This is a genomic window from Lysinibacillus sp. FSL W8-0992, assembly GCF_038008685.1.
In the GTDB taxonomy this organism is placed as follows: domain Bacteria; phylum Bacillota; class Bacilli; order Bacillales_A; family Planococcaceae; genus Lysinibacillus.
Genome location: NZ_JBBOZQ010000001.1, coordinates 4,207,473 through 4,322,815, shown reverse-complemented (window position 1 = coordinate 4,322,815; position 115,343 = coordinate 4,207,473). Strand labels below are relative to the sequence as shown.

The following is a 115,343-nucleotide window of genomic DNA, read 5'->3' as shown; positions in this document are numbered from 1 at the left end:
TGCAAAAATGCTTTCTATTTGTAACAGAAAGTACGGTGAAATACATCTATGAGAGTAGTAGCAGGAGAACGTAAAGGAATGCCCCTTAAGGCAGTTGCAGGGAGTACAACAAGACCTACAACAGACAAAGTAAAAGAATCCATATTTAATATGATAGGTCCATTTTTTGATGGCGGAACTGCACTTGATTTGTTTGCAGGAAGCGGTGGATTAGGAATTGAGTCGCTCAGCAGAGGTGCAGAACATGCTATCTTTATTGAAAAAGACGCTAAAGCCTATCAGGTATTACAGGAAAATATAAAGAAGTGTCGGTATGAAAATTGTTCAGAGCTTTTTCGCATTGATGCAAAGCGTGCTGTGAAAGCGCTATTAAAGCGTGATATTACGTTTAATCTTGTATTTTTAGATCCGCCCTATCACCATAAAGAATACTATGATTTAGTACAGGTGCTTGTGGACCATGATAAAGTACAACACAATGGTATTATTTTATGTGAACATGCAAAAGAAGTAGAATTACCACCTAGTTTTGGTGCTTTTCTATTACAGAGACAAGAAACATATGGCGGGACGATTATTTCGGTCTATCGTTGTGCTGGGGAAGAGGGAGAGTAAGTTGGAGAAAATTGCTGTTGTTCCTGGAAGTTTTGATCCTGTTACATTTGGTCACCTAGATATAATTAAGCGTGCAGCTGATGTTTTTGATATTGTTTATGTTGCGGTTTTAAACAATTCATCAAAGCACCCATTATTTTCTGTAGAAGAGCGTATGGCATTAATGGCTGAAGTTACAAAGGAATTGCCGAATGTACGAATTGAAAGTTCTTCAGGTCTCCTTATTGATTATGCTAAAGAAAAGAACGCAAAGGCGATTGTTCGCGGCTTACGAGCAGTTTCGGATTTCGAATACGAAATGCAAATTACTTCAATGAACCGCTTTCTTGATGAGACGATTGAAACATTTTTCATCATGACAAAAAATCAATATTCGTTCTTAAGCTCTAGCATTGTGAAAGAAGTAGCAAAGTATGGAGGCAATGTTCATGAACTTGTTCCAGTTTGCGTGGAACAAGCTTTAAAAGAAAAATACGGTTTTGCTAAATAAAAAATAGAGGATGTATTAATTAAGACAACCTCTTAGAAGACTGTAGACAAACTTGAAAAATTCGAGTGCTGTCTATAGTCTTTTTTATTTTAAATAAATAAAAATTGTGTGAGTGCCTGGCACTTTCCAAAGCTATCTAGCATTAAATTTACTTTAAAAGCGTAAAAATCCACTGCGCTTTCCGCGGGCACGTTGTAAGCCGCAACCGTCGCTGTCGCGCGGCTTGTTGGGTCTTACATTGCGTGCTTTCCCGCAGGAGTGTCCATGGATTTTTACTAGGTTAACTTTATTGGCAGTGCCATGAAAATTCAAAATTGTGTGAGTGTCAGGCAATTTGAAATGCGTTTTTTTATTTTAAGAAAAAAAGAGCATAAATAGTAGGCACAATGATTATGCTAAGAAGGCGAAATTTAATGTAAGGTCTGACCGAAAGCTTGGCAGATTTTGCGATGACAAAAATTTGTAAATGGATACTAATGCTTTGCATTGTCAGCATAATGACTACTAGCAATGATAAGTATTGGTAATCTCCGAATTCTGTGACAGTCATTTTTAATCCATTTGTTACTTCTAATACAGCGGCGATAGCATGCTCGACTGGTTGTGGAAGATTAGGCAACATTTTATCTAAACTTTGCTGTAATATTGTTTGAATCGTAGTGAAAAAAATGATGGTTGTTCCAACTAACAAGATGGTTGGTGCTGTTTCTTTTATGCTCTCTGAAAATGGGGATGAATATAAGGTTGTATTGTGTATAGAAATAGTAGGTGTGTCGGTTTTACGAAATAAAAAGTAACCAACTACTAAGCAACAAATATTAAAACTATGTAGTAAACATAAAAACAGCCAACCAAACGTATTACTGTGTAATAAATCAAGGCTAACAAAACCTAATACAAAAAGAGGGCTTGGTGCATGACAAACCGCTAGTAAAAAATTGGCCTCCTTAGGATGTAATTGTCCACTGTTTTTAAGATACACAATGGTTGTAGCTCCAGTTGGATATCCACCGAGTGCGCTTATCAAGTAGGCTTGTACGTATAAAGAAACTCTTTTTGTTTTAGCGCGCATAGGAGCGGTTAAACGAAGTAACCATTGCGTTAAAATAAGATAAGGTAGTAAATACGGAAATAACGCCTCCATAAATAGATTTAATCCTAAATCGGTACCAGTATGAGCAGTTTGTGGGAATAACAAGAGTAATAGGATAAGAAGTATGCAGAGCGCTATTTGAATTGTCGCAAACATGTTATCATCTCGTTTCAACTTTTTGTCATTCACATAGGCAAATGCTAAAATTAATATATGTGAAAAAGGCAAAAACATGAACTACTGGTTTTTGCATGCGTCTTAGGAGGTGTCCATTCATGAAGAAAAAAATTGGTTTATATGTAGTGTTTTTAGTCGCGCTTTGTTTTTTAATGCTATACCGACTAGACGCATATATTATGAAGCCTGGCAGTGCATACGATGTTAGTAAATTTGTTAGTGTCGCTAATGATCATACGGATGAAGCGGGGTCAATGAGTTTAATGACAGTTGCTATGCAACAAGCCACACCGTTTTCGTATTTATGGGCGAAAACGCAAAAATATGAAAAAATAATGGATATTCAACAAGTGAGAAATCCATTAGAGGATGACGAGGAATATAATATCCGACAGTTAAAGTTAATGTCAGACTCTCAATTCAATGCAAAATATGTGGCCTTTCAAAGAGCTGGGTTAGAGACGAAAATACACTTTAATGGTGTATTTGTATTAAATGTCTTAGATGGTGGCGCATCCGATGGTTTCTTAAAAGCGGGTGATGAAATTACGAAAGTGGATGGTACAGAAATTACGAACCAACAAATGCTTGTTGATTTGTTATCAACAAAACAAATTGGTGATAAAGTGACCATTCAATTATTACGTAATCAAAAGGAACAAGAAGAAACGGTTACTTTGAAGGAAATTCCTCAATCTGAGGAAAAGCGAGCTGGGTTAGGAATTACCTATGCAGAAAGTAAATCGATTGAAACGAATCCAAGTGTCACAATGCACACAGAAGATATTGGTGGTCCGTCAGCGGGACTTATGTTTACACTTGAAATTTTAAATCAATTATTGGAAGAGGATTTAACAAAAGGCTATGCAGTAGCTGGAACAGGTGAAATGCTCATAGATGGATCAGTTGGGCGAATTGGTGGTATTGATTACAAAATCATTGCAGCTGATCGAGATGGTATGGAAATCTTTTTTGCACCTGATGATGAAATCTCAACTGAAATGAAAGCAAAGTATCCTGAATTAGAATCGAATTATGCGACGGCAGTCAAAACGGCTAAAGATATCGGTACAAAAATGAAAATTGTACCTGTGAAAACGGTCGATGATGCAATTGCTTATTTAAAACAACTAGAACCTAAATAAAAATATCTATTTGTGGTCCACAAAAGAGAAAAAGTGTTAGATTGATGGACATCAATCTAACACTTTTTGCTGTGCTGCATGTCCGCTACGGCGGTTGCTTTCCGCTCTGCGCAGTAAGCCCGCTAACGCGTTGCTCTGACGTAATTTTAAAGTTATGTTCCAGCCTCTTAAGACTGTAGCTTAAAGCGTCCGCTCGCAACGGCAATTAACTGCAATATTCATCCGTTAAAATCGAATCGGTGGCGTTTGATAATCTTTTGGCAATGTGAACTGCTGCGCCCCTTGTTCTATACTAAAGTTGTATACTTCTGCAGCGTGTATATCTACAGCGAGCATGGCATCATTTGTAGAGGCAACACGGCTTATTAATGGTAATGTAAAGTCCTTTTTATGCATGCCTAAGTATGCTTGCCCTTGCGCACTCATGCCGAGTAAGCGGATTGTAGAAGGGGATTGGAAGCTTTTAAGTTGCTCCTTTGTAAAGCCTGTATAAATATGTGTTAGCATGCGTTGTAGACGTGTCCAAGTATAGCGTTTAGATTTTATTTTCTCCATAAAGCTACTAAAGGAGCTACTCGTTTTCGCGGCTTTTAGTAGTGCGTGCTCTATACCCTCTGTTACTTCCGCATAGCGCGTTAACTCGCTTGCTGTGTGCCGAATAAGGGTAAACTGTAAAAACGGCCAAAAAGCCTCCCAGCTAGCAAAATTTTTATATTGAACATACCAATCCTCTAAATAATTAAAGGAAGCTTGGGGGAGTACATCATGAACGCTTTGTAATGTTCCTTTCGTAGCGAGTGCTTTACGAATACCAGTGGCACTTGCAATCGATGCCCCCTCCTGCATAGCATCGTGATATCCTGCGGCTATACGTGGAATAGTTAAAGGCTTAATTGCACTTCCTAGCGTTATTGCCGCTTCGATATAATGGAATCCTAGTATATTATTTGGTTGTGCTAAATCAATGTATGTAGCAGGGAATTTTTGAGAAAGCTGTTCATAGGCATAATGCAGGCTTTTAGGGTAGCTAACACCCGTTTTAACGCTTTCTTTAATAAGTGCGTCATATTCGGTGCGGTGCTTCGAAATTAACTGGTACGTATTCATAAAGGGTTCTATGGAGCCATCTTCACTACCAAAGGCAAAAGCATCACAGCGAATTGCCGATAATAATGAAATCGCCCCCTTTGCGAAATCTGTTGCGGGTGCGGTACTATAGACATACGGTAGCTCAATTACAATATCAACTCCGCTAGCGAGCGCCATTTTTGTGCGTGTCCATTTATCTACCATGGCAGGTTCACCGCGCTGCAAAAATGTACCGCTCATAACAGCAATTGCTATATCTGCTTGCGCTACTTTTTTTGCCTGTTCTAAGTGATAAGCATGTCCATTATGAAATGGATTGTATTCAACAACAATACCGACTGCTTTCATTACGTAAAACCCCCTTTATATATCTTTTGTGCTTCTTGTTTTTGACCAATCAGGATGCTACAAATAGTTTTACTGTGCCTCTAACCTATTCTTTGCTCATTACTATTGAAATTTTCGTATAGGTTGTGTATTGTGGCTAAGTGGAATGATTTTGATGTATTTAATTATAGGTGGGTTTTCGAGTGGTGACAAGAAATTATCTTGACATCTATTTTTACACATTATATAATCAACAGTGTTGTCTCGAGGTGATTAAACGAATGAAATGGTCAATTCATCAATTATCTAAATACCGTCAAGACGGAATGCCGATCGATACCTATGTCCAATTGGATGAGGTGATGGAGCGAAACCAGGATATTCGAGCAATTTCGCCCGTTCATGTAAAAGGGCTATGTACATTCGGTGCATCGCAAATGACTTGTCAGCTTACTGTGACAGCAACGTTAACACTCCCGTGTGCTCGCACTTGGGAAGATGTTGAGTTTCCTATCAAAGTTGAGACAGTTGAATTATTTAGCTGGATTGACGAAGAAAAAAGAGGGGAAGATGCCGGTAATATTCACTATTTAGATGGTGATGTAATCGACATGAAGCCAGTTATTGAGGAGCTAGTGCTTCTTGAAGTACCAATGCAAGTATTCAAAGAGAATACCGAAGGACAAGTGCATGGTGGTAAAAACTGGTCTTACGCAACTGATGAAGACGTGAAGCTTCACAAAAAAACTGACGAACCAAAAGTGGATCCAAGACTAGCTGATTTAGCTAAGTATTTTGATCAAACAGACGAATAGACGATCTGTAAGGAGGTGCCATCAATGGCTGTACCATTTAGAAGAACTTCTAAAACTGCAAAAAGAAAGCGTCGTACGCATTTCAAACTATCTGTACCTGGTATGGTAGCTTGCCCAAACTGTGGTGAAGCAAAATTATCACACCGTGTTTGCAAAGCTTGCGGACAATACAAAGGTAAAGAAGTAGTAAGCAAATAATACAGTGTTTGCTCACTTAAAAGGCTAGTAAAGAGACCATGGCTCTTTACTAGCCTTTTTGTTTGTATGAAGTGACAGAATTTTTAATAAATATTACAAAGTTATATAGTGCTATAATAATTGTGTGATACAATTTATGTAACTTGCTGTCAGCGGGGGTTTAAAGCGTGGCTGAAGTTAAAAGTCTTGGTGGAGGTTGTAGCTTTAAGAGGAGCTTTTCAAGCGGGCTCCGCTTGCGCTGAGGCATAATTGATGATGGGGACAAAGGGGGAACTGTAGTGGCTTATATAATTGACAATCAAGATGGGATCATGACTTTTACGATAAATCGTGAGGAAAAGCGCAACGCTGTAAACGATGAGGTAATGAATGGTCTTCGAGAAGTAATTACATATATCCAAAATCATGACGATGTGCGTTTTTTAGTAGTCACAGGAGCGGGAGAAAAATCTTTTTGTTCAGGTGGCGATTTATCGGAGTTTCATTCTCTTGAAACGGAAGATGAAGCATTTGGTATGTTAAGTAAGATGGGGGAGATTTTATATGATCTTGCTACATTACCAGTACCAACGATTGCGTTAATAAATGGAACGGCTGTCGGTGGTGGATGTGAAATAGCGACGGCTTGTGATTTTCGCTTAGTGGCGAGTCATGCTAAATGTGGATTTATTCAAGGGACATTAGCAATTACAAGTGGCTGGGGTGGCGGTACATACTTGTTTGAACGAGGTTTACGTCATGATCGTGCAATGAAGATGCTAGTGGATGCAAAGCCATATCCAGCTGAATTACTATATGACATTGGTTGGGCTATGCGCGTATTTGAGGGATCGAAGCAACTTGCTTTAAATGATTTTATTGAACATATGCGTAAAATACATCCTTCTGTACACAAGGCCTATAAAGAAATTGAACTTCGTAAATGGCGTGAGCGTAATATGTATGAGCGTGTAATGGAGGAAGTTCGTACTTGTGCAAAACTGTGGGAAAGTGAAGCGCATCACGAGGCAGTTAATAATTTTCTAACTAAAAAGAATAATAAGTAGCGTATAGTGGCAGTGATTACATGAAAACATAATCACTGTCTTTTTTCGTCCCGTGATTCTATTTTGCCTGATAACGCATATAGTAGTAAAAAATGTGAGGGTGATAGATTATGGAACTGAAAAAAAGAAAAGATCAATGGACGAAGGAAGACGATGAAAGATTAGCAGAAATTGTCTTGCATAATGTGCAAAATGGTAAAACGCAGTTAGAGGCATTTGAAATGGCTGCTGATGAACTTGGGCGTACAAAACAGGCATGTGGTTTTCGTTGGAATAAAACGTTACGTGGGCAATATAGTCAATCGCTTTTAGCTGTTCGCAATCAACCTCAACAATCTATGCGAAGTCATTTAAAATTAGCGTTAACGAGTTTTGATGAGTTGACAGAAGCCTATCAAAGTCTTGAGGTTAAACACCGTGAATTACAAAATGAACATGAAAAGCTAGTGAAATGGTTACAGCAAGGCTATTCTTTAATGAAAGATTAACGTGTCAAAGGGAAAATGATTGTAAGTAGATAGTTACGTTCTTTTTCAAAAAAAGAGTAAGGTCTTTTAAGAAAATGATGCAAAAGAAACCATAGGATGTAAACGCTAACGTCGACTAAACATTTTACCTACACTGGATGAACACAACCATTATTGTATCGTAAACACCAGCTAATCTTGTATAATAGAAACACCTGCAAAGGAGGTGTCTCAGATGAATTTCTGAGGCACCTCCTTCTATGGCGTATGGAAAAGTGTTGTTTATGTTACTGCAGTGCGAGAAAAGTAAATGCTGGAGAAGCGTTTATAACTTCAGTTTAGGCTGTTTAAAAGGTTTGTTTTTTACTGTTTAGATAGCCTCTTTACATTAAGTGGAGGTGGCGAACGTTGTGAATGTAGTAGTTATTGGAGCTGGTGCAGTCGGTCAGCTAATGGCTAGTTTCTTAGCGGAGGCTTGTATGGATGTTACATTAGTTGTAAGAAGACAAGAACAAGCCGATGAACTTAATTTGAAGCATTTAACGAGGGTCCATATAGATGGTACAAAAACATTGCATCAAATTGCTTCTAGCGTTGAGTTAGAGATGTTGCCTCGGCCGGATTTGATTGTAGTTGCTGTGAAATATGGTCATTTGCAAAATATTTATAAACAATTATTAGATTTACCTAAGGAAATACCATTGTTGTTTGTGCAAAATGGTTTAGCACATTTTGATGAGGCTTTACGTTTACCACAAAATACGATTGCTTTTTGCTCAGTTTCGTTCGGTGCTCAAACAATTGATTTTACAACTGTTCAACATAGAGGTGTTGGTCTATGCAAAATAGGAATAGGGCGTGGAGACAGTATTGTATTTGAAAAGTTGTTACACTTAGAAAATCCTTTGTTCCCAATAGAGTTCGTTGAAAACGCCGAACAAATGCTTTTTGAAAAAGCTGTATTCAATTGCATGATTAATCCTTTAACGGCAATTTTGCAAATTAAAAATGGTGATTTATTAACAAATAAGCAAGCATACTTGTTAATGCATACCATATATCAGGAGTTAACAGAGGCTTTTAAAGATATTGAAAGTACCATTCCGTTTTCAGCAGTAATAGCTTTGTGTAAAAAAACAGCGGCGAATACATCATCTATGCTAGCTGATCGCATGCAAGGTAGAAAAAGTGAGGTTGAAACGATTGTTGGGGTAATTTTACAAAAGGCTTCAGCGAACGGTTATCCATTACCTACTTTGCGAACTTTATATCACCAAGTTCTAGCGATTGAAGAGAGCGGTGGGCAATCTTGAAAGATTTTTTACATATAGTCATCAGCGTCATTATTTTTTGTCCAATTCTTTTATTCATCATTGTCTATGCTATTAGTCGAAAGGTTAATATTCGTGGTACGCATGCATTTGGAGCCGCATCTGATGTGACGACGTTTTGTTTGTTTTTCTCGGTACCATTGGCAATTAGTGTGCTGTGGGGAATAAATGTAGGGGCCTTTTTAGTAATGCTAGCAATAATACTGGCAATCATTTTTACATATATAGACTGGCGTACAAAAAGAGAAATTGAAGTAAAGCCGCTATTACGGAAAATTTGGCGTTTTTTATTTTTAGTACTTAGTGCAGCGTATATTTTAATTTGTATAGTCGGCATGATTCAATCTGTTGTAGAATATTTACACTCTGTATAAGCATTTTCTTTTCATGTTGGAGACAGAAGCGTTAAAATAATAGCATTAAAATGTTTACAAGGAATACGATGATTTAGTGAGTAGAGGAGTTTGTGTTAAATGAAACTGGAGTCAATCCAAGTACCCGTGAAAAATCGTGTGCTAGCAGATTATTGGTCGCCAAATACTGCCATTCATGAGTTTTTTGAATATGAATATAATGATGAATCATTTGAAAAGCGAGCAAAATATTTGGAGCAACGAGCGTGTGACCAAAAAGAATTAACAGCAATAATTCGTCAGTTTATGGAGCCGCTTGGCTTATCTGAAAAAGCGAATGAGCATTTGCAACAACTAGAGCAAGGAGCTGTTGCGGTTGTCGGTGGGCAACAAGCGGGTGTATTAACTGGCCCTCTTTACTCGGTTCATAAAGCCATTTCGGTAATATCATTAGCGAAAGAACAAAGTGAAAAGCTTCAACGACCAGTTGTACCTATTTTTTGGATTGCTGGAGAAGATCATGACTTAGAGGAAATTAACCATACATTTACAATGCATGATATGGATATAAAAAAACGTGCGTATGGTGAACGTTCGCGAAGAAAAACAATGGCATCGACAACAAGCTTAAACAAAGAAGCGATGGTTCAATTAGTTAACACTATCATTAAGGATTTTGGAGAAACAGCCCATACTGAAAGGTTGTTCAACCAACTTTTAGATGCGTTGAACAATAGTGAAACATTTACAGATTTCTTTGCGCGACTAATGAACGAGTTGTTTAAAGAAGAAGGGCTGCTAATGATTGATGCGGCAGATATGAACTTCCGTCAATACGAACGTAACAATTTTGCGCGTCTAATAAACCATAGTGAGGAAATTGCAAAATTAGTAACGGAAAAGGAAGCGGCGTTGGAAAGTGCTGGCTACGGGAAGCCGATTTTAGCAACCGACGATGCAGCTAACCTGTTCTATGTAAAAGATGGAGAACGCTTTTTACTAGAAAGACGACACGATCAATTTGTCAATTTAGCAGCAAATATCAAACTTTCACATGAAGAGCTATTAACAATTGCAGAAAAAAATCCTGAAGATTTAAGTAATAATGTTGTTACACGTCCGTTAATGCAGGAAATGACGATACCGGTATTAGCGTTTGTTGGTGGACCTGGTGAGCTTGCTTATTGGGCAACATTAAAGGATGCCTTTTCTGTGTTAGGTTTACAAATGCCGATTTTTGCACCACGTCTCAATATTACGATTGTTACACGACATGTAGAACAACTACTGCGTGAATATCATTTAACAGTGACGGATGTATTGGATGGCAAAGCGATGGCATTGAAGGAGCAATTTATTGCCGAAGTTCAAGATGATGAGGCAAAACGTCAAATTCTTGAGATGCAACAACTCGTTTTAGATAAATATGCTACTCTTGAACAATATTTTGCACAACAACATATGTCGCTAGATAAAATACTTGAAAAAAATAAAGAAAATCATGTGAGGCAGTTTGAGTATTTGCAACAAAAGGTAGAACAAACGGTGCTAAGTAAGCATGAGACTACTATCCGTAAATTTATGACGCTGCAAAATGAGCTATATCCAAATGATGGGTTCCAAGAACGTTCTTATAATCCATATCAATATATCAATGAGTTTGGACCTACGTTAATTGATGAAATGCTCAAGAAAACATATAGCGTTGGAAATCACCACTATTTACTTTATTTATAAGAATTAAAAATATATCTTTAGAACTATTAAAGGTATGATGTAAATATAGATTTGAAGAAATTTGTCGGTTTAACAGGAAAATAGAGAGCTATCCTACTATGGGTAGTTCTTTTTTTATGCCCTTTAGCACAAAATGAAATTTGGCTTAAAGGTCTAAACACACATAAAAGGTTAAAATGTCAAGTTTTTTTTAAAAAAAGTGGAGGAAAGTGGGGCGATGTGGTACATTATTTAATAAAGTGGGGTGACTAGCATGTTCATGGGAGAATACCAACACTCTGTTGACGCGAAAGGACGATTAATCGTGCCCGCAAAATTTCGTGAAGCCTTAGGTGAAACCTTTGTTGTGACACGCGGACTTGATAATTGTTTATTTGGCTATCCTATGGATGAATGGCGAAAACTCGAAGAAAAATTAAAAGGTTTACCGATGACAAAGAAAGATACACGTGCTTTTGCAAGGTTTTTCTTTTCAGGTGCGACGGAAGTAGAAATAGACAAGCAGGGTCGTATTAATATTCCTTCGACTTTAGTGCAACATGCACATTTAGTAAAAGAATGTGTTGTACTAGGTGTCTCGAATCGAATTGAGATATGGGCAAAAGATGCTTGGGAAACTTATTTCACAGAGTCTGAACAATCTTTTAATGAAATTGCAGAAAATATGATTGGCTTTGATTTTTAACTTTGTAGTAGACGTAAAAACGTCAGTTGAAAAAGTAAAGGCCTGAGGGGAGCGATTGGTATGTTCGATCATACAACCGTGTTATTAAAAGAAACTGTTGACGGATTGAACATCGATCCTGATGGTGTATATGTGGACTGTACGCTTGGTGGAGCAGGACACAGTGAATATTTAGTACAACAATTATCAGATAAAGGCCGTCTAATTTGTTTTGATCAAGACACAACGGCTATTGAAAATGCGAAAGTTCGATTAGCTCCTTATATAGAGCGAGTAACATTTGTGCATTCGAATTTCCGCTATTTAAAAGAAGAGCTATTAGCTATTGGTATCCAAGAGGTAGATGGCATTTTATATGATTTAGGCGTTTCTTCGCCACAATTAGATACACCAGAACGTGGTTTTAGCTATCATCATGATGCTCCACTTGATATGCGTATGGACCAGACGGCAGCGCTTACGGCGTATCATGTCGTTAATGAATGGGCATACGGAGATTTAGTCCGTATTTTCTTCCGTTATGGAGAAGAAAAATTTTCTAAGCAAGTTGCTCGAAAAATCGAAGAGGCTCGTAAAACGGCACCGATTGAAACAACGGGACAACTTGTGGAACTAATTAAAGAGGGTATACCAGCAGCGGCTCGCCGTAAAGGTGGACATCCTGCAAAGCGCATCTTCCAAGCAATTCGTATTGCTGTCAATGATGAGCTAGGCGCGGCAGAGGATTCATTGGTCGATGCGATTGATATGATTAACGTAGGTGGACGCATTAGTGTTATTACGTTCCATTCATTGGAAGACCGCCTATGCAAGACAATTTTTAAGGAAGCGTCATCCTTACCTGAATTACCACCTAATCTACCGGTAATTCCAGATGACATGAAGCCGACTTTAAAGCTTGTATCTAGAAAGCCGATTCTACCTTCTGAGGAAGAATTAGCAGTTAACAATCGAGCTCGTTCAGCAAAGCTTAGAGTGGTGGAGAAAATTAACGACAAAGGGCGTGAGTAAATGGCAGCAGTTCGTGTAAGGCAGCACCAACAGCAACATGTGCAACAACCGTTAACACCACCTAGTCCACAACCCACTATCATACGTCGTAAAAAAACGAACCAGAAGTTTGAAAAGGCGATGCTACTAACTCTAGTAAGCATTATTGCTGTATTGTCAGTATTAGTATTAAACAACCAAGCAGCAATTCAAACGACAAGCATGGACATTCAAAAAATCCAAGCAGAAGCAGATGAGATTGCGAAACAGAATGTTGACTTGACAGTTCGTGTAAGTGAACTTTCTACATACGAAAATATATGGAAAAAAGCAAAAGAACTCGGTTTAACTCAAAATGAGAAAAATGTAAAGGTAGTGCCGGGAGAATGAAAAAAAAGAGATTTCGATTCCAATGGGGAGCCTTTCTATTACTAGTTTTTTATGGAGGGCTCTTTTTCCTATTATTCACGAGAATGGTTACGTTGCAGGCGACAGGTGAAGCAGAAGGACAAGCGCTCGCTGCAAAGGCAGCAGCTAAATATAACAAGGAAAGTGCAATAACAGCAAACCGAGGGAAAATATTAGATAGAAATGGACAAGTCATTGCAGAAGATACACTAAGCTATCGATTAATTGCTGTAGTTAGCGATAAGGCTACTACAGATGAAAAGAATCCACATCACGTTGTAGACCCTGAAAAAACTGCGGAAGTTTTAGCAGAATATATACCGATGAAAAAAGAAGACATTTATAAGCGGCTAACAAAGTTGCGCAGTGATGGGACATTGCCGTACCAGGTGGAGTTTGGCGTTGCGGGCAGAGGCATTAACCATGAAGTAATGAGCAAAATTAAGGACTTGAAATTACCTGGGATTTTGTTTGTCAGCGATTTAAAACGCTATTATCCAAATGGTATATTTGCTTCTCATTTAATTGGTTTTGCATTGAAAGAGGACAATGAGGATGGAACCGTAACAACGAAAGGGAAAATGGGATTAGAGCTTACGTATGACAAAGAGCTAACGGGTGTCAACGGCAAAGTTAAATACCAAACGGACGCTTTTAGTTATTTATTACCGAACAGTGAAAAAATGGTTACACCTGCTAAAGACGGCGATAATATCTATTTAACGATTGATAAAACAATTCAAAGTTTCGTAGAGGATGCGATGTCGCAAGTAGAGAAGGAATATAATCCTGAATCTATGATAGTAGTAGTAGCTGAACCGAAAACTGGGAAAATATTAGCAATGTCACAGCGTCCGACTTTCAATCCCGATACGCGGGATAGTACGAATATGAAATGGCTCAATGCCGTAACAGAAGAAACGATGGAACCGGGGTCAACAATGAAGACATTCACACTTGCTTCTGCTATCGATACTGATAAATGGGTACCGTCTGATAAGTATATGTCAGGGCAATATACCGTGCATGATCGTACAATCCGAGATCATAACCAAGTAGGATGGGGAAAAATTTCGTATTTAGAAGGTTTCCAACGTTCATCAAATACAGCGATGGCCAATTTATTAAAGAGTATTGGTGATGAAGTATTTGTTGATTACCTAGATAAATTCGGTTTTGGTAAGAAAACAGGCATTGATTTACCGAATGAAGCAACGGGTACGATTTTATCGAAGTATCCAATTCAACGAGTAACAACGACTTATGGTCAAGGTTCAACAGTGACTCCGGTACAGCTTATACAAGCGATGACTGCAATTGCCAACGACGGTAAGATGATGCAGCCATATGTTATTGATAAGATTGTAGATTCAGTAACTGAAAAAACGATTCAACAGCATGAGCCTGTTGAAAAGGGTCAGCCAATTTCAGCGGATACAGCGAAACAAGTACGAGAAATACTTGCTTCTACATTAACGTCAGAATATGGGACAGCGAAGGACTTTGTACTCGATGAATACCAAGTAGCAGGTAAAACAGGTACTGCCCAAATTCCAAAGGCAAACGGTACCTATTCATGGGGGGCTAATGAGTTCTTGTATTCATTCCTAGGAATGGCGCCGTATGATGATCCGCAACTCATTATGTATGTTTCAGTTGAAAAGCCAAAGCTTAAAGGTGAACTGGGCTCGGTACCAGTGTCAAAAATATTTAAGCCTGTCATGCTCAATAGTTTAAAACATTTAAATATTAGTCCAGACGATGTTCAGCATGTAGATCATGTAGATTTAAATGATTATACTGGTCAAAATGCAGAAGCTATACAGGTAGAGCTAGCAAATGATGGTTTGAATCCAATTATTGTTGGAGCTGGTGGAAAAATTATAGAGCAATATCCAAAAGGTGGACAAACGCTTGTAAAAGGCAATTTTGTATTTTTAAAAACAGAAGGTGATATTGCACTGCCAAACTTTACTGATTGGTCGTTGCGTAATCTATTAGTTTTCAAATCAATGTCAGGTCTTCAGATTGAAGTTGTTGGAGAGGGCTTTGCAGTGAGCCAAAGTGTATCTGCAGGTACAGTGATTTCAGATAATGCACCAATTGTCGTGAAATTGAAAACACCTGCTGAAAGCTTTGTGCAAGACGTGGAAGCGCCATCTGAAGGAGAAGTTGAACAAGTAGATGATGAATAGTCACTGAATAGAAGTCCACTTTATTTCATACGTTGTAAAAAACAAGGTGTGATGTCGAATGAAGTGGATTTCTATCCATTCCAAAAAGCGTTTACGTATTTTATATGTTTTGTTTATGTGTGTAGCAGTTGCAATTGTCATTCGGTTATTTGTTTTGCAAGTGTTTGATCAGAAAGAATTGACGCAAAAAGCAGAAGAGAACTGGGATCGTGAAATTCCATTTGCAAATGAACGCGGGCATATTACGGACCGAGATGGTAACAGTATTGTGACGAACAAGCTAGCTCCTACATTATATTTCATGCCATCACAAAGCAAAGATATTCCAGGAGCGGCAGCGAAAATTGCACAGGTGCTTGAAGTAGATGAACAAAAACTGTTAGAAAAGATGCAAAAAAAAGCGTACTTAGTAAAGCTAGCACCTGAAGCGAAAAATATTTCTTATGAGAAAGCTGTTGAGTTGCAAGGGATGCAAATTGAAGGACTATATAGTGGTGTAGATTACTCAAGGGAATATCCTTATGGTACGCTACTATCTCGCTTTTTAGGTTTTACAGGGTATGATGCGCAAGGGCTAGCGGGGATAGAATATGAATACGACAAGCTGTTACAAGCTAATTCTTCTGCTATAAGGCTTTTTACAGATGCGAAAGGTAATAACTTACCGAATGTCGCTAGTGCATGGAAAGCTGGAGAAGATGGCGCAACGATAGAGCTAACAATTGATGTAGATGTACAGCAAGTCGTTGAGCGTGAGCTATCGCAGGCAATGGAACGCTATGAAGCTGACCAAGCAATGGCGATTGCTATGAATCCAAATACCGGAGAAATACTAGCTTTAGCCTCATATCCAACCTTTCATCCAGCCGAATATCAATTAGTCGAGCCAGTTATTTATAATCGAAATTTACCGGTTTGGATGACATATGAGCCAGGTTCAACTTTCAAAATTATTACGCTCAGTGCCGCTTTAGAAGAGAACTTGGTAGATTTAGAAAATGATACTTTTTACGATCAAGGATTTACAATGGTTGCAGGTGCTAGATTGCGCTGTTGGAAGCGTGAAGGTCATGGACATGAAACGTTTTTAGAAGTAGTACAAAATTCTTGTAACCCAGGCTTTATTGAATTAGGTCAACGCTTGGGCGGTGAAAAGTTATTACAGTATATTAAAGACTTTGGTTTTGGAGAAAAAACAGGATCCAATATTGCTGGTGAAGCTTCAGGGATATTATTTTCTAAAGAAGCATTTGGTCCTGTAGAGCAAGCGACAACCTCATTTGGTCAAGGTGTTGCAGTTACACCGATCCAACAAGTGCAAGCAGTAGCTGCTGCCGTCAATGGGGGCAAGCTCTATACGCCATATGTTGTGAAAAAGATTTTTAATCCAGATACTGGCGAAACCATCAATGAAACAGAACCAGTTATTAAAAGGCAAGTAATTCGTGAGGAAACGTCTGCAAAAGTACGTGAGGCATTAGAGTCTGTTGTTGCGAAAGGTTCAGGTCGACAAGCATATCGAGATGGTCTACGTATCGGAGGCAAAACAGGTACAGCACAAAAAGTTGAAAATGGGCGGTATAAAGATGGCGAATATATCGTATCTTTTATAGGATTTGCACCTGCTGACAATCCACAAATCGTCGTGTATGTAGCAGTGGATAATCCAAAGAAAACAACACAATTTGGTGGTGTTGTAGCAGCTCCGATTGTTGGCCAAATTATTGAAGATGCAGCACCATTTGTTGGCATTGAAAAATCGAAAGAACAGCTTGAAAAAGATTATCGTTGGGGTGACCCACTTACGGTGAAAGTACCAAGTTTCATAGGGCAAACGAAGGATGATATTGCCAAGCAACATTATCCATTCCGCATTGAATGGCATGGAGAAGGTACTAAAATTGGTAGTCAATTACCTGAAGTGGATAGTGTTATCAAACAAGATGGCACCATTCATTTATATTTAGTGAACTAACGTAACTTTACCTTTAAAAAAAGGGAAAGAACCACTATTATTATGAAGGGTAGTAATAAATATATGAGAGTTTGTGCTTTTTTCGTGAAGAAGAAAGTGAAACAAGATTTAAAGGAGATTTTTCAATGAAACTCGCAACAACGCTTACCATTTTAGCTATTGCTTTTATAGTAACAGTTATCTTGGCACCAATTAGTATTCCACTTCTTCGTCGATTGAAGTTTGGGCAAAGTATTCGAGAAGAAGGACCGAAATCACACATGAAAAAAGCAGGCACACCGACAATGGGAGGCATTATCTTTTTAATGGCCATCATCATTACAACGGTAGCAATTGGCAGCTTTTTAGATTTATTAACAACACAAACTGTGGTCCTTTTACTTGTACTAGCAGGTTTCGGATTAATTGGCTTTTTAGATGATGGCTTAAAGGTCATTTTCAAACGTAATTTAGGGTTAACATCGATTCAAAAGTTAATAGGGCAAATCGTTATTGCGATTCTTGCATACTTCCTATTGCACGTTAGTTCTTTTGATACATCATTAGCCATTCCATTTACAGACTGGACAATTGATTTTGGTGTGTTTTATGTAGCCTTTATGATTTTCTGGTTAGTTGGGTTTTCTAATGCTGTCAACCTAACAGATGGTCTTGACGGTCTTGTGGCAGGTACAGCATCGATTGCATTTGCGGCATTTGGTGTTATTGCACTATTCCAAAGCCAAGCAGATATCGCGTTATTTACATTTGCGGTAACAGGAGCATTATTAGGATTTTTACTATTCAATGCAAACCCTGCAAAAGTATTTATGGGAGATACTGGCTCACTTGCTCTAGGTGGAGCACTAGCTATGGTATCGGTACTAGTGAAAGAAGAGTTTTTACTTTTATTAGTTGGATTAGTGTTTGTTATTGAAACACTATCTGTTATTTTACAGGTGGGTAGCTTTAAAATTCGTAAAAAACGAATATTTAAAATGAGTCCTATCCACCATCATTTTGAATTATCAGGTTGGTCAGAATGGAAAGTTGTACTTGTATTTTGGTCAACTGCTTTAGCAGTAGCATTGATTGCAGTCTTATCGGAGGCGTTCTTATGAGAGAATATACAGATTTACAACATAAAAAAGTCCTTGTTTTAGGCCTAGCTAAAAGTGGTGTGGCAGCAGCGGAGATTTTACATGAGCTTGGCGCCTTTGTAACAGTCAATGATTCAAAGCCGTTTGATGAAAGCCCAGATGCGCAAGGTCTACTGCAAAAAGGCATCACAGTTATTTGTGGTCGTCATCCAGAGGATTTACTTGACGAAGGATTTGAGCTCGTTGTAAAAAACCCTGGTATCCCGTATAGCAATAAAATTGTAGCAGATGCAATTAGTCGCGATATACCTGTATGGACAGAAATAGAGCTAGCTTATTTAATTAGTGATGCACCATTTATTGGTATTACAGGTTCTAATGGTAAAACGACAACGACGACATTAATTTTTGAGATGTTGGAAAATGGTGCGAAAAAACCGTTAATTGCAGGGAATATCGGCACAGTTGCATGCGGTGTAGCAAGAGAAGCACAAGAGGATAACGTCATCGTTACGGAGCTATCATCGTTTCAGCTTATGGGTATCAAAACATTTAAACCAAAAATTTCTATTTTAACAAATCTTTATGATGCCCATCTTGATTATCATGGTACGTTTGATAACTATGCTGAGGCAAAGTTTGGTGTAACTCGCAATCAGGATGAAAATGATTATTTCATTTACAACGCGGATCAGCCAATTGTTGTTGGCTATGCTGCAAAATCAAATGCAAAAAAAGTACCTTTTTCTTCTAAAGGACGTACTGAACAAGGAATTAGCGCTGATGATACGACAATTTATTGGCAAGGTGAGCCGTTTATGGACCGAGCGAATATTGCTCTGCCTGGTAAACACAATCTAGAAAATATTCTAGCCGCTGTAGCAGCTTGTATATTGATTGGCTGTGACAAAGCTAAAATGGAAGAGGTATTAGCTGAATTTGGAGGCGTCCGTCACCGTACACAATTTGTCCGTGAGTGGAATGGTCGAAAAATTTACAATGACTCTAAAGCAACCAATTGCTTAGCAACAAAAAGTGCATTAGATGCATTCAAAGCACCTATTATTTTGCTTGCGGGTGGTTTAGACCGCGGGCATTCTTTTGAAGAGTTAAGACCTTGTATGGGGCATGTGAAAGGCGTTGTGGCGTTCGGTGAAACGGGCTTACGTTTTGTAGAATTTGCTAAGTCTTGTGGTGTATCGCAAACGGTTATTGCTCAAAATGTAGAGGATGCTGTTCATTATGCCGCGCCGATGTCTGCAGAAGGAGATATTATTCTACTATCACCAGCTTGTGCAAGTTGGGATCAATATGACAGCTTTGAAATTCGTGGTGACGTTTTTATTGATGCTGTAATGAAGCTGTAATGAGCCTGTAACTATTTTAGAATATACTTGATGTGGAAGGATGGCATTACTGAGAGGGAAAGAAAGCTATTTATTGCTCGTCACAACTTTGATGCTATCAATAATCGGCATTATTTTCGTCTATTCTGCAGGCACCTATTGGAGTGCCGTTCATTATAGTGGGAAAATGCCGTTTTATATGAAACAAAGTTTGTATTTTGTGGTAGGCATTGTAGTGTTTTTAATTACCATTCGATTAAACATATTAAAAGAGCAATCCTTTTGGAAGATGGCTTATATATTTTCGTTGGTTTTACTAGTCCTTGTACTAATACCAGGTATTGGACTTGAACGAAATGGGTCTCAAAGCTGGATTGGTGTAGGACCATTAACGATACAACCTGCTGAGATAACGAAAATTACAGTGCTAGTGTATATCAGTCATATATTAGCGCAGCACAAAACTGGTACGCCAATCGTTAATTGGCGACATGCTGTTATCGTGGTGTTACCCGTTGTGTTAATTATGCTTCAGCCTGATTTTGGATCTGTTTTTATACTTGTAGTATCTGTTTTTTTATTGTTATTTGTGGCAGGGTATCCGTTAAAGCTTTACGCGATGATAATGGTAGCAGGAGTTGCTGGATTAGTAGGCTTGATTGCCACAGCACCATATCGACTTAAACGTATTGAAGCGTTTCTTGACCCTTGGGCAGATCCATTGGTAAGTGGATTCCAAGCGGTTCAATCTTTAATGGCAATTGGCCCAGCAGGGATTTTCGGACATGGATTTGGACAAAGTAGACAAAAATTCTTATATTTACCTGAACCGCAAAATGATTTTATTTACGCGATTATTTTAGAAGAAATTGGTTTGGTGGGTGGGCTCGTTATTTTAGCACTATTTATACTGACAATATACGCTGGTTATAAATTTGCAGTACAGGCTAAAACACGAACATCCTATTATGCGATTATTGGTCTTGTGACAATGTTAACTGTACAGGCGTTTTTAAATATAGCTGTAGTTATCGGTTTGGTTCCTGTAACCGGTGTCACATTACCATTTATAAGCTATGGTGGAACATCTTTAGTAACAATGTGGTTGATAATAGGTATTATTTATCAATTAGCGAAATAAATATAAAGGAGGAGTACTTTTTATGGAGAAAGTAATTGATATAGAAGATCGCATCCCTACGCTTAAGCAGCGACGAAAAAAGCGTACAAATCGTAAATTCATTGTCCTAATATTACTTTTCTTTTTAGTGCTAGCTGTACTCCTTTATTTTCAATCTCCTTACAGTGATATTAAAAGCATTACGGTTAATGGTGCCCAACTAGCTGACGAACAATATTATTTAGAGGCTAGTACACTTGCACCAGGAAAGTCGATGTGGGGTTTTACGGTGAAAGATGTAGAGCAGGCATTGCTAAAGGACAAATGGGTACAAGAGGCACATGTCCAACGCAAATGGCTGCGGGGCGTAACGATTGATATTAAGGAATGGAAAAAAGTTGCGTACTTAGCTGGTGACGGAACTTACTACCCATTGTTAGAGAACGGTAAGAAGTTTGAACAAGCGGGCGACAATATCCCTATTGATGCACCTGTTTTTATTGGCATTACAGGGGAAAAAACAATTAACAAGCTTGTAGAGCAATTAGCACGTTTAAAACCAGAAGTATTAGCTTTAATCTCCCAAGTCAATACTAACAGTAATGAGGCTAATCCTAATGCGGTCAAACTTTATATGAATGATGGCTATGAAGTACGTGCAGTTATTCCAACATTAGCTGACAAGCTAAATTATTATCCTTCAATTGTTGCGCAAATAGCAAATTTAGAAAAGGGTGTTATTGACATCGAGGTTGGCTCATATTACCGTCCCTTTAATGATGAGTACAATAAAGTCAGCATTGATATGACAGACAACCCTGATGAAAAAGCGGACAACCCTGATGAAAATGCCGCCAACCAGGAAGTGAATGAAGATGAACAACAAGAAACAGAATAGCAAAGGGAATTTCTTTACGAGGAAACAATTTGAGCTCCTCATCGTTTGTATAACTACTGGGTTTATCATCGGCTATTCTTACAACCAAGCAAAGGACAATCGGCAAACAAGCTCGATTAAATCTGAGCTATTTGAACAAGAAGATACGTATCGTGAGGAGTTGATTGAACAGCAGGAGCGCAATAAAGAACTCACAGAAGAAGCGAACAAGTTACAAGAAAAGATTCGGAACTATGAAAAAGAATTCGCTTCGAATGAAAAGGATTCTAAACAATTAGTTCAAGAAGCAGAAGACTTACGTTTACTATTAGGTGATTTAAGTTCGGAAGGAAAGGGTATACGTATAACGCTTCAAGATGGCGATTACGATCCTAAATCTGTAAACCCTAATGATTATATCGTCCACGAAAGCCATGTGTTTAAATTATTGAATGAATTAAAAATTTCTGGAGCACAGGCAATTGCCATTAATGGGCAACGGGTCTTGGCTAATTCTTATATAAGATGTAATGGACCTGTTATTACAATTGACGGCAAGCAACACCCTGCCCCCTTTGTAATTGAGGCGATAGGGGATTCTACAACACTTCGTGCTTCACTGAACTTAAGTGGTGGTGTAGTAGATCAGTTGTTAAATGACAATATTGTAGTGTCATTAGAAGAAAATCAAAAGTTAACAATGCCAAATGTAAAAGTAGAAAGTTAACGACTATTATTCCATGAATAAACATGGGGTAAAAATTAGGTAAAGCCTCCCACGGATGTCCTAGATAAAAATTGTTCATATTACAATTCAACATCTAAATTTAACGATATCAAGGAGTAATTGTTTGCGATACGTCTAGGAGGGGCTATTTTGAAAAAAAATATGTACACCCGAATAACGATCGTGCTATTTATTATCGGTTTGATGATAGCGGTACAATACAATACCATTCAAAAACCAGCTGAGCGAGATACACGAGATATTTGGGCCATACGAGAGGAATTAGCAGAAGAAAAGCAAAGGCATTCCACATTATTAGCAGATATTCGCTCACTTAATGAGGTAATGGGTCGCTATGAGCAATCTGAAAAAGCTAATTTACAAGCTGTTTTAAATGACACAGTCAATCAATTAAAACAACAGGCAGGCTTAACGGATACTACAGGTCCAGGGGTAGTACTCCGAGTAGAGCCAGCTCCGGAATTAGTTGCAATGGGGTATGAAATGAAAGAGATCTCTCCGGATTTACTTACCCAATTACTGAATGAATTATTTAAATATGATGCTGCTAGTGTTGCCATTGATGGGAATCGTATTGTTCATACATCAGCCATCAGAGACATAAATGGAAAAACGACGGTGAATAGTGTAGCACTTTCATCACCACCTTTCGAAATCTATGTTGGGACAAGCACATATAAAGCAGCACAAAAAATGTATAATTCTATTCAAGCTTCAACATTTATCGATTCATTTTATTTAGATAATTTTAAATTAGTGATAGAGGAGCCTACTGCACAGTTAACCATACCGGCATTCGATCAACCATTGACGAATGATTATTTAACAGAGGTCAAAAAAGGAGATTAATATATGTGGCTACCATTTTTAGGTTTGGTATTTGGACTAGCGCTTGGCTTGTTAACAAATATCCAAATTCCCTCTATCTATGAAAATTATTTGTCAATAGCAGTGCTGGCTGCATTAGATACGTTATTTGGAGGTATTCGAGCTCAATTACAACAAGTATATGACGATAAAGTATTTGTATCAGGTTTCTTTTTTAATATAGTTCTTGCGGCGGGATTGGCGTTCATAGGTGTGAATTTAGGGGTGGACTTGTATTTAGCTGCCATTTTCGCCTTTGGAGTACGCTTGTTCCAAAATATTGCAATAATTAGGCGTATTTTACTAACTCGGTTAGATGAAAAACGTCACAATAAGAAAAAAACTTCCATAGAATGAGAGAAAAATTGACCAAAATACTCGATTTGCTTAGACATTAGGCAAGATTTACAATAGAATGAAATTAAGAGCATTTTCAAGGAGGTGCAGCGAATTTGAATCATCAAGAATTATATATATCACTCGATATAGGATCTTCCTCTATCAAAGTATTAATAGGTGAAATGAGCGACGGACAATTACATGTAATTGGGGTCGGTAATGTAAAATCGAATGGGGTTCGAAAAGGTGCAATTGTTGATATTGATGCAACAGTTCAATCTATTCGAAAAGCAGTAGAACAAGCAGAACGAATGACAGGTTATCAAATCGATGAAGTCGTTTTAGGCGTTCCAGCTAATCAGACGATGTTACAACTAGTTAAAGGTGTTGTCGCTGTAAATAGTGAAAATAGAGAAATTACAGATGATGATTTAGACAGAGTGGTAGAATCTGCACAAGTCATGTCAATACCTCCTGAACGTGAATTAGTCAACATCATTCCAAGACAGTTTATAGTAGATAATTTAGACGAAATTAAAGACCCACGCGGTATGATTGGTATTCGTCTCGAAATGGATGCGACAATGATTACGACCTCTAAAACGTTGTTACACAATGTACTTCGTTGCGTAGAGAAAGCGGGATTAAGCATTAGAGAGATTTATTTACAACCACTGGCGGCTGGTTATTTTGCATTAACGGAAGATGAAAAAAACCAAGGTACAGCCTTTATTGAATTAGGTGGCGGCTCAACAACTATTGCGGTATTTGAAGAGGGGCTACTTACACATACTGGTGTCATTCCAGTAGGTGGGGATCATATTACAAAAGATATTTCAATTGTTTTAAAAACACCGACAGATCAAGCGGAGCAAATTAAACACCAATTTGGACATGCCTTTTACGATGATGCTTCAGACGAGGAACTTTTTGAAGTGCCAGTTGTAGGTACAGATTCAAGGGATCAGTACAGCCAACGCTTTATTTCAGAAATTATTGGTGCTAGATTAGAAGAATTATTTGAACTAGTAATTGATGAGTTAGCACGTCTAGGCGTTCGAGATTTGCCAGGTGGTGTTGTTTTAACAGGTGGTGTTGCAAAGCTAGATGGTATAGCTCAATTAGCACGCCAGATACTGCAAACGCGTGTTAGAATATATACTCCAGATTATATTGGCGTTAGAGAGCCTTCATTTACGACGGCAGTTGGACTGATTCGTTACGCCTATCTAGAAGATGATTTTTATGGAAAAGGTACGAATACGCAGCCTATTGAGTATGCGGTTGTCGGTGCTCAAGCACCAGCATCTAAAAAGCAAGAATATGCTACACCTTCAGAATCAAAAGGAAGCGTAATCGGTAGAGCAAAAAAATTATTTGATAAATTTTTTGATTAACTTGAATGCGTAATGAATGATACAGAGTCGAGTTACCGTGGGAGGAAAAAAGAATGTTAGAATTTGATACAAGTGTTGATCAACTTGCAGTTATAAAAGTCATTGGTGTGGGTGGTGGCGGTAACAACGCTGTTAACCGAATGATAGAGCATGGTGTACAAGGTGTTGATTTTATCGCAGTAAACACAGATTCACAGGCTTTGAATTTATCGAAAGCAGAAATTAAGCTACAAATCGGTACAAAACTTACGCGTGGTTTAGGAGCAGGAGCTAATCCAGAAGTAGGGAAAAAAGCGGCTGAAGAAAGTCGTGAACAATTAGAAGAAGTATTACGCGGTGCGGATATGGTATTCGTAACAGCTGGAATGGGTGGAGGCACAGGTACTGGTGCTGCACCGGTTATCGCCCAAATTGCACGTGATTTAGGCTCACTAACAGTTGGTGTTGTAACACGACCTTTTACTTTTGAAGGGCGAAAGCGACAAACACAGGCAATTGGTGGTATTGGTGGCATGAAAGAAGCTGTCGATACATTAATCGTTATTCCGAACGACAAGCTATTACAAATTGTCGACAAATCGACTCCGATGCTAGAAGCTTTCCGTGAAGCGGATAACGTTTTACGTCAAGGTGTACAAGGTATTTCGGATTTAATCGCAACACCAGGTCTGATTAACCTAGACTTTGCTGACGTAAAAACAATTATGTCTAACAAAGGTTCTGCATTAATGGGTATCGGTATTGCGACAGGCGAAAATCGTGCAGCAGAAGCTGCTAAAAAAGCAATTTCAAGCCCATTACTTGAATCATCAATTGATGGTGCTAAAGGTGTCTTGATGAACATTACAGGCGGCTCTAACCTAAGTTTATTTGAAGTACAAGAAGCGGCAGATATCGTTGCATCGGCTTCGGATGAAGAAGTTAACATGATTTTCGGTTCGGTTATTAACGAAAATTTAAAAGATGAGATCATTGTAACTGTTATTGCGACTGGTTTCACAGAAGAGTCGTTACAACAACACCGAGGAAATACGCGTCCAGGCATTAACAGCATTAATAATAATCGACAAGCTGCTCCTCAACAACAAGCACCTATTCGTGAGCAGCGTCAAGAGGTACATGTTCAGCAAGAACAACCACAGCGCCAAAGTCAGCAAAATTATGGACAAGATGACATGTTAGAAGTACCTGCATTTTTACGTAACCGTAAAAATCGCGGATAATAAAAACTCGTATTTTACATATGTAAAATACGAGTTTTTTTAAGTGCCTGACACGCAAACAATTCTGAATTGTTTGCGTGTCAGGCACTTTTTGTGTAAGGAAACGAAGTTTTTTGTCAAAACATTTTAAGGAAATCATGCGATTGTTTGACAATATTTGTGCCGCTGGCGTGCTAACTTTGTAAGTAGGAGGCGGCTGTTATGTATGGAGAATGGCTGGTGCTCATTAATACGCTTTATAATCTAGCAATATTGACGTTTACAGCAAAAGTTACAGGCGTTTATGTAAAGAATACGAGATTATTAATGAGTTCAATTATTAGTAGTTTAATAGCTGTAATCGGTGGTCAAATGCTGCTTACGATTGTGCTAAGCTTTATTGTACTAATTGGTCTAGCTTTTCGCTTTAAACTTCGAAGCTTTCAAAAGCAAGGTCCTATTGTACTGACCGCAACGATTGTTATTGGCGGACTGTTAACAGCATTACAACCGTATTTAAAGAGTCTTTCTGTCATTCACTTTATTGTACTTTGCTTATTGCTGGCATTTGGTAATCTCCTTATATTTTATAAGCAATGGGGATTTGTAAAGCTGGAGCGTGTAAGTGGACAGTTTGTATTTCAAACGACCTTAAAGGTTTTTGATGAAGTTATCCCACTTTCGGCATTTGTTGATACAGGAAATCAATGTATTGAGCCACTGTCGGGAAAACCTGTTCATTTCGTTTCGTATTCAGCGCTACGACCTTATTTACCAGCAACAATTCGAGATGCACTATCGCAATGGCAAGAAACAGATCCTTACGATGTATCAATGTTTTCAGTAGATTATCAGCGTCTTATTCGATTTATTCATGTCAATACTGTGCAACAACAAACTGTTGTCTTAGGCTTTCGCTTTGATGAATTGCATATTAAAGGAGAGTCATCACAAGTAAAAACAAATGAATATATCGTTTTAACAAAAAAAGCTAAAAATTTTCCGCATAGCACAGCAGCAATTTTACATTTTTCAGCGCTTTCAAATAACTCATAGAGGGGGAGAACTATTGCTTCTTAGGCTACTTGCTAGCTTGAAAAAATTATGGGGTAAGTTTCGGAGTCGTGAAACGTACTATATAGGGGGAAATGATTCATTGCCAGTGCCACTAAGTCGAGAAGAAGAAGTCACAGTCATTGCATCCTTTATGAACGGAGATTTACGAGCTAGAGATACACTTATTGAACGTAATTTACGTCTTGTTGTTTATATTGCTAGACGTTTTGATAATACGGGTACGCCGATTGAAGATTTAATTAGTATTGGTTCAATTGGCTTAATAAAGGCGATTGAAACGTTCAATACCGATAAAAATATTAAACTTGCAACGTATGCATCACGTTGTATTGAAAATGAAATTTTGATGCATTTACGTAAAACAAGTCGCATGAAGGGTGAAGTTTCACTAGATGAACCACTAAATTCTGATGCAGATGGAAATGAGTTACTATTGTCTGATATTTTAGGGACAGAGGAACATATTATTCTAGATAATGTTGAAAAGAAAATCGAACGTCAGCATATGTTCCATGCCATTAATTTATTAGGTGCACGTGAACGATACATTATGGAATGTCGTTTCGGATTAAACGGTAAAATTGAAATGACGCAAAAAGAAGTAGCAGATCATTTAGGAATTTCGCAATCATATATTTCAAGGTTAGAAAAGAAAATTATACAAGATTTACGAGAAAATTTGAATCAGCCAATATCTTAGATAGGGAAATTTATCCTACCTAAAATTGGTCACATTTTTTCTGCATATTCTCGATTCTGTCGGACAAACTGATGTAACGGTTTAGTCAGAGAATAACATCCGGAGGAATCGAATATGCGAACAAAAGTAGATCTTTGCGGCTTAGATACATCGACTTTGCCAATTTTAAAGCACGAAGAAATGAAGGAACTCTTCATTCGATTACAAGCAGGAGAAACAGAGATTCGGGAAGAGCTTGTAATGTGTAATTTAAGGTTAGTGCTAAGTATTGTCGGACGATTTGCCTACAGGGGTGAACAGGCAGATGATTTATTTCAGGTAGGCTGTATTGGCCTCATGAAAGCCATTGATCATTTCGATTTGAAGCATAATGTACGATTTTCAACATATGCTGTACCAATGATCATTGGTGAAATTCGTCGCCATCTGCGTGATCATCATGCACTACGTGTTTCTCGTTCTCTTAGAGATATTGCGTATAAGGCGATGCAGGCAAAAGAACAATGGATAACCGATAATTTGCGAGAACCAACGATTGAAGAAATCGCAGAAATGATTGACATGAAAAAGGAAGATGTATTATTTGCTTTAGATGCCATTCAAGACCCAGTTTCATTACAAGAACCCATTTATGCAGACGGTGGAGACGCTGTTTATATGATGGACCAATTACGTGATGATGATGTATCAGAAGATCAATGGGTTGCCTACGTGTCAGTGAAGGAAAGCTTACAAAAGTTAGATGTACGTCAGCAGATGATTGTAGCGAAGCGTTTTTATTATGGTGAGACACAAACTGAAATTGCAAAAGAATTAGGGATTTCCCAAGCGCAAATTTCACGTCTAGAAAAAAATGCCATTGAAACAATGCAGAAAGATTATAAGTAAGTAGACAATGCGCACCCGAAACTTCGGTGCGCATTTTATCTTCATTGCGTTAGTGCGAACATGAAGATAGCGGTCATAGATTTTTAGCTATACAGCAATTAATCAATAAGCATTGTAATTGTTTTAGCTCAACATAAAACACAATGGTAATTGATTTAGTAGGAGGGATACAGATGCGTTTCTCGATGTTACAGCAAAAAGAAGTAATAGAAGCAGGGAATGGACGTTTTTTAGGCTTTGTTGTAGATGCAGAAGTATCAAAAGAAACGGGCTATGTAACGGCATTTATGATTGCAGAGCCACGAAAATATTTAGGGTTTTTTAGAGGAGAAGAATCAATAAGAAAAGTGTATATGAAAGATGTTCTTGTAGTCGGAAAGGATGTCATTCTAGTAAAGGCATTATCGTAGAATCATAGCATTTGTGCTGCTCGCTCATATTTTTCGAACAGTAAGACTGTAGCCCCTCATTGCGCGTGAGCAGCGTAAATGTATCAGCATTTTTATAGGTCAGGCTATTCATTGATAAATGAACAGTTGCTTGTTACAATAAAGGAAACTAAGTTGTAAAGTTGGGAAAAACAGTGACGAAAATCTTAACAAATTTAGACAAAATTAATAATCAAATACAAGCAGCACAACATCGTTCAAATCGTGAGGCAACTAATGTTCAAATTATTGCTGTTACGAAAGAGGTCTCCGTTGAGAGAACACAAGAAGCAATTGATGCAGGGCTTATACATTTAGGCGAAAATCGTCCTGAAGGCTTAAAACAAAAAATTGAAGCCATTCAAGCAAATGTACACTGGCATTATATTGGATCATTACAAACTCGAAAAGTAAAACAAGTTATTAACGAAATTGATTACTTACATTCCTTGGATCGTCTAAGCTTAGCTGAAGAAATTGAAAAAAGAGCAACAAAAACGGTAAAATGTTTTGTACAAGTTAATGTGTCAGGTGAAGAATCAAAACATGGTTTAACAGCAGAAGACGCAGTAACTTTTATTGAATCTTTACAAGACTTCACGAAAATTCAAGTTGTAGGTTTAATGACAATGGCACCAAATACAGAGGACGAAACAATTATTCGCTCTGTTTTTAAGCAATTAAAACAATGTCAACAGCAAATAGCCGAACGAGGATTCGCACACGCACCTTGTACCGAGTTATCAATGGGCATGTCTAATGACTTTGAAATAGCGGTAGAGGAAGGAGCTACATTCGTTCGAGTCGGAACGGCTCTTGTTGGAAATGAAAGAGGGGAACAGGATGAGCATGAAAAATAAAATTAAAAACTTCTTTTATCTTGAAGAAGACCTAGAAGAAGAAATCACGCAAGCTCCTATTCAGCAACAACCCGTGCAACAACAACCGATTCATGCAGCTAAACCATCTAAAAAGGTTATCAAAGAACGTAAGGCACAAATTCATGAAATTGTACCGCAAAGTACAAATGCTAATAATAATATTGTTAGTTTACAAGCAGCTATGAATACAAAAGGTGCAAAGGTTGTATTGGTAGAACCTAGAGTTTATGCAGAGGCTCAGGATATCGCAGAAAACTTAAAAAACAAAAGAGCAACAATTGTTAATCTGCAACGTATTGAAAGAGAGCAAGGTATACGAATTATCGATTTTTTAAGCGGTACAGTCTATGCGCTAGGTGGAGACATTCAACGTATAGGCAAAGATATATTCTTATGCACACCAGATAATGTAGAAGTGTCTGGCGAAATTTCAAATTTTATTTTAGACGATAATTAATAGCGAGGATTGTAGTTTATATGACTTTTTATATAATTTTGCATTATTTGGATTTAGCATTTACTGTGTACTCATTTATGCTAGTAGCATATGTTTTAATGTCTTGGGTACCAGCTGCTCAAAGTTCAGCAATTGGCCGTTTTCTTGAAAGAATGTGTGATCCATACTTAGGGCTTTTCAGAAAAATCATTCCTCCTATTGGCATGATTGATATTTCTCCGATTGTGGCAATATTCATGTTGAATTTTATTAAAAATGGGCTTTTTATTGTGATTCAAAAAATATTCTTTATGTTTTAGTCAGAATCCTCACAATTAGTGGGGATTTTTTGTGTAAAAAGGGAATACTAGACATACATAAACTAGTAGTTTCAAATGGATGAGGTAGATGGGGTGAACGATAGATGGAGCATTTAATACAACATTTTAGGAAGGACGAGCAGCCTTTTATTGAGCAGGTAGTAAGTTGGCAACGTGAGGTGGAAGACCGCTATGCTCCGAAACTTACAGATTTTTTAGATCCAAGGCAGCGTTTTATTGTGATGTCTATCATTGCGCAAAATAATATGCTTCAAACGACAAGCGATGGCTTGTTTCATGAGGCAGAACGTCAACGTATGCTTATTTTCCCAACGTATTTCGAACCGCAAGAGGACGATTATCAGCTTACAGTATTTACAATTCACTATCCTGCAAGATTTGTCCAATTGCGCCACCCAGATGTGCTCGGTGCCCTATTATCATTAGGCTTAGACAGAGCTAAATTCGGAGATATTCGGGTGAATGAGCAGCAAGTGCAGTTTGTAGTCGCTGAAGAGGTCGCAGATTATGTACGCCTTCATTTAACAGGGATTGGGAAGGTTAAAGTGCATGTAGAATCTATTAAAGAGTCACAAGCGCTTATTGAAAATGAAGATGACTGGCAGGAAGAATCTCATACCGTTACTTCTATGCGTTTGGATGTCATTATTGCAACGGTATTAAAAGTGTCTCGTCAAAAAGCGCAAGCTCTTATTAGCGGAAAAAAAGTGCGTGTAAACTGGACTGAGCGAGATAGTGTTGCTTTTGAATGTCAAGAAGGTGATATTTTATCAGTACGAGGTAGTGGTCGTGTGAAAATAATAATGACAGAAGGCCGAACAAAGAAAGATAAAATTCGTTTGCAAATCGGTCGTTTGACCCAAAAAGGGTAAAAAACATGTAATTTCTATTTATTTTTACTGCTAAGTTGTTAGAACAATTGTATAATAGGAATTACGAATGTACATGTAAAGGAGAGAAGGATCGTATGCCATTATCACCTATTGATATACATAATAAGGAGTTTACAAAATCTTTCAGGGGATATGCTGAAGATGAAGTAAATGAATTTTTAGATCAAATTATTAAAGATTATGAAAAATTACTCCGTGAAAAAAAAGATGTCGATAAGCAACTGGAAATGGCTTTAGAGCAAGCGAGACATTTTAATTCTTTAGAGGAAACATTACAAAAATCAATTGTTGTCGCTCAAGAGGCAGCAGATGAGGTACGAAGAAACTCACAAAAAGAAGCAAAGCTTATTGTGAAAGAAGCCGAAAAAAATGCTGATCGCATTGTTAATGAGGCATTAACGAAAGCACGTAAAGTAACTATAGAAATAGATGAGCTGAAAAAGCAGTCAAAAGTTTTCCGCAATCGATTTAAAATGCTTGTAGAAGCACAATTGGATTTACTTAATGCAGACGATTGGGATCATTTATTGCAATATGATATTGATTTAACAGAAATTCAGTCTTCTGTTGAGGAAGCCCAAGAATCAGAAGAAATCTAAATAGTCCATTGAAAAAGTGACGTAGTCATGTAATGAATATGACTTGACGCCATACATGGATTTCCATATACTATTGTAATAGTAATTAAATAAGAACAGATATGCATATAGGCAGAGACGAAGACAGTATTTGTTAGGTGTAGTAAAGCGATTTGGGGATAGTGTGAGCCCAGACAAGCAAATAACAAAGAAAATCACTTCTGAGCTAAATAACTGAACGTTTAGTAAGTTATTTCGGAGCGCACAACGTTAACGTGCTTTCAAGCGGTAGTACAATTATGTACTACAACTAGGGTGGTACCGCGAGTTCAAGCTTCTCGTCCCTTACAGGGATTGAGGGGCTTTTTTTGTTGTTAATGGATTGTTTTGCGTGTCACTAGGAAAGTATAGCAAAAAGGCGTAATTTAAATGATTGGCACAAGTTGTGTTCTGTTTACCTTTGCTTGGGACTTACAAAAATCTGTCGAATGTAATCAAATGCTTAGCAATTGTTCTCTGTTTGCAAAAAAATAAAGGAGGAATTAACAAATGGTTGAATATAAAGAAACGTTACTAATGCCGAAAACAGATTTTCCAATGCGCGGAAATTTACCAGCGAATGAACCAAAAATGCAAGAAAAATGGAATGAGATGGACATCAATAAACTACAAATGGAGCGTACAGCAGGTCGCCCTGAATATGTTCTACATGATGGCCCTCCATATGCAAATGGTGATATCCATATTGGTCACGCCTTAAATAAAGTGCTGAAAGATATGATCACACGTCATCGCTCAATGACAGGTTTCCATGTCAACTATATTCCTGGATGGGATACACATGGTTTACCAATCGAGCAAGCTTTAACGAACAAAGGTGTAAAACGTAAAGAAATGTCTATTGCTGAATTCCGCGAGCTTTGCGAAAAATATGCATATGAACAAATCGACAATCAGCGTGAGCAATTCCGTCGTTTAGGTATTCGTGGTGATTGGGAAAACCCATATATTACGTTAAAACCAGAATTTGAAGCACGACAAATTGAAGTGTTCGGTAAAATGGCTGAAAAAGGCTATATTTATAAAGGCTTAAAACCCGTGTATTGGTCACCATCTTCAGAATCTGCATTAGCAGAGGCTGAAATTGAATATAAAGATGTAAAATCAGCTTCTATTTATGTTAGCTTTGCGATTAAAGATGCAAAAGGTGTTGTCCCAGCTGATGCGAAATTTATTATTTGGACTACTACACCTTGGACATTACCAGCGAACTTAGGGATTTCTTTAAATCCGGAATTCATTTATGTTGTTGTTGCAGTAGCGGATAAAAAATTCATTATTGCGAAAGAATTGCTTGAAACAGTTGCAAAAGAGCTTGATTGGGAAACTTATGAAGTTATCCAAGAAGTAAAAGGAGAAGCATTAGATCGCATCGTAGCACAACATCCATTCTACGACCGTGAGTCCCTTGTAATGGTCGGTGAACACGTTACTGCTGAGGCGGGTACTGGCTGTGTTCATACTGCTCCAGGACACGGTGAAGATGACTATCAAATTGGTAAGTTATACGGTTTACCAATTCTAAGTCCAGTGGATAACAGTGGTTGTTATACTGACGAAGCACCAGGCTTTGAAGGTGTTTTCTACAATGATGCAAACAAAATGGTTACTGCTAAATTAGAAGAAGTTGGCGCATTAGAAAAACTAAACTTCTTTACGCACTCTTATCCACATGACTGGCGTACAAAAAAACCAGTAATTTATCGTGCTACACCACAATGGTTTGCGTCAATCGATGCTTTCCGTGATGAATTATTAGAAGCGGTAAAATCGACAACATTCACACCTTCTTGGGGCGAAACACGTCTTTATAATATGATTCGTGATCGTGGAGACTGGGTTATTTCTCGTCAACGTGCATGGGGTGTACCAATTCCAATTTTTTATGCTGAAAATGGTGAGCCGATTATTACGCCAGAAACAATTGCACGTATTTCTACATTATTCCGTGAGCATGGATCAAATATTTGGTTCCAAATGACGGCTAAAGAATTATTACCAGAAGGCTTTACACATCCAGGTAGTCCAAATGGTGAATTCACGAAAGAAAACGACATTATGGACGTATGGTTTGACTCAGGATCATCTCACCAAGGTGTGCTAGTTGAACGTGGTATGAAATATCCAGCTGATCTTTACTTAGAAGGATCTGACCAACATCGTGGTTGGTTTAACTCGTCGTTAATTACGTCTGTGGCGATTAATGGCTATGCACCATATAAAGGTCTATTAACGCATGGTTTCGTTCTAGATGGCGATGGTCGCAAAATGAGTAAATCACTAGGAAATGTAATTATTCCACAAAAGGTAATGGATCAATACGGTGCTGATATTTTACGCCTATGGGTAGCTTCTGTAGATTATACTGCCGATGTTCGTATTTCAATGGATATGTTAAAGCAAGTATCTGAAGTTTACCGTAAAATCCGTAATACATTCCGTTTCTTACACGGCAATGTAGCTGATTTCAATCCATTGAAAGACCGTGTACCATATGCGGATTTACGTGAAATGGATCAATACATTTACATGCGTCTACAAGATGTATTAAAAACAGTTCGTAGCGCTTATGATCGTTATGATTTTGCTGCTGTCTACCATGCAGTTAATAACTTTGTTGCTGTAGAACTATCTTCATTCTACTTAGACATCGCAAAAGACGTTGTTTATATTGAAGGTCATGACAATCACGATCGTCGTGCAATGCAAACGGTTATTTACGATACATTAATGACATTAGTAAAAATCATGACACCAATCATTCCACATACAACAGATGAAGTTTGGTCTTATTTACACGCACAAGGTGTTGTCGAAGAGGTATCAGTTCAATTAACGGATTTCCCATCTGTAGTTGAGCAAGCAAACTTCGATGAGTTACGTGAAAAATGGGAAACAATTATCGATGTACGTGATGATATTTTAAAAGCATTAGAAGAAGCTCGAAATGCTAAAACAATCGGTAAGTCTCTTGAAGCGAAAGTAACAGTTTATGCAAAACCAGAAGTATTAGCATTATTGAATGATGCAAACATTGATTTTGCTCAGCTTTCAATCGTTTCTGCTTTTGAGGTAGCACCAATTGAATCAGCTCCTGCTGAAGCGCTAGCTTTAGAACATGTATCAATTGTTGTTGAAAAAGCAACAGGTGAGAAATGTGAGCGTTGTTGGTCAATTTCTGCAACAGTTGGAACAAATGAAGCGCAACCAACAGTATGTGCTCGTTGTGCAGAAGTTGTTGAAAAGTATTACGTATAAAATTTCATGAAATAAAAATGAGTAGTCGATGATGAAATCGACTGCTCATTTTTTATATGAATGGATAGCTGTGAACATACCGATCTAAAGTTAAGTACGATAGTGGAAAGTAACGTTGAATAGGAAGTAAGCGAGGGTGTCTGCACGAAGCTGTTTTGAAAACCGAGCATTCAGTATATTTACTTAAACAATATTTCGATTGTATTGCGGTAGTCAGTTGGAGAAATCCCTACATATTTTTTAAATGTAAGACTGTAATAATTGGGTGTATTAAAGCCAGAACTTGCTGAAATTTTTTCAATAGTGTAGTCAAATTTCCGTAAATAAGGGAGTGTTTTAATTATGCGAGTATACGCTACATAATCAACAAAATTACGACCAGTCTCTTTTTTAAATAAGCGACTAAAATGAGTAGGACTAAAATTAATTGATTTGGCGACATCACTAATAATTAGTTGCTCATCATAATGGTCCTCAATATATTGAATAGCCTTTTGTAGCTGTTCATGCTTCGTTAAGTCCTCATAAAATCGTATATGAATATTATCTACAGGTGGCTTTCTACGTGCTTTTCTAGCCTGACTGTAGGATTCTTTAACTTGCAAAGATTGCAAAAACACACCACCAATTCCTATAAAAAGGTGGATATTATAATCTCTTTTTAAAAGCTCGATAACGGTCAATAAAGTGGTGACACCATCTGACCAATGTTTAAATGATGTATACGTATGGGGAATTCGCATCAGCAATAATAAGTAACGCTCGAAATTTAAAAAGGACAGGGGTGCTTTGTCCGAAAAATGCTGACGAAAGACTTTGGTAATTACACTACTTGCATCGTACAGTATCGGTCGGTTTTGCTGAGCATCTACATAGCCTTGGATTAAAAAAACGATATTTGGAATACAGTCAGTTGATAAAAATGAAGAAGCTTGGACAATTTCCTGTTCGTTATTAATTTCACCCCGTATGAGTCGTCTCAAAAAAGCTTCGCGAAATGGTGACGTATGATTGTGTGGGATTTGTTGTGATAGCTCAAGCATCGTAACGGTACTTGCTTGCTGATCTTTATAGGATGTATAAAGCTTTTTTACAATTCGTAAAAATTTTTGTTTTTGCAAAGGTTTAATAAGAAGTGCTAGTAAATTTAATTCAATGGCAATACCTGCTGAATAGGTTAAGTGTACTGCAACAATAGGGACAATAATACTATTAGGATAATTTTTCTTTAATCGTTTGACCTTAACCCAATCAAATAAATGGTTAATTTCATAGACGAAAATTGCCACCTCTTGTGTACTCGGTTGTGTACATTCAGTAAATGTATTTGGGAGAAACTCTTCTAGCCATCCTATCATTTGCTGTTTTTCAATTGAATTCTCAACGTACCATACGACGCTTAAAATGCTAAACAGCCCCTTTCTAAAATCAAAAAATAAAAAGAAGATTGATAAAAGTATTTTAACTTAAAATAGCAATATTTTGTACTAATACAGCAAAATATTGTACCTATATTATTAGAAAAATAGAATAGAATAGTTGTAGTGAATAATAATTTGAAATTTCAGATAATTATTCACCTAGACTAAAGGGGGTTAGTAATATGGCGGGGAGTCATGATTATGAGTATGTGGAAGCTGGAACTGTGGATGTCAGAGAGTTGCCACCGTTAGATCCGACGACGCATAAAATTATGAAGGATGAGTTTACTACAGGCTTTAGCTTAACGGTATTTTATTTTATTTTAATTTTTAGTATCCCAGTAATGAATTGGTTTGCTCCTGAAATTGCATTTAAGAAAGTATGGGGAGGCATGACTGTAACTTGGTTTGTCACAACAATTGTCATGATGGTGATGGCATTTGTTATTGCATATGTCCATACGACTTTGTATGAAAAGCGCTTGAAAAAATATGAAATGTCAAATAAGTAGTTCACTACAGGGGGTAGGTTGAATGATTGAGACGATTTTAGAACCTAAAATGTTGTTGACAATTGCACTAATGGGAACCATTGTGTACATTACGTATTTAACGAAAAAAAATACAACGGCATCTGATTTCTTCGTTGGGGGACGGAGCTTTGGATGGTTTACGAATGGATCAGCTATTGGGGGAGACTACTTAAGTGCAGCTACATTTTTAGGGATTGCTGGTTTAACATTTCAGCTAGGCTATGATGGTGCCTATTATGCATTTTGCTTCTCAATTGGCTTGACGCTATTAGCCATTTTTGTTGCGGGGCCATTAAGACGTTTTGGAGCATTTACTGTGGCAGACTTTTTAGCCTATCGCTTCCATAGTAGACGAGCTCGTTTAGCTGCAGTAATTGTTGTTTTAGCGATTTCAGGCTTCTATGCGGCACCACAGCTGTTAGGAGCAGCACAAATATTAAGTATGTTTTTTGGTACATCCTATGAATTCGGTATTATCTTTACATGTGTAGTGATGATTTTCTACGTAGGAATAGGCGGAATGAAAGGGACGACAATTAACCAAGCATTAGAGCTTTGGATTCGTCTAGGAGCATTCATTGTAATGCTAGTTGCAGCAATGTATGGGGGCTTGCATTACGATAAAATTTTAGCAGCCATCAATTCCTTTAATGGTCCGATTACAGGTACATCACCTTATGCATTGGATGGTAGTGATATCAATTTTGATGGTGCGGCATGGACAGGGACAGGCTTTTATTTCCCGACGTTTTGGCAAACGATAAGTATGACAATCGGTTTAGCGCTAGGTACTATTGGATTACCGCATATTTTATTGCGTTTTTATACGAATCCAAGTGCTAAGGCTGCCCGTAAATCCGCTTTGATGGCCATCGGAATTGCCAGTACGTTCTTCTTGTTAGCAGTATTTTTAGGCGTTGTTGGCCGTGCTATTTTCATTTCAGGTAGTGCAAGTGAAGAAGTGATGAGAGATTTAGTACTTGGTGGCAATAACATGGTTATTCCAACAACTGCGCTTGCCTTAGGAGGCGATTGGCTTCTCGGTCTTGTTATTGCAGGGGCATTCGCTGCAATCTTCTCTAATTTATCAGGACTATTCATTACAAGCTCGGGCGCATTAGCACATGATTTATACGCTAGCTTTATGAAAAAAGATATTACGCAAAAACAGCGAGTAGTTGCCGGAAAAGTAGCCATTGTTATTTTAGGTATTCTTTATGGTGGACTAGGTTTACTCGTTAAGGATGCATCGATCGGTCATTTAGTCGCTTTAGCATTTACGGTTGCTGCGAGTACATTTACACCGATTTTTATATTAGGTATTTGGTGGAGAGGTATGACAGAAAAAGGAGCTATTGCTGGATTGGTGATTGGCCTTGTTGTGTCCATGTGGATGATTTTCTTACCAGGAACACTGCCGAGTTTCCTACAATTTAAAATCCCAGGTATTGTAACAGTACCAGTAGGTTTCCTTTCTGTCATTATTGTGTCATTGTTAGATCGTAAAGTACCTGCTGATGTAAATGATTTTATGAAGCGCGTACACTCGAAAGAATCTGAAACTGCATAAGTCCTGATACAACTTTCACTATTTAGTAATAGATTGTAACAACTTAGACGGTAGATTAACTCAAAGAAGTTTGAGTTGGTCTACTGTCTTTTTATTTTGAGTCAATCAATTAATGCTTCTTTTAAAGTAATGTGTCCGCAATTGTCTATTGGACTATGCAAAGTTGGATATTTTTCACGAGGCAAGTCCCAACACAGATACTTTTGTGAGGAAACGCAAAAAGAGTTATCATCACCTCATGTATTTTTTAGGAGCAGTATATTTTATTAGCAGGCGATACTAGACTGGAAGGCGCGACACTCCTGCAGGAACAGCACGAGCGGAAAATCCATTTTTGCGGCAGAAGCCGCAAAAATTAGTTGGAGCCGTGCCTGCGAAAAGGGAGCGTCTAGAACGGAAATCAACGGCTTCCTATTTTGCGTAGAAGACGTCTAAAATAGGGGACAACTTATTGAACTTTTTTTGGACAAGGCATGGCGTTTATGTGATTTTATTGACTGAACGATTGATTAAGCACTCCGATTATTACTTTTGGACCGCAGCCTTGTGTTTCCGTCATATTTTCATGTTATATTAGTTATTGCTATATAAGCTCTTATGGTAGAATAGGTTAGATGTTGAGTGATCGGAGGAATAGCTGTGTATAAATATTATGGATTGGCCGCTTTTGTGATTATTTTAGATCAATGGACAAAATGGCTAATTGTGAAAAATATGGAGTTTGGTGAGCGCATTTCCGTATGGGATCCATGGTTTGGCATTTTATCTCATCGTAATAGAGGGGCAGCATGGGGAATGCTTGAGGGGCAAATGTGGTTGTTTTCTATTGTAACAATAGGCGTTATTTGTGCCATCATTTACTTTTATCACAAAGAAGCAAAGGGCAAGCCTCTTTTTCAAGTGGGTTTAATGCTTTTATTGGGCGGCGCCATTGGTAACTTTATTGACCGTTTATTTAGAGGAGAAGTAGTAGATTTTGTCGACGTATTAATCCCTATTATGAATTACGATTTCCCAATTTTTAATATTGCGGATGCAGCATTAACAATTGCCGTTGTCGTATTAATGATTGGTTTAATCGCCGAAGATAAAAAAGAAAAGAAACAGGTGAAACAATGACGCAAGTATTATATACAATCGAAGAACAACAGCAAGGAGAGCGCATTGACAAAGCGATTTCAAGTATACAGACAGAGTGGTCTCGTACACAAATTAGCAATTGGATTACAGAAGGAATTGTCAAAGTAAATAGTGAGACAGTTAAAGCGAAATATAAGGTAAAAGCAGGCGATGTTGTAGAAATCATCGTGCCAGAAGCAGAGCCATTAGATGTAATTGCTGAAAACCTAGCACTTGAAATTGTTTATGAGGACGCAGATGTGCTCGTTGTTAACAAACCAAAGGGTATGGTTGTCCATCCAGCACCTGGTCATATGGCAGGTACACTTGTAAATGGTTTAATGTATCACTGTAAAGATTTATCGGGCATTAATGGTATTTTACGCCCTGGTATTGTACACCGTATCGATAAAGATACATCCGGTTTACTGATGGTAGCAAAAAATGATGTTGCGCATGAATCATTAGTCGATCAACTTGTTAAAAAAACAGTAACGCGTAAATATACAGCTCTTGTTCATGGACATATTGCACATGATAAAGGGACAATTGACGCACCGATTGGTCGTGACCAAAAGGATCGTCAAAAACAAGCAGTTGTTGATAAAGGTAAACATGCAGTAACACACTTCCAAGTTATTGAACGTCTCGGTGAATACACACTAGTAGAATGTCGTCTTGAAACGGGCCGTACACACCAAATTCGTGTGCATATGAATTATATTGGATTCCCTCTTGTTGGTGATCCAAAATATGGACCGAGAAAGACAATTGATTTTGGTGGACAAGTATTACATGCAGGAGTTTTAGGATTCAATCATCCTACAACAGGCGAATATATGGAGTTTGAAGCACCACTTCCTGTTGATTATGTACAATTATTAGATGAATTACGAAATAAGGATTGACGAATATTTAAAGAAGGTCTATACTAACGAAAGTGAATGAATGACTTTAACTTAATATTCACCTTTAATGGCAGTCCAGAGAGGCTGAGAAGGTACATGTGAACGTGTTGCTAAAATTTGTGCTGCAAATTTTTCCAACATGCTATTTAAACACGTACTCAACCCTCTCAGGCTATTCGCCTCGAGAGGTTTTTTTATGCCGTTGTAATGATGCTTTACCACTTAGGAAGCATCCCGTAACAATTCGATTGTGCTAAACAGCTTTCCAGAGGTAATACTCTAATAAAAGTTGCGCATAATGGACAACACTGAAAATAGATACAAGAGAGGAGGACAAAAGATGTCAAAAAATGAGCTATTAGATGGGCCATCTATGACAAGAGCATTAACACGTATTGCACATGAAATTATTGAACGTAATAAAGGCATTGATGAATGTATTTTAGTTGGTATAAAAACGCGCGGTGCCTTTCTAGCGAGACGCTTAGCGGAGCGTATCGAAAAAATAGAAGGTAAAGCCATTCGTACAGGGGAGCTTGACATTACTCTTTACCGAGATGATTTATCGACAAAGCATGAAAATGAGCAAGCTCATGTCGAGCAAGTGGATATCAATTATGTAGTTGCCAACCAAAAAATTATTTTAGTCGATGATGTACTATATACAGGCCGAACAGTCCGTGCTGCATTAGATGCCATAATGGACTTAGGAAGACCAGCACAAATTCAACTGGCAGTGTTGATTGATCGAGGACACCGAGAGCTACCAATTCGAGCTGACTATGTTGGAAAAAATGTTCCGACATCTGGCACAGAGCGCATCGTTGTCAATTTAACTGAAGTCGATGGTGAAGATTGCGTCATTATTTATAAAGAAGACTAACTATAAAGTGAGGAAATGTTATGTCAAAGGCAGTATTAGATGTAAATGACAAACCGACCCCAGTCCAATTGGTGACATTAAGTTTCCAACATATGTTTGCCATGTTTGGGTCAACGATTTTAGTACCACAGCTTGTAGGCCTTAGCCCTGCAATTGCCCTTTTAACAAGCGGAATTGCAACATTGTTCTTCCTATTAATAACGAAGTTTCAAGTACCAGCATATTTAGGCTCATCGTTTGCCTTTATCGCACCAATTTTACTTGCCGCAGGCGGTTTAGATGACAATGGCTTAAGTGTCAACCCAGGTAACGCCATGATAGGGGCAATGGCCGTCGGTGTAACCTACGGCATTGTGTCACTCATCATTTGGAAGAGCGGCTATAAATGGATTATGAAAATCCTTCCTCCAATCGTAGTAGGCCCTGTTATTATGGTTATCGGCCTTGGCTTATCAGGAACAGCGGTGGGCATGGCAATGAATGTTGATGGAGAATATAACTTACTGCATTTCTCAGCAGCACTTGTCACACTATTTACAGCAATTATTTTTACAATCTTCTTTAAGGGGATTTTAAGTACAATGCCGATATTAATCGGCCTGATCGTTGGCTATGTTTACTCCATTTTAATCGGTATCGTCAACTTCGAACCGATTAAAGAGGCAAAGATGTTTGCAGTACCACATTTCATCATTCCTGGTGTAGATTATGACTTTACGATTACATCAACGATTTTACTAGCGATGGTACCGATTGTCATTGTAACAATTTCAGAGCATATCGGTCACCAGCTCGTGCTAGGAAAAGTAGTGAATCGCGATTATATTAAAGAACCAGGCTTACATCGTTCATTACTAGGTGATGGCTTTGGGACATTAGTTAGTGCATTCATTGGTGGTCCACCAAAAACAACGTACGGTGAAAACATCGGTGTTCTTGCTATCACACGAGTTTACAGTGTGTATGTAATAGCAGGAGCGGCAGTAGTAGCGATTTTCCTGTCATTCTTCGGGAAAGCAATGGCAGTGATTGCAACAATTCCAACAGCTGTTCTTGGCGGAGTTTCCATTCTGCTGTTCGGTATCATCGCTTCAAGCGGTCTTCGTATGTTAGTAGACAATCATGTCGACTTTGGCAACAGCCGCAACCTAGTGATTGCCTCTGTTATTCTAGTAATAGGTATCGGCGGTGCGAAATTTATCGTCACAGAATCACTAAGTTTAGAAGGTATGGCATTAGCAGCGATTATCGGAGTTGTGCTAAATGCGGTTTTACCTGGTAAAAAAGAAGCCGATCTACCAGTACCTTACAATCAAAATAATAATTCATAGTAGTACCTTTTAATGAATTGTCCAGAGAGGCAAAAAAAGGGAAGTAGTGGACAAGCGATAAGTAGGCATAGAGCTTACTATAGTTTGTCACGCCTCCTTATGCCTCGCTGATGACATCAGCGGGGCTTTTACATTATTTAGACACTTAAATAATGAAGAACGTCATACATAGACGTTCATGACACACAATCTAATGGAGGTACATGATGAAGAACTTATTATCAATGGAACATTTAACAACTGAAGAGATTAGCAGCATTTTACATCGTGCGCAGGCTTTTGAAAATGGCGAAACATCATCGTTATCTCGTGCTTACAACGTTGCAAACTTATTTTTTGAACCGAGTACTCGAACGAAAACAAGTTTTGAGATGGCAGAGCGGAAAGTTGGCTGTACTGTAATCCCGTTCGACGCAAGCTTTTCAAGTGTGACAAAGGGAGAAACAATGTACGATACAGTCAAAACATTAGAAATGATTGGCATAGATGCGGTCGTTATCCGAGCACAAGAAGATGAATATTATAACGAGCTACTAGAAGGCATTAATGTTGCAGTTATAAACGCAGGAGATGGCGCTGGTCAACATCCATCACAATCATTGCTGGATTTGTACACGATAAAAAAAGAGTTTGGTTCTTTTGAAGGGTTAAATATCACAATCGCTGGGGATATATCTCATAGTCGCGTTGCGAAATCAAATGCTTCGGCGTTACAACGACTAGGAGCAAATGTGCATTTTCTTTGCCCGGAAGATTGGGCAGGGGATTTTAAAGCACATCATTCTTGGGACGATTTAATCGAAATAAGCGATGTCATTATGTTACTTCGTGTACAACATGAACGTCATAAAGTAAATAAAAGCTTCTCAAAAGAAAGCTATCATGAAGAGTACGGATTGACAGTGGAACGTGAGAAGAAAATGAAGGAAAAGGCAATTATTATGCATCCAGCGCCAGTTAACCGTGATGTAGAAATTGCATCAGAGCTAGTCGAAAGCGAACGTTCTCGAATTTTTGATCAAGTTCGCAATGGTGTATATACGCGCATGGCAATTATTGAAACGATTTTACAAGGGAGAGAATAACATGACAAAAGTACTTCAAAATGTGCAAATGTTAAATGAACAAGGTGAACTGCATACGGTGAATATCGCCATGGTAGATGGCAAAATTACTGCCATTGGACAAGATGTCAATGTAGCTGGTGCGGAAATTATCGAAGGAAACGGTTTAGTTGTTGCTCCAGGCTTTGTAGATGTGCACACACATTTGCGTGAGCCAGGCTTTGAACATAAAGAAACAATTGCCACAGGCTCTGCATCTGCAGCAAAAGGTGGTTTTACAACGATTTGTGCAATGCCAAATACGAAACCAGTGCCTGACACTGTAGAAAACATGCAACTAATTAACGGTCTTATTCAAGAAAGCGCAGTGATTCGCGTACTACCATATGGCTCGTTAACACAAGACATTTCAGGTGAAGTTCGTACGGATATCGAGGAATTAAAAGCTCATGGTGCTGTAGCATTTTCAGACGATGGAGTAGGAATCCAATTAGCATCAACGATGTATGAACAAATGCAGGATGCGGCAAAGCATAACGTGGTTGTTGTAGCACACTGTGAAGATAATTCATTAATTTATGATGGTGTCATGCATGAAGGCAAGCGCAATAAAGAACTAGGACTACCGGGTATTCCATCCATTTGTGAATCTGTTCAAATTGCGCGCGATGTTCTTCTTGCAGAAGCTGCGGGCGCACGCTACCATGTGTGCCACGTATCAACAAAAGAATCAGTGCGTGCAGTACGTGATGCAAAAGCTGCAGGTATTCGTGTCACTGCTGAAGTTTGTCCACACCACTTATTACTTGAAGAGATGGACATTCCATCCGATGATGCTAACTGGAAAATGAACCCACCATTACGCGGCGCAGACGATAAAGATTCTCTACACGCAGCACTACTTGATGGCACAATCGACTGCATCGCAACAGATCATGCACCACATACAATAGAAGAAAAATGTTGTGGTATGGTTGGCGCACCGTTCGGCATCGTCGGCTTTGAAACAGCATTCCCACTGTTGTATACACAATTTGTTGAGACAGGGAAATGGACTTTAAAGCAATTGATAGATTGGATGACTGTGAAAGCAGCACAAATTTTCGACTTACCATATGGAACGTTACAAGTTGGTGCATCAGCGGACATGGTTTTAATTGATGTAAAGAAAGAACAAACTATTGATGCAGAAGGTTTTGTATCAAAAGGTCGCAATACACCTTTCAATGGTTGGGTCGCAAAAGGTTGGCCAGTAATAACAATTTTTGAAGGCAATATCGTATACCAGGAGGCAGAGTAATGAAAAAACGTTTACTTATTTTAGAAGATGGCACAGTATTTACAGGCACAGCGTTCGGTAGCGAGCGAGCTTCACAAGGTGAGGTCGTATTCACAACAGGGATGACAGGATATCAAGAAACGATTTCAGACCCTTCATTCTACGGACAAATCGTAACGTTAACATACCCACTTATCGGTAACTACGGTATTAACCGTGATGATTTCGAATCAATCACGCCAGCAATTCGTGGATTTGTAGTCCGCGAACTAGCAAAAACACCGTCAAACTTCAGATGTGATTTAACAGTTGATGAATATTTAACATCAAAGGATATCCCAGGGATTGAAGGGATTGATACACGTAAATTAACACGCATTATTCGTAGCAAAGGATCTGTTAAAGCGATTTTAACTGCGGCTGACGAAGAAGTGAATGTAGAAGAAATCGTCGCAAAACTACAAGCGACACCAGCGATTACGCATCATGTTCGCGAAGTAACGCCAAAGGCTGCTTATCCATCACCAGGTCGTGGTAAACGAGTAGTATTAATTGACTACGGTATGAAGCATGGTATTCTTCGTGAATTAAATAAACGTGATTGTGATGTACTAGTCGTACCTTACAACACACCAGCAGCAGAAATTTTAGCATGGCATCCGGATGGTATTATGCTGTCAAACGGCCCAGGAAATCCTGAAGACGTTGCAGAAGGTATCGAAACGGTACGCAATTTAATCGGAAAAGTGCCAATGTTCGGTATTTGCTTAGGTCATCAAATCTTCTCATTAGCGAGTGGCGCGAAGTCATTTAAATTACCATTCGGTCACCGCGGAGGTAACCACCCGGTAAAAGATTTACGCACAGGTCGTACAGACATAACATCTCAAAACCATGGCTATGCAATCGATATTGAGTCATTAAAAGATACAGATTTAGAATTAACACATGTCGCATTAAATGATGGTACTTGTGAAGGTGTACGTCATAAGAAATATCCGATTTTCACAGTACAATATCACCCAGAAGCATCACCAGGACCAGAAGATTCAAACCACTTATTTGATGAATTCATTGAAATGATGGAAGTAGAAGCAGGGAAGGGGAAACAACATGCCTAAACGTACAGATATAGAAACTATTTTAGTAATCGGGTCTGGCCCAATCGTCATCGGACAAGCAGCAGAATTTGACTATGCAGGAACACAAGCTTGTCTTTCATTAAAAGAAGAAGGCTACCGCGTTATTTTAATAAACTCAAACCCTGCAACAATTATGACAGATACTGAAATTGCAGACAAAGTTTACATTGAGCCAATCACACTTGAATTTGTATCACGCATTTTACGTAAAGAACGTCCAGATGCAATCCTACCAACACTAGGTGGTCAAACAGGTTTAAATATGGCAATCGAGTTAGACAACTCAGGTATTTTAAATGAACTAAATATCGAAATTCTTGGTACAAAACTAGATGCTATCCATAAAGCAGAAGACCGTGATTTATTCCGGAACTTAATGTACGAACTAGGTGCACCAGTACCGGAATCAGACATTATTCATAACTTAGATGAAGCGAAAAAATTTGTCGCAAAAATCGGTTACCCAGTAATCGTACGTCCTGCATTCACACTTGGTGGTACAGGCGGCGGTATTTGTTATAACGACCAAGACCTAGAGGAAATCGTCACATCAGGTTTAAAATATTCGCCAGTTACACAATGTTTACTTGAAAAATCAATCGCTGGCTTGAAAGAGATTGAATATGAAGTAATGCGTGATGCAGCTGACAATGCGATCGTTGTTTGTAACATGGAAAATGTCGATCCAGTAGGTATTCATACAGGTGACTCAATCGTAGTAGCACCAACACAAACACTTTCTGACCGCGAAAACCAAATGTTACGTAATATCTCATTAGATATTATTCGTGCACTAAAAATTGAAGGTGGCTGTAACGTACAGTTAGCCCTTGATCCATATAGCTTCAACTACTATGTAATCGAAGTAAACCCACGTGTATCTCGTTCATCTGCATTAGCATCAAAAGCAACGGGTTACCCAATCGCGAAACTGGCAGCAAAAATTGCAGTAGGCTTAACGTTAGATGAAATAAAAAATCCAGTGACAGGTTCAACGTATGCTTGCTTTGAGCCAGCACTAGACTATATCGTAGCAAAAATTCCACGCTGGCCATTCGATAAATTCGAATCTGCAAAACGTAACCTAGGCACACAAATGAAGGCTACTGGGGAAGTTATGGCGCTTGGTCGTACGTTCGAGGAAGCAATGCTAAAAGCTGTCCGTTCTCTTGAAACAGGTCAAGTTCATCTAGAGTTGAAACATGCTGAAGATAACTCTGATTCTTGGATTGAAAAACGTATCCGTAAAGCAGGCGATGAACGCTTATTCTTCATCGGAGAAGCATTGCGTCGTGGTGTAACAATCGAACAAATTCATGAATGGTCTGCAATCGACTTATTCTTCTTAAATAAATTCAAAAACATTGTAGATATGGAGCAAACACTTGCTGACCATAAAAACGATAAAGAAGTATTACGTACTGCAAAACGTCTAGGCTTTGCAGATAAAAAAATTGCTGAGCTTTGGGATACAACGCCAGAAGCAATCTATGCATACCGTAAAGAAAACGGTATTATCCCTGTCTATAAAATGGTGGACACATGTGCAGCAGAGTTCGAATCAGAAACACCTTATTTCTACGGCACTTATGAGGAAGAAAATGAATCAATCAAGTCTGAAAAACCATCTGTTATCGTATTAGGCTCAGGTCCAATCCGTATCGGTCAAGGGGTAGAGTTCGATTACGCTACAGTGCACTCAGTTTGGGCTATCCAAGAAGCAGGCTATGAAGCAATTATTATTAACTCAAACCCAGAAACAGTATCAACAGACTTCTCGATTTCAGATAAGTTATACTTCGAGCCATTAACGATTGAAGACGTAATGCACATTATCGATTTAGAACAACCAATTGGCGTAGTTGTACAATTTGGCGGTCAAACAGCTATAAACTTAGCTGATAAAATAGCTGCAAATGGTGTGAAAATTTTAGGTACATCGCTAGAAGACATCGATCGTGCTGAAAATCGTGATAAATTTGAACAAGCTTTACATGCATTAGACATTCCACAGCCTCCAGGTGAAACAGCAGTATCAACAGAAGAAGCGCTTGTGATTGGTAAACGCTTAGGCTTCCCAGTGCTAGTACGCCCTTCATATGTACTTGGTGGACGTGCAATGGAAATTGTTTATAACGAAGAAGAATTACAACATTATATGGAGAATGCTGTTGAGGCTTCACCTGACCACCCAGTTTTAGTTGACCGTTACTTAACGGGTCAAGAAATTGAGGTAGATGCGATTTGTGACGGTGAAAATGTATTAATCCCAGGTATTATGGAGCATATCGAACGTGCAGGGGTACACTCTGGTGACTCGATTTCTGTATACCCACCACAAAAATTAACACAAGCGCAAAAAGATACTTTAGTCGATTACACGACTCGTCTAGCAAAAGGACTTGGCATCATCGGCTTAATGAACATCCAATATGTAATTTCACAAGGTGAAGTGTATGTGATTGAGGTAAACCCTCGCTCATCTCGTACAGTACCGTTCTTAAGTAAAATTACGAACATTCCAATGGCTAACATTGCAACGAAAGCGATTCTTGGTAAATCAATCGTAGAGCAAGGCTATCCAACTGGCTTAGCGGCAGAGCAAAAAGGTGTGTTTGTTAAAGTACCAGTATTCTCATTCGCAAAATTACGCCGTGTGGACATCACATTAGGACCTGAAATGAAATCAACAGGGGAAGTAATGGGTAAAGATGCAACATTAGAAAAAGCCCTTTACAAAGGCTTAGTTGCAGCTGGCATGGAAATTCGTACAGAAGGCACAGTATTATTCACTGTATCTGACAAGGATAAAGAAGAAGCAATTGCACTTGCAAAACGTTTTTCAACAGTTGGCTACCGCATTGTAGCGACAGAAGGTACAGCACAAGCATTTGAAGCAGCTGGCGTTCGTACAGATGTAGTAGGTAAAATCGGTGCAAAAGGACAAACGTTACTAGACTTAATTCAAAATGGTGAAGCTCAGTTAGTAGTCAACACATTAACAAAAGGCAAGCAACCAGCTCGTGATGGATTCCGAATTCGTCGTGAGTCTGTAGAAAATGGTGTACCTTGCTTAACGTCATTAGATACAGCAGAAGCAATGCTTCGTGTAATTGAATCAATGACATTTACAGCAGAACAAATGCCGAAAGCGGAGGTAGTACATTAATATGATTCGTCAAGAGAAAATGACGGTCGTCTCTCAAAAGCAAATTGCGACAAACATTTTCGAATTGACACTTCATGGTGAACTGGTTCAGGATATGACTCCTGGCCAGTTTGTCCATGTAAAGGTGTCAGATTCATTGGAGCCGCTTTTACGTCGACCTATTAGTATTGCAAACATAGATAAAGACAATAGTGAATTTACAATGATCTATCGTGCGGAAGGTCGAGGAACACAAGTGTTAGCGACAAATCGTGAAGGACAGTTAGTCAATGTTCTTGGCCCAATTGGTAATGGCTTCCCAGTTGATGCTGTAAAGACGGGCGGGACGGCATTGTTAGTTGGTGGCGGCATCGGTGTACCACCTTTACATGAACTATCAAAACAGCTTAATGCTCGTGGTGTGAAAACAATCCATGTATTAGGCTTCCAAACAGAAGATGTTTGCTTCTATGAGGAAGAATTTAATGCACTTGGTGAAACACATTACGTAACTGTAGATGGATCGAAAGGAACGAAGGGCTTTGTAACAAACGTGTTAGAAACGCGTGCGCCGGAGTTTGATGTGTTCTATTCTTGTGGCCCTCTACCGATGCTCAAAGCGTTAGAAGGCTTCTACCCGGAAAAAGAAGGCTATTTATCGTTTGAAGAGCGCATGGGCTGTGGCATTGGAGCGTGCTTTGCATGTGTGTGCAAGACAACCGATCAAATTGAAAAAGACTATGTCAAAGTATGCTCTGACGGTCCAGTATTCCCGAAAGGTACGGTGGCATTATGAGTCGTTTAAATATCCAAATACCTGGCTTAAATTTAAAAAATCCAATTATGCCAGCTTCAGGCTGCTTTGGCTTTGGTCGTGAATATGCTCAGTTGTACGATTTATCGAAGCTTGGCGCTATTATGATTAAAGCAACAACAGTGGAAACAAGACCCGGCAATCCAACACCACGTGTAGCGGAAACAGCAGCAGGGATGCTAAATGCCATTGGCTTACAAAATCCTGGTATTGAAAAAGTAATGAATGAAGAATTAAAGTTTTTAGAACGCTATGATGTGCCAATTATCGCCAATGTAGCTGGTACTGAAACTGCAGATTACGTGGAAGTTGCACGTCGCATCTCTGCAGCGCCAAATGTAAAAGCGCTAGAACTGAATATTTCTTGCCCGAACGTCAAATGTGGGGGCATTCAATTCGGTACTGACCCAGCAACAGCACGAGAGCTCGTTGCAGCAGTAAAAGCTGTTTCTGAAGTCCCTGTTTACGTGAAATTATCACCAAATGTAACGAATATCGTAGAAATCGCTCAAGCAGTTGAAGCTGGTGGAGCGGATGGAATTACGATGATTAACACATTAATTGGCATGCGTTTGCATGAACGTACAGGTAAACCAGTAATTGCAAATGGTACAGGGGGCTTATCTGGCCCTGCAGTAAAACCAGTTGCCATTCGTATGGTATATGAGGTATATAAAGCCGTCAATATTCCGATTATTGGAATGGGCGGAGTGAGCGAAGCGCAAGATGTCATTGACTTTATGTCAGCAGGTGCATCAGCAGTCGCAGTTGGGACAGCCAATTTTGTTGACCATTTCGTTTGTCCAAACATCATTGAGGAGTTACCAGCAAAGCTTGACGCATTAGGCGTAGAGCATATTACGGACATAATCGGAAGGAGCCATCGTTAATGAATACAAAACCAATACTAGCACTTGATTTCCCAGGTGAAGCGGAAGTTTTCAAGTTTTTAGCACATTTTCAAGAGCCTCTTTTCGTAAAAATTGGTATGGAGCTTTATATGCAGGAAGGTCCTGATATTGTACGTAAAGTGAAGGATTTAGGGCACGATATTTTCCTAGATTTAAAGCTACATGATATTCCAAATACTGTTGGCTCTGCGATGAAGGGCTTAGCAAAATTAGGAGTAGATTTAGTCAATGTACATGCTGCAGGTGGGCGTCCAATGATGGAAGCTGCACTCGAAGGACTAGAAGCGGGTACACCAGCAGGTCGAGAACGTGCAGCATTGATTGCTGTGACACAACTAACATCTACTACGGAAGCGCAAATGCAAGCAGAGCAAAAAATTGCGTTAACATTACAAGAATCTGTACTACATTATGCTAGCTTAACAAAACAAGCGGGCTTAAATGGTGTTGTCTGCTCAGTTCATGAAGCACAGGCAATCGCCGAAGTGTGCGGTGAGAACTTCTTACGCGTCACACCAGGTATCCGTTTAGCTGGTGGTGATGCACACGACCAAAAACGCATCGCTACGCCAGATGGTGCAAAACGTGATGGATCTTCATTAATCGTAGTAGGGCGTGCCGTAACAGGTGCCCAAGATCCAGTAGCAGCATATAAAATCGTAAGTGAATTATGGGAGGCAACAAAATGACATTACAAAACGAAATCGCACACGCTATGCTAAAGGTTGGCGCAGTCGAATTAAATCCAACAGATCTTTTCACATGGGCATCGGGCATTCAATCGCCGATATACTGTGATACACGCTTAACTATTTCAGATCCAGTGATCCGTAAGCAATTGGCAAACGGCTTAGCGAAAATTATTAAGGAAAATTTCGAAGGTACAGAAATTGTAGCTGGTACTGCTACAGCAGGTATTCCACATGCTGCATGGGTAAGCGATATTTTAGACTTACCAATGGTGTACGTGCGTTCAAAAGCAAAAGAGCATGGTCGTGGAAATCAAATTGAAGGAAAATACGCAGCAGGCCAAAAAGTTGTTGTAGTAGAAGATATTGTGTCAACAGGTGGTTCTTCCATTACAGCAGTAGAAGCTTTGCGTGCAGCGGGGTGTGAAGTACTAGGTGTTGTTTGTGTCTACACTTATAATTTGCCACGCGCTGAGCAAGCGTTTGAAGAAGCGGGCATTCAATATGTATCTTTAACTAACTTTGATTTTCTAATTGAAGCAGCAAACGAATCAGGTGCGATTAAAGAAGAAGATATTCCATTTTTAAAAGACTGGCATGCAAAACTTAAAGCTGGAACATTATAAGTTTAATAAATCAGAAAAACGAATAATAAACGATCACGGGTAAATTAGCCAGTGATCGTTTTTTTTTTATAAAGATGTACGTTTAGAAAAATTTATAAAAAAATAGTTTTTTACTGTAGCAAAAAGTGCTTTTTGTTGTTAATACTTTAAACCGAAAAATTATATAAAAATAATTATTGAATATTTAAAATAAACAGAAATATCGAATTGTTCCTATAATCTTCAAGTTTACCAAATAAAAGAATGAATTAAGAGAGAAGAGCATGAAATACAGTTTAGAATATTAGTATATTTAAATAATAAATAATTGATGGATAATAGAAAAAATAAGAAGGGAAGCAAATGGATGTTTAAAAAGAATAGAAAAATTATATAATTTTTTGTAATAGTTGTATGGTTTATTATGTATATAACATTATGAGAGTTGGAAAAAAACTCTTGATTAAATGCGTTATTTCTATATAAAATAGCAATATGAATAATTTTCAGATAATTCCATAAGTATATAGTTAGATGATTTTTTTGTTTCTACTGTAAAAAATTAATTAATTTGTTTTTAATTAGAATTATATAAAAACTAATAAATATTTGAGTAGAAATGATATTGAAATAAGTTTAATCAATTTTGAATCCTTTTTTCTGAATATTGAATCAGAAAAGATTGTCATCGTAAGTTTTTACTACATATTTCTATTTAGAAAAAATACAAAAAGGTGTGATGATTGCAATGAATTTAATGCTTGAAGTGAAAAACCTTAAAACTGGTTTTGATATAGACGGAGATATATATCACGCGGTGGATAACGTTTCGTTTTCCGTTAAGCCCGGCCAAATTGTAGGTATTGTAGGGGAATCTGGTTGTGGAAAAAGTGTTATGTCACTGTCGATCATGCAGCTACTTCCTCAAGGGATTGGCAAAGTTACTGGCGGAGAAATAAAGTTCCAAGGCAAAAGTATTGAGGGCTACAAAAGTGATGAGATGAATAAAATACGAGGAAAAGATATTAGTATGATCTTTCAAGAGCCTATGACATCTTTAAACCCTGTATTTACAATTGGCAATCAGATTGAAGAGATTTTATTAAACCATCTACCAATCTCGAAAACTGATGCAAGACAGCAGTCAATTGAATTATTAAAGAGTGTAGGCATACCAAGACCAGATAAAATTGTCGACGAATATCCACATCAACTATCAGGGGGGATGCGACAAAGGGTCATGATTGCGATTGCCATCGCTTGTCATCCAAAGCTTTTAATTGCTGATGAACCTACTACTGCACTAGATGTAACTGTACAAGCACAAATACTTGAATTGCTGAAAAAAATTCAAGCGGAAAATGATATGTCCATTATATTGATTACGCATGATTTAGGTGTAGTGGCAGAAATGTGTGATGAAGTCATCATTATGTATGCTGGGAAAATTGTAGAGCGCACGAATGTGGACAATCTATTCTATAATCCAAAGCATCCTTATACGAAGCTATTAATGGCATCCATCCCACGCATTGATATCGAAGTTAGTGAGCTAACGACAATTCAAGGCATTGTGCCATCTTTAAAAAATATGCCGACAGTCGGCTGTCGATTTGCAGATAGATGCCCGTCGGTGAAACCCGAGTGTAGTACGGTAACTCCTCAGCTAGTTCAAATCGGCGATGGCCATGAGGTTTCATGCTTACTATATGAAGGTTCTATCCTAGAGAAGGTGTGAGGTAACAACATGACTGATACGACAATCAAACAACAAAAAGAAACTTTGCTCGAAGTGAACAACTTAAAAACCTATTACCCTATTAAAGGTGGATTTCTTAAAAAAACAGTCGGACAAGTGAAGGCTGTAGACAATATTTCATTTTCTATCAAAAATGGTGAAACATTGGGCTTAGTTGGTGAGTCAGGATGCGGAAAATCAACAACAGGCCGTACGATTATTAGATTGTTAGATTCTACAGAAGGACAAATCGTGTTTGATGGAAAGGATATTACGAAAATACAAGGCAAATCATTAAGAGAAATAAGAAAAGATATCCAGATGGTATTCCAAGATCCTTATGCATCATTAAATCCAATGCAGATGGTAGGCAGTATCGTAGCTGAGCCTATTATGAATTTTCATAATAAATCACTGAATTCTTTAAAAGAAGAAGTCATTGAATTATTAAGAAAAGTAGGGTTACCTAAGGACGCATATTATAAATATGCCCATGAATTTTCAGGTGGTCAACGTCAACGAATTGGTATTGCAAGAGCACTAGCCCTTAAACCGAAGCTAATAATTGCCGATGAACCCGTTTCTGCCTTAGATGTTTCCGTGCAATCACAAGTTTTAAATCTACTAAAAGAATTGCAAGATGAGTTTGATTTAACCTTTTTATTTATTGCGCACGACTTAAGTGTTGTAAAACATATGAGTGACCGCATTGGCGTTATGTATTTAGGCAATATTGTTGAAATTGCAAACAAGGTAAGCATATATGACGAGCCATTGCATCCATATACACAAGCACTCATTTCAGCAATACCCGTGCCAGATCCTCGGAAAAAAAGCAATCGCATTGTTTTACAGGGCGATGTACCGAGCCCAGCTAATCCTCCGCAAGGATGCCCATTCCATCCAAGGTGCCCGAAGGCTATGATGGAATGTTCCTTAACTAAACCAGTATTAAAGGAGGTGAAGCCAGATCATAAAGTTGCTTGCCACTTATATTAAATATGGCAAGAAAAAAAAGGAAAAAATGCTTTTCAAAATAAAAAATTAACGGGGGGAAAAAAATGAAAAAGACTAAAACATTATGGTCACTTTTACTAATGCTCGTCATGGCATTGTTCCTAGCAGCATGTAATAATGATTCATCGAAAACTGACGACAAAGATACAGGAAAGGATACAGAAAAACCAGTAACGACAACTACTGATGCTAAAGCAGGTGGCGTTGTAACATTCGGTACAGACCAAGCACCAGAGGGCGTATTTGACCCTGCCTTTGCAGGAAGTATTGTAGATAGCTATATCCAAGGCTTCATGATGGATGGTATTTATGATGTAAATGATGAGTTAGAATATATACCAAACCTTGCAAAATGGGATATTAGTGAAGATAAATTAACGTATACATTCAACTTTGAAAAAGGTGTGAAATGGCATAATGGTGAGGAATTAACAGGTGAAGACTGGGTATTCGCTTTAGAAACTTTAGCAGATCCTGATTATGATGGCCCTCGTTTTAATTATGTTGAAGGTGTAAAAGGGGCAGAAGATAAAAAAGCAGGTAAAGCAGATAAAATTTCAGGAATTGAAGTTGTTGACCCTTACACGATTAAAGTTACATTTAAAGAAGTAAAAATTAATAATCTAGAAAGTATTTGGCAATTCCCAATGCCGAAGAAACATTATGAAGGCATTGCAGTAAAAGATTTAAGTGAATCGAAGCAAGTGCGTGAAACGCCTGTAGGCAATGGACCGTTTAAGGTGAAAAAAGTTGTTGACGGCGAATATTCTGAATTAGAGCGTTTTGATGATTACTGGAAAGGGAAACCAACGCTTGATGGTGTAATTGTAAAAGTAATTGACCCATCATTAGCTGCGGGTGCGTTCCAAAACGGAGAAATCGACATCATGGATATTAGACCACAATCTGTGAAAGAGCTTTCAGCATTAAGCAATGTACGTATCGAAGAAACGACTGGTGTAGGCTATTCTTATATCGGGCTTCGTTTTGGTCATCGTGATAAAGCTACACTTAAAAATGTAGCAGATTTTGATAAATTCAATTCAAAAGAATTACGTCAGGCACTATTATATGCTCTTAACCGTCCAGCAATGATCGATGCTTTCTTAGAAGGAAAAGCTGAAGTTGCGAATACAGTTATTCCAGTTACTTTCTGGACTGCTGCAGATGCTTCAGATTTAAATGCATATGACTTTAATGTAGATAAAGCGAAAGAACTGTTAAAAACAGCAGGCTATGTTGATAAAGATGGCGATGGATTTGTTGAAGATCCACAAGGCCAACCATTTAAAATTTCATTTGGACACTATGCAGGACCAGCGGCATTTGAAGGTCGTTCACAAGCAATCATCCAATCTTGGAATGATATTGGCGTAAAAACTGAATTAGCAACAGGTAGCTTAGTTGAGTTTAACTTGTACAACGAGATGAAAGATAATGATGACGCTGCATTAGAGGCATTCTTCGGTTCTTGGAGTATGGGCTCTGATCCAGATCCATCTGGCCTATGGGCAAATGATGCAGAATGGAACTACGGTCGTTATGTAGATGAGGAAAACGACAAATTATTAAAAGAAGCGTTAAGTGAAGCTGCATTTGATAAAGACTACCGTAAAAAAGTTTATGTTGATTGGCAAAAATACTTCAACGAACAATTACCAGCACTTCCTTTATGGGAAAACCTAGATCTATATGGTATTAACAACCGACTACAAGGTGTTCATATTAACGCTGTTGGTTTCCAAACAGACGTTTATAAATGGCATATTGTCGAGTAAGTTTAATGCCTAAAAAAGGCTGAGAAACCTACTACTATCGGGCTCTTTTAGGAGCCTGGTAGTAGTAAATTATAATTGATAAGGGGACGTCACATGCTTCAATACACACTTCGAAGATTACTCGGCATGATTCCATTGTTACTCCTTATTTCGTTAGTTGTGTTCTTCTTAGCAAAAATGATGCCAGGAGATCCATTTGCGGGAGAAATTGATCCATCAAATACAAACCCACAATACATCGAGGAAATGAGAGAGAAGTTAGGCTATAATGATCCAATTATCGTGCAATATGGAAGATGGATGTCTAATTTTGTACAAGGGGATTTTGGTAAATCAACAGTTTATAAAAAACCTGCAGTAGAAGTAATTGTACAACGAATTCCGAATACATTATTTTTAGCAGTAACATCTTTAATTTTGACGTATATTTTTGCTTTTTTCATGGGTATGTATGCTGGGCGAAAACCATATACATTAGGCGATAATTTAATAGCTTCGTACAATTATTTGGCTTTAGCGATTCCATCATTTGTCGCTGGTATTGTAGCCATTTATGTTTTCTCTTTCCAACTAGGGTGGTTCCCATTCAATGGCTCAGTTGGCGTAGGGCTTCAAGAAGGAACGTTTGCTTATTACCTAAGTAGGGTTCATCATGTGTTATTGCCTTCACTTGTATTAGGATTAATGGGAACGGCTTCCTATACGCAATTTTTACGAAACGATATTATTGAAAACAGCAGAAAAGATTTCGTCCGTACAGCGAGAGCAAAAGGAACAAAGGAATCAAAAATTTACAACAAGCATATTTTAAGAAATTCGATTATTCCGATTATTACTTTTCTTGGTTTTGACATCGCTACATTAATTAGTGGTGCAGTAATAACAGAAACCATCTTTACTTATCCCGGAATAGGCGCACTGTTCTTAGATTCCGTTGGTAGAAGAGATTATGCGGTCATGATGTCGATAACTATGTTACTTTCGTTCTTAACACTTTTTGGGAATTTAGTAGCCGATTTATTGTATGGTATAGTAGATCCGCGAATTAGACTAGATTAGGGAGGGGAAATATGTGGAGATTATTACAAAACAAGAAGCGTCTGCATTAAAAACACTGAATAAAAGCCCCTCTCCATGGGTGATAGCGAGAAGAAAGTTCGTTAAAAATAAATTAGCTATGATAAGCCTTATTTTTTTACTAATCGTTATTATTCTATCGTTTTTAGCACCATATATTACGACAAAAGATATTGTGCGTGTAGACTTTATGAAAATTAGCCAACCACCTTCAAGTGAGAATTGGCTTGGAACCGATACAAATGGCCGTGATGTATTTACACGAATGCTTTATGCTGGTAAATCTTCCTTAACGGTTGGTATAGGTTGTATGTTTTTCATTGTTTTAATTGGGACAACTATAGGGTCTATTTCAGGTTATTTTGGTGGCAAGATTGATCAAATTTTAATGCGTTTCACGGACTTTGTATTAATGTTCCCTTTATTAGTTTTTGTTATCGTGTTAAATACGATTTTAGTTGGTAAAGTTTCGGGGCTATGGACGTTAATCATTGTCATTTCCGTATTAAGCTGGGGTAGTGTTGCCCGAGTTGTACGAAGTCGAATTCTTGCAGAAAAAGAAAATGAGTACATTTTAGCTGCACAGTCAATCGGCTGTAAATCATCGAAAATCATTATGAAACATTTATTACCCAACGTCGCTTCTACAATCATTGTACAAGCTACTTTATTAATGGCGGTAACCATTGTAATAGAGTCGGCGTTAAGCTTCTTAAACTTCGGTGTGCCAGCAGATACGCCAAGTTGGGGAAATATGCTAGCAGAGGCTAGAAACTCAGATGTGTTAAGAGATAAAATTTGGATATGGATTCCACCAGCAACAGCAATTACATTAGTAATTTTATCGATTAATTTTATCGGTGAAGGACTAAAAGATGCGATGAATCCAAAATCAAGAAGATAATGTTGGTAAATAAATGGCACCTATCAAAGTGAACTTCACTTTGATAGGTGCCATTTGCTGTTGGTGTGGAGCGAGGGGTGAATCTGCTAGCGGAGTGGAGGGGTGATGCCGCGGAGTGAGGGTGTGATTCCGCGGAGTGAGGAGGTAATTCCGCGGAACGAGGAGAGAATCCCGCGGAGTGAGGTAGTGATTCCGCGGAGCAAGAAGATAATTCCGCGAAGCGAGGGAGTAATTCCGCGGAGCAAGGAGATAATTCCGCGGAGTGAGGGTGTAATTCCGCGGAGCAAGGGTGTAATTCCGCGGAGCAAGGGTGTAATTCCGCGGAACGAGGAGGTGATTCCGCGGAGCGAGGGAGGATTCTGCTAGCGGAGCGAGGGTGTGATTCCGCGGAGCAAGGAGGTGATTCCGCGGAGCGAGGGTGTGATTCCGCGGAGCGAGGAGGTAATTCCGCGGAGTGAGGTAGTGATTCCGAGGAGCGAGGAGGTAATTCCGCGGAGCAAGGAGGTGATTCCGAGGAGCAAGGGAGGTGATTCCGCGGAGTGAGGAGGTAATTCCGCGGAGCGGGGGAGTAATTCCGCGGGGCGAGGGTGTAATTCCGCGGAGCGAGGAGGTGATTCCGCGGAGCGAGAGTGTAATTCAGGGGAGCGAGGTAGTGATTCCACGGAACGGGGAGAGAATTCCGCGGAGCAAGGAAGTAATTCCGCGGAGCGAGGAGATAATTCCGCGGAGCGAGGAGATAATTCCGCCAAGCAAGGGTGTAATTCCGCGGAGCGAGGAGGTAATTCCGCGGAGCGAGGGAGTAATTCCGCGGAACGAGGGGGCGATTCCGCGGAGCAAGGATATAATTCCGCGAAGCGGGGGAGTAATTCCGCGGAGCGAGGGTGTAATTCCGCGGAGCGAGGAGGTAATTCCGCGGAGTGAGGGTGTAAATCCGCGGAGCAAGGAGGTGATTCCGCGGAGCAAGGGAGGTGATGCCGCGGAGTGAGGAGGTAATTCCGCGGAACGAGGAGAGAATCCCGCGGAGTGAGGTAGTGATTCCGCGGAGCAAGGGTGTAATGCCGCGGAGCGGGGAGATAATTCCGCGGAGTGAGGTAGTGATGCCGCGAAGCGAGGAGAGAATTCCGCGAAGCGAGGGAGTAATTCCGCGGAGTGAGGGAGTAATTCCGCGGAGTGAGGGAGTAATTCCGCGGAGTGAGGGAGTAATTCCGCGGAGCGAGGAGAGAATTCCGCGGAGTGAGGTAGTGATTCCGCGGAGCGAGGAGGTGATTCCGCGGAGCGAGGAGGTGATTCCGCGGAGCAAGGAGATAATTCCGCGGAGCGAGGGAGTAATTCCGCGGAGCGAGGAAGTAATTCCGCGGAGCAAGGAGATAATTCCGCGGAGCGAGGGAGTAATTCCGCGAAGCGAGGGAGTAATTCCGCGGAGCAAGGGTGTAATTCCGCGGAGTGAGGAGAGAATTCCGCGGAGTGAGGTAGTGATTCCGCGGAGCAAGGAGGTAATTCCGCGGAGTGAGGGAGTAATTCCGCGAAGCGAGGGAGTAATTCCGCGGAACGGGCAGATAATTCCGCGGAGTGAGGAGGTGATTCCGCGGAGCGAGGGAGTAATTCCGCGGAGCAAGGGTATAATTCCGCGAAGCGAGGGAGTGGTTCCGCGGAGCGAGGGTGTAATTCCGCGGAGCGAGGTAGTGATTCCGCGGAGCAAGGGTGTAATTCCGCGGAGCGGGGAGATAATTCCGCGGAGCGAGGAGAGAATTCCGCGGAGTGAGGTAGTGATGCCGCGAAGCGAGGAGAGAATTCCGCGGAGCGAGGGAGTAATTCCGCGAAGCGAGGAGGTGATTCCGCGGAGCAAGGAGGTGATGCCGCGGAGCAAGGCAGTAATCCCGCGGAGTGAGGTAGTGATTCCGCGGAGCAAGGAGATAATTCCGCGAAGCGAGAGAGGTAGTCCCTCGAAGCAGGGACCTAATCCCGTCTACTAGCAATATGTAGAAAGAAATATCAAAATTGTACATGGAAGTCGGATATGAAGCGTAGAAACTAACTATTTTTATGTAAAAGGTTGCTAAATTAAAATTTGATTTTTGTGTGGAAAATAAAAAAATAATTATAAGTTTATGGTAAAAATAAAATTTTTTTAATGTAATAAGGAATTAATAAAACAAAGCGTTTTAAAACAAAACGTACTTGAATAAAAGCATTCAAATAAAATTTATTTATTAGCAAATTTTTTTATTAATTATTGAAAAGGTTGATTTATGAAGTTAAACTTCACTCTATTTTATTATTTTAAAATATTTCATAAGCGTTTACTTATTTGTTTTATTTATATAACAAATAAGTAAAATTGGCAGGTGGAAAATGAAATTCATCTAGATGAATAGTAGGTGAGAATACTCTTTTTTATGATAATAATTTGAAAAAAACGCTTGATTTTGCATATAAATACTAGATAAAATAGCGTTATAATAAATTATCAGATAATTCTATCTATACGAAGGCAGGTTGCTTTACTTGTAATTAACAAGCTAAATGTACTTGTCTTTAGCAAAAATAAAAAAATAGGGAGGGGTTAGTTTAGGGGAATTATAATTTTGAAATAAAGATAAATGTATTTGTCAGAAAACTGAATGTTGGAGGGAGATTGTTTGTGTACAAATAACTTATTAACAATTAACAATTTAACAACGAGTTTTCGTATTAAAGACACATACCACGCAGCAGTAGAAGATGTCTCGCTCTCACTAAGAAAAAATGAGATTTTAGCGATAGTAGGAGAGTCGGGCTGTGGGAAGAGTACGTTAGCCACAACTATTGTTGGCTTACATAATGATGGGAATACAAAAGTGACTGGGGAAATACTTTACAATCAACAAAATTTAACAAAGTTAAGTGAAGTACAATTCAACCAATTAAGAGGCAATGATATTGGCTTTATATTTCAAGATCCTCTTTCAGCTTTAAACCCATTAATGCGCATTCATGAACAAATTGCGGAAGGTCTTATTTATCACACAACACTAACTAAAAAGCAACGTGAAGCACGTGTTTTAGAATTGCTTGAGCAAGTAGGGATTGCTCATCCTAAACGGGTTGCTAGACAATTCCCGCATCAATTATCAGGTGGTATGCGCCAACGTGTCATGATTGCGATAGCGCTATCCAGTAAACCTTCCATCATTATTGCAGATGAACCGACTACAGCATTAGATGTAACAATTCAAGCACAGATTTTAGACCTATTAAAGTCGCTTCAAGATGAGACACAAGCGGGCATTATTTTAATTACCCATGACTTAGGTGTTGTGGCAGAAATTGCAGACCGTGTAGCTGTTATGTATGCAGGACAAGTTATTGAAGAGGCGCCCGTCCAAGTATTGTTTAATGATGCCAAACATCCATATACCCGTTCCTTATTAAATTCCATTCCGCAAACACATGAGGAAAACGAGCGACTGGAGGTAATACACGGCATGGTGCCTTCGCTCATGCATATGCCACGTGAAGGCTGTCGTTTTTCAGCCCGCATACCGTGGATTGATGAATCAGCACATGAAAGTGCCCCCCAATTACATGAAATTGCACCTGGGCATTTTGTTCGCTGCACCTGCTGGAAACACTTTTGCTTTGAAGGGGAGCTAGGAGGTGGACAGTATGACATTTATGCTAATTAAAGATTTAAACGTCCATTATTCAATACGAGGTGGCTTTTTTAATACCGTCATTGATAAAGTGTACGCGGTTGATGGCGTTACGATGGCGTTTGAAAAAGGAAAAACATATGGTTTAGTCGGTGAATCGGGTTCTGGTAAATCAACAACAGGTAAAGCAATCATTGGCCTCGAAAAGGTAACGTCTGGCCAAATCATTTATGAAGGGCACGATGTTACTAATAAACGACGTAAGCGTAATTCTGCGTATAACAGAGATATTCAAATGATTTTCCAAGACGCACACTCGAGTATGAATCCAAGAAAGCGTGTACTGGATATTCTAGCAGAGCCAATGCGCAATTTTTTGAAGCTCAGCGATCAGGAGGAACGCAAGCGTATTAAAGCGCTACTTGCCATTGTTGGTATGTCAGAGGACGTCTTGTTAAAGTATCCGCATGAATTTTCAGGAGGACAAAAGCAACGTCTTGGTATCGCGCGGGCAGTTGCTACTAATCCAAAATTGATTATTGCGGACGAGCCTGTATCCTCACTTGATTTATCGGTTCAAGCACAAGTACTAAATTTTATGAAAGATATTCAGCAAGAATATGGGCTAAGTTACTTATTTATATCTCATGACCTCGGAGTCGTAAAACATATGTGTGATTACATTGCAATCATGTACAAGGGGCGCTTTGTTGAAACGGGTACCCGTCAGGATATTTACATCAATCCACAGCATATTTACACAAATCGCCTGTTGTCAGCTATCCCACATATTGAGCCTGAAACGAGGATGGCGCGTAAAGCAGCTCGGCAAAAAGTCGAAGAGAAGTATCGCAAAGATCATCATCACTATTATGATGAGAATGGTAAAGTATACCCTTTAAAATCCATTTCAGAGACCCATAAAGTAGCGATGTCTGAAATTGAGCAGGAGGGATTGTAAAATGTGGAAAACTGTTATTAGACGCATTATTGTAATGATTCCCCAAATGTTTATATTGAGTTTAATTATTTTTATATTGGCAAAGCAAATGCCAGGTGACCCTTTTACAGGGTTAATTACACCAGAGACAGATCCTTCAAGGATTGAGGAGCTACGAATACAAGCAGGCTTCTATGATCCTTGGTATGTTCAATATTATCGCTGGATTACAAATGCCTTTCAAGGTGATTTTGGACAAAGCTATACATATAAAATTGCGGTGTCCACTCTTATTGGTGAGCGTGCACTCAATACATTTTGGCTTTCATTACTTAGTGTTATTCTTGTCTACTTGCTCGCCATACCATTGGGAATGCTTGCAGGGCGTAAGCAAGATACATTTTTAGATAAATCGATTATCCTATACAGTTTTATTAGCTTCGCAATTCCCACTTTTGTATTATCTCTCGTTTTCTTGTTCGTTTTTGGTTATCGCTTAATGTGGTTCCCAACGAGTGGAACCGTTGATGTTGGACTTGAATCAGGAACGATGGCCTATTTTTGGAATAAAATATATCACTTGCTATTGCCTGCTATGACGGCAGCTATTTTAGGTACTACAGGGATTATCCAATATTTACGCTCGGAAATTATTGATGCTAAAACACAAGATTATGTAAAAACAGCTCGAAGTAAAGGCATTCCAATCCGTAGAATATATGCGCGACATATTTTCCGCAATTCAGTTCTTCCTATTGCAGCGTTTTTAGGGTTTACAATAACAGGTTTATTAGGTGGCTCGATTTTCATAGAAACTATTTATGGCTACCCAGGTATGGGGGAATTGTTTATTAGTTCAATAACGAGTCGCGACTATAGTGTCATTACTGCACTCATCATGCTCTATGGTTTCTTAGCATTATTAGGTAGTCTGCTGTCGGACATTATTATGAGCATTGTGGATCCTCGTATCCGTATAGACTAACGACTAACATAATGTGTAAGAAGAGGTGAATATGAATGACGCAACAAACTTACGAGACGAATATGATGGAAAACTCTCCGCCGACAGGTATACAAGTCGTTTTACGAGAGTTTAAAAAAGATAAAGTAGCGATGTTTTCCTTTTTTGGTGTCACGATTATTATGTTAACGATTTTTATTGCAGCAGGGATGCTCAACCAAGAAGAAGTATTGAAAATTAATTTGCTAGAACGCTATACCGAACCAGGTGTTAATGGATACATTCTTGGAGCGGATGAGGCAGGGCGTGATGTGCTTGGCCAGCTAATTATTGGGGCGAAAAATTCGCTTTTAATTGCTCTATGGGTAACGGTGATAGCCAATATTATAGGCATAGCTATGGGAATTATTATGGGCTATTACAGCGGTATTGTGGATAATGTGATGATGCGAATAATTGATTTTATTATTACATTACCGACACTTATGATTTTTATTGTCCTTGTTTCTATCATTCCAGAATATGGCGTTCTTGAGCTCGTTATTATTATTAGTGCATTTCAATGGATAGGGATTGCTCGGTTAATTCGAAGTAAAGCTTTATCAGAAGGGCGACGGGATTATGTAAGTGAATCTAAAACAATGGGGACGAGTGATATAGCCATTATGTTTAAGGGGCTATTACCAAATTTAAGTTCGATCTTAATAGTAGAGTTTACATTAAGTCTTGCGGGTAATATTGGGATTGAAACAGGGCTATCATTTTTAGGATTTGGGCTACCACCTTCGACGCCAAGTTTAGGAACTTTAGTAAGCTATGCAAGAAATCCGCTCGTCTTAGCTGACAAATGGTGGGTTTGGCTACCAGCATCTTTATTAATTTTAGTTTTAATGCTCGGTATTAATTATATCGGACAAGCATTCCGTCGTGCCGCTGACGCAAAACAAAGATTAGGATAACAGAGGAGGCAATAACAATGAGGAAAAAGTGGTTGATGAATGTTATTACGTTGGCAATCATATTGCTATTAGCTACCGCCTGCAATCGCAATGATAAAGAGCAGTCAAATGAAGCTGAGGGCAGCAACGATAAGCCAGCACAAACAGAAGATAACAAAGTAGATACAAATTTGCTACCGACGAAAGTAACAAATGAAGGGGAAGCAATTGAAGGTGGTACATTACATGTTGGGCTTGTTGCAGACTCACCATTTAAAGGCATTTTTCTTGCTGAGCTTTATACCGATGCCACAGATAGTTCCATTATGGGCTATGCTTCAAATAGTCTTTTTGAGATTGATGGTGACTTTTTAATAACAGATGAGGGAATCGCAAAATTAGATGTTGATACGGACAATAACAAAGTGACAATTACCATTCAAGAGGATGTGAAATGGTCGGATGGCACACCATTAACGGCAGAGGATTTAATCTATCCGTATGAAATTATTGGTCATCCCGATTATGAAGGTGTGCGCTATGATGATGACTTTAAAAATATTGTAGGGGCAGAAGAATACCATGAGGGTAAAGCAGACAAGATTTCAGGCATTAAAAAGATTGATGATAAAACGATAGAAATTTCGTTAAAGAAAGTGTCACCTGCTATTTATTCAGGTGGTGATGGTTTATGGGGCTATGCAGCACCGAAGCATCAGCTCAAATCGATTGCTGTAAAAGATTTAATTTCTTCTGATGCTGTAAGAAAAAATCCAATTACACTCGGTCCATTTAAATATGACAATATCGTTAATGGCGAATCTGTGCAGTTGGTGGCTAATGAAAATTACTATAAAGGTAAACCAAAAGTTGATAAGGTAGTTATTAAAGTTGTTTCAACTTCTACTATTGGTGAGGCATTGAAAGCAGGACAATTTGACATCTCTTCATTCCCTGCTACTCAATATGATACTATAAAAAATTTATCGAATATTTCGATTTTGGGACGACCTGACTTATCATACAGCTATCTAGGCTTTAAGTTAGGGAAATATGACAAAGAAAAAGGCGAAAATATTTATGATGAAAAGGCAAAAATGAATGATGTCCAGTTGCGGCAAGCAATTGCCTATGCGATGGATATTGAAACGGTATCAGATAGATTTTATCAAGGGTTACGTGTGCGTGCGAATTCCTTAATCCCACCCGCTTTTAAAACTTACTATGATGGAACGCTTGAGGGGTATCAATATGATCCTGACAAAGCGAAAGAATTACTGGATGAAGCAGGCTTTAAAGATGTAGATGGTGATGGTCTTCGTGAAGATAAAGATGGCAATAAGTTTACTATTCGTTTAGCAGCGATAGCAGGCTCTGATACGGCTGAAGCAATTGTTGAGTATTATCGTCAAAATTGGAAAGATGTTGGCTTAGATGTACAACTAACGACAGGTCGTTTAATCGAAGCTAATAGCTTCTACGATAAAGTAGAAGCAGATGATCCTGAAATTGATATGTATCTTGCAGGTTGGGGTACAGGAACGAACCCTTCACCAGCAGGATTATATAGTAAAGGAGCAGCATTTAACTTTAGTCGCTACGTATCGGATGATTTAACGAAGCTGTTAAATGATATTGATTCACAAGAGGCGTTAGATCCAACATATCGTGCACGGGCTTTCCGTAAATGGCAAGAATATATGGCAGACAAAGCAATGGTTGTCCCAACGTTATTCAGCACATCAACGATTGCAGTCAATAAACGTATAAAAAGCTATAATATCGATCGTGAAACAGGTACGGAGATTCAAGATCTTGAACTAATAGCTGATGCGCCGATAAAATAATAATAAAATGGTGAATATTGTATTTATTTAAATTTGTGAATAGAACTCTTGAATTGATTATACTTTGAGAGTTGAGTGGTGCTTACCCTTTAAAGATATTCACAATAAAGTAAGTATCTAATTGCTTTTTAAAATGATAATTATTTGTATTAATAAGGAGGTGAGTTAATGATGGAAAAAGATATTTTTGATTTAGATTTAAAAATTTCACCGGCTTCAAAAGATATTTCGGAGAGGGGAGGATTAGCAATTTCTTGGCATCCAAATTGGTGTCCAGATCCCCCACTGCCGAGTACTAAAGAAACTAATTGTTCCTTTATACCACCTTGTCCTATAAGACCATAATGGTATGCGGTGAAAAGAAATTCTTTTCGCCGCATTATATTTCGTTAAAATTCGATATTTGAATGAGGAGATTAGCCGATGAGAAAAGATTGGGATTTAATGGATTTATCTATTGTGAGAACACCACTTTTTCCGCTTTCATTTTATATAAATAAATTATCCTTAGAAGAAAATCCAGAAAACATTTTAAAATTGGTTCTGAATAATCAAGTTATTAAAGAAGCAATATATTTCGCTAATCCGAATCTCTTTAATGAAATTATCAAATATAATACCAAGAGTGAGAAGAAAAAAAGAAATATTATAGCCACTTTATATAAATACCTTGCAAGAATTTCTACAAAATCAACTCCATTTGGGCTTTTTTCTGGCGTTCAAGAAGTTTCTCAAAAAAATATACTATGTACCACTACAAATGATGAAATGGCTAAAAAATTAAAGAAATTTATAAGAGTAGATTCAATGTGGTTACTAGGTGTAATAGAAACAATAGAAGGTCAGGAACATTTTTGGGATTTTATAAATGTAAAATTTGTGGATATGTATTTAATTGAGGGTTATAGGATATTTTTTCCATACAGAACTATGTATGGACAATTTGATAGGTATAAGAAGCAAGGTGAAAAGAGTAGTTTTTCAATTCGGAATAACGAGCTAATTAAAAAAATAAGGTTAATTGCAGCTGATTTTATACCACTTTCTATTTTATTATTTGAATTGAAAAGTTTTTATGAAGATATCAATATAAATGATATTAAATCTTATTTGAAACAATTAATAACACTCGAAATATTACATTCAAATTTGCGTCCAAATTTAACAACCGCAAATAGTCTCGATGAATTATTACAATTTTTTATAAAATTTAATTTAACAGATGAGCCAATGTTTCAATTACTTAATGAAATCCAATGCCATATTTCTGAATATTCGGTTTTTGAATTAGGTGAGTGTGAAAGCATTGAGTTGTTAAATAAAATAAGATCAAAAATGGGGAAAATGTATAATTGTAATGACTATCTACAAATAGATTTAAAATTTGAACCTAATTACGAATTGCGAAAAAATGTTAATGAAGACTTAAAGGAAGCAATTGATATACTAAGCCTTTTTTTAATTTATCAAAATCAAAATTGGAATTTAGAAGCTTTTAAAAAAGCTTTTATTGAGAAATATGGTTACAATACTGAAATAAAATTAGTTGAATTACTGTATTCACTTGAAATAAATGAGTATTCGACAAAGGTTCTAGATAGTTTAAATGAGATGAAAGAAAATCCAATCTATAATTATGTGGAAAGTTTAATAACAAATGCGTTATTTCAAGGATTAGAGGAACTGGAGATTACTGATTCGGAATTAAGAAAGTTTAAACGATATCAAAAAATAGATTTCACTAAAGTATATGAGTCATTTGATGTGCTGTTCTCAGTAGTCCAAAAGCCTAATAAAGTTTATCTGACAGTTAATAATGAAAATTTTACGGCCAATGCAGGACAATTTATAGGTAGATTTTTATTTTTGTTAAGTAGTAAGTATTCTAAGGAGATTGGAAAATTAATTGATTTTGAAAGAAATATATATGGGGACAATTATGAGGTATCCGAAGTTAGTTGCCAAAGTGTTTATGGTAGAGCTTCTAATATACGTTCAACTATAAATCTTAGGAAACATGAAATACCTATTTTTTCGGGGTTATCTAAGTATAAAAATAACATTAAAATTGATTCTATTCTTTCCGGAGTTAATGAATTTGGAGAATTATATTTAAAAAATTCTGATACAAATAACATTATTATTCCTAAAACAACGAATATGTTACATGGGGTAACGTATTTCCCTACGATTTATAAATTTTTATTAGAGGTAGGCAAAGAGGGAGAGATTCCATTTCAAACTTTCTTTCCAATCTTTTATAATAAATTTGTTTTTACTCCAAGAATTAGATATAAAAACATAGTACTATCTAAAAAACAATGGAGAATAGATATGTATATTTTACAGTTAGACAAGCAGTTTAATTATGAAGATTGGGAAGATGCAATTTCAAAATGGAGAAAAACATACAAAGTACCAAACATAGTTGAATTGAAAAGTGTAGATTCGACAATATATTTTAATCTGGAAAATTCCCTACATTTGAAAATTTTAAGAAAGGAATTTTCTAAGTCAAATAAGCTAAATTTTACTGAAGTAGACTATGGTATAAATATCGAATCTGTAAGAGAGTTTCAATTTAAAGAAGAATTAACAGTATCTATATTAAATAAAAGGAGTAAAAAAAAGAAATTTAGTACACTGTATAACGATATTGGGGATAAAAGGAAAAACGGACCAGGCGATGATTGGATTTTCTATAAACTATATATTAAAGAAGATTATCAAGATGAGCTATTAATAAATTATATTTATCCTACTATGAATAAATTATTGAAAGAGAAAAAAATCAATTCTTATTTTTATATAAGATATATCGATTTACGACCGCATATTAGATTGAGGATAAAAGTAGAATCCTTCAATTTTAAGCTTGTGGTTTCATATATGTCAGATTTATCGAAAAAATGGATGGACATAAATTTTGTTGATAGTGTAAGTATAGATACGTATTACCCAGAATATATGAGATATGGGGGAAAGCAATTAGAAAAACAATTTCATGACGTATTTTTTGCAGACAGTCAATATTGTTTAGCGCTACTGAATCTAAACCAAAAAATAAAGGAAACTACTGAGAAAATAATTATTTATTCGATAAAATGTTTATTTCATGATATAGGCTTTGAAAAAGAGAAGCAAATTAAAATAATAAAACGTTATTTAGACCTAAATAGCTTAAATAAGAGATTAATGAAATTGAGCTTAACAGATGAACTCTTAGAAAATAAGGGAATAGGTTCTGTTTTCGAAGTTGAAGAGATTTCAAAATTCAGAACATACGCACTTAGAAAATTTTTAAAACAAATAGAAGTTGCTCGATTGCAGGAATCTAATATATACGATATCGTTCTATCAGTAATTCATATGAATGTGAATAGATTAATGATTATAGATAAAGAAAAAGAAAATCAACTAATGTATAGTTTATTAAAATATCTTAAGCATATTTAAATTTCAGTGTAAGATTTTTCCGTATAGCATAATAATTTTCCTTTGTTTTTAATCTGATGTTTGGGGAGGAGACGCATGTATATTACTTCATTGAAGCTTCAAAAACATTGTTCACTATTATTTGAAGAGCATTTGAAAAACTTTGCAAATAGTACTTTAAAAATGAATTTTCAAGATAAAAGTATTTATTCGCTTAGTCATGGGATTCCTGGACTTTGTATATTTTATGCAAGTTTAGATAAGTTGTATCCACAAAATAAGTGGGATTATTATGCACATAGGTATTTAGAATTATTAAATGGAAAAATAGACTTTAACTTATTAGATGTATCTTTATATCAAGGAATAAGTGGAATTGGGGCATCAGTTTTATCTTTAGCAAAAGAAGGCAGATACCAACATTATTTAAAATCATTAAATGAATTATTAGAATATCGAATTAAGAAATTACTTGTGAAATTCCCTATAGAGTTTGACGTATCGAAATATGATGTTGTTACTGGAATAACAGGTGTAGTTAGATATATGCTTTTTCTAAAAGAAAATAATAATTTTAATCAGTTAATTAAAGAACTAGTAAAAAAGATAATATTATATGCAGAATTTGAAATGAATAAACTTTCAAATAATCCTGTTGAAAAAAATAATATTATTAATTTAGGGACTGCACATGGTTTATCAGGCATCTTATCAATTTTATCAATAGTCAAACTCGAAGAAATTGAAGTAGAAAATTTGGATCATACAATATTAAATTTGATCGAGTTTTTTGAAAAAAATAATTTCAAATCATTAGGTGTCCTAACTTTTCCTGAACGTTTACCTTTTATTAATACACCTAGGCATAAAAAATATATTAATTTCTCTTGGTGTTATGGACTTACAGGGATTTCTAGGTCTATGATTCTAGCATCTAAGGCAATAGATGACAAATTACTTAAAGAAAAATATATTAATAATTACACCCTTTTTCTGGATTCTTTATACTTGAAGAAATCAAATGTTTCCACCGTATTTTGTCATGGAATATCAGGAGTAATTTACGAAACATTCTTACTGTATAAAGAATTCGGAAATATCAAATTTATTGAACATATTTTAAAGTTACTAACCATACTACATGATAATTCAGATTTTAACAGATTTAATTCATTTCCGGATTGCTCTGTTGAAGGAAATGATAATGAGTACAAGGAGGGGATTATAGATGGAACTATAAGTGTCTATATAGTGATAGTATCTATTTTGTTAGATGAAAAAGAAAAAATGGATTGGATTTTTTTGAAGCATTAAATCATAAAGTTTAATTTTATTATTACATAGATATGGGGGTACTCTATATTAAAAAAAAAGAGAAGCTATTTATTTTATATCGAAATGCCAGCCCACCATTTAAACTTTTATTTTTTGCAATTTTTTTAGGAGTAGTTAGTTCTTTTTGTTCATTAATTCTACCAATTTTAGTGAAAATGCAAATTGATGATATAAATAATGGGATTGCGTATAAATTAATCATGGTAATACTAATTTTATTTATAGTACAACTATGTAGTTTGAGCGTGGCATCCTTCTTATTATCAATTGTAGGAAATAGGATAATTTTGAACCTTCGAAAAAATATCTGGGGAAAATTGTTGAATGCAAAGATTGACTTTTTTGCAAAAAATCAATCGAGTGAAATTGTTAGTAGAATATTAACAGATACTACAGCAGCTATGAATTTATTGTCTCATGATTTTGCAAGACTAATAACAGGTATACTATCAATTACTGGTTCAATTTTTTTTATGATGTATTTAGATATTTATTTAACTATGGCTCTATTATTTTTTTTACCTATAATAATTTTATTAATTTCAATAAGTAGTAGGAAATTAAGAAATATTTCTTTTTTATATTATGAGCATAATTCAATAGTTGCGGGATATTTATATAAAGTTCTAAACGGAATTAGATTAATAAAAGCTTCGAATACTCAAAACAAAGAAATGAAAGAAGGAAGAAAACAATTTAGAGAAATTTATTTTGTTACAAAAAATAAATCTAAGATAGAATCCCTTCTTTTACCACTCGTAAATACGTTAACATTGGCAATGATTGTGATTGTACTTGCATATGGTTCTTATAGAATTCAATTAGGGGAGATTTCATCAGGAGACCTTTTAGCATTTATATTTTATGCTTATCAAATTAGTGTTCCATTAGGTATTATAGGTAACTTTATTGCTAGCTATCAATCTTTTTCTGGCTCTAGTAAACGCATTATTGATATTTTAAATTTAGAAATAGAAGAACAAAAAGAAAATGGTAAGAGACTGTCATATTATCAAAATAATTCGAAATATACTTTAGAAGTTGAAAATCTATACTTTAAATATGAAAAAATTTGGGTTTTGAATGGTATTTCATTCTTAGTTCACCCAGGTACTATTACAGCTATTGTAGGTGAAAGTGGTAGTGGTAAATCCACCTTGTTTTATCTTCTAGAACAATTCTACAAGCCTACTAAAGGGGAAATAAAACTTAATTCTATTTCTTTTAAAGAATTTAGTCTTTCTGATTGGCGTGATAAGTTTAGTTATGTATCACAAGACTTCTATATATTCCCTGGTACGATTAAAGAAAATCTCACATATGGGATTAAACGTGATATTAAAGAAAGCGAGCTTTTGTCTATATGTGAAGAAGTTAATGCTCTAGATTTCATTAATTCTTTACCAGAAAAATTCTACACTTATTTAGGTGAAAATGGTTTTAATATTTCTGGAGGACAAAAACAACGTCTTGCAATAGCAAGAGCCTTATTAAAAGAAGCTCCTTTTTTATTATTAGACGAAGCGACAGCAAACTTGGATATAATATCAGAGGATATAATTCAACGCTCTTTAATTACTAGAAAATCAAAACAATCAATAATAATAATTGCTCATAGAATTTCTACTATTATAAATGCAGACCAGATTTTAGTTTTAAATAAAGGTAAAATTGAATGTATAGGTAAACATGCTGAATTATTATTATCGTGTGACACATATAAAAAATTAACTAGTAAACAATTTATTGGTAACTAATTCCGATTACTAAATAATCCCACACTTTATTAGAAATTCTTAATAAGAAAATCCCAATAGCATGGCAAGAGTTTATGAGTGACAAGGCAATGATAATACCAATGTATTTCCGCACGTCAACGATAGCAATCAATAAACGGATAAAAAGCTATAATATTGATCGGGAAACGGGTACAGAGATACAAGATCTTGAACTAATAGCTGATGCACCGATAAAATAAGTGTATAATGGTAAATATAGTATTTCTTACAATTTATAGAAGAGATGAATAATCGAATCCTCAAAAAAAAAGATCCATCCATTGCATAAGTTCAATGGATGGATCATATATTATTTAGTGGCAACCCATGTTTTCACAAGGTCAGCAGTACCATAAACATAATGTTGTTCGCCAACTTCATGGTATGTTGCGCTTTCGTCAACTTCTGTATGTTTGTAAGGAATACGTTGACGACGCTTTTCTGACATTGGGTCTGGAAGCGGGATTGCTGATAATAATGATTTTGTATAAGGATGAACAGGATGATTATAAATATCATCGGCTTTACCAATTTCCATAATTTTACCACGATACATAACAGCGATACGATCACTGATGTATTTAACCATTGAAAGGTCATGGGCAATGAACAGGTATGTTAAGCCACGTTCTTTTTGTAGTTGTTTTAATAAGTTAACAACTTGCGCTTGAATCGATACGTCAAGTGCAGAAATTGGTTCATCGGCAATGATGAACTTTGGATCTAAGCTAAGGGCACGAGCGATACCGATACGCTGACGTTGACCACCTGAGAATTCATGTGCGTAACGATTGGCGTGCTCTTTGTTTAAACCTACAGCTTCAAGCAATTGGTTGATTTTTTCGCGACGTTCTTTCTTATCTTTATATAAGCCATGAATATCGAAAGCTTCTGCAATGATTTCCCCAGCTGTCATACGAGGGTTTAACGAAGCATATGGATCTTGGAAAATCATTTGCATTTGACGATTAAAAGTCTTTAAATCGCTTTTTGATTTTTTACCATGCACGTTTTGACCATCGAAAATAATTTCGCCATCTGTAATATCATATAGGCGAATGATTGAGCGACCAGTCGTCGATTTACCACAGCCTGATTCTCCAACAAGTCCAAGTGTTTCACCTTCATAAACATCAAAGCTAATACCATCAACAGCTTTAATAGGGTTGCTTGGTGAACCAAAGTATTGCTTTACGTTTTTAATTTCAAGAATTTTTTTTGCACCTGTTTTAGTCATTGAATTCTGCCTCCTTCGCTAAAAAGCCCTCAATACGTTTAGCAACCGCATCTGGAAGTGGAATTTTTGGCGCATCAGGATGTAACAACCAAGTTTTTGCAAAATGAGTGTCGCTTACTTGGAACATTGGCGGCTCTTGCTCATAGTCAATCGCCATTGCAAATTCATTACGAGCAGCAAAAGCATCTCCCTTTGGAGGGTTCGTAAGATCTGGAGGTGAACCAGGAATCGTACGTAATAGCTCGTCCTCATTACTATCTAAATCAGGCATAGAACCAAGTAATCCCCATGTATAAGGATGTTTTGGATTATAGAAAATATCATTTACTGTACCATACTCGACGATTTGACCAGCATACATAACGGCTACGCGGTCAGCAACGTTAGCTACAACGCCTAAGTCATGCGTAATGAAAATGATAGAAGTTTTAGAACTTTTTTGGATTTCTTTCATTAATTCTAAAATTTGTGCTTGGATTGTTACGTCCAATGCAGTTGTTGGCTCATCGGCGATTAACAGCTTAGGATCAGCCGCTAGTGCAATAGCGATTACAACACGTTGACGCATCCCGCCTGAAAATTCATGTGGATATTGATTGTAACGTTTTTCAGGGAAGGGGATACCTACTTGCGTTAAAAGTTCGATTGCGCGTTTTTTAGCATCAGCCTTAGAAACTTTCTTATGTTGCAAAATTACTTCAGTTATTTGACGTCCGACCTTCATAGTTGGATTCAAACTTGTCATCGGATCCTGGAAGATCATAGCAATTTCATTTCCGCGTACTTTCGACATTTCTTTATCAGTAAGTGGAATTAAATCACGGCCGTTAAATAAAATTTGTCCTGACTCATAAATACCAGGTGGCTGTGGAATTAATTTCATTAAGGCGTTACTCGTAACACTCTTACCAGAACCAGATTCACCAACGATCGCTAGTGTTTCACCTTCTTTTAAATCAAAGTTTACACCACGCACAGCATGGACAAGCCCTGCATATGTTTTAAAGTTAATTTTTAAATCTTTTACTTCTAAAATTGTTTTACTCATTTCGGCCACCTCCTTATTTACGTAGTTTTGGATCTAATGCATCACGTAAGCCGTCACCAACTGCGTTAAACGCAAAGATTGTTAGTGAGATAAATACTGCTGGGAAAATTAAACGCCAAGGGGCATTTGTAATTGCTTTATTCCCTTCAGATGCCATTGTACCCCATGAAGCGTGCGGAGCAGGAACACCAAGTCCTAAATAACTTAAGAATGACTCGGTGAAAATAGCAGACGGAATTGTTAGAGTCATTGTTACTAAAATCGCACCAAGTGCATTTGGAATTAAATGTTTTAAGATTAAATGCATTGTGCTCGCACCTAAAGTACGTGCAGCAAGTACATATTCTTGATTTTTAATGGATAATACTTCACCACGAACGATACGAGCCATGCTAATCCAGCCTGTAATCGAAAGGGCGATAATCATAGGGAATAAACCTGGTTGTAAAACTACTAATAAAACGATTACAACTAAAAGGTAAGGCACAGCTGTTAATACGTCGGCAATACGCATCATAATATTATCAACACGACCACCTGCTAAACCTGAAATACTTCCCCAAAGAACACCAATCACTAAGTCAATAACAGCCGCTGTAATCCCGATAAATAGGGAAATACGAGCACCTGCCCAAATACGTACGAAAATATCACGACCTAAATCATCTGTCCCAAACCAAAAATCAGCAGATGGGGGACTGTTGTAGACACCAAGTTGATCGCTATATTTATATTGTGAAAGCATTGGAACAGTAATCGCCATTATAATAACGATAATCAGTGTAATTAAACCGAAAATTGCCATTTTATTATGTGAAAAGCGAATAAATACTTCCTTCCAGAAGGAAACGGATTTATCAGCTAATTTATCTGTTGCTTCATGATTTCCACCGACAATTTTAAACATATCTTTGTTAATCGGTTGCTGTGTCATTACTTTTTCGCTCCCTTCAACTTAATTCGCGGATCAACAATGCTATATAGAATATCGACAATTAATACCGCAAATAAAAGGATGATTGAATAGAACACTGTCGTTCCCATGATAACTGTGTAATCACGGTTTGTAATACTTTGTACAAAGTGTTTACCTAGACCAGGGATTGCGAATATTTGTTCAACGATGAAACTACCTGTTACAACACCAGCTGTTAATGGGCCAAGGTAAGTAAGAACTGGCAGTAAGGAATTTCGTAAAGTATGGCGGAAAACGATTGTCCATTTGCCAATTCCTTTAGCACGTGCCATTTTTACATAATCACTGCTATTTTGCTCAAGCATACTTGAACGTGTTAATTTTGCGATAAAACCCATGTGTGAGAATGCGATAGCAAGGGCAGGTAAAACACTATAGATGAAGCCCTTCCATCCACTAACAGGGAACCAGCCTAATTTAAAGGCTAAGAAATACTGCATTAAGCCTGCCAAAATAAATGATGGTACTGAAATACCGAGCACCGCAAAGGTCGTTGCCAAATAATCCGGCCATTTATTATGATAAAGCGCTGAAACTACGCCTATTAATACACCGAATCCAATCGCCAATAGCATAGCTTCAATCCCAAGTGTTAACGAAACTGGGAAGCTCTCATTAATCATATCATTTGTAGAACGCGCTTTATACTTCATAGACTCACCGAAATTAAATGAGGCCGTATCGATTAAATAATCTTTATATTGAATATACCAAGGGTTATTTAATCCATACGTTTCGTTTAACTTTTCCTCAATTTGAGGAGGGAAATTACGTTCACTTGCAAAAGGACTACCTGGAGCAAGACGCATTAAGAAAAACGTAGCCGTTACGATGACGAAAAGCGCGAGAAGTATATACATCAGCCTTTTCAAAATATATTTAATCACATAAAACTCCTCCTTCTATTTGTCAATTTTCTGACAAATAAATGCCTTCGTATTTTAAAAAGAGCTGACTCGCGCCGAAGTGGCCACGAGGCAGCTCTTCGCTGTAGAGCTTAAAAGATAAAAGATTCAGTAGTGAAAATTATTCCACATCAACATATTTAAGTTTAATGTTACCTAAAATATCTGGAACCATGTTTTTAACTTTTTTATCAACTACTGAAAGGTTAGTGTAGTAGTAGATTGGCGCAACAGGGAATTCTGAAACTGCGATAGATTCAGCTTGTTTTAATAGGTCTAAACGTTTAGCAGAATCACCTTCAGCAATAGATTGTTTTAACAATTCTTTGTATTTAGGGTTTTCCCAGCCTGTATCGTTGTTACCATTTGCTGCTGTATCATACATTTCAAGGAATGAATAAGCATCGTTGTAGTCAGCGATCCAACCCATACGTCCTACTTGGTAGTCAAGAACGTTAAGTTTTTCTAAATACACTTGCCATTCAGAGTTATCAAGACCTACAGTAATACCAAGGTTTTTGCTCCAGCCTTCTTGGATGAATTGAGCAATAGAAGCATGTCCTTCACTTGTATTGAATGAAACATTAATTTTAAGATCTTTTGGATCTTTAATACCAAGTTCTTTCATACCAGCTTCAAGTGCTGCTTTAGCACCTTCGATATCGTTATCTTTGAAGTAACCACGGTCTTCTTCAAAACCGCTAATTGCAGATGGAACCATACCTAAAGCAGGTTTTTGTTCACCTTTAGTAATGTTGTCAATTAAGCCTTGACGATCGATTGCTAATGTTAACGCTTTACGGATGTTAGCGTTTCCAGTAATTTTGTCTGTTGTATTGAATTTGTACCAGTATACACCAGCATAGTCAGCGATTTGTAATGAACCGTCTGCTTTAAAGCCATCAATTTCATCAAGTGAAACTGTTTGATAAGGAGAACCTAAATAATCGATTTCTCCAGTTTTGAACATTGTTGAAGCAGTTGCTTCATTTTCAACCATACCAATGTTTACAGTATCTAGAGCTACACTAGAAGCATCCCAATACTCAGGGTTTTTCTTTAATACTACTGAATCATTGTGTTTCCAAGTATCTAATGTGAATGGTCCGTTCGTTACGAAGTTTTCACCAGCATCAGTGTACCAGTTATCATTGCCTTCAACTACTTTTTGATTTAAAGGAGCATATGTTTTAAATGCAACTAACTCTAAGAAGTAAGCTGTTGGTTGTTGTAAAGTTACAACTAAAGTTTTGTCATCTTCAGCTTTAACACCAACATCATCAGCAGAACCTTCGCCTAAGTTATAAGCTTCAGCGCCTTTAATTGGGTAAAGTAAAGATGCGTACTCAGATAAGTTTTCAGGATTTAAAGCCCATTTCCAAGCATATTCGAAGTCGCCAGCAACTACTGGATCTCCGTTTGTCCATTTTGCATCACGTAATTTGAAAGTGTAAGTTAATAAATCTTCACTCTCTGTATAGCTTTCAGCCATACCAGGAGCTGGTTTTCCATCAAGGTCTAAAACCATTAAACCTTCAAATACGTTTTGAAGAATTGCCCCAGAAGTAGTATCTGTTGCAAGTTGTGGATGTAAAGATGGCGGCTCAGAAGCTACAACTACGTTCAACTCTTTAGAAGAAGCTGTTTCTGATGAACCAGAATCTTTTTTATCGTCTTTTGCTTTATCAGACGAATCTCCACCGAAGCCACATGCAGCAAGTACTAGTGAAAATACTGCAAGGACTGTAAGTAATAAAAACTTTTTGTTCTTATTCATGTGAATCCCCCTTATACAATTTTTAAGCCTTTTGTGAAGCTCCTATTTAATATACCAAAAAAGTCATTGTGCACAAAATAAAAAAGATTCAAATTTATATAGTATTATCTGACATTTACAAGAATAATAATTTTCTTCGGTCTATTACTTCAGTGTACGAAAGTGTTTAAATAATGAGAATTTGATTTAAAACAGCTAAAAATATCAAAAATAAAACAAAATCGAAAAAATGACTTACTATACCGAAAATTCCTATTTTTTCGATAATATTATGACGCAATAAAAAATGATTCAAAAGTCACAGTTGTTATACCTTAAGAAATTTATATAGTTTTGTAGAAAATCATCGTAAAACTAAGTGAATATGATTTTTAATAAGGTAATTTCTTGTAATTTCTAATCTAAAAATATGAATAATACTATCTATAAATGATATATAAAAATTTTGTTTTGTATTTATCTAGTATTTAGCTTTAAGAGAGAAAAAAAGGGAAAAGGAGAGAAATTTGTATTAAATAGCATGCGGTTTAGTAGATAGAATAGTGCCATTTAAGCACAAGATAGTAGTCTAATATTTTTTTAAAATAATACTATGACACTTTGGAAAGCGGTTGAATATATGAAAAAGCGTTATTTATTAACGTTTAGATAAAAATTCGAAGTTTGTTTTTCTCTTTTTCGGCATAAATCTACATGGTGATATGTATTTTGTATAAAAATGATTTCTTATTAAAAATTCCTCTGAAGTTCGTCAATTCATTCGATTTTTAATAAATGTATTGCATAGAAAAATACTCTAGGCAAACGCAATGTGTCGTTTACCTAGAGTATTTTTTGAGGTTTATAACTTAAATTGATGTATCTGATTTTGTAAATCTAAAGACTTTTCACTTAAATCTGTCGCTACTAAGTTTACTTGTTGGATTGTTGCGGCTTGTTCTTTCATTGCCTCAGCGATAATTTTCGTATTGTCAGCACTTGCTGAAGCACCATAAGCAATTTCAGCAACAGAAGCTGCTACTTGCTCAGCACTGGCAGATATTTCTTCAGAAGTTGCAGAAATATCTTCAATTTGATCTGACATTGTATTAATTGCTGTAACGATAGATTCAAAAGCAATGCCTGCATTTCCTATCATTTTAACACCATCTGTTACAGAATGAAGGCCATCAAATACTGCCTTTTCTACATTTTTTGTATCTTGTTGTATGTCTTGTGTTAATGCAACAATTTGATTGGCAGATTGTTTTGATTCTTCCGCTAGCTTGCGTACCTCGTCTGCTACTACAGCGAAGCCTTTACCGTGTTCACCAGCACGTGCGGCTTCGATAGCGGCATTAAGTGCAAGTAAATTTGTTTGATCCGTAATTGTTGTTATAACTTCTGTAATATTGCTAATTTCTACTGATTGTTTACTAAGTTTTTGAACGAGCGTGTTAATCAGTTGAGTTGAATCATTGATGACGTTCATTTGTTGCTGTGCTTCTTCTATAATGCTGTTACCACTGTTGGCTGTTTCAGATGTAGCAATAGCACTATGGTGAAGCTGTTGTGTTGCTTCTGCAATACGTTGTACCCCTGTTGCAGTTTCATCCATAGCCGCAGCACTTTCCTTTGCAGCAACTGTTGCGGCTACTGCTGACGCAGCGGTGTCATTAATACGTGATGTAACCTCGTCTGTTGTAGCAGAAACTTCTTCAGTAGAGGCAGTTAACTCTTCGGCTGCGCCTGTTAAATGTTCGGAGTTTTCTTGTATATGTGTCATTAAACTACGAACGTTACTTTTCATCGTGTTAAAGGCTACTGCTAGCTGGCCAATTTCATCTTTAGATTGATTTGCAATATCTTGATGATATAATTCACCATTTGCAATATTGTTAGCAGCAACTACTACTGATTTTAAAGGGCGAGTAATTTTACGTTGTACATAGAACATAAGGAATAAGCCGAGTGTTACACCAATAGTAAGGGCAATAACCGAAATAATTTGAGAATTTTTTACTGCCTGTTTAGATTCCTTCGTAATAATTTCTAGTTGATTCTTTTGGTAATCTACAATTTTATCAGAGACTTCTGATAACCCTATGTTAGCTTGTTGGGCTTCACCATTTACTTTTTTTAAAGCTTCTTCTATATTACCTTCATCATGTAAAGCTAAAACAGTATCAGCTGCTTTGTTAAAAGCATTGTTATATGTATTAAGCTCTTTAGTGTATTCAATCATTTCGGGTGAATCTGCTTTTTCTGTAATTTCCTCAACATGCTTATCAAGCATTAATGAATATTTTTCGAAACTCTCCTTATTATATGGAGTATCTTCAATAAACATTGCACGAATAAAAAGACCTTGCGTCGCTAATTCAATTTTAATATTATCCGATAGTTCAACTAAGGAGACGCGATTTTCTAATGCATCTTCAACTTTACTCTCAATTTTAGAAAATTGTATAAACAAAATAAGCAAAGAAATGAATAAGGTAAAGATGATCGAGAAAAAACCGAAGCTTAACTTTTTGCCAACAGACATAGTGAATACGCCCTTTCTGAAATGATAAAAATTTTTATAGTTAAATTAAGACATCGTGGAAGCTAGAAGTCAATAACAGAAGGTAGAAACAGTTCAGAATAATCATTGTGGAAATCTTAAAATATCGTAATAGGGAACATAGCCTGTAAAAAACACAAAAGGCATTGATTTTTATCTATATATAGTACACATTGCGGAGAAAGAACTTTGTGAAAGAAAAATACGATGCAATTAGCATCGTATTCCTATCTTTAAGACTGTTTTTTTAACTGTAAAATGACAGTTTCATCTGGATCGATAAACAATGTTTTTTGTTCGAAATAGATAACAAATCCAGGTTTAGCTCCATTTGGCTTTTTGACTTGACGTATTTCTGTATAATCTACTGGAACAGAGGAAGAGTCGCGCGCTTTTGAGAAGTAAGCGGCAAGTGTCGCAGCTTCTCGCAATGTCGTATCATCTGGCTCAGTAGCATGAATGACTACATGTGAACCCGGTATGTCCTTTGTATGTAGCCATATATCAGTACGTTTAGCAATTTTAAATGTTAGCATATCATTTTGTTTATTGTTTTTGCCTACAGAAATAGGTGTCCCTGTAGATGATATATAATGTTCTGGTTCAGGTTTTAGTTGTTTTTTCTTTTTCTTAGCGTGACGTAGTTTTAAATAACCTTGTTCCGCTAATTCTTCACGTATTTCTTCTATATCACCTGGAGCTGCTTGTTGAACCTGTTGAGCTAGCATCTCAAAATAAGTAATTTCTTCTTTTGTTTTTTCAAGTTGCTCTTGTACCATAATAAGGGCATTTTTAGCCTTTGTGTATTTTGTGTAATAACTTTGCGCATTTTCAATAGGTGTTTTACGTTCGCTTACAGGAATCGTAATTTCTTCAGCGGACTCACTATAATAGTTAGTTACTGTTACTTCCTTCACACCTTTTTCGAAAGCGTATATATTGGCCATAAGCAGTTCCCCAAATAATTGGAATTGATCTAGTTTGGAAGCACGCTCATAGTCTTTCGTCAGTTTTTTTATCTTTAATGACAATTTATCGATTTCGTTTTGTAGCCAGCGTTCTAAATCTCCAGCTTGTTGTTTCACACGATCTCGCTCAGCACGTGCAAAAAATACGCGGTCAAGCAGTTCATGTACATTTGGATAAACAGTTTTTTCTCCTTGTAAATGGGTTAAAGCGATAGGAGAGAAATAGGTTTTGTTATTGGAAAATACATACATTGGTTCTGTGCCGCCATCACGAAAGGCTGCCATAAAGTCTCTGAAGCATACTACTTTATTAGTTGCAGTTGTTAAGCGGAATAATAATTCCTCGGCATGTAATGGAGAAAAGCCGACAAATTGCGAAACAACTTCTTTTGCTGTTTTCGGCTCAGTAAAAAATGCTGTTAACTGCTCATCTGAGACCGATAGGGGTTGCCATTTATTTTGGGCAGGTGGTGCAATATAAGGCTGTCCAGGTAATATTGTGCGGAAACTATTCATCGATGGTGATAAATGTTTTAAACTATCGATAATTTTATTTTGTTCCTTATCAATTAATAGCAGGTTACTATGGCGACCCATAATTTCTGCGTGTAATTCCCGTACAATTGGATCGCCAATTTCATTTTTACTATGGATTTCTACTATAATAATGCGATCTAGGTCGTGCTGTTTAATAGATGAAATAAAACCACCTTCTAAATGTTTACGTAATAACATACAAAACATAGGAGGTTCCGCAGGGTTTTCTATTGTTTGCTCAGTAAGATGTACACGTGCATAGGAAGGGTGGATAGAAAACAATAATTTGTGGTTGCCACCATTTGCGCGAACTTGTAAAACAACTTCTTGAGCATTAGGTTGATGTATTTTAGTAATGCGACCTGTTACTAATTGTTGCAGGTCTGTTGTCATTGAATAAGTAAATAAGCCATCGAATGCCATTTTAATTCCTCTTTCCAACGATATATTGCATCATTGTGTATTCGTATATAATAGTAATTTTTGCGCCATATTTGTCTGTGTATATGAACAAATAGGATGGGATTCTTCCTATTATAAATTGTGTTCAAACAGCCATCTCATGTATGAATGCATTTTTTGTATGTTTATCATAGCATTTTTTAGGTGAATATTAAAATATAGCTTCAGATGTGGTAGAATTAATTTTTGCACTAGCGAATTTTTTGTGGAGAGACGTCATAAATGACAGAGCTTATGTTATAATAATCCCAGTATGCAAAGAAAGGTGTGACGAACCTTGGTGCGTAGTATGACTGGTTTTGGCAGAGGTGTCACAACAACAAGAGACTTTCAGTTAACCGTAGAAATACGCTCGGTCAACCATCGTTTTTTAGAAATTCATGCAAAGTTCCCAAAAGAATGGCTTGAAGCAGAAATTTTTGCTAAGAAATTGATTTCACAAGCTTTATCACGTGGAAAAATTGATGTGATGGTAGATGTGAAGGATTTAGAAAACGTCGAGCAATCTATTGAAATTAATTGGTCATTAATTGAAGCGTATCGTAAGGCAAAAGAGCAATTAGCAAGTAAAGTACCCCTAGAAGAAAAATGGACAATGCAGGAGCTATTAGCGCTAGAGCAAGCGTTAGTACAGAAAAAACCGCAACTAACGCCAGAGGATTTATTGGGGGCAGTTGAGCATGCGGTGACAGAAGCTACTAGACAGTTGATCCAAATGCGTGAGCGTGAAGGGCAAGAATTGCAAGATGTTGTTGTACAATATAAGGAACAGTTAATGGAACAAGTGAATCAAATTCGCTCGTATTCATCACTTGCTGTTGAAAAATATCGTACGCGATTATTAGAACGAATTGCTGAAATAGCAGATGGAGCGCTCTTAGAAGACCGTTTGCTCGCAGAAGTAGCGATATTTGCTGAACGAGTGGACATAACAGAAGAGTTAGATCGTTTAGATAGTCATTTTAACCAACTGGAAGAAACGTTACTAGAAACAGTTTCAATCGGACGTAAATTAGACTTTTTAATGCAGGAGATTCATCGCGAAATTAATACAATAGGTTCAAAAAATCAATCGACAGAAGCAGCCGTTGCAGTAGTTCAGGCAAAAACAATTTTAGAAAAGATGCGAGAACAAGTTCAAAATATCGAATAATATGCTTGCATCTGTTATAAATTAAGGGAGATATAGAGAATAAATGATAAAAGAACGTGGATTATTAATTGTTCTGTCTGGCCCATCTGGTGTAGGAAAAGGGACAGTGCGAAAAGAATTATTTTCTCAACCGAATACGAATTATGAGTATTCCATCTCAATGACAACACGAAATCCTCGCGAAGGTGAAGTAGATGGTGTAGACTATTTTTTTAAGTCGCGTGAAGAGTTTGAAACGTTAATTGAACAAGGTGGCTTATTAGAACACGCTGAATTTGTAGGGAATTACTACGGCACTCCGTTAACGTATGTAAATGAAACACTTGATGCTGGTCGTGATGTGTTTTTGGAGATTGAAGTACAAGGAGCAGCGCAAATTCGTAAAAAAGCACCGGATGCCTTATTTATTTTCTTAGCCCCTCCAAGTTTAACGGAATTAAAAGATCGTTTAGTTGGGCGTGGGACAGAGACAGCGGATGTTATTGCGAAGCGCATCGCAACTGCAAGTGAAGAGCTTGAAATGATGAGCTTATATGATTATGTAGTTGAAAATGATGAAGTGACAAATGCCTGTGATCGTATAAATGCGATTATTAAAGCCGAGCATTGTCGAAGAGAACGTGTTGAAAAAAGATATTTGTCAATGTTGAGAGGAGAATAAACCAATGTTATACCCATCAGTAGATGCCTTAAAAAAAGAGATCGATTCAAAATATTCTTTAGTAAGCTTAGCGTCAAAACGTGCTCGTCAAATGCAAGAGATTGAAGGCACTGAGCGCTTGCACAAATATGTTTCCTATAAATATGTAGGAAAAGCACTTGAAGAGGTAGCAGCAGGTGTACTTACGAAAGTATCTCAAGATGAGTCAGCTGTGTACGAAGACGAAATCTAACATTGATGTAACAAAGCTTTTGCCAAGTTAATGTTAAAATCTGCAGTGATTTTTTGATTATACAAGAATGCCGAGAGCTCCCGAGGAATTGTCCTTTGGGAGCTTATCGTTTGAAAGGACGACATTGTAGATGAACAAAAATATTTTACTTTGTGTATCAGGTGGTATTGCTGTTTATAAAGCTGTAGCACTAGTGAGTAAGCTATCTCAGGCAGGTGCCAACGTAAAGGTCATTATGACAGCATCGGCGCGACAGTTTGTCAATCCGTTAAGCTTTCAAGTCATGTCAAAAAATGATGTCTATTTCGATACATTTGATGAAAAGGATTCAAATGTGATTGCCCATATAGATTTAGCAGATTGGGCAGATTTAATATTAGTTGCACCTGCAACTGCAAATGTCATTGGTAAACTCGCAAACGGTATTGCTGATGATATGGTCACGACGACTTTACTTGCCACAACTGCTCCCGTCTGGCTTGCGCCAGCAATGAATGTTCATATGTATGATCATCCAGCAGTAAAACGCAACTTGGCACAGCTAGCGGCAGATGGCTATCAATTTATTGAACCGTCAGAAGGCTTTTTAGCGTGTGGCTATGTTGGCAAAGGTCGTTTAGAGGAACCAGAAAATATTACAGCTCTTGTGCAAGATTATTTTTCATCAAAGGTTAAGCTATTAGCAGGTAAAAAGGTGCTTGTGACAGCGGGTGCATGGTATGTCCCTTTGGATGATCAACATGTAATTAGTACAAAGGCGAATGGTCGGATTGGACAGGCGTTAGTGAATGAAGCACAAGCACTTGGAGCACATGCGATTTTAATTGGTGGAGAAGCTTCAAATGCCAATGATCATATTGCGGAAGTTGAGCGCTTTAAAAAACAATATCCACATGCATTTTTACTTCATGCGGCCCATATACCAACTATTGAAAGAGCGCCTATTCTGTCTGTCGAAGGTACGACTGCAGTGACATTTGGACAAAAAGTTTATGGTGAACCGATGTTACAAGTTTTATCTGACGAGTGGATTGATTTTAGTCATACTGCGAAAGTAAATGGTGAAGTATTGGATGTATCGGACCCGACACAGTTTGCGAAAGTTTTATGGCAGCATGTATTACAAGGTGAGGCGCAATGAGTTTATATGCTGAGATTATAGTGGATGTTTCGACATACCATGTAGATCGCACATTTGACTATGCTGTTCCTACAGAATGGATAGCTGTTATAGAAAAAGGTTGTCGTGTGAAAGTACCTTTTGGACCAAGAAATGTACTAGGATTTGTTGTAGGTTTAAAAAGTGACACAGATGTCCCTGAAAACAAAATAAAGCCAATTGCACAAATTTTAGATATAGAGCCCGTTTTCACAGAAGAAATGCTGTTGATGGCAAAGTGGTTAAAAAACGAAACGATTTGTTATGAAATTGATGCTTTGCAAGTAATGCTACCTTCAGCACTTCGGGCAAAGTATGAAAAGATTGTTAAATTACAAGTTGAGCAAGATACATTGCCGATAGAAGTTCAGCAGATTTTTGGAAAACGTCAAAAGGCAAACTTTAAGGAATTTGAACGTGTAGGCTTATTGCCGTTATTAAAACAACTGATTGCAGATAAAATTGTAAAGATAGAAAATGTTGTGAAGCAACAAGGGAATGTTAAAGAAGTACGTATGGTCAAAATAGCAGAAGACGAACAAGCGCTAAGAAATGCAATGTTAGAGGCATCGAGAGCTGCGAAACAACGATCTTTAATTGAATGGATGTCTACGCATCTAGGAGAAATATTTACGCCTCAGCAAATATATGATGAAACAGATGTATCTGCTGCAGTATTACAAGCGGTCATTGACAAAGGAGCTGCGCGTTTTATACAGGAAGAAGTTTATCGAGATCCTTTTACAAACGAAGTTGCGCGTACCCAATCTTTACAATTAACGGACGAGCAGGCTGTTGCATTAAACGCCATTGCACACTCACTTGATACACATTCCGCTTCAACCTTTTTATTGCAAGGTGTAACAGGTAGTGGTAAAACAGAAGTCTACTTACAGGCGATTCAAAAGGTTTTACATGAGGGCAAGGAAGCGATTATGCTAGTACCTGAAATTTCCTTAACACCGCAAATGACAGAACGTTTCCGTAGTCGCTTTGGTGAAATGGTTGCGGTCATGCATAGTGGGTTATCCGTAGGTGAGAAGTATGATGAATGGCGGAAAATTCAACAAGGCAAAGTAAGGGTAGTAGTTGGTGCGCGATCAGCAATTTTCGCACCTTTTACAAATTTAGGGCTCATTATTTTAGATGAGGAACATGAATCTACTTACAAGCAGGAGGATTCCCCACGCTATCATGCGAGAGATGTGGCAATTTGGCGTAGCCAATATTATCAATGTCCTGTCATTTTAGGTAGTGCGACACCTGCCCTTGAGTCGTTTGCTCGTGCAAAAAAAGGTGTCTATACACTACTTACTTTAAAACAACGTGCACTGCATCAGGCGATGCCAACTGTATTTGTTGCAGATATGCGCGAGGAACTGCAAAAAGGAAATCGCTCTATGTTTTCTGAACTGCTCATTGAAGGGATACGTACTCGACTCGAACGACAAGAACAGATGGTGCTATTTTTAAATCGAAGAGGGTATTCGTCATTTGTGCTATGTCGTGATTGTGGTACTGTCGTACAATGTCCGAACTGCGATATTTCGCTAACTTATCACCGCACAACTGAAAAACTGAAGTGTCATTACTGCGGTTATGAAGAACATGTACCACAAATTTGTCCGCAATGTCAAAGTGAGCATATACGGTATTTTGGGACAGGAACGCAAAAAGTGGAAGAAGAAATTTATAAGCTGTTCCCAGAGGCTAGGGTACTAAGAATGGATGTTGACACAACAAAGCACAAGGGGGCGCATGAAGAGATTTTGCAAGCATTTGGTGAGGGGCAAGCCGATATTTTACTCGGTACGCAAATGATTGCAAAGGGACTTGATTTTCCTAATATTACACTTGTTGGTGTGCTTAGTGCCGATACATCATTGCATCTACCAGATTACCGTGCAGCGGAACGGACTTTCCAGTTACTCACACAGGTAAGTGGTAGGGCAGGACGACATGATAAACCAGGTGAGGTCGTCATTCAAACTTATACTCCTGAGCATTATGCAATTGAATTAGCTAAAGTACAAGATTACGAGCCATTTTATGAACGAGAAATGTTTTTACGCCGTCGTTCAGGCTATCCACCTTACTATTTCGTTGCGCTTATACAAGTATCTCATGAAGATGTCATGATGGCAGCGGAGTATGCCGGGCGAGCCGCGGATTGGCTTCGGGGAAATTTATCAAATCAAGTGTCTATTATAGGCCCAACAGTTGCAAGTATTAGCCGTCTCCAAAATAGATATCGCTATCAATGTTTGATAAAATATAAAATTGAACCAAATCTGATACCTGTATTGCAACGATTACTTGCAATGTATCGAGCAGAATGGATAAAACAGGGCATATTAATGACGGTAGATTTAGACCCGTCTACTATATAGGGATGCTATAAGATACAAGTTCAGTTTATTTGCCTGAGATAAAAATAAAGGCGGAGAAGTCTTAAATATTAGAAATGAGGAACGAGAAATGGCGATTAAAAAAGTGATCGAACATCCAGCAAAAATTTTATCAACACCATGTGCTGAAGTAACAGAAATTAATGAAGATATTATAGCATTACTAGATGATTTATATGACACGATGGTGGAATATGATGGTGTTGGTATTGCAGCACCACAAATAGATGTAGGTTTACGTGTGGCAATTGTCGAGCTTGGCGAGGAAAGAGATATTTTAGAAATGATTAATCCTACTGTTATTAAAACAGACGGTGCAGAAGTGGATATCGAAGGTTGCTTAAGTTTTCCTGGTCTTTATGGAGAAGTTGAACGTCCTGACTATGTAAAAATTGAAGCGTGTGACCGTGAAGGGCGTGTGTATGAGCTTGAGGCGGGAGGCTTTGAAGCGCGAGCAATTTTACATGAAATTGATCATTTAGATGGTATATTATTTGATTCTAAAATTAAACGTATTCTTACAGAAGAAGAGCTAGAAGAAATGTACGCAGAAGAGGAGGAATAACATGACGTCGATTATTTTTATGGGAACACCTGATTTCTCAGCGCCAATTTTGCGTATGCTACACAAAGAAGGCTATGATATTAAAGCAGTTGTTACACAACCAGATCGACCAGTAGGGCGTAAGCGAGTGCTAACACCGCCACCTGTAAAGGCAGCGGCATTGGAATTAGGCTTGCCTGTTATTCAACCTGAAAAGCTACGTGGCTCTGAAGAATTACAGCAAATACTTGAATTACAGCCAGATATCGTCATTACAGCTGCATTTGGACAAATTTTACCGAAAGAATTACTCGATGCGCCACCACTAGGCTGTATTAATGTGCATGCATCACTTTTACCGAAATACCGCGGTGGAGCTCCTATTCACCAAGCAATTATTGATGGTGAAAAAGAGACGGGTGTAACAATTATGTATATGGCGGAAAAGTTAGATGCAGGCGATATTATATCTCAAAAGGCAATAGCTATCGAAGAAGATGACCATACAGGTCGCCTATTTGATAAACTAAGTGTTGTAGGCTGTGACCTATTAAAAGAAACACTTCCTTCTATTATAAATAGAACAAATAGCCGTACTGTACAAGATGAAACACAAGTGACATTTGCGAGCAATATATCTCGTGAACAAGAACGAATTGATTGGACAAAGGATGCAACGACTTTATACAATCAAGTGCGAGGACTTCATCCTTGGCCAGTAGCTTATACTACTTTTGAAGAAGGAAACTTTAAAATTTGGTGGGCGCAAGTAGGACAAGCAAAACATAATGCTACGCCTGGTACAGTCGTAGCAATTGCAAAGGACCATTTTGAAGTTGCGGCTGGAAATGGCACAGCACTTGCATTATATGACATTCAGCCAGCTGGTAAAAAACGTATGACGGCAGAGGATTATTTACGAGGTACAGGTTCAAAATTACAGATCGGGGACCAGTTTAAATGAGTAAAAAAAGCGTAGTAATTTGGGATGGCAATGTACGGGATGCCGCACTTTCTATCCTATTAGCAGTAGATAAAAACCAAGCGTATAGTAATTTACTTTTACACGAAACGATTAAACGCCATAAGATTGAATCAAAGGATCGTGCGCTTTTAACAGAAATTACGTATGGTACGCTTCAATATAAAATGACCCTCGACTATTATTTAGAGCCATTTGTTCGTGGTAAACTAGATCATTGGGTGCGCTGGCTATTGCGTTTGTCGCTCTATCAAATACATTATTTAACGCGTATTCCGCCTCACGCAGCAGTGAACGAAGCGGTAGAAATTGCAAAACGCCGTGGACACCAAGGAATTGCATCTACGGTCAATGGTATTTTACGTTCTATATTGCGTCAAGGTGTACGATCTTTAGAGGATATAAAAAATCCTATAGAACGTCTTGCTATCGAAACAAGTCATCCACAATGGTTGGTAGAACGCTTTGTAAACAATTATGGTGTAGAAGTAGCTACAGCAATGCTTCTTGAAAATAACGTACCGCCCGTGCAAACGGTTCGTGTCAATACGACGGTGGCGACTACAGAACAAGCGATTGAAAGCTTACAAGCTGAAGGCTTAACTGCACAGCTAAGTGATTTAATGCCCGAATGTCTACATGTGACAAATGGCCAACCTGCTCGTACAAAGGCATTTCAGGAAGGACTTATCACTATTCAGGATGAAAGCTCGATGATTCCTGCAAATGTTTTGAATCCTTCTCCAGGAATGCGCGTCTTAGATATGTGTGCAGCACCAGGTGGTAAAACGACACATTTGGCAGAAAAAATGGACAATAAAGGTTCCATTTTGGCAACGGATTTGCACCCACATAAATTAGATTTAATCGACCATAATACAGAACGTCTAGGACTTGATATTGTAGAAACAGCTCCGATTGATGGACGTAAGGCTCCAGAGTTTTTACAACTAGAATCGTTCGACGCGGTGTTAGTCGATGCTCCGTGTAGTGGTTTAGGTGTTATGCGTCGTAAGCCGGATATTAAATATACGAAGCGTGAAGAAGATTTAGAAAACCTTCAAAAAATCCAGTTGGCACTACTCGATGCAGCAACTAAAGTACTAAAAAATGAAGGCAAGCTTGTGTACAGTACATGTACAGTCGATAAACAAGAAAACGAAGGCACTGTTGATGCCTTTTTAAGAGAGCATCCAGAAATGGAAGCTATACAACTAGAATCTTTACCAACAAAATTAGCGGAAAAGCAAGCAAATGGCATGCTTCAAGTCTTCCCACAAGACTTCGGCAGTGATGGTTTCTTCGTCGCAGCCTTTCGTAAAAAAGGAGAATCCAACTAATGGTGGATCAAGAGCAATTTAATGAACGCATTAACGACTTAGTCGATGAAGCTGAAGAAAAGCCAGTTCGACGAGCGAAAAAAGAAAAACCGAATTTAAAAGAATCAATTTATTCATTACAACCACATCAATTAGAAGAATGGCTAAAAGAAAATGGGGAAAAACCATTCCGAGCTGCACAAATTTTTGACTGGTTATACAATAAACGTGTTAAAACATTTGAAGAAATGTCTAACCTATCAAAAACATTACGTGACAAGTTAGAGGCAAGCTTTGCATTAACAACATTGTCAACGATCATTAAACAGGAATCAAAAGATGGTACGATTAAATTTTTATTCCAGCTACAAGATGGATATTCTATTGAAACAGTTTTAATGCGTCATGAATATGGCAACTCAGTATGTGTAACTACGCAGGTAGGCTGTCGAATTGGTTGTACGTTTTGTGCATCAACTTTAGGTGGCTTGAAGCGCCATTTATTAGCAGGTGAAATTGTAGAGCAAGTTGTAAAAGTACAGCAAGCTTTAGATGAGGTAAATGAACGTGTGTCTCATATCGTTATTATGGGCATTGGTGAGCCTTTCGATAACTATGATGCCATGATGAGCTTCTTAAAAGTCATTAATCATGAAAAAGGTTTAAATATTGGTGCACGTCACATTACTGTATCAACATCTGGCATTGTACCTAAAATTTATCAATTTGCTGATGAACAGCTTCAAATTAACTTTGCTGTATCACTGCACGCACCAAACCAGGAGGCACGTCAAAAACTTATGCCGATTGCACGTGCGTACAAATTAGATGAATTAATGGAAGCTGTTCGTTACTATACGAAAAAAACGGGCCGACGTGTAAGTTTTGAGTATGGTTTAATGTCAGGTGAAAATGATTCAGTTGAAGTTGCAGAAGAACTTTCTGCATTAATAAAAGGAATTAAATGCCACGTAAACTTAATTCCTGTAAACTACGTACCAGAACGTGATTATATCCGTACATCTCGTAGTAAAATTTTTGCTTTTGAAAAAACTTTAAAGAAAAATGGTATAAACGTAACAATCCGTAGAGAGCAAGGGTCTGATATCGATGCGGCATGCGGACAATTACGTGCGAAAGAGAGATCTGAAGAAACGAGGTGACCAGTAATGGAATACACAGTCGAAAGTGATATTGGTTTAAAACGAGCAATTAATGAAGATCGAGCTGCATTTTTTAAACGACCAGATGGACTTGCACTAGCACTTGTAGCGGATGGCATGGGTGGACATAATGCTGGCGATGTGGCGAGTGATATGGCAATGAAACAAATGGAGAACGTTTTTTTACAAGCAGAGACACATCATTTTGCAACTATGACATCAAAAAAAGAATGGTTACTACAATCAGTTAAGCAATTGAATAAAAATATATTCGACTATTCTTTATCACACGAAGACTGTAAAGGAATGGGTACGACGTTTATTGCCGCGTTAATTGAAGGACATTATTGCTTCATTGCGCATGTTGGCGATAGTCGCGTGTATTATTTCTTTGATGATGGCGCACAACAAATAACAAAAGATCATTCTTACGTTAATGTTCTACTTGAAAATGGTGAAATTAGCGAAGAGGAAGCGTTGACGCATCCGAAGAAAAATTTCATTTTAAAAGCTGTTGGAACAGAGGAAACTATTGAGCCAGACTTTTATGAAGTAGAGCTAGCGCCAGAATCGTATTTACTAATTTGCTCTGACGGTTTAAGCAATAAACTGTCAGTGTATGAAATGGCATCTATCATTACCTATCCAGATTTAATTGAAGAAAAAGGACGAAAACTTGTGGAATTAGCCAATGCAAGCGGGGGAGAAGATAACATCTCCCTCGTGTTACTCACAAGGCAAGATGAGGAGGTGTAAGTATGCTTGTAGGAAAACGAATTAGTGACCGTTATAAAATTATAGATCTCATTGGTGGCGGAGGCATGTCCAATGTATACTTGGCGCATGATATGATATTAAATAGGGATGTAGCAATAAAAATATTACGCTATGATTTTACCAATGAGGATGAATTACATCGACGTTTTCAACGTGAGGCACTTTCAGTTACAAGCCTTACACATCCAAATATTGTAAGTATTTATGATGTAGGTGATGATGGAGATCTGCATTATATAGTGATGGAATATGTTCAAGGAAAGACGTTAAAGCAGTACATACAGGAATTTGCACCAATTTCTCCTGCCAGAAGTGTGCATATTATGAAGCAATTAACGTCAGCGATTGCCAATGCCCATGAAAATCATATTATCCACCGTGACATTAAGCCGCAAAATATTTTAATGGATGCGGATGGTAATGTGAAAATTACGGATTTTGGAATAGCTATGACGCTGAGTGCGACATCATTTACCCAAACAAATTCTGTGCTAGGGACTGTGCATTATTTATCACCAGAACAAGCGCGTGGTGGAACAGCAACAAATAAATCAGATATTTATGCGCTTGGCATTGTGTTGTATGAATTACTAACAGGGGAATTGCCGTTTTCGGGTGAATCTGCTGTTTCTATTGCACTTAAGCATTTGCAATCAGAGACACCATCGGTTCGAGCATTTGATGGTACAATTCCGCAAAGTCTAGAAAATGTGGTGTTAAAGGCTACTGCCAAAGATGCTTCCCATCGTTATGCGACCGTAGAAGAAATGCAAGAGGACTTGGATACGGTATTATCATCAACACGTATTAATGAACCAAAGTTTACGATTCCTATCGATAATGACGCTACAAGAGCCATTCCAATTATAAAGGAACAGCCAATACGCAAAGATGAGGATTTAACGCAAACAAGAGCGATGGCGCCTATCACACAGTCGAAAGTTGAAGCAAAGACTAAGAAACCTGTTGAAAAAGTGGCGCCTGTTAAACAAAAGAAAAAATGGCCAATATATGTGACGGGGCTATTAGTAGTCGTTATTGCTATGTTCCTATTCTTTTTATTTGCAACAGATTTATTTAGCCCGAAAAAAATTGAGGTGCCTAGTGTTGCTAATTTAACGGTAGAAGAAGCTACAAAAAAATTACAAGATGAAGGCTTTGTTGTAGCAGAACAAAAACAAGAGCGTAATTCTGAGGAAGTTGAAAAAGACAAAGTCATTGAAACAGACCCTGCAGAAGGTGCAAAGCGAGTTAAGGGAACTGAAGTAGGGTTAATTGTCAGTTTAGGTGTAGAAACGATTAAAATTGATGACTACACGGGGCAACAAATTAGTCAAGTTGAGTCATTGTTAAAAGATAAACTTTCAATCCAAAAAAATTATGTGCATTCTAAACAGCCCGAAGGACAAATTATTGAACAAGATCCGGCAGAGGGTGCTGAGATAATCGCTAAAGATGCAACGATTACATTTACGATAAGCCAAGGCGTAAAGATGATTACAGTAGATAGTGTTGCAAATTACACGAAAGCTCAAATGGATGATTACGTAAATCGAGTAGGGTTGAAATGGCGTACCGTTCGAGAGGATTACAATGATACCGTCGCAGCGGGCAGTGTCATTTCACAAACGCCGAAACCAGGTACTAGCTTAATGGAAGGCGATACAATTGCAGTTGTTTTAAGTAAAGGACCGGCTGAGAAACCTGTGAAGACATTTATTAAAAATGTTTTAATTCCATATGAGCCGTCTGAAGAAGGCGCTGAACAAGTTATACGCATTGAAATTCAAGATAAAACCCATACAATGGTGAAAACCTTTGATGAATTTACTATTACTAGTGACCGACAATACAAAATACAACTCGTCATCGTAGAAGGTGAAGAAGCGGCTTATAAAATAATCCGTGACTCGGAAATTATCGAGTCAGAAAGCTTTAATTATGATGACGTTAAATAAGGGGGAATTGGATGGCGCAAGGCCAAATTCGTAAAGCATTAAGTGGCTATTATTATGTTTATAATGGTGAAGAGCTCTTACAATGTCGAGGACGTGGAGTATTTCGCAATCGCGGAGAATCCCCGCTAGTCGGTGACTTTGTTGAGTATACACTTGAAACAGAAGGATCAGATGGTACAATTCAAAAAATACTGGATCGTCAAAATGAACTTGTACGTCCACCGATTGCCAATATCGATCAAGGCATTTTAGTGTTTTCTGTAAAAGAGCCAAACTTCAATACAATTTTACTCGATCGTTTCCTAGTCGTTTTAGAGTCATTTCATGTACACCCAATCATCTGCCTTACAAAGATGGACTTAATAGAAGACGATGAGCGTAAGGAATTACAGAGCTATATAGAAGATTATGAAAACATGGGATATACAGTGCTTCAAACGTATAAAGATGAGGAAGAACTAGTTGATCGACTTCAGCCAATTTTAAAGGGGAAAACTTCGGTGCTTGCTGGACAATCTGGTGTTGGGAAATCAACATTACTGAACACGTTAATCCCTGATTTAAATTTAAAAACAGGCATTATTTCGCAAAGCTTAGGACGAGGCAAACATACGACTCGTCATGTTGAGTTAATAGAAGTTTGTGACGGTTTATTGGCGGATACACCAGGATTTAGCTCATTTGATTTTGATGAAATTGAAAAAGAAGAGTTAGGTGCATGTTTTCCAGAGATAACACGAATTGCTGAGGATTGTAAATTCAGAGCCTGCTTGCATTTGAAGGAACCTAAATGCGCAGTTAAGGCAGCAGTCGAAACTGGAGAAATTCGTGAGTACCGCTACAAGCATTACGAACAATTTATGCAAGAAATTATGGATCGAAAGCCGAGGTATTAATCATGATACAAATAGCACCATCAATTTTAGCAGCAAACTTTGCAAAACTAGGAGAAGAAGTTAAAGACGTAGAACGAGCAGGTGCAAAGCTTATTCATATCGACGTGATGGACGGTCATTTTGTACCGAATATTTCATTTGGCTCAATTGTGTTGGATGCCATTCGTCCTTTAACTGATTTACCGTTAGATGTTCATCTAATGATTGAAAACCCAGATCAATATATTGAACAATTTGCTAAAGCGGGAGCAGACTATATTACAGTACATGTAGAAGCTTGTTGCCATTTACATCGTACAATTCAATTGATTCGTTCTTATGGAGTAAAGCCAGGTGTAGTTTTAAATCCACATACACCAATTGAATCTATTCAACACATTTTAGAGGATATTGATATGGTGTTATTTATGACAGTGAATCCTGGATTTGGTGGTCAAAAGTTCATTCATTCTGTTGTGCCAAAAATTAAAGCGTTATCAACAATTATTAAAGAGCGTAACTTAGACGTTGCGATTGAAATCGATGGTGGTATTAATGCGGAAACAATTGTTCCTTGTGCAAAAGCAGGGGCAACAATTTTTGTAGCAGGCTCAGCGATATACAGCAAAGAAGACCGAACAGCGGCACTCCAAGAGATTCTAACTGCTGGTGAGGCTGCGATTAAAGGATGACCACTGTTGTCGTTTGTGCGGGCGGTCCGAAAGAGGAGCTTTGTTCCTTTGAGCCGTATAATAAGCGAAATGATGTCATATTTATCGGTGCAGACCGAGGATCGCTGTATTTAATTGAGCAAGGAATTAGACCACATGCCATTGTTGGTGATTTTGACTCATTATCACAAGAGGAATATCAATATGTTATGGAGCATGCAAATGATGCTCAGCGTTTCCGAGAAGAAAAGAATGAAACGGATACGGATTTAGCGCTATTAAAGGCATTAACCTATGCCCCTAGCGATATTGTGTTGACAGGTGTTACAGGTGGACGTTTGGATCACTATGAGGCAGCTGTTCGTTCGATCTATCGTTTACAGATAGAACATCCCCTACTTGTGTTGAAAATTATTAATCATGCTAATATGTTGCAGTTTTTGGTGCCAGGCACGCACACAATTCAAGCGGATGATCGCTATCGCTATTTGTCTTTTTTTGCGCATGAGCAACCTATTCTAGGGGTTACATTAAGACATGTTAAATATGAAACGACGAATGAAGAAATTTCATTAGGTTCAAGTCGATTTACAAGTAATGAAATAATAGGCACTTTAGGGTCTATATCCTTTACGCAAGGCATATGTTTAATGATAAGAAGCATAGATTAGCGTAAGGGGGAGAGAGTCCTGAAAGTATATACGTTCCAATTGCCGAAAGTTGTGAGTAGCATTACGCGTACGTGTATTAACCTATTTAAAAAAGATAAGAAAGAAGCTAAAAAATCCGACTGATGCCAGTCGGATTTTTTTTCATAGCTATATAAAGGCGGTTGGTAGTCTGCCTTAAATAATGAAAGAAAAAAATCGATTTACGCTATATGCGAAATCGATTTTTTAGAAGCGGTTATTAAACGCGCTCGATTTTACCTGATTTTAAAGCACGAGTAGAAACCCATACACGTTTTGGTGTACCGTTAACTAGGATACGAACTTTTTGAAGGTTAGCGCCCCAAGTACGTTTACTAGCGTTCATAGCGTGGGAACGGTTGTTACCAGTACGAGCTTTACGTCCAGTGATTACACATTGTTTTGGCATGTTGTATTCCCTCCTTACAGTTGATGCTGAAAGATTATTATTTCAGTTCGGTATTTCACATACCATAATAATTTAACATACGAAGTCATTCAGTGCAACAGTTTTCACATAACCTTTCAAGAAAAAAACCTTTACAGACAAAAATCTGCTATGAAAAAAACACTGTACAATGGTTACTAGATTCATTGTACAGTGTATATTTAATAAATTACTTCCCGCGGTAGCCAAGCTTTGTTGAAACACGTTTTCCTGTTTCTTTTAGGCTTTCTATAAGGAAGTTGATATGTTCGTCGCTAACGTTAAAGCTAACAAAGCCTATACTAACAGCACCTATAATTTCTCCGAACCCATTAAAAACAGCTACAGCGACTGAGGAAGTACCAGCCGTTCGTTCACCGTGGCTTATAGCATAGCCTTGTTCCCTTATTTGTTCTAATTGCTCTTCTAAATCAGCCATTTCTTCGATAGGGACTAGTTGATTCATAATTTCCTTAGCTTGTACAGTAGGTATAGAGGCTAACAATGCTTTATTGGCTGCTCCTATATGCATTGGGATGCGAATACCGAGTTGATCATAAATGCGAATCGGATTTGCTGCACTATCAATTCTTTCGATAATAATAGTATCTAACCCCGCAGGCTTGCTTAAATAAACACTTTCCTCAACTTCTCTTGCTAGGCGCTCTAATTCGGGTCTAATTTTGCTAATATAGTCCATCGTATCATACACTTGTAAGCCTAATTCCATCCATATCGTTCCAAGGCGGTAGTGTTTCGTTTGCTCGTCTTGTTCAATCATTCCTTGTGCAATCATCGCTTTTAAAATTCTATGTAATGTACTTAGTGGTAAATCGCATTTGGTGGATAGCTCTGAAATAGACAAACTGCCTTCTGCTGCTTCTGAAGCTAACACTTTAGCAATTGTCATTGCTCGTTCTAATAACTGCATTTTGTCCCACCTCCTCTAATCATATTGTATTTTTATTCTCTGTTTACGTCTAGTTCATTCCAAATGAGTAAGCACTTTTAAAATTGTTTAATATTAAAATTTTTCTAAATATATTGACAGTATAACATAAAACGCATATATTTTTTATATAAACTTTCCTCTTAACGGAAACGTTTTCCACTACACGGAAAAGGGGTGAAAGGTATGCATTATTGTTCATCCATGTATGCACCTTTAAAACACGTAATTGTCAAACATCCAAAAGAAGCTTTTAAAAGCCAAGAGCATCTAACGGATGAATGGAAAACTTTCAACTATTTATCAGAACCAAACTATAATGAGGCCATTACAGAATATGCTGAATTTATAGCAATTTTAGAGAAGTATGTTGAACAAATTGATTATTTACCAGCTTCAGATGATGTAGGGTTAGATTCGCTTTATGCGCATGATCCTGTTAAATTCACGCCAAACGGTGCGATTATTTTGAAATCTGGAAAGAAATTGAGACAACCTGAAGCAACTGTATACAAGGAATTTTTACAAAGCAAAGGCATTTCTATCATAGGGGAACTGTCAGGCGATGCTGTTTCAGATGGTGGGGATATTGTTTGGCTTGATGACCGTACACTTGTTGTTGGCCGAGGATATCGCACGAATGATGAAGCCATTCGTCAAATTAAGGAAATGACAGCGGATGTTGTCGATGAATTTATCGTTGTACAGCTTCCTCATGATTTAGGTGAAGCGGAATGCTTACATCTAATGTCCTTTATTAGTATGGTGGACAAGGATTTGGCAGTAGTACATTCTCGTTTAATGCCAGTATTTTTCCGTCAGCTTCTTATTGAACGAGGGATTCAGTTAGTTGAAGTACCTAAAGATGAATATGACACGCTCGGCTGTAATGTCTTGGCACTTGCACCAAGAGTATGTGTTATTCCTGAAGGTAACCCATCTACAAAACAGCAGTTATTGGATGCAGGCGCTACAGTTTATGAATATAAAGGTGAAGAAATCACAGTAAAAGGAACAGGTGGACCAACATGTCTAACTTGTCCTGTAATCAGAGGATAAAAAAGGAGACGAATAAAAATGTTTAAAAATGTCATTGTAAAAAATCCAGGTAATAGCTTTGTAACCGGTTTAACAACGAGTGATCTAGGAAAACCTATTTTAGAAAAGTTATTTGAGCAGCACGTACAATATGTAGAAGCTTTAAAAAAATGTGGTGTAGAGGTTACACAACTAGCGGCAGATGAAGCTTTCCCTGATGCTACTTTTGTAGAAGATACAGCAGTACTAACTTCTGAGTTTGCTATTATTTCAAATCCAGGAGCGGAAGCGCGTAATCGCGAAATTGAAGATATTGAACCAGCAGTTAAAAAATTCTATGACAAACTATATTACATCGAAGCGCCAGGTACACTTGATGGTGGAGATGTTTTACAAGCAGAAAAGAAATTTTATGTAGGTATTTCTGATCGTACAAACGAAGAAGGTGCACGACAATTTAAAGAAATTGTTGAAAAAGAAGGCTATGAAGCTACGATTATTCCATTAAAAGAATTCTTCCATTTAAAAACGGGAATTGCTTACGTTGGACAAAATCGTATGGTCGTTGCTGGAGAGTTTATCGATCACCCTGCTTTTGCATCATATGAAAAAATTGTTATTCCACAACAAGATGAGTATTCAGCGAACTGCATTCAAGTAAATGACTATGTCATTATTCCAGCTGGCTACCCTGATACAAATCGTAAATTAAATGACTTAGGCTATAAAACAATTGAACTTGATATGTCTGAGTTTAGAAAACATGACGGCGGCTTAAGCTGCTTATCCCTTCGTTTTTAATTAAATGTATATATGCCCAATCAATTTGTAGGGGAAAAATTGATTGGGTGTTTTAGTCCTCTAAATAACTGAATATTTAATAATTTGACAACATATGGAAATGGGGAAACACTTTGAGCAAAGGGGAACAACAGCATAATAATGTATTGAAACGCTCTATGAAGAGTCGACATTTATTGATGCTATCACTTGGTGGAGTGATTGGGACAGGGTTATTTTTAAATGTAGGTTATACAATTAATCAAGCAGGCCCTGGTGGAGCATTAATTGGCTATTTGTTTGGAGGCTTTATTTTATATATGGTCATGAACTGTCTTGGAGAATTGGCAGTATACATGCCAGTAACAGGCTCTTTCCAAACATATGCAACACGTTTTATAAGCCCATCAGCAGGTTTTTCTTTAGGGTGGATGTACTTTGTCGGATCTGCCGCCACCGCAGGGGTGGAGTTTACCGCAGCGGGGATATTAATGCAACATTGGTTCCCGAATGTACCTATTTGGATTTGGTGTGCGGTCTTCATGGTGCTTTTGTTTACATTAAATGCCTTAACAACGAAAGGTTTTGCAGAGGCAGAGTTCTGGTTTGCGAGCATTAAAGTAGTTGCCGTTATTGCCTTTATTATTATTGGTGCGGCTGCGATATTTGGCTGGCTTCCTCTGGCGGATCGTCCAGCACCGCATTTAACGAATTTAGCACCGACAGGATTATTCCCTGCGGGTATTACAATTATTTTTGTAACAATGATGAATGTTATATTCTCTTATCAAGGCTCCGAGCTAGTAGGTATTGCTGCTGGTGAAACAGAAAATCCAGAAAAGAACATTCCAAGGGCAATACGTACAATCCTTTTTAGAATTATTGTGTTTTATATTGCTTCGATTATTGTATTGTCTGCGATTTTCCCGTCATCTGAACTTGGGCTTCTTGAAAGTCCTTTCGTAACATTGATGAAAATTGCTGGTGTACCTTATGCAGCTGGCATTATGAATTTCGTTATTTTGACAGCGATATTATCTGTAGGTAACTCATGCCTTTATGCTTCAACACGATTACTATGGTCGATGTCAAAAGAGGGAATGGCTCCAAAGTATTTTGGACGTTTAACAAAAAATAAAGTGCCATTGAATGCGCTTATTTTCACTATGTTATTTTCGCTTTTATCTTTGCTAACGAGTGTGATGGAAGCCGACGCGGTATTTGTATTGCTTATGTCCATTGCGGGCATTGCGGTGACAATTTCTTGGATGGGTATTGCAATGTCCCAATTAATGTTCCGTTACCGTTATGTTAAAGGGGGAGGTAACGTGGCTGATTTGAAATTTAAAACGCCGCTATATCCTTTAATTCCACTATTTTGTATTGTTTTTTGTATAGTCATTCTCGTATTTTTAGCATTCGATCCAACACAACGAATCGGCTTATTATACGGTATAGGGTTCTTTATTGCTTGTATGCTATTTTATAAGCTGAAATTGAGTAAAGTAAGTACAGTTTCTTCAGATACTGATGAGACAGCGAAAATAAATTCATAATGGAATGCTCCTGATATAGGAAAAGCATTTATCGAATAAAGGAGATTTTAACTATGAGTAAATATTTATGGAATACATCGGAAGACCTTCGGGCATTATTATGTGAAATTGTAAGTTGGGAAAGCAGAACATTAACACCAGGTGAAAATGAATTTGCCTATAAATTAAGAGATACACTGCAAACGCTTACTTATTTTCAAGACAACCCTAACTATATCGAATTACATGACGCAGGACTAGGTCGCCATGCGGTAACAGCGTTGTACAAGCATCCAACTGCAACGGAAACAGTAGTGCTGATTAGTCATTTTGATACCGTTCACACTGAGGAATATGGAGAGCTTGAACCTTTTTCCTGTCGCCCAGAAGAATTAACGAGCAAGCTGATGGAGCCAAAGTATAAAAAAGATTTACCAGAAGCGGCAAGAATTGATTTAGAATCAGGCAATTATTTGTTTGGTCGTGGAACAATGGATATGAAAATGGGTCTTGCTTTGCATATGCAATTAATTGAGAAAGCTAGTATCGAACAATGGCCAATCAATCTTATTTTAACAGCGGTACCAGATGAAGAAGTGAACTCGGCTGGTATGCGTGCAGCAGTAGTTGAGCTAGTAAGACTACGTGAACAATATGGTTTAACATATAAGTTGTTTTTAAATAGTGAGCCATCGTTCTCACAAGGACCTTCTGATATAAATGAATATATTTATTCGGGCACGATAGGAAAAATTATGCCTGCTGCTTTATTTTATGGGAAAGAGACACATGTAGGTGAACCGTTAAAAGGCATGACAGCAAACTATATTGCATCTTATATGACGCAGCATATGGAGTGGAATCCGGTGTTCAGTGAAACGGATTTAGGTGAAAGTACACCATTGCCAGTATCATTACAATTAAAAGATTTAAAAATGGAGTATTCGACACAAACGCCATATCGTGCTGCTGCGCTCTACAATGTATTTTTGTTGAAGCGAACAGCAACAGAGGTAATGGAAATTTTTGAACAAGTCGCATTGGAGGCAATGGCTGCTTGTAATATGCAATACAATAAAATTTGTGAGCGTGAAAAAGTACAAGGTGTTGGGGAAGTAAGAGTACTTCGTTACGAAACAGTTTTAGAGCATGCTATAAATAAACTTGGCGCTGAAGAAGTGAAACACATTAAAAAGCAGGTTCTAGAAAATACATCGTGGGATGACCGTGAAAAATCGATTCGTATTGTAGATCAATTAATGATTCGTTGTCAGGAGCTAACACCAGCAACTGTGCTGTTGTATGCACCACCATATTATCCTGCAATCAATTCATCAGAGCATCCGTTAGTGAAGCAATCAATTGAATTAATGAAGAAAACAGCTAAAACATTTGATATCGAAATTGAACAAATTCACTATTTCAATGGCATTTGTGATTTAAGTTATGTCAATTATACAGATGACTCAAATGGTTGGACTGCATTTGAGCGAAACACGCCTGTTTATGGTGATACGTATAGTATTCCATTTGAAGCGATGGCTGATTTGAAAGGCCCGGTGCTAAATGTTGGACCTTTCGGCAAAGACGCACATCAGAAGACAGAACGGTTACATGTTGATAGCGCGTTTAAAGAAATGCCTGTTATGATTGAAACACTTATTAAAAGCTTATATTGATAATTTTATAGAAAGTGCCAGGCACTCAAACAATTTTCATGCTAATCATGTGTTTTAGGACTGGCCAAGTGAAAATCCACTTACACTGTGGGAACGCGCGCAAGAAAGAGTGGCGCTTACGTCGTGCCCGCGAAAGTGAAGTGGATTTTTACGATTTAGGAGCCGATAATATGCTAGGTACCTATACCAAGTACCAGGTACTTAAATACTTAATACGTGAAGCTGATGTTTAAATACATCAGCTTTTTTATGCGTGGAAAGGAAGTTTGATTAATAAAAATGAAAATAGGTTTTGTTAGTATAACTTCAGGCAAAGCTAGTACTAGTTCAATAAAGACTAGTTCGCAATAAATAGCGTAGACTGTGATGATTGGAATGAAACGCTAAAAACGTTGACACAAGGCGCTTTCAAGGGAACTTAGGTTGCTTAATGTATACCCAAAGTGGTACAATATAATTTAGTCAAAAAGAGCCAAGGGGGCATTTCTATGTCAATTGAATTAAATAACGAATTCGGCCAAATTGATATTTCAACTGATGTACTTGCACAGATTGCTGGTGGCGCTGCTATAGAATGCTACGGTATTGTTGGCATGGCATCAAAACATCAGATTCGTGATGGTCTAACTGATATTTTACGTAAAGAGAACTTTGCAAAAGGTGTTGTAATTCGACAACAAGAAGAAGATTTACATATTGATATGTACATTATTGTTAGTTACGGGACTAAAATTTCGGAAGTTGCTTATCAAGTACAATCGAAAGTGAAATATACAGTAGATAAAACATTAGGTATGAGCGTAAAATCTGTCAATATCTTTGTGCAGGGCGTTCGTGTAGCGAATGAGTAAGAGGAGGAACAAAATCGAATGCGGTCTATAGACGGATTAAAATTTGCTGAAATGGTACAAATGGGTGCCCATCACCTATATCAAAATGCAAATTATGTAGATTCTTTAAATGTATTTCCAGTACCAGATGGGGATACAGGGACAAATATGAATTTATCGATGACATCTGGTGCCAAAGAAACAGAATTACAAGCATCAGAACATATTGGGAAAACGGCGCAAGCTTTATCAAAAGGATTACTAATGGGCGCTCGTGGGAATTCGGGTGTTATCTTATCACAACTTTTCCGTGGGTTTGGAAAATTTGTAGAAAAAGATGCAGCGATTGATGCAAAAGCTTTTGCTGGTGCATTCCAAGCTGGTGTAGATACTGCTTATAAAGCGGTGATGAAGCCAGTTGAAGGAACAATCTTAACTGTTGCGCGTGAAGCGGCAAAAAAAGGTGTTGAAGTTGCCGAAAGTGAAAACGATATCATCGCTGTGATGGAAGCATTTACTGAAGAAGCAAAGGCTTCGCTACAGCGTACACCTGACCTTTTACCTGTATTAAAAGAAGTAGGTGTTGTGGATAGTGGCGGTCAAGGATTGCTATTTGTCTATGAAGGTTTTTTAGCTTCTTTAAAGGGTGAGCCTTTACCGGAAAAAAATGATGCAACATTAGACGATTTAATTAATGCAGAACATCATAGAGCACAAGATTTTATGAATACCGCGGATATTGAATTTGGTTATTGTACGGAAATTATGGTTCGTTTGGAAGAAGGAAAAGAGCCATTTAGCGAGGAGCAATTCCGCAATGAATTAAATCCATTAGGTGATTCTTTACTTGTTATTTCAGATGAAGAAATTGCTAAAGTGCATATTCATTCAGAGCAACCGGGCGCAGTTTTAGCGATGGGTCAAAAATACGGTAGCCTTATTAAAATTAAAGTCGATAATATGCGTGAGCAACATTCGGCTATTGTTGGTGAAGATTACAAAGCATCAGCTCCAGCGAAAAAAGCTGAAAAGCACCCATATGCCATTGTAACGATTGCGATGGGAGAAGGTGTAGCTGACTTATTACGTTCAATCGGTGCTTCTTATGTTATTGAAGGCGGACAAACGATGAATCCTTCAACAGAAGACATTGTTAAAGCTGTTCAGGAAATTGGCGCAGAAAAAGTACTTATTTTACCGAACAACAAAAATATCGTAATGGCAGCTGAACAAGCTGTAGAGCTATTGGATATTGAAGCGGCAGTTGTAGCGACAAAAACGATTCCTCAAGGGATGGCTGCTATTCTTTCATTCAATCCAGAAGCAACGGTTAAAACAAACCAATCAACGATGACAGAAGCATTTGCTCATGTAAAAACAGGTCAAGTAACTTATGCAGTGCGTGATACGTCTATTGATGGCGTAGAAATTCATAAAGACGATTTTATGGCACTTGCTGAAGGGAAAATTGTACTATCTACACCAGCATTAAAAGATGCTGCTGAGAAAGTCATTACAGATTTAGTAGATGCGAATACTGAAATCGTTACGGTTATTTACGGAGAAGATACTTCTGAAGAAAATGCCTCTGAATTAATCCAATTTATCGAAGAGAACTATCCAGATGTAGAAGTGGAGTTATTTAACGGTAAACAAGGATTATATCCATATATTATTTCGGTAGAATAATCTATGGTTACTGAGTAAACGAGTAGGCGAAGCAGTGCACAAGTTGTGTACTGCTTTTGTTTATGGTAAAAGGAATACAACATGTAGGGAACAACACGAAATGAACAAAATAGATAGTTTTATGTATTTATACAGAGGACACTTATTTTGAAAATACTGGGATATCAACTTGTTGGAAAGTGTGTATTTATAGAGTGGACAAAAAAGAATAATATAATTAAGTTATAAATTATAGTCGTGTTAATTTTCTGAAAGTTGATAAATGTAGTGCTTTACTTTTATAGTAACTATCAAGCATGATATAACTAAATGTAAAATTATTATACGAATAGAATAGAGGGGTGCTTGTATGAAGTTTACATCAGTTTTTGATATTATTGGACCCGTTATGATTGGTCCATCTTCTTCTCATACAGCAGGTGCAGCGCGTATTGGACGTGTAGCAAGAGATTTATTTGGTAGACAACCGAAATGGGTGAAAATTCATCTCTATGGATCATTTGCTGAAACGTATAGAGGGCATGGGACAGATGTAGCAATAATTGGTGGTTTATTAGATTTTGATACATTTGATGAACGTATTAAAACGGCTTTTGAACATGCGGAAAAAGCCGGATTGGAATACGAATTTATACCGGAAACTGCGAATACAGAGCATCCGAACACAGCTAGACTAGTGTTCGGTGATGATGATGGAGAAATGTCTATTGTCGGCATTTCGATTGGTGGCGGAAAAATTGAAGTAAGTGAGGTCAATGGCTTCAAACTTCGTTTAACAGGTGGGATGCCCGCCATCCTTGTTGTTCACGATGATCGAGCTGGTTGTATTGCTAATGTTGCGAATTGCTTAGCGATGCACAATGTCAACATTGGGCATATGGAAGTTTCACGTATTGAACGTGGTTTAACGGCGCTAATGGTCATTGAGATTGATCAAAATATTGAGGAAAAAGTACTTCAACAAATTTCATTAATACCACATATTACGAAAGTGTCGAGAATTAATAACTAGGGGGTGTCTCTATGGAAGTGTTATTTCATAATGTACGTGAGCTTGTAGAACGAGCAGAACAGGAAGAAAAGCTAATTTCTGAGCTAATGATTGAGCAGGAAATGTTAATTAGCGGACGCACGCGAGAAGAAATTATGCAACAGATGGACCAGAACTTAACAGTGATGGAAGAAGCGGTAGAACGAGGCTTGCAAGGAGTACAGTCTGTAACAGGCCTAACGGGTGGAGACGCCGTACTAATTCAAAATTATATTGCACAAGGAAAATCGTTATCAGGGGATTTATTATTAGACGCAGTTAGTAAAGCAGTTGCGACAAACGAAGTGAACGCTGCAATGGGTACCATTTGTGCAACACCTACAGCTGGTTCAGCGGGAGTTGTGCCAGGTACTTTATTTGCTGTGAAAAATAAGCTAAATCCAACACGTGAACAAATGCTTCGCTATTTATTTACTTCTGGTGCATTTGGCTTTGTTGTAGCAAATAATGCTTCCATTTCAGGTGCTGCTGGCGGCTGTCAGGCTGAAGTTGGTTCAGCTGCTGGTATGGCTGCGGCAGCAATCGTGGAGATGGCGGGTGGAACGCCACAGCAATGTTCAGAAGCATTCGCGATTACATTAAAAAATATGCTTGGCCTTGTTTGTGATCCAGTAGCTGGATTAGTTGAGGTGCCTTGTGTTAAACGTAATGCAATGGGTGCAGCGAATTCTCTTGTTGCAGCAGATATGGCGTTAGCAGGTGTAACGAGTCGTATTCCGTGCGATGAAGTCATTGGTGCGATGTATCGCATTGGTCAGTCTATGAGCCCGAATTTGAAAGAAACAGCACGTGGTGGCTTAGCTGCGACGCCAACAGGAAAAGCAATCAGCAATGCTATTCTTAATAATGGTGATTTACAAAGTATACTAAAAGCAGGTTTAGCAGTAGAGTAAAGCATGGAAAAGTGGCTGGACCAAAAAAGAAAAAGTGTTAGATTGACTACAATCAATCTGACACTTTTTTGTTATAGATAAAATTTAGCAGAGGGCACTTACTGAGGGTCCATGAATCGCCGGTAAACCCGAAGGAATGGCCGGTAGAAGTCCGTGAATCGCCGGTAAACCCGAGGAAATCGCCGATAGAAGTCCATGAATCGCCGGTAAACCCGAAGAAATCGCCAGTAGAAGCCCATGAATCGCCGGTACACCCGAAGAAATGGCCGATAGAAGTCTAGCCGTAGCAAATGTACATACGCATTTCGTAGATACTGTGACGACACGAATGAAAAATTTTGTGATACAGTTAAGAAGAAAAGTGCTGTAAATAGAATATAAAATGCTAACAATCTATAGGAGCTAACGATGATTTGAACAGAAGGGAGGTAGGCTCTTTTGATTTACGACAGTTTAAATACGTGCACGCTAACAGGTATGGTATTCGTATTGGAACTACTCAAAGGGGCTGAAGTGAAAGGTGACTGAATTAACCAGTCCTGTCTCCGAATTAAAAGGAGTTGGGAAAGAAACCGCAGCACACTTAGAAACATTAGGTATTGAAACGATAAATGATTTTTTGTGGACATTCCCACATCGACATGAGGATTTTCGCTTAAAAGATTTAGCGCAAACACCTCATAATGAACGAGTTACTGTTGAATGTAAAGTAGAGCGTGAGCCGACTGTGCTGTTTTTAGGGCGCAATAAATCTCGCTTGCAGGTGACAGTGCTCGCTGGCCGACATTTAGTAAAGGTAGTATTTTTTAATCAAAACTATTTAAAACAGAAGCTTGTACCAGGTACTATTGTGACGGTAACGGGGAAATGGGATAGAGGCAGACAAGTGATTAACGGTACAACAGTCACGTTTGGTCCGAAAATAGACCAAGTAGACTTTGAACCTGTTTATAGCCTCAAAGGTTTGATACCGCAAAAACGTTTTCGCAAATATATGCGGCAAGTGTTAGATGATTTTGGTGGAGAGCTACCAGATGCGATTCCACTACATTTGCAGGAGGCCTACAAGCTTGTCTCGATCCGTGATGGTCTTGAAGGTATTCATTTTCCGCTAGATGCTGAACACGCTAAACAAGCAAGAAGGCGATTTGCTTATGAGGAATTATTAAATTTTCAGCTTCGTATTCAAGCGTTACGAAAAATTCGTAAGGATAATGAACGTGGTACGATTATACAATTTGACTTGCAAAAAGTACGCGCATTTATCGCTTCATTACCATACGAATTAACTGGAGCACAAAAGCGAGTTGTTAATGAAATTTGCAAGGATTTAAAAGAACCACATCGTATGAATCGTTTACTACAAGGGGATGTTGGTTCGGGAAAAACGGTAGTTGCCGCGATTTGTTTATATGCCGCTGTGACGGCTGGATTTCAAGGAGCGCTAATGGCACCAACGGAAATTTTAGCTGAGCAACATGCTGAAAACTTATTAGAGTGGTTTGAGCCATTTGGTGTACGTGTAGCGTTATTGTCGGGCTCAACGAAAACAAAGGAGCGACGTCTATTATTAGCTGCACTTGCGGATGGTGAAATAGATATTGTGATAGGAACGCATGCACTCATACAGCCAGATGTAATATTTAATAGACTAGGCTTTGTAATAACGGACGAACAGCATCGATTTGGCGTAGAACAACGAAGAATTTTACGTGATAAAGGTGAAAACCCTGATGTGCTCTTTATGACTGCAACGCCCATTCCGCGAACACTTTCGATTACAGCCTTTGGCGAAATGGACGTTTCGTTGATTGATGAAATGCCAGCGGGGCGTAAAGAAATTGAAACGCATTGGATGAAAAAAGAACAGCTTGGTTCTGTACTGTCCAAACTAGAGCTAGAGCTTCAAGCAGGTAGACAGGCATATGCTATTTGTCCGCTAATTGAAGAATCGGATAAATTGGATGTCCAAAACGCAGTAGAAATTTATGAGCAGCTCGCCTCGTATTTTAATGGTCGCTATAAAGTTGGCTTAATGCATGGCCGCCTACCAGCGGATGAAAAAGATGCTGTGATGCGTGATTTTAGTGAAGGTGACATTCAAGTATTAGTATCTACAACAGTTGTTGAAGTCGGGGTAAATGTGCCGAATGCAACGTTTATGGTAGTATACGATGCAGAACGTTTTGGTTTAGCGCAGCTACATCAACTTCGCGGTCGTGTAGGGCGTGGTGAGCATCAATCCTATTGTGTATTAATCGCTGATCCAAAATCTGATGAAGGCAAAGAGCGAATGCAGTCTATGACTGAAACAAATGACGGCTTCCGACTTGCGGAAAAAGATTTGGAGCTACGTGGACCAGGTGATTTCTTTGGACGTAAGCAAAGTGGCTTGCCTGACTTTAAAGTTGCCGATTTAGTACATGACTATAGAACGCTTGAGACAGCGCGAAAAGATGCTACTGAAATGATTGAAACAGAGGCATTTTGGCATGATGAAACGTATCAATATTTACGTGAGATGCTTGAAAAGGCTGGTGTTCTACAAGGTGATCGATTTGATTAGTGAAATTTAATGTTGTACTACAAGGAATGCGAGAGCTTGTTTTTGAAAACAAGTCTTGCATTCTTTTTTTATACTCTATATACTGATATTAGTACCAAGTGCTAATAACAACTCAAAAGGTGGCGAATGACGTTGAGACGAACGAAAAAAGAGCGACAGCGATTATTATCTGAAACGATTGCGGAAAATCCATTCGTCACAGATGAACAACTAGCGTCGGAGTTTCAGGTAAGTGTTCAAACAATTCGTTTAGATCGTATGGAATTAGCAATTCCAGAATTACGTGAACGAATTAAAGATGTGGCTTCGAAAACATATGAAAATGAAGTGAAATCATTACCGATTGATGAAGTAATCGGTGAAATTATTGATATAGAACTAGATAATCGTGCATTATCTATATTTGATGTAAAAGAAGAGCATGTTTTTCAGCGCAATGGCATCGCGCGTGGACATCATTTATTTGCACAAGCAAACTCATTAGCTGTAGCGGTTATTGATGATGAGCTGGCCTTAACAGTGCACTCCAATATTACTTTTGTGAAACCTGTAAGAGCCGGAAATCGTGTTATAACTAAGGCGGTTGTTGTCGGAAGAGATGATGAACGCCATCGTACGAAAGTAGAGATTATATCTACTGTGAATGGTGAAACTGTTTTTGTTGGTGAATTTGATATGTACCGCACGAAAGGTAAAGGTGAATAATAATGAAATTAGCACTTGATGGAATGGGTGGCGACAATGCACCGAAATCAGTAGTGGAAGGTGCATTATTAGCATTAGAACAAATTCCAAATTTGGAAATTCAATTATATGGACAGCAAGAAAAGCTCGACCCATTTTTAAAAATGCACGATCGCTTAACAGTTATCCACTGTGAAGAAGTGGTCGAAGGGACGGATGATCCTGCACGTGCTGTACGACGTAAAAAGGATTCATCAATGGCAAAAATGATGGATGCGGTTGAAGAAGGCACAGCTGATGCATGTCTTTCAGCCGGCAATACAGGTGCACTAATGGCAGGTGGTTTGTTTAAGGTAGGCCGTATAGAAGGAATTGCACGACCAGCTTTAGCTACGACATTGCCGACGCTTGATGGTAAAGGTTTTTTAATGCTAGACCTTGGGGCAAATGCGGATGCACGACCAGAGCATTTACTGCAATATGCGATTATGGGTGATATTTACGCTAAAAAAGTAGGCGGTCTACAAAAGCCACGTATTGGACTGTTAAATATCGGAACAGAAGATAAAAAAGGAAATGACTTAACAAAAGCAACTTTTGATTTACTAAAAGAAGCGGACTTGAATTTTGTCGGCAATGTCGAGGCGCGTGATTTACTCGATGGTGTTGCTGATGTTGTTGTAACAGATGGATTTACAGGCAATATGGTGTTGAAGTCGATAGAGGGAACAGCAGGGGCATTGTTTACGATGTTAAAAGAGGCCTTTATGTCTTCTACAAAAACAAAAATTTCAGCAGTACTTATGAAAAGTAATTTACGTGACTTAAAAAATAAAATGGACTACACAGAGTATGGCGGTGCAGGTTTGTTTGGTTTACAAGCGCCTGTTATTAAAGCACATGGATCATCGAATGCAAAGGCAATCTTCAGTGCAATACGTCAGGCAAATACAATGGTAGAGCATACAGTTATTTCAACGATAACAGATACAGTACGTCACTTAGAAATTGACTAACAAAGGGGATTAATAAGAAATGACGAAAATCGCATTTATATTTCCAGGCCAAGGCTCTCAAGCGGTTGGTATGGGCCAAGAATTTGTAAGCAACTCGCAAGAAAGTAAAGCCTTTTACGAAAATGCTGACAAGACACTTGGGTTTGACTTGTCTAAATTAATGTTAGAGGGACCTGCTGAAGAGTTAACGCTAACATATCATGCACAGCCAGCGTTATTAACGACAGGTGTTATGGTCGCTGAAAAATTACGTGCTGCAGGCATTACACCGAATTATGCAGCTGGGCACTCACTTGGAGAATATGGTGCATTAGTTATCGCAGGCGTTTTATCGTTTGAAGATGCTGTTGCTATTGTTCATAAACGTGGTTTATTTATGAACGAAGCGGTGCCAGCAGGGCAAGGTGCAATGGCTGCTATTCTTGGGATGGAGCTTGATGCATTGCATGAAGTAACTGAAAAAGTAACTGCTAATGGCGATGTAGTACAAGTTGCAAACGTTAACTGTCCAGGACAAATCGTTATTTCTGGAACAAAAGAAGGCGTTGACAAGGCTTCAGTCGCTGCTAAAGAAGCGGGTGCTAAACGCGCGATTCCATTAGTAGTAAGTGGACCTTTCCATTCAGAATTAATGCGACCATCGTCTAGTCAATTACAAGCAACATTAGCAGATATTACGTTATCAACACCACAAATTCCTGTAATTGGC

At 37.9% G+C, this 115,343-nt stretch carries 105 protein-coding genes and 1 other annotated feature (1 of these 106 only partly in view); of the genes, 93 read left to right on the top strand and 12 right to left on the bottom strand.

Annotation, left to right across the window (positions count from 1 at the left end):
- The first annotated feature begins 48 nt into the window (after window positions 1-48).
- The gene (rsmD, locus tag NSQ74_RS21570) at window positions 49-615 is read left to right on the top strand and encodes a 16S rRNA (guanine(966)-N(2))-methyltransferase RsmD (RefSeq protein ID WP_340826009.1); all 567 of its coding nucleotides are present in this window, start codon (window positions 49-51) and stop codon (window positions 613-615) included.
- A 1-nt stretch (window position 616) separates the two neighbouring features.
- Window positions 617-1,105: a pantetheine-phosphate adenylyltransferase gene (coaD, locus tag NSQ74_RS21565; RefSeq protein WP_340826008.1), complete on the top strand. Its 489-nt coding sequence runs from the start codon at window positions 617-619 to the stop codon at window positions 1,103-1,105.
- A 349-nt stretch (window positions 1,106-1,454) separates the two neighbouring features.
- Here coaD and NSQ74_RS21560 read toward each other — a convergent pair whose 3' ends face one another.
- On the bottom strand, window positions 1,455-2,432 hold the full coding sequence (locus NSQ74_RS21560; RefSeq protein WP_340826007.1) for a hypothetical protein: 978 nt from the start codon (window positions 2,430-2,432) through the stop codon (window positions 1,455-1,457).
- 41 nt (window positions 2,433-2,473) lie between these two features.
- Here NSQ74_RS21560 and NSQ74_RS21555 point away from each other — a divergent pair, with 41 nt between their 5' ends.
- Window positions 2,474-3,520 (top strand): SepM family pheromone-processing serine protease, encoded by a 1,047-nt coding sequence (locus NSQ74_RS21555; RefSeq protein WP_340826005.1) that lies wholly within the window; start codon window positions 2,474-2,476, stop codon window positions 3,518-3,520.
- Window positions 3,521-3,745: 225 nt separating this feature from the next.
- Here the strand turns inward: NSQ74_RS21555 and NSQ74_RS21550 are convergent, their stop codons facing one another.
- Complete coding sequence (locus NSQ74_RS21550) at window positions 3,746-4,957, bottom strand: nucleotidyltransferase (RefSeq protein ID WP_340826004.1); 1,212 nt, start codon at window positions 4,955-4,957, stop codon at window positions 3,746-3,748.
- Between the two features lie 260 nt (window positions 4,958-5,217).
- Here NSQ74_RS21550 and NSQ74_RS21545 point away from each other — a divergent pair, with 260 nt between their 5' ends.
- The 31 genes from NSQ74_RS21545 (at window position 5,218) to ileS (ending at window position 35,651) form a co-directional block, all read left to right on the top strand.
- Window positions 5,218-5,751, top strand: coding sequence for a YceD family protein (locus NSQ74_RS21545; protein WP_340826003.1), 534 nt, complete (start codon window positions 5,218-5,220; stop codon window positions 5,749-5,751).
- A 24-nt stretch (window positions 5,752-5,775) separates the two neighbouring features.
- Window positions 5,776-5,949 (top strand): 50S ribosomal protein L32, encoded by a 174-nt coding sequence (gene rpmF / locus NSQ74_RS21540; protein WP_010858320.1) that lies wholly within the window; start codon window positions 5,776-5,778, stop codon window positions 5,947-5,949.
- Between the two features lie 278 nt (window positions 5,950-6,227).
- Window positions 6,228-6,995: an enoyl-CoA hydratase/isomerase family protein gene (locus NSQ74_RS21535; RefSeq protein WP_337981945.1), complete on the top strand. Its 768-nt coding sequence runs from the start codon at window positions 6,228-6,230 to the stop codon at window positions 6,993-6,995.
- Between the two features lie 110 nt (window positions 6,996-7,105).
- The gene (locus tag NSQ74_RS21530; RefSeq protein ID WP_340826002.1) at window positions 7,106-7,483 is read left to right on the top strand and encodes a transcriptional regulator; all 378 of its coding nucleotides are present in this window, start codon (window positions 7,106-7,108) and stop codon (window positions 7,481-7,483) included.
- A gap of 389 nt (window positions 7,484-7,872) precedes the next feature.
- A complete protein-coding gene (locus NSQ74_RS21525) occupies window positions 7,873-8,775 on the top strand; it encodes a ketopantoate reductase family protein (RefSeq protein ID WP_340826001.1) in 903 nt (300 codons plus the stop codon).
- Window positions 8,772-9,167, top strand: coding sequence for a DUF3397 domain-containing protein (locus NSQ74_RS21520; RefSeq protein ID WP_340826000.1), 396 nt, complete (start codon window positions 8,772-8,774; stop codon window positions 9,165-9,167). The genes NSQ74_RS21525 and NSQ74_RS21520 overlap by 4 nt, the downstream gene beginning before the upstream one ends.
- 99 nt (window positions 9,168-9,266) lie before the next feature.
- Entirely contained in the window at window positions 9,267-10,883 is a 1,617-nt protein-coding gene (gene bshC / locus NSQ74_RS21515) for a bacillithiol biosynthesis cysteine-adding enzyme BshC (RefSeq protein WP_340825998.1), read from the top strand.
- Window positions 10,884-11,136: 253 nt separating this feature from the next.
- Window positions 11,137-11,568 carry a division/cell wall cluster transcriptional repressor MraZ gene (gene mraZ / locus NSQ74_RS21510; RefSeq protein WP_139860193.1) on the top strand — a complete coding sequence of 144 codons (432 nt, stop codon included), beginning with the start codon at window positions 11,137-11,139 and terminating at the stop codon, window positions 11,566-11,568.
- A 60-nt stretch (window positions 11,569-11,628) separates the two neighbouring features.
- Window positions 11,629-12,579: a 16S rRNA (cytosine(1402)-N(4))-methyltransferase RsmH gene (rsmH, locus tag NSQ74_RS21505; RefSeq protein ID WP_340825997.1), complete on the top strand. Its 951-nt coding sequence runs from the start codon at window positions 11,629-11,631 to the stop codon at window positions 12,577-12,579.
- Window positions 12,580-12,948: a cell division protein FtsL gene (gene ftsL / locus NSQ74_RS21500; protein ID WP_340825994.1), complete on the top strand. Its 369-nt coding sequence runs from the start codon at window positions 12,580-12,582 to the stop codon at window positions 12,946-12,948.
- Window positions 12,945-15,161, top strand: a complete 2,217-nt coding sequence (locus tag NSQ74_RS21495; RefSeq protein WP_340825993.1) for a penicillin-binding protein — start codon at window positions 12,945-12,947, stop codon at window positions 15,159-15,161. The genes ftsL and NSQ74_RS21495 overlap by 4 nt, the downstream gene beginning before the upstream one ends.
- Before the next feature lie 58 nt (window positions 15,162-15,219).
- Window positions 15,220-17,136, top strand: coding sequence for a stage V sporulation protein D (locus NSQ74_RS21490; RefSeq protein ID WP_340825992.1), 1,917 nt, complete (start codon window positions 15,220-15,222; stop codon window positions 17,134-17,136).
- 125 nt (window positions 17,137-17,261) lie between these two features.
- Entirely contained in the window at window positions 17,262-18,236 is a 975-nt protein-coding gene (gene mraY, locus NSQ74_RS21485; protein ID WP_340825991.1) for a phospho-N-acetylmuramoyl-pentapeptide-transferase, read from the top strand.
- Complete coding sequence (gene murD, locus NSQ74_RS21480) at window positions 18,233-19,582, top strand: UDP-N-acetylmuramoyl-L-alanine--D-glutamate ligase (protein WP_340825990.1); 1,350 nt, start codon at window positions 18,233-18,235, stop codon at window positions 19,580-19,582. The genes mraY and murD overlap by 4 nt, the downstream gene beginning before the upstream one ends.
- Window positions 19,583-19,622: 40 nt before the next feature.
- Window positions 19,623-20,702 (top strand): putative lipid II flippase FtsW, encoded by a 1,080-nt coding sequence (gene ftsW / locus NSQ74_RS21475; RefSeq protein WP_340825988.1) that lies wholly within the window; start codon window positions 19,623-19,625, stop codon window positions 20,700-20,702.
- Window positions 20,703-20,724: 22 nt separating this feature from the next.
- The gene (locus NSQ74_RS21470; RefSeq protein WP_340825986.1) at window positions 20,725-21,579 is read left to right on the top strand and encodes a cell division protein FtsQ/DivIB; all 855 of its coding nucleotides are present in this window, start codon (window positions 20,725-20,727) and stop codon (window positions 21,577-21,579) included.
- Entirely contained in the window at window positions 21,557-22,285 is a 729-nt protein-coding gene (locus tag NSQ74_RS21465) for a DUF881 domain-containing protein (protein WP_340825985.1), read from the top strand. The genes NSQ74_RS21470 and NSQ74_RS21465 overlap by 23 nt, the downstream gene beginning before the upstream one ends.
- Window positions 22,286-22,435: 150 nt before the next feature.
- Window positions 22,436-23,155, top strand: a complete 720-nt coding sequence (locus tag NSQ74_RS21460; protein WP_340825984.1) for a DUF881 domain-containing protein — start codon at window positions 22,436-22,438, stop codon at window positions 23,153-23,155.
- Between the two features lie 3 nt (window positions 23,156-23,158).
- Window positions 23,159-23,530, top strand: coding sequence for a small basic family protein (locus NSQ74_RS21455; protein ID WP_173477852.1), 372 nt, complete (start codon window positions 23,159-23,161; stop codon window positions 23,528-23,530).
- A 95-nt stretch (window positions 23,531-23,625) separates the two neighbouring features.
- Entirely contained in the window at window positions 23,626-24,909 is a 1,284-nt protein-coding gene (ftsA, locus tag NSQ74_RS21450; RefSeq protein WP_173477851.1) for a cell division protein FtsA, read from the top strand.
- A 53-nt stretch (window positions 24,910-24,962) separates the two neighbouring features.
- A complete protein-coding gene (gene ftsZ / locus NSQ74_RS21445; protein ID WP_340825983.1) occupies window positions 24,963-26,132 on the top strand; it encodes a cell division protein FtsZ in 1,170 nt (389 codons plus the stop codon).
- 201 nt (window positions 26,133-26,333) lie between these two features.
- Entirely contained in the window at window positions 26,334-27,167 is an 834-nt protein-coding gene (locus tag NSQ74_RS21440; protein WP_340825981.1) for a sigma-E processing peptidase SpoIIGA, read from the top strand.
- A gap of 13 nt (window positions 27,168-27,180) precedes the next feature.
- The gene (gene sigE / locus NSQ74_RS21435; protein ID WP_024362133.1) at window positions 27,181-27,888 is read left to right on the top strand and encodes an RNA polymerase sporulation sigma factor SigE; all 708 of its coding nucleotides are present in this window, start codon (window positions 27,181-27,183) and stop codon (window positions 27,886-27,888) included.
- A gap of 114 nt (window positions 27,889-28,002) precedes the next feature.
- Window positions 28,003-28,776 (top strand): RNA polymerase sporulation sigma factor SigG, encoded by a 774-nt coding sequence (gene sigG, locus NSQ74_RS21430; RefSeq protein ID WP_024362132.1) that lies wholly within the window; start codon window positions 28,003-28,005, stop codon window positions 28,774-28,776.
- A 173-nt stretch (window positions 28,777-28,949) separates the two neighbouring features.
- Window positions 28,950-29,186, top strand: coding sequence for a YlmC/YmxH family sporulation protein (locus NSQ74_RS21425; protein ID WP_173477847.1), 237 nt, complete (start codon window positions 28,950-28,952; stop codon window positions 29,184-29,186).
- Window positions 29,187-29,359: 173 nt separating this feature from the next.
- Complete coding sequence (locus NSQ74_RS21420; RefSeq protein ID WP_340825979.1) at window positions 29,360-30,064, top strand: YggS family pyridoxal phosphate-dependent enzyme; 705 nt, start codon at window positions 29,360-29,362, stop codon at window positions 30,062-30,064.
- A complete protein-coding gene (locus NSQ74_RS21415) occupies window positions 30,048-30,542 on the top strand; it encodes a cell division protein SepF (protein WP_340825978.1) in 495 nt (164 codons plus the stop codon). The genes NSQ74_RS21420 and NSQ74_RS21415 overlap by 17 nt, the downstream gene beginning before the upstream one ends.
- A gap of 20 nt (window positions 30,543-30,562) precedes the next feature.
- On the top strand, window positions 30,563-30,841 hold the full coding sequence (locus tag NSQ74_RS21410; RefSeq protein ID WP_340825977.1) for a YggT family protein: 279 nt from the start codon (window positions 30,563-30,565) through the stop codon (window positions 30,839-30,841).
- 104 nt (window positions 30,842-30,945) lie between these two features.
- Window positions 30,946-31,734, top strand: a complete 789-nt coding sequence (locus tag NSQ74_RS21405) for a YlmH family RNA-binding protein (RefSeq protein WP_340825976.1) — start codon at window positions 30,946-30,948, stop codon at window positions 31,732-31,734.
- Between the two features lie 95 nt (window positions 31,735-31,829).
- Window positions 31,830-32,354: a DivIVA domain-containing protein gene (locus NSQ74_RS21400; protein WP_340825975.1), complete on the top strand. Its 525-nt coding sequence runs from the start codon at window positions 31,830-31,832 to the stop codon at window positions 32,352-32,354.
- A gap of 105 nt (window positions 32,355-32,459) precedes the next feature.
- Window positions 32,460-32,682: a binding site (T-box leader), on the top strand.
- Between the two features lie 200 nt (window positions 32,683-32,882).
- Window positions 32,883-35,651 (top strand): isoleucine--tRNA ligase, encoded by a 2,769-nt coding sequence (ileS, locus tag NSQ74_RS21395; RefSeq protein ID WP_340825974.1) that lies wholly within the window; start codon window positions 32,883-32,885, stop codon window positions 35,649-35,651.
- 179 nt (window positions 35,652-35,830) lie between these two features.
- On the opposite strand, the gene NSQ74_RS21390 is transcribed toward ileS, so the two are convergent.
- Complete coding sequence (locus NSQ74_RS21390) at window positions 35,831-37,009, bottom strand: AraC family transcriptional regulator (RefSeq protein WP_340825972.1); 1,179 nt, start codon at window positions 37,007-37,009, stop codon at window positions 35,831-35,833.
- A gap of 245 nt (window positions 37,010-37,254) precedes the next feature.
- Between NSQ74_RS21390 and NSQ74_RS21385 the strand changes: the two genes are divergently transcribed.
- The 32 genes from NSQ74_RS21385 (at window position 37,255) to NSQ74_RS21230 (ending at window position 74,651) form a co-directional block, all read left to right on the top strand.
- Window positions 37,255-37,584 carry a hypothetical protein gene (locus NSQ74_RS21385; RefSeq protein ID WP_340825970.1) on the top strand — a complete coding sequence of 110 codons (330 nt, stop codon included), beginning with the start codon at window positions 37,255-37,257 and terminating at the stop codon, window positions 37,582-37,584.
- A gap of 22 nt (window positions 37,585-37,606) precedes the next feature.
- Window positions 37,607-39,175 carry a sodium/solute symporter gene (locus tag NSQ74_RS21380; protein ID WP_340825969.1) on the top strand — a complete coding sequence of 523 codons (1,569 nt, stop codon included), beginning with the start codon at window positions 37,607-37,609 and terminating at the stop codon, window positions 39,173-39,175.
- 639 nt (window positions 39,176-39,814) lie between these two features.
- The gene (lspA, locus tag NSQ74_RS21375; protein WP_340825968.1) at window positions 39,815-40,294 is read left to right on the top strand and encodes a signal peptidase II; all 480 of its coding nucleotides are present in this window, start codon (window positions 39,815-39,817) and stop codon (window positions 40,292-40,294) included.
- Entirely contained in the window at window positions 40,291-41,202 is a 912-nt protein-coding gene (locus NSQ74_RS21370) for an RluA family pseudouridine synthase (RefSeq protein ID WP_340825967.1), read from the top strand. The genes lspA and NSQ74_RS21370 overlap by 4 nt, the downstream gene beginning before the upstream one ends.
- A 340-nt stretch (window positions 41,203-41,542) precedes the next feature.
- The gene (gene pyrR / locus NSQ74_RS21365; protein WP_340825966.1) at window positions 41,543-42,085 is read left to right on the top strand and encodes a bifunctional pyr operon transcriptional regulator/uracil phosphoribosyltransferase PyrR; all 543 of its coding nucleotides are present in this window, start codon (window positions 41,543-41,545) and stop codon (window positions 42,083-42,085) included.
- 20 nt (window positions 42,086-42,105) lie between these two features.
- Entirely contained in the window at window positions 42,106-43,416 is a 1,311-nt protein-coding gene (locus tag NSQ74_RS21360; RefSeq protein WP_340825965.1) for a solute carrier family 23 protein, read from the top strand.
- A 206-nt stretch (window positions 43,417-43,622) separates the two neighbouring features.
- Window positions 43,623-44,501, top strand: a complete 879-nt coding sequence (locus tag NSQ74_RS21355; protein WP_340825963.1) for an aspartate carbamoyltransferase catalytic subunit — start codon at window positions 43,623-43,625, stop codon at window positions 44,499-44,501.
- A gap of 1 nt (window position 44,502) precedes the next feature.
- Window positions 44,503-45,780 (top strand): dihydroorotase, encoded by a 1,278-nt coding sequence (locus tag NSQ74_RS21350; protein ID WP_340825962.1) that lies wholly within the window; start codon window positions 44,503-44,505, stop codon window positions 45,778-45,780.
- Complete coding sequence (gene carA / locus NSQ74_RS21345) at window positions 45,780-46,880, top strand: glutamine-hydrolyzing carbamoyl-phosphate synthase small subunit (protein ID WP_340825961.1); 1,101 nt, start codon at window positions 45,780-45,782, stop codon at window positions 46,878-46,880. The genes NSQ74_RS21350 and carA overlap by 1 nt, the downstream gene beginning before the upstream one ends.
- Entirely contained in the window at window positions 46,873-50,070 is a 3,198-nt protein-coding gene (gene carB, locus NSQ74_RS21340) for a carbamoyl-phosphate synthase large subunit (protein ID WP_340825960.1), read from the top strand. Before carA ends, carB begins: the two co-directional genes overlap by 8 nt.
- A 1-nt stretch (window position 50,071) precedes the next feature.
- A complete protein-coding gene (locus NSQ74_RS21335) occupies window positions 50,072-50,845 on the top strand; it encodes a dihydroorotate dehydrogenase electron transfer subunit (RefSeq protein WP_340825958.1) in 774 nt (257 codons plus the stop codon).
- Window positions 50,842-51,753 carry a dihydroorotate dehydrogenase gene (locus tag NSQ74_RS21330; protein WP_340825956.1) on the top strand — a complete coding sequence of 304 codons (912 nt, stop codon included), beginning with the start codon at window positions 50,842-50,844 and terminating at the stop codon, window positions 51,751-51,753. Before NSQ74_RS21335 ends, NSQ74_RS21330 begins: the two co-directional genes overlap by 4 nt.
- Complete coding sequence (pyrF, locus tag NSQ74_RS21325) at window positions 51,753-52,463, top strand: orotidine-5'-phosphate decarboxylase (RefSeq protein ID WP_340825954.1); 711 nt, start codon at window positions 51,753-51,755, stop codon at window positions 52,461-52,463. The genes NSQ74_RS21330 and pyrF overlap by 1 nt, the downstream gene beginning before the upstream one ends.
- Window positions 52,460-53,089, top strand: coding sequence for an orotate phosphoribosyltransferase (gene pyrE / locus NSQ74_RS21320; RefSeq protein WP_340825953.1), 630 nt, complete (start codon window positions 52,460-52,462; stop codon window positions 53,087-53,089). The genes pyrF and pyrE overlap by 4 nt, the downstream gene beginning before the upstream one ends.
- Window positions 53,090-53,807: 718 nt before the next feature.
- The gene (locus NSQ74_RS21315; RefSeq protein WP_340825952.1) at window positions 53,808-54,806 is read left to right on the top strand and encodes an ABC transporter ATP-binding protein; all 999 of its coding nucleotides are present in this window, start codon (window positions 53,808-53,810) and stop codon (window positions 54,804-54,806) included.
- A gap of 9 nt (window positions 54,807-54,815) precedes the next feature.
- Complete coding sequence (locus NSQ74_RS21310; RefSeq protein WP_340825951.1) at window positions 54,816-55,805, top strand: ABC transporter ATP-binding protein; 990 nt, start codon at window positions 54,816-54,818, stop codon at window positions 55,803-55,805.
- Window positions 55,806-55,867: 62 nt separating this feature from the next.
- Complete coding sequence (gene opp4A / locus NSQ74_RS21305; protein ID WP_340825948.1) at window positions 55,868-57,601, top strand: oligopeptide ABC transporter substrate-binding protein; 1,734 nt, start codon at window positions 55,868-55,870, stop codon at window positions 57,599-57,601.
- 93 nt (window positions 57,602-57,694) lie between these two features.
- The gene (gene opp4B / locus NSQ74_RS21300; protein WP_340825946.1) at window positions 57,695-58,660 is read left to right on the top strand and encodes an oligopeptide ABC transporter permease; all 966 of its coding nucleotides are present in this window, start codon (window positions 57,695-57,697) and stop codon (window positions 58,658-58,660) included.
- Between the two features lie 13 nt (window positions 58,661-58,673).
- Window positions 58,674-59,582, top strand: a complete 909-nt coding sequence (gene opp4C, locus NSQ74_RS21295; protein ID WP_340825945.1) for an oligopeptide ABC transporter permease — start codon at window positions 58,674-58,676, stop codon at window positions 59,580-59,582.
- Window positions 59,583-59,687: 105 nt separating this feature from the next.
- Window positions 59,688-59,948 (top strand): hypothetical protein, encoded by a 261-nt coding sequence (locus NSQ74_RS21290; protein ID WP_340825943.1) that lies wholly within the window; start codon window positions 59,688-59,690, stop codon window positions 59,946-59,948.
- Window positions 59,949-60,108: 160 nt separating this feature from the next.
- Window positions 60,109-60,567 (top strand): hypothetical protein, encoded by a 459-nt coding sequence (locus NSQ74_RS21285; RefSeq protein WP_340825942.1) that lies wholly within the window; start codon window positions 60,109-60,111, stop codon window positions 60,565-60,567.
- Window positions 60,554-61,555, top strand: a complete 1,002-nt coding sequence (locus NSQ74_RS21280) for a hypothetical protein (RefSeq protein WP_340825941.1) — start codon at window positions 60,554-60,556, stop codon at window positions 61,553-61,555. The genes NSQ74_RS21285 and NSQ74_RS21280 overlap by 14 nt, the downstream gene beginning before the upstream one ends.
- A 666-nt stretch (window positions 61,556-62,221) precedes the next feature.
- Window positions 62,222-63,247, top strand: coding sequence for an ABC transporter ATP-binding protein (locus NSQ74_RS21275; protein ID WP_340825940.1), 1,026 nt, complete (start codon window positions 62,222-62,224; stop codon window positions 63,245-63,247).
- A complete protein-coding gene (locus NSQ74_RS21270) occupies window positions 63,228-64,175 on the top strand; it encodes an ATP-binding cassette domain-containing protein (RefSeq protein WP_340825938.1) in 948 nt (315 codons plus the stop codon). The genes NSQ74_RS21275 and NSQ74_RS21270 overlap by 20 nt, the downstream gene beginning before the upstream one ends.
- A gap of 1 nt (window position 64,176) precedes the next feature.
- Complete coding sequence (gene opp4B / locus NSQ74_RS21265; RefSeq protein WP_340825936.1) at window positions 64,177-65,139, top strand: oligopeptide ABC transporter permease; 963 nt, start codon at window positions 64,177-64,179, stop codon at window positions 65,137-65,139.
- Window positions 65,140-65,174: 35 nt separating this feature from the next.
- Window positions 65,175-66,077: an ABC transporter permease gene (locus NSQ74_RS21260; RefSeq protein WP_340825934.1), complete on the top strand. Its 903-nt coding sequence runs from the start codon at window positions 65,175-65,177 to the stop codon at window positions 66,075-66,077.
- Between the two features lie 17 nt (window positions 66,078-66,094).
- Complete coding sequence (opp4A, locus tag NSQ74_RS21255) at window positions 66,095-67,903, top strand: oligopeptide ABC transporter substrate-binding protein (protein ID WP_340825933.1); 1,809 nt, start codon at window positions 66,095-66,097, stop codon at window positions 67,901-67,903.
- A gap of 168 nt (window positions 67,904-68,071) precedes the next feature.
- Window positions 68,072-68,248: a hypothetical protein gene (locus NSQ74_RS21250; RefSeq protein ID WP_340825932.1), complete on the top strand. Its 177-nt coding sequence runs from the start codon at window positions 68,072-68,074 to the stop codon at window positions 68,246-68,248.
- Between the two features lie 78 nt (window positions 68,249-68,326).
- Window positions 68,327-71,359, top strand: coding sequence for a lantibiotic dehydratase (locus NSQ74_RS21245; protein ID WP_340825931.1), 3,033 nt, complete (start codon window positions 68,327-68,329; stop codon window positions 71,357-71,359).
- Between the two features lie 75 nt (window positions 71,360-71,434).
- Window positions 71,435-72,652 carry a lanthionine synthetase C family protein gene (locus tag NSQ74_RS21240; protein ID WP_340825930.1) on the top strand — a complete coding sequence of 406 codons (1,218 nt, stop codon included), beginning with the start codon at window positions 71,435-71,437 and terminating at the stop codon, window positions 72,650-72,652.
- A 32-nt stretch (window positions 72,653-72,684) separates the two neighbouring features.
- Window positions 72,685-74,430, top strand: coding sequence for an ABC transporter ATP-binding protein (locus NSQ74_RS21235; protein WP_340825928.1), 1,746 nt, complete (start codon window positions 72,685-72,687; stop codon window positions 74,428-74,430).
- An 89-nt stretch (window positions 74,431-74,519) separates the two neighbouring features.
- Window positions 74,520-74,651: a hypothetical protein gene (locus tag NSQ74_RS21230; protein WP_340825927.1), complete on the top strand. Its 132-nt coding sequence runs from the start codon at window positions 74,520-74,522 to the stop codon at window positions 74,649-74,651.
- A 110-nt stretch (window positions 74,652-74,761) separates the two neighbouring features.
- Here NSQ74_RS21230 and NSQ74_RS21225 read toward each other — a convergent pair whose 3' ends face one another.
- The 7 genes from NSQ74_RS21225 to NSQ74_RS21195 all read right to left on the bottom strand — a co-directional run bounded on the left by NSQ74_RS21225 (window position 74,762) and on the right by NSQ74_RS21195 (window position 84,867).
- Window positions 74,762-75,688: an ABC transporter ATP-binding protein gene (locus NSQ74_RS21225; protein ID WP_340825926.1), complete on the bottom strand. Its 927-nt coding sequence runs from the start codon at window positions 75,686-75,688 to the stop codon at window positions 74,762-74,764.
- A complete protein-coding gene (locus NSQ74_RS21220; RefSeq protein ID WP_340825925.1) occupies window positions 75,681-76,736 on the bottom strand; it encodes an ABC transporter ATP-binding protein in 1,056 nt (351 codons plus the stop codon). Before NSQ74_RS21220 ends, NSQ74_RS21225 begins: the two co-directional genes overlap by 8 nt.
- Window positions 76,737-76,749: 13 nt before the next feature.
- Window positions 76,750-77,670 carry an ABC transporter permease gene (locus NSQ74_RS21215; RefSeq protein ID WP_340825922.1) on the bottom strand — a complete coding sequence of 307 codons (921 nt, stop codon included), beginning with the start codon at window positions 77,668-77,670 and terminating at the stop codon, window positions 76,750-76,752.
- The gene (locus NSQ74_RS21210) at window positions 77,670-78,599 is read right to left on the bottom strand and encodes an ABC transporter permease (RefSeq protein WP_337981927.1); all 930 of its coding nucleotides are present in this window, start codon (window positions 78,597-78,599) and stop codon (window positions 77,670-77,672) included. The genes NSQ74_RS21215 and NSQ74_RS21210 overlap by 1 nt, the downstream gene beginning before the upstream one ends.
- Window positions 78,600-78,738: 139 nt before the next feature.
- A complete protein-coding gene (locus tag NSQ74_RS21205) occupies window positions 78,739-80,394 on the bottom strand; it encodes a peptide ABC transporter substrate-binding protein (protein ID WP_337981926.1) in 1,656 nt (551 codons plus the stop codon).
- Window positions 80,395-81,235: 841 nt separating this feature from the next.
- Window positions 81,236-82,921 carry a methyl-accepting chemotaxis protein gene (locus NSQ74_RS21200; RefSeq protein WP_340825917.1) on the bottom strand — a complete coding sequence of 562 codons (1,686 nt, stop codon included), beginning with the start codon at window positions 82,919-82,921 and terminating at the stop codon, window positions 81,236-81,238.
- A gap of 251 nt (window positions 82,922-83,172) precedes the next feature.
- On the bottom strand, window positions 83,173-84,867 hold the full coding sequence (locus NSQ74_RS21195; RefSeq protein ID WP_340825914.1) for an Rqc2 family fibronectin-binding protein: 1,695 nt from the start codon (window positions 84,865-84,867) through the stop codon (window positions 83,173-83,175).
- Window positions 84,868-85,183: 316 nt separating this feature from the next.
- Between NSQ74_RS21195 and NSQ74_RS21190 the strand changes: the two genes are divergently transcribed.
- The 15 genes from NSQ74_RS21190 (at window position 85,184) to spoVM (ending at window position 99,602) form a co-directional block, all read left to right on the top strand.
- The gene (locus tag NSQ74_RS21190) at window positions 85,184-86,059 is read left to right on the top strand and encodes a YicC/YloC family endoribonuclease (protein ID WP_340825913.1); all 876 of its coding nucleotides are present in this window, start codon (window positions 85,184-85,186) and stop codon (window positions 86,057-86,059) included.
- A gap of 43 nt (window positions 86,060-86,102) precedes the next feature.
- Entirely contained in the window at window positions 86,103-86,720 is a 618-nt protein-coding gene (gmk, locus tag NSQ74_RS21185) for a guanylate kinase (RefSeq protein ID WP_340825911.1), read from the top strand.
- 4 nt (window positions 86,721-86,724) lie between these two features.
- A complete protein-coding gene (rpoZ, locus tag NSQ74_RS21180) occupies window positions 86,725-86,952 on the top strand; it encodes a DNA-directed RNA polymerase subunit omega (RefSeq protein WP_173477811.1) in 228 nt (75 codons plus the stop codon).
- 130 nt (window positions 86,953-87,082) lie between these two features.
- A complete protein-coding gene (gene coaBC / locus NSQ74_RS21175; RefSeq protein WP_340825908.1) occupies window positions 87,083-88,093 on the top strand; it encodes a bifunctional phosphopantothenoylcysteine decarboxylase/phosphopantothenate--cysteine ligase CoaBC in 1,011 nt (336 codons plus the stop codon).
- The gene (gene priA, locus NSQ74_RS21170; RefSeq protein WP_340825906.1) at window positions 88,090-90,501 is read left to right on the top strand and encodes a primosomal protein N'; all 2,412 of its coding nucleotides are present in this window, start codon (window positions 88,090-88,092) and stop codon (window positions 90,499-90,501) included. The genes coaBC and priA overlap by 4 nt, the downstream gene beginning before the upstream one ends.
- Window positions 90,502-90,589: 88 nt before the next feature.
- Window positions 90,590-91,084, top strand: a complete 495-nt coding sequence (def, locus tag NSQ74_RS21165; protein WP_340825905.1) for a peptide deformylase — start codon at window positions 90,590-90,592, stop codon at window positions 91,082-91,084.
- 1 nt (window position 91,085) lies between these two features.
- Window positions 91,086-92,027, top strand: a complete 942-nt coding sequence (fmt, locus tag NSQ74_RS21160; RefSeq protein ID WP_340825904.1) for a methionyl-tRNA formyltransferase — start codon at window positions 91,086-91,088, stop codon at window positions 92,025-92,027.
- Complete coding sequence (gene rsmB / locus NSQ74_RS21155; protein WP_340825903.1) at window positions 92,024-93,385, top strand: 16S rRNA (cytosine(967)-C(5))-methyltransferase RsmB; 1,362 nt, start codon at window positions 92,024-92,026, stop codon at window positions 93,383-93,385. Before fmt ends, rsmB begins: the two co-directional genes overlap by 4 nt.
- Entirely contained in the window at window positions 93,385-94,527 is a 1,143-nt protein-coding gene (gene rlmN / locus NSQ74_RS21150; RefSeq protein WP_340825901.1) for a 23S rRNA (adenine(2503)-C(2))-methyltransferase RlmN, read from the top strand. The genes rsmB and rlmN overlap by 1 nt, the downstream gene beginning before the upstream one ends.
- A gap of 6 nt (window positions 94,528-94,533) precedes the next feature.
- Window positions 94,534-95,283 carry a Stp1/IreP family PP2C-type Ser/Thr phosphatase gene (locus NSQ74_RS21145; protein WP_340825900.1) on the top strand — a complete coding sequence of 250 codons (750 nt, stop codon included), beginning with the start codon at window positions 94,534-94,536 and terminating at the stop codon, window positions 95,281-95,283.
- Window positions 95,284-95,285: 2 nt separating this feature from the next.
- On the top strand, window positions 95,286-97,262 hold the full coding sequence (pknB, locus tag NSQ74_RS21140; RefSeq protein WP_340825897.1) for a Stk1 family PASTA domain-containing Ser/Thr kinase: 1,977 nt from the start codon (window positions 95,286-95,288) through the stop codon (window positions 97,260-97,262).
- An 11-nt stretch (window positions 97,263-97,273) separates the two neighbouring features.
- On the top strand, window positions 97,274-98,158 hold the full coding sequence (gene rsgA, locus NSQ74_RS21135) for a ribosome small subunit-dependent GTPase A (protein WP_340825896.1): 885 nt from the start codon (window positions 97,274-97,276) through the stop codon (window positions 98,156-98,158).
- A 2-nt stretch (window positions 98,159-98,160) separates the two neighbouring features.
- Window positions 98,161-98,829, top strand: a complete 669-nt coding sequence (gene rpe / locus NSQ74_RS21130; RefSeq protein ID WP_340825894.1) for a ribulose-phosphate 3-epimerase — start codon at window positions 98,161-98,163, stop codon at window positions 98,827-98,829.
- Window positions 98,826-99,479, top strand: coding sequence for a thiamine diphosphokinase (locus NSQ74_RS21125; RefSeq protein ID WP_340825893.1), 654 nt, complete (start codon window positions 98,826-98,828; stop codon window positions 99,477-99,479). The genes rpe and NSQ74_RS21125 overlap by 4 nt, the downstream gene beginning before the upstream one ends.
- An 18-nt stretch (window positions 99,480-99,497) precedes the next feature.
- Complete coding sequence (gene spoVM / locus NSQ74_RS23460) at window positions 99,498-99,602, top strand: stage V sporulation protein SpoVM (protein ID WP_401020558.1); 105 nt, start codon at window positions 99,498-99,500, stop codon at window positions 99,600-99,602.
- 115 nt (window positions 99,603-99,717) lie between these two features.
- On the opposite strand, the gene rpmB is transcribed toward spoVM, so the two are convergent.
- Complete coding sequence (gene rpmB / locus NSQ74_RS21120) at window positions 99,718-99,906, bottom strand: 50S ribosomal protein L28 (RefSeq protein ID WP_340825892.1); 189 nt, start codon at window positions 99,904-99,906, stop codon at window positions 99,718-99,720.
- A gap of 208 nt (window positions 99,907-100,114) precedes the next feature.
- Complete coding sequence (locus NSQ74_RS21115; protein ID WP_340825891.1) at window positions 100,115-100,855, bottom strand: IclR family transcriptional regulator; 741 nt, start codon at window positions 100,853-100,855, stop codon at window positions 100,115-100,117.
- Between the two features lie 204 nt (window positions 100,856-101,059).
- On the opposite strand from NSQ74_RS21115, the gene NSQ74_RS21110 reads away from it, so the two are divergent.
- The 12 genes from NSQ74_RS21110 to fabD all read left to right on the top strand — a co-directional run.
- Window positions 101,060-101,932 (top strand): dimethylarginine dimethylaminohydrolase family protein, encoded by an 873-nt coding sequence (locus tag NSQ74_RS21110; protein ID WP_340825890.1) that lies wholly within the window; start codon window positions 101,060-101,062, stop codon window positions 101,930-101,932.
- An 18-nt stretch (window positions 101,933-101,950) separates the two neighbouring features.
- Window positions 101,951-102,712: a dimethylarginine dimethylaminohydrolase family protein gene (locus NSQ74_RS21105; protein WP_340825889.1), complete on the top strand. Its 762-nt coding sequence runs from the start codon at window positions 101,951-101,953 to the stop codon at window positions 102,710-102,712.
- Window positions 102,713-102,870: 158 nt separating this feature from the next.
- A complete protein-coding gene (locus tag NSQ74_RS21100; RefSeq protein WP_340826529.1) occupies window positions 102,871-104,247 on the top strand; it encodes an amino acid permease in 1,377 nt (458 codons plus the stop codon).
- 53 nt (window positions 104,248-104,300) lie between these two features.
- Window positions 104,301-105,905, top strand: a complete 1,605-nt coding sequence (locus tag NSQ74_RS21095; RefSeq protein WP_340825887.1) for a M20/M25/M40 family metallo-hydrolase — start codon at window positions 104,301-104,303, stop codon at window positions 105,903-105,905.
- Window positions 105,906-106,393: 488 nt separating this feature from the next.
- Window positions 106,394-106,756: an Asp23/Gls24 family envelope stress response protein gene (locus tag NSQ74_RS21090; protein ID WP_024362072.1), complete on the top strand. Its 363-nt coding sequence runs from the start codon at window positions 106,394-106,396 to the stop codon at window positions 106,754-106,756.
- An 18-nt stretch (window positions 106,757-106,774) separates the two neighbouring features.
- On the top strand, window positions 106,775-108,424 hold the full coding sequence (locus NSQ74_RS21085) for a DAK2 domain-containing protein (RefSeq protein ID WP_340825885.1): 1,650 nt from the start codon (window positions 106,775-106,777) through the stop codon (window positions 108,422-108,424).
- Between the two features lie 349 nt (window positions 108,425-108,773).
- Window positions 108,774-109,436, top strand: coding sequence for an L-serine ammonia-lyase, iron-sulfur-dependent subunit beta (gene sdaAB, locus NSQ74_RS21080; protein ID WP_340825884.1), 663 nt, complete (start codon window positions 108,774-108,776; stop codon window positions 109,434-109,436).
- Window positions 109,437-109,447: 11 nt separating this feature from the next.
- On the top strand, window positions 109,448-110,368 hold the full coding sequence (gene sdaAA / locus NSQ74_RS21075) for an L-serine ammonia-lyase, iron-sulfur-dependent, subunit alpha (protein ID WP_340825882.1): 921 nt from the start codon (window positions 109,448-109,450) through the stop codon (window positions 110,366-110,368).
- Window positions 110,369-110,888: 520 nt separating this feature from the next.
- Window positions 110,889-112,934, top strand: coding sequence for an ATP-dependent DNA helicase RecG (recG, locus tag NSQ74_RS21070; protein ID WP_340825880.1), 2,046 nt, complete (start codon window positions 110,889-110,891; stop codon window positions 112,932-112,934).
- Between the two features lie 132 nt (window positions 112,935-113,066).
- Window positions 113,067-113,639, top strand: a complete 573-nt coding sequence (gene fapR / locus NSQ74_RS21065) for a transcription factor FapR (protein WP_340825879.1) — start codon at window positions 113,067-113,069, stop codon at window positions 113,637-113,639.
- A gap of 2 nt (window positions 113,640-113,641) precedes the next feature.
- Window positions 113,642-114,634: a phosphate acyltransferase PlsX gene (gene plsX, locus NSQ74_RS21060; protein ID WP_340825878.1), complete on the top strand. Its 993-nt coding sequence runs from the start codon at window positions 113,642-113,644 to the stop codon at window positions 114,632-114,634.
- A 19-nt stretch (window positions 114,635-114,653) separates the two neighbouring features.
- Window positions 114,654-115,343, top strand: the 5' portion of a protein-coding gene (fabD, locus tag NSQ74_RS21055; protein WP_340825877.1) for an ACP S-malonyltransferase. Its footprint extends 264 nt past the window's final position; 690 of the gene's 954 nt are visible here — the first part of the coding sequence; its start codon is at window positions 114,654-114,656; its stop codon lies off the right edge, out of view.

What these genes read in the sequence shown, in the direction of transcription:
- rsmD (WP_340826009.1), top strand. Translation starts at nt 49, where the DNA reads ATGAGAGTAGTAGCAGGAGAACGTAAAGGAATGCCCCTTAAGGCAGTT.
- NSQ74_RS21560 (WP_340826007.1), bottom strand. Translation starts at nt 2,432, where the DNA reads ATGTTTTTGCCTTTTTCACATATATTAATTTTAGCATTTGCCTATGTG.
- NSQ74_RS21555 (WP_340826005.1), top strand. Translation starts at nt 2,474, where the DNA reads ATGAAGAAAAAAATTGGTTTATATGTAGTGTTTTTAGTCGCGCTTTGT.
- NSQ74_RS21550 (WP_340826004.1), bottom strand. Translation starts at nt 4,957, where the DNA reads ATGAAAGCAGTCGGTATTGTTGTTGAATACAATCCATTTCATAATGGA.
- NSQ74_RS21545 (WP_340826003.1), top strand. Translation starts at nt 5,218, where the DNA reads ATGAAATGGTCAATTCATCAATTATCTAAATACCGTCAAGACGGAATG.
- rpmF (WP_010858320.1), top strand. Translation starts at nt 5,776, where the DNA reads ATGGCTGTACCATTTAGAAGAACTTCTAAAACTGCAAAAAGAAAGCGT.
- NSQ74_RS21530 (WP_340826002.1), top strand. Translation starts at nt 7,106, where the DNA reads ATGGAACTGAAAAAAAGAAAAGATCAATGGACGAAGGAAGACGATGAA.
- bshC (WP_340825998.1), top strand. Translation starts at nt 9,267, where the DNA reads ATGAAACTGGAGTCAATCCAAGTACCCGTGAAAAATCGTGTGCTAGCA.
- mraZ (WP_139860193.1), top strand. Translation starts at nt 11,137, where the DNA reads ATGTTCATGGGAGAATACCAACACTCTGTTGACGCGAAAGGACGATTA.
- rsmH (WP_340825997.1), top strand. Translation starts at nt 11,629, where the DNA reads ATGTTCGATCATACAACCGTGTTATTAAAAGAAACTGTTGACGGATTG.
- ftsL (WP_340825994.1), top strand. Translation starts at nt 12,580, where the DNA reads ATGGCAGCAGTTCGTGTAAGGCAGCACCAACAGCAACATGTGCAACAA.
- NSQ74_RS21495 (WP_340825993.1), top strand. Translation starts at nt 12,945, where the DNA reads ATGAAAAAAAAGAGATTTCGATTCCAATGGGGAGCCTTTCTATTACTA.
- NSQ74_RS21490 (WP_340825992.1), top strand. Translation starts at nt 15,220, where the DNA reads ATGAAGTGGATTTCTATCCATTCCAAAAAGCGTTTACGTATTTTATAT.
- mraY (WP_340825991.1), top strand. Translation starts at nt 17,262, where the DNA reads ATGAAACTCGCAACAACGCTTACCATTTTAGCTATTGCTTTTATAGTA.
- murD (WP_340825990.1), top strand. Translation starts at nt 18,233, where the DNA reads ATGAGAGAATATACAGATTTACAACATAAAAAAGTCCTTGTTTTAGGC.
- ftsW (WP_340825988.1), top strand. Translation starts at nt 19,623, where the DNA reads ATGGCATTACTGAGAGGGAAAGAAAGCTATTTATTGCTCGTCACAACT.
- NSQ74_RS21470 (WP_340825986.1), top strand. Translation starts at nt 20,725, where the DNA reads ATGGAGAAAGTAATTGATATAGAAGATCGCATCCCTACGCTTAAGCAG.
- NSQ74_RS21465 (WP_340825985.1), top strand. Translation starts at nt 21,557, where the DNA reads ATGAACAACAAGAAACAGAATAGCAAAGGGAATTTCTTTACGAGGAAA.
- NSQ74_RS21455 (WP_173477852.1), top strand. Translation starts at nt 23,159, where the DNA reads ATGTGGCTACCATTTTTAGGTTTGGTATTTGGACTAGCGCTTGGCTTG.
- ftsZ (WP_340825983.1), top strand. Translation starts at nt 24,963, where the DNA reads ATGTTAGAATTTGATACAAGTGTTGATCAACTTGCAGTTATAAAAGTC.
- NSQ74_RS21440 (WP_340825981.1), top strand. Translation starts at nt 26,334, where the DNA reads ATGTATGGAGAATGGCTGGTGCTCATTAATACGCTTTATAATCTAGCA.
- sigG (WP_024362132.1), top strand. Translation starts at nt 28,003, where the DNA reads ATGCGAACAAAAGTAGATCTTTGCGGCTTAGATACATCGACTTTGCCA.
- NSQ74_RS21425 (WP_173477847.1), top strand. Translation starts at nt 28,950, where the DNA reads ATGCGTTTCTCGATGTTACAGCAAAAAGAAGTAATAGAAGCAGGGAAT.
- NSQ74_RS21415 (WP_340825978.1), top strand. Translation starts at nt 30,048, where the DNA reads ATGAGCATGAAAAATAAAATTAAAAACTTCTTTTATCTTGAAGAAGAC.
- NSQ74_RS21410 (WP_340825977.1), top strand. Translation starts at nt 30,563, where the DNA reads ATGACTTTTTATATAATTTTGCATTATTTGGATTTAGCATTTACTGTG.
- NSQ74_RS21405 (WP_340825976.1), top strand. Translation starts at nt 30,946, where the DNA reads ATGGAGCATTTAATACAACATTTTAGGAAGGACGAGCAGCCTTTTATT.
- NSQ74_RS21400 (WP_340825975.1), top strand. Translation starts at nt 31,830, where the DNA reads ATGCCATTATCACCTATTGATATACATAATAAGGAGTTTACAAAATCT.
- ileS (WP_340825974.1), top strand. Translation starts at nt 32,883, where the DNA reads ATGGTTGAATATAAAGAAACGTTACTAATGCCGAAAACAGATTTTCCA.
- NSQ74_RS21390 (WP_340825972.1), bottom strand. Translation starts at nt 37,009, where the DNA reads ATGATAGGATGGCTAGAAGAGTTTCTCCCAAATACATTTACTGAATGT.
- NSQ74_RS21385 (WP_340825970.1), top strand. Translation starts at nt 37,255, where the DNA reads ATGGCGGGGAGTCATGATTATGAGTATGTGGAAGCTGGAACTGTGGAT.
- NSQ74_RS21380 (WP_340825969.1), top strand. Translation starts at nt 37,607, where the DNA reads ATGATTGAGACGATTTTAGAACCTAAAATGTTGTTGACAATTGCACTA.
- NSQ74_RS21370 (WP_340825967.1), top strand. Translation starts at nt 40,291, where the DNA reads ATGACGCAAGTATTATATACAATCGAAGAACAACAGCAAGGAGAGCGC.
- pyrR (WP_340825966.1), top strand. Translation starts at nt 41,543, where the DNA reads ATGTCAAAAAATGAGCTATTAGATGGGCCATCTATGACAAGAGCATTA.
- NSQ74_RS21360 (WP_340825965.1), top strand. Translation starts at nt 42,106, where the DNA reads ATGTCAAAGGCAGTATTAGATGTAAATGACAAACCGACCCCAGTCCAA.
- NSQ74_RS21355 (WP_340825963.1), top strand. Translation starts at nt 43,623, where the DNA reads ATGAAGAACTTATTATCAATGGAACATTTAACAACTGAAGAGATTAGC.
- NSQ74_RS21350 (WP_340825962.1), top strand. Translation starts at nt 44,503, where the DNA reads ATGACAAAAGTACTTCAAAATGTGCAAATGTTAAATGAACAAGGTGAA.
- carA (WP_340825961.1), top strand. Translation starts at nt 45,780, where the DNA reads ATGAAAAAACGTTTACTTATTTTAGAAGATGGCACAGTATTTACAGGC.
- carB (WP_340825960.1), top strand. Translation starts at nt 46,873, where the DNA reads ATGCCTAAACGTACAGATATAGAAACTATTTTAGTAATCGGGTCTGGC.
- NSQ74_RS21335 (WP_340825958.1), top strand. Translation starts at nt 50,072, where the DNA reads ATGATTCGTCAAGAGAAAATGACGGTCGTCTCTCAAAAGCAAATTGCG.
- NSQ74_RS21330 (WP_340825956.1), top strand. Translation starts at nt 50,842, where the DNA reads ATGAGTCGTTTAAATATCCAAATACCTGGCTTAAATTTAAAAAATCCA.
- pyrF (WP_340825954.1), top strand. Translation starts at nt 51,753, where the DNA reads ATGAATACAAAACCAATACTAGCACTTGATTTCCCAGGTGAAGCGGAA.
- pyrE (WP_340825953.1), top strand. Translation starts at nt 52,460, where the DNA reads ATGACATTACAAAACGAAATCGCACACGCTATGCTAAAGGTTGGCGCA.
- NSQ74_RS21315 (WP_340825952.1), top strand. Translation starts at nt 53,808, where the DNA reads ATGATTGCAATGAATTTAATGCTTGAAGTGAAAAACCTTAAAACTGGT.
- NSQ74_RS21310 (WP_340825951.1), top strand. Translation starts at nt 54,816, where the DNA reads ATGACTGATACGACAATCAAACAACAAAAAGAAACTTTGCTCGAAGTG.
- opp4A (WP_340825948.1), top strand. Translation starts at nt 55,868, where the DNA reads ATGAAAAAGACTAAAACATTATGGTCACTTTTACTAATGCTCGTCATG.
- opp4B (WP_340825946.1), top strand. Translation starts at nt 57,695, where the DNA reads ATGCTTCAATACACACTTCGAAGATTACTCGGCATGATTCCATTGTTA.
- NSQ74_RS21290 (WP_340825943.1), top strand. Translation starts at nt 59,688, where the DNA reads ATGCCGCGGAGTGAGGGTGTGATTCCGCGGAGTGAGGAGGTAATTCCG.
- NSQ74_RS21280 (WP_340825941.1), top strand. Translation starts at nt 60,554, where the DNA reads ATGCCGCGGAGTGAGGAGGTAATTCCGCGGAACGAGGAGAGAATCCCG.
- NSQ74_RS21270 (WP_340825938.1), top strand. Translation starts at nt 63,228, where the DNA reads ATGACATTTATGCTAATTAAAGATTTAAACGTCCATTATTCAATACGA.
- opp4B (WP_340825936.1), top strand. Translation starts at nt 64,177, where the DNA reads ATGTGGAAAACTGTTATTAGACGCATTATTGTAATGATTCCCCAAATG.
- NSQ74_RS21260 (WP_340825934.1), top strand. Translation starts at nt 65,175, where the DNA reads ATGACGCAACAAACTTACGAGACGAATATGATGGAAAACTCTCCGCCG.
- opp4A (WP_340825933.1), top strand. Translation starts at nt 66,095, where the DNA reads ATGAGGAAAAAGTGGTTGATGAATGTTATTACGTTGGCAATCATATTG.
- NSQ74_RS21250 (WP_340825932.1), top strand. Translation starts at nt 68,072, where the DNA reads ATGATGGAAAAAGATATTTTTGATTTAGATTTAAAAATTTCACCGGCT.
- NSQ74_RS21245 (WP_340825931.1), top strand. Translation starts at nt 68,327, where the DNA reads ATGAGAAAAGATTGGGATTTAATGGATTTATCTATTGTGAGAACACCA.
- NSQ74_RS21240 (WP_340825930.1), top strand. Translation starts at nt 71,435, where the DNA reads ATGTATATTACTTCATTGAAGCTTCAAAAACATTGTTCACTATTATTT.
- NSQ74_RS21235 (WP_340825928.1), top strand. Translation starts at nt 72,685, where the DNA reads ATGGGGGTACTCTATATTAAAAAAAAAGAGAAGCTATTTATTTTATAT.
- NSQ74_RS21230 (WP_340825927.1), top strand. Translation starts at nt 74,520, where the DNA reads ATGATAATACCAATGTATTTCCGCACGTCAACGATAGCAATCAATAAA.
- NSQ74_RS21225 (WP_340825926.1), bottom strand. Translation starts at nt 75,688, where the DNA reads ATGACTAAAACAGGTGCAAAAAAAATTCTTGAAATTAAAAACGTAAAG.
- NSQ74_RS21220 (WP_340825925.1), bottom strand. Translation starts at nt 76,736, where the DNA reads ATGAGTAAAACAATTTTAGAAGTAAAAGATTTAAAAATTAACTTTAAA.
- NSQ74_RS21215 (WP_340825922.1), bottom strand. Translation starts at nt 77,670, where the DNA reads ATGACACAGCAACCGATTAACAAAGATATGTTTAAAATTGTCGGTGGA.
- NSQ74_RS21205 (WP_337981926.1), bottom strand. Translation starts at nt 80,394, where the DNA reads ATGAATAAGAACAAAAAGTTTTTATTACTTACAGTCCTTGCAGTATTT.
- NSQ74_RS21200 (WP_340825917.1), bottom strand. Translation starts at nt 82,921, where the DNA reads ATGTCTGTTGGCAAAAAGTTAAGCTTCGGTTTTTTCTCGATCATCTTT.
- NSQ74_RS21195 (WP_340825914.1), bottom strand. Translation starts at nt 84,867, where the DNA reads ATGGCATTCGATGGCTTATTTACTTATTCAATGACAACAGACCTGCAA.
- gmk (WP_340825911.1), top strand. Translation starts at nt 86,103, where the DNA reads ATGATAAAAGAACGTGGATTATTAATTGTTCTGTCTGGCCCATCTGGT.
- rpoZ (WP_173477811.1), top strand. Translation starts at nt 86,725, where the DNA reads ATGTTATACCCATCAGTAGATGCCTTAAAAAAAGAGATCGATTCAAAA.
- coaBC (WP_340825908.1), top strand. Translation starts at nt 87,083, where the DNA reads ATGAACAAAAATATTTTACTTTGTGTATCAGGTGGTATTGCTGTTTAT.
- priA (WP_340825906.1), top strand. Translation starts at nt 88,090, where the DNA reads ATGAGTTTATATGCTGAGATTATAGTGGATGTTTCGACATACCATGTA.
- def (WP_340825905.1), top strand. Translation starts at nt 90,590, where the DNA reads ATGGCGATTAAAAAAGTGATCGAACATCCAGCAAAAATTTTATCAACA.
- fmt (WP_340825904.1), top strand. Translation starts at nt 91,086, where the DNA reads ATGACGTCGATTATTTTTATGGGAACACCTGATTTCTCAGCGCCAATT.
- rsmB (WP_340825903.1), top strand. Translation starts at nt 92,024, where the DNA reads ATGAGTAAAAAAAGCGTAGTAATTTGGGATGGCAATGTACGGGATGCC.
- rlmN (WP_340825901.1), top strand. Translation starts at nt 93,385, where the DNA reads ATGGTGGATCAAGAGCAATTTAATGAACGCATTAACGACTTAGTCGAT.
- NSQ74_RS21145 (WP_340825900.1), top strand. Translation starts at nt 94,534, where the DNA reads ATGGAATACACAGTCGAAAGTGATATTGGTTTAAAACGAGCAATTAAT.
- pknB (WP_340825897.1), top strand. Translation starts at nt 95,286, where the DNA reads ATGCTTGTAGGAAAACGAATTAGTGACCGTTATAAAATTATAGATCTC.
- rsgA (WP_340825896.1), top strand. Translation starts at nt 97,274, where the DNA reads ATGGCGCAAGGCCAAATTCGTAAAGCATTAAGTGGCTATTATTATGTT.
- rpe (WP_340825894.1), top strand. Translation starts at nt 98,161, where the DNA reads ATGATACAAATAGCACCATCAATTTTAGCAGCAAACTTTGCAAAACTA.
- NSQ74_RS21125 (WP_340825893.1), top strand. Translation starts at nt 98,826, where the DNA reads ATGACCACTGTTGTCGTTTGTGCGGGCGGTCCGAAAGAGGAGCTTTGT.
- rpmB (WP_340825892.1), bottom strand. Translation starts at nt 99,906, where the DNA reads ATGCCAAAACAATGTGTAATCACTGGACGTAAAGCTCGTACTGGTAAC.
- NSQ74_RS21115 (WP_340825891.1), bottom strand. Translation starts at nt 100,855, where the DNA reads ATGCAGTTATTAGAACGAGCAATGACAATTGCTAAAGTGTTAGCTTCA.
- NSQ74_RS21110 (WP_340825890.1), top strand. Translation starts at nt 101,060, where the DNA reads ATGCATTATTGTTCATCCATGTATGCACCTTTAAAACACGTAATTGTC.
- NSQ74_RS21105 (WP_340825889.1), top strand. Translation starts at nt 101,951, where the DNA reads ATGTTTAAAAATGTCATTGTAAAAAATCCAGGTAATAGCTTTGTAACC.
- NSQ74_RS21100 (WP_340826529.1), top strand. Translation starts at nt 102,871, where the DNA reads ATGAAGAGTCGACATTTATTGATGCTATCACTTGGTGGAGTGATTGGG.
- NSQ74_RS21095 (WP_340825887.1), top strand. Translation starts at nt 104,301, where the DNA reads ATGAGTAAATATTTATGGAATACATCGGAAGACCTTCGGGCATTATTA.
- NSQ74_RS21090 (WP_024362072.1), top strand. Translation starts at nt 106,394, where the DNA reads ATGTCAATTGAATTAAATAACGAATTCGGCCAAATTGATATTTCAACT.
- NSQ74_RS21085 (WP_340825885.1), top strand. Translation starts at nt 106,775, where the DNA reads ATGCGGTCTATAGACGGATTAAAATTTGCTGAAATGGTACAAATGGGT.
- sdaAB (WP_340825884.1), top strand. Translation starts at nt 108,774, where the DNA reads ATGAAGTTTACATCAGTTTTTGATATTATTGGACCCGTTATGATTGGT.
- sdaAA (WP_340825882.1), top strand. Translation starts at nt 109,448, where the DNA reads ATGGAAGTGTTATTTCATAATGTACGTGAGCTTGTAGAACGAGCAGAA.
- plsX (WP_340825878.1), top strand. Translation starts at nt 113,642, where the DNA reads ATGAAATTAGCACTTGATGGAATGGGTGGCGACAATGCACCGAAATCA.